Below are 115343 nucleotides of genomic sequence, written 5' to 3'. Positions count from 1 at the left end.
GGAATGTTTAATTAATATGGAACTGTAAAACTGTCTAGACAGTTTTACAGTTCTTCATCAGATGAAAGTTTTCGTAGTCGGGAGATTTTCATCGGTTGAAGCCTGTGAACTGAAATCTAATCAGGGAATCTACGGATGCTGTTGGTATGGCTTTCTAGGGGTTATTTTTCAAAAAAATATTTTTTTCTTTACTTTTGGTTTTAGATGTTCTACTATGAAGTTAGTAAAGTTTCCTGAGGGAAACAATAATGTAATTCATTTTTTTGTCTATAAAGTTTCCCTAGGGCAAAAAAAATTTGGATTTAAAGTTTCCCTTGGGAAACTCCGGCATATAAATAGATATATGGAGGTGTGTAAATATGAAAGATGCAATTGTAGTTTCGAATTTGCATGTGTCGTATTTCGGAAAAGAAGTGCTACATGATATAGAGTTCACGATATCAAGTGGGAAATCAGTTGGAATCATTGGACCGAATGGAGCAGGGAAGTCCACTTTGCTTAAAGTGTTACTAAATTTGATTTCAAAAGATAAAGGGGATATTACAATCCTTGGTTCCACGCTGAAAGAGGTCCGTAAACGAATTGCTTACGTTCCGCAGCGTAGTACAATCGATTGGGATTTCCCGATTACAGTCAAAGATACAGTTCTTATTGGTACGTATCCGACAGTTGGATTATTAAAAAGGCCAGGGCGAAAGGAAAGGGCATTGGCTCTGAAGTGCCTTGAAAAGGTTGATATGATCGAGTTTCAGGATCGGCAAATTGGAGAATTATCTGGCGGTCAGCAGCAGCGTGTTTTCCTGGCTAGAGCACTTGCTCAGCAGGCAGATTTATTTTTACTCGATGAACCATTTGTTGGAATTGATGCAACGAGTGAAGAGATGATTGTGAAGATTTTAAAAGAGTTGCGCGATGAAGGAAAAACAATCATCGTCGTCCATCATGATTTGAACAAGGCGGAAAAGTATTTTGATGAACTGTTGTTGTTAAACAAGGAGTTAATTGCGAAGGGCAGTGTGAAAGAAGTGTTTACGCCTCAAATGATTTCAAAAGCATACGGCGGACAATTATCGTTTTTAGATGGGGTGATGGCGAAATGATGCATTTCATCGAGGCAGTTATGCAATATGGTTTTCTGCAAAAAGCGCTTATTACATCGGTGATGGTTGGTATCATTAGTGGCGTCATTGGTTGTTTTATTATTTTAAGAGGAATGGCCCTGATGGGGGATGCGATATCTCATGCTGTATTACCAGGTGTCGCAATTTCTTTCATGCTAGGTATCAATTTCTTTATCGGAGCGGTGATAACGGGTATTTTAACAGCTATCGGTATAGGATTCATCAACCAGAACAGTCGTGTGAAAAATGATTCTGCGATTGGCATCATGTTTACTGCTGCATTTGCCGCTGGGATTATCCTTATCACATTTATGAAGAGTAGTACAGATTTGTATCACATCCTGTTTGGGAATGTGTTGGCGGTCAGACCTTCTGATATGTGGATGACACTAATAGTTGGTATTTTCGTGTTGGTAAGTGTGTTTATATTTTATAAAGAGTTGCTTGTCAGTTCGTTTGACCCGATTATGGCTCAAGCATATGGGCTTCCGACTAAGATGATCCATTACTTTTTAATGGTTCTATTAACACTTGTTACGGTCGCATCGTTACAGACAGTGGGCATCATATTAGTCGTTGCGATGCTTATTACACCCGCTTCGACAGCTTATTTATTAACTGACCGGCTCTCTGTCATGATAGTCATTTCGGCTACATGTGGAACGATTTCGGCGATAATTGGTTTGTATTTGAGCTTTACGTACAATCTTGCATCTGGCGCAACAATCGTACTCGTCGCAACCGCTTTATTTTTCTTAGCATTTATATTCTCACCGAAACAAGGTTTATTGTGGAGAGCTATTCGAACAAATAAACAAAAATCAGCCGTTTTATAAAAGGTAATTCAAAATAGAAGGGGAAGATTGTGAATGAAAAAAAGTATGCTATTGTTTGCGCTGGTTGTTGTTGGAGTCTTGTTGTCGGCATGTAACCAAGGGGCGACTGCTCCAAAAGAGAAGGGTGAAAAACTGCAAGTCGTTGCGACGTATTCGATTGTCTACGATATTGTGAAAAATGTCGGGGGAGATTTGGTCGATGTTCACAGCCTTGCACCGATTGGATCAGATCCTCACCAATATGATCCACTTCCGGCAGATGTCGCTTTGACGACAGATGCAGATGTTGTTTTTTATAACGGGCTAAATTTAGAAGAAGGAAATGCATGGTTTACTAAATTGATGGAAACCGCTGGAAAAGCGGGGGAGGATGCGCCGGTATTTCGTGTAAGTGAAGGGGTTGAACCGATGCTCCTCAGTTCGAAGGACCATTTAGGGGAAGAAGATCCCCATGCTTGGCTCGATGTGCGCAATGGCATCAAGTATGTAGAAAACGTGCGTAAATCCCTGAAGAAAATTGATCCAGAAAATGCAGATCGATATGATGAAAACGCGGACGCATATATTACTGAACTCAAAGCACTTCATGAAGAAATCGTGGAGAAAATGAACAAAATCCCAGAAGAACGCCGGGTGCTCGTGACGAGTGAAGGTGCGTTCAAATACTTCTCCGAAGCGTATGATTTTAATGCAGCCTACATTTGGGAAATCAATTCACACCATGAAGGAACACCTGAACAGCTGACAACTATCATTGCAACCATCAACGAGGAAAAGGTTCAAGCGTTATTTTTAGAAACAAGTATCGATCCACGTAGCATGGAGATGGTATCAAGGGAGACGAATGTGCCGATTAAAGGGAAAATCTTTACGGACTCTCTAGGGAAACCTGGTGATGACGGCGATACGTATGTGAAAATGCTTAGATGGAACGCAGACATGATTTATAGTGGTTTGAATCAATAACAAAATGATGAAGCAGCCAGGACTTTTTACTTCAAAAGTCCTGGCTGCTTTTTGGTGGAAATAGTTGTGTCGGTGATAACCTAATCCATGGCGGTGATAACCTCGTTTGAGTCGGTGATAACACCCTCCATAACGGTGATAAACTCAGTATAAGCTTGTTTTTTTGTTAGTCCATATTAATGAAAATCCCATCAAGATTTGCTTCGTTTTTCAATAATCCGGTTTCTGTCATCCAATCGGCAGTTGCTTGCCATGCCTGTTCCTCCTGCTCACCAAACGTACCAGGTGCTGTCATTTTCGGAAGAAGAATCGAAAGTGACTCTCTTTCAACAACCTCGACGAGTGGGAAATTCGCTTCATCCTGGTATTCTAGCAAGATAGACAGCGCTTCTTCAGGATCATTCTCCATATCATCAAAGGCTCTTCCGGCAGCGCGCCAAAATGCTTCGATGTTCTTTTGATCTTTCTTCCAGGTATCGTCACTTGTCACAACAATAAGTTCATAAAACGAAGGTATTTCGAAGTCTGTCGGGTCAATATAGCCTGTTGGAAATCCTTCATATTCAAGTAGCGGTACTTCATGATTAATATATGCCCCGATAACAGCGTCTGCTTTTTTTGAAATCAATGCAGAATTTAATTCAAACCCCACATCGACCATGTTTACTTTACCGTAGTCTGCACCATCTGCTTTCATCATTGTTTCTAGTATTGCTTCGTTCAAAGGGATTCCTGAATAGCCTACAGTTTTTCCTTCTAGATCTTTTGGTGACTCGATACCACTTTCTTTTAAAAATGCTACGTGATTCAATGGCGAACGAACGAGAACGCCGACGGATTTAATGCCGATATTTTGTTCGGATTTCGCGATGATGACATCGGGCTGATAAGTGATGCCCATAGTCACTTTTCCTGCTGCTGCAAGGTTAATAGGGTCTGTCGGACTTGCGGGGAACTTGATATCCAGTTCAATGCCTTCATCTTTGAAATAACCTTTTTCCTCCGCAACATAAAGGAAGCTATGTACAGCATTAGGATACCAATCAAGCATGATACTTACCTTTTCTGTTTTTTCATTAGCATTGCACGCGCTGAGCAATAGGATTAGCGCAAGACTTGTAAGTGATAATGTGATTTTCTTCAATTTTTAATCCTCCATTTTAACGTTCGATTTTCAATAATGGTCACGCAGATGAATAGACCGATTCCGACGGCACTCAGTACAAAAATGGGTGCGAAAACAGCTGCACCATCGAACTGCGTCATCATACGCCTACTGAAGTAACCAAGGCCTGCCTGCGCCCCTAACCATTCTCCGATTGCAGCGCCAATTACACTTAGTGTCACAGCGACTTTCATTCCAGAAAAGAAATGAGGGAGGGCAGTTGGTACGGAATATTTATAGAAAATATCCTTTTTTGAAGCACCCATCGTCAAAAAGAGTTCCTGTATATCTTTTTTTCTTGACGATAAACCATCGAATGTATTCACAGTTATCGGGAAAAATGTGATGAGCACAGTAACGGCAACTTTGCTCCAAATTGTGTAACCAAACCACAGTACAAAAATAGGTGCAAGGGCAATAATAGGAACCATTTGAGATGCAATGAGAATTGGATAGAGTGCTTTTCGTATGCCTGGACGGGAAGACATTAGCACTGCAATGGCTGTTCCTGAAATAATCGAAATGGCTAGGCCGATAATAATCGTCATCAAAGTAACCGGCAGATGTTTCAACAATAATACTTCCTTCAGTTCCCAAAAACGTATAAAAATTTGAATAGGGGAAGGTAGAATGAACGCTTTACCGTAAAGGCGTGCACCCAACTCCCAGATACTTAGAAATCCTGCAATAATAACTAAGGATGCCGTATTTTTCACAGTGTTACCTCACTTCTAAGCTTGCCGATAAGCAGTTCTTTTAGCTCGAGCATTTCAGCGCGATGTAAATCGTTTCTTAGTCGAGGTCTTTCAAGAGGTACTTCGATTTCCACAAATGAAGTGACAGGTTTGTTTTGCAACAGAAAAATACGGTCTGACAGAAACAGTGCTTCCTCTACGTCATGTGTGATGAAAAGGACAGTTGATTTGCGCTTTTCCCACAGATTGATGAGCCACTCTTGCATAGCCAGTCGGGTGATGGAGTCGAGTGCTGAAAATGGTTCATCCAACAATAGTAGGGAATTGCCAGAAAGAACAGCGCGTAAGAAAGCGACGCGCTGCTTCATTCCACCCGAAAGCTCTCCTGGATAGTTATCCTCTGTTCCACCAAGACCGAACTCTTGTAATAATGGTTGTACTTGTTCCTTGGCGGCCTTCTTATCTAATCCGGCTACTTCAAGCGGAAGACATGCATTTTCTAAAATGGTTCGCCAAGGCAGTAACAGATCTTGTTGTGGCATATAGCCAATCTTTCCGAGGCGCTGACTATTTGGATTTCCTTCAAGAGAAATGGTACCCCTTGAGGGTTCATCTAACCCGGTTACAAGACGAAAAATCGTACTTTTACCGGAACCGCTAACACCAATTATCGAAATAAACTCACCGGGAAGAATGTTGAATGACAGATTATCGAGTATGCTGTTGCCTGATTGGTACGTGAATGAAACACCGTCAAACGATAGCATTTATCATTTCAACTCCAGGCCACATTTGTTTTGTATTTGCCATATCCCAAAACATATATTCATAACGAGTTGTATTGAGGAAGATTTCCTCGAGCTTTAACAGTTCATGCTCCGGTTTTCCTTCTGCTGACTTGTTCATTAAATCAATACACCAGCCCGCAAGTTCCTTGAATTCATCCGAAGAATACATCTGAATCCAATCGCCATATAACGAGTGATCGGCAGCACCTGGAATAGCATTTAGCTCCTTACCGATCTCCCAGTAACTCCATGCGCAAGGAAGCAGAGCAGCCATCACTTCCGCAACGGTTCCATTTTGACAGACGTGTAACATGTAGTGCGTATAGGCAAGAACAATTGGTGACGGCTTAGCGTTTTCAAGTTCCTGTTCAGAAATGCCGAACCGTAGTGCGTAGCTTCGATGCAGGGCCATTTCCTTGTTCAGCGTCCCATCGAGTAGTGTCGCGAATTTGCCCATCGTTTCCAAGTCGTCGGCTTTTACAGCCCCAATCGCAAACAGTTTTGCATAATCAATCAAATACAAGTAATCCTGTACCATATAAAACCTGAATTTATCCGGATCAAGCGTCCCATCGCCAATTCCTTGTACGAACGGATGGCTATGATTCTGTCTCCAGATTGGTAACGTCTTTTCTAACAAACGGTCAGTGAACTTCATGATATCAACACTCCCTTTGTATTCTTGAAAACCAAAAAACCCACTCCTTGAAGAAGAAGTGGGTTGTAGACAATCAAAAGTATCCCGGAAAATAGACCGGCAGAATTATTGTGTCAGCACCTCTTCCTTACGCTGGTATTAACCAGTTCAAGTTATAAGGGTCAAGGCACATGCCTCTCTCAGCTCTGTTAGAGCACCCCTAGCGGTGGATCATATGAAATTGGACTCATCCCCATTATAAGCATATTAAAAATAGAAGGTCAACCTTAACTTTGTGAAAAGTTAGAAAGGAATGTATGTTTCCTTTTACGAGAATTATCCTGTAAAGTAGAAAGAAAAAGTATTGAAGGGGGAAATGAATTTGAAATTTTTCCATACAGCGGACTGGCATTTAGGCAAGCTCGTTCAAGGTATATATATGACAGATGGACAGCGTTATGTACTTGATCAATTTGTAGAGGCAGTCGAAGAAGAGAAGCCAGATGCGGTCATTATCGCAGGCGATTTGTATGACCGTGCGGTGCCACCTACAGAAGCGATTGCACTACTTGACGAAGTGCTTGGAAAAATCACTATGGAACTTGGAATACCTGTCCTTGCGATTGGAGGAAACCATGATAGCCCGGGACGCCTCCATTTTGGAAGCGGATTGATGCGAGTAAATGGCTACCATATTGCAGGTCAGATGACGAAAGTAATCGAACCGGTCGTTTTGTCAGATGACTACGGTGAGGTTCATTTCCATCTCGTACCATTTGCGGATCCTTCTGTTGTAAAACATTTGCACGAAGATGAAACGATTGTGAACCATAACGATGCGATGAAGAAAGTGACGGCAACTATCCGTGAACAAATGGTGGAGGGGGTCCGACATGTATTTGTTGGACATGCTTTTGTGACACCTCACGGAGAAAGTGAAAATAACACGAGTGACTCCGAACGACCGTTGGCAATTGGTGGAGCAGAATATGTGTCGGCGCATCTTTTTGAAGGATTTAATTATACTGCACTTGGCCACCTACATCAGGCGCATTATGTGTTAAATGAAACAGTGCGGTTTGCGGGTTCGCCAATGAAATATTCGATTTCAGAAGAACATCATAATAAAGGGTTTCTAATTATCGAACTTGATGCTGCAGGGCAGGTATCTGTTGAGAAACGGGAGTTGAAGCCTAAGCATGATATGCGGACGGTTGTAGGGACGATGGAAGATATTTTGTTGCACCCAGTAAGTGAGGATTATGTTTTTGTAAAATTGCTAGATGAGACACCGGTTTTATTCCCGATGGAAAAAGTACGGTCAGTCTATCCGAACGCGATGCATGTTGAGCGTAAAGTGCTCATGCTGACCGCAAATACGGTTGATGAGCAACGTATGGAACATGGGAAGCATGATGATTTAGCACTCTTTAAAGCATTTTACGAAGAGATGAAAGGAGAAGCGGCAGACGTAGAAACGGAGACCCTCTTTTCAGAAGTGCTCCATGAAGTTATGCACAAGGAGGGAACTGAGCTGTGAGACCAATTCAATTAATGATGACGGCATTTGGACCATATAAAGGGACGGAAACAGTCGATTTCAGGGAATTGAAAGACAATCGACTCTTCGTTATTTCGGGAGCTACTGGTGCGGGGAAAACGACAATATTTGATGGGATTTGTTTTGCGTTATATGGCCAGGCGAGCGGAGAAGATCGAACGGATAATCGTGCGATGCGAAGCGACTTCGCAGACGACGCAGTTCAAACGACCGTTGAGTTGACGTTTGACATTCATAATCGAACGTACCGTATCATGCGGCAAATACCGTATGTCAAACAGGGGAACAAGTCAGAAACGTCTGCGCGCTGCGAGTTCTATGAACTGACAGAAGACGGGGAGGTACCACTTGTCGACAGGCAGATTGTATCTGAAATTAACAAGAAGGTAGAAGAACTAATCGGCTTTACACAAGCACAATTCAGTCAGATTGTTATGCTACCGCAAGGAGAGTTCCGAAAGTTTCTAACGTCTGATACAGAAAATAAAGAAACAATCATGCGGAAAATATTCAAAACAGATAAGTACCGTGAAATTGTGGAGCAGCTAAAAGGGAAGAAAGACAACGCACAAGCGACTCTGATGAAAGAGATGCAACAGAGCGAGGGGCATATTGGACAAATAGCGACCTTACTGCCCGAGCGTGAGTCATCGGTCTTTACTGTTCTTGCGAATGAACATTACAATGTGAATCAAGTCGTTCAAGGATTAGAAGAAGAATTTGCGTTTTATCAAGACAAGACGGTTGTTGTTAAAAAGAGTTACGATGAAGTTTATGCAAAGCATACAAAAATGCAAGAAATGTACCACGCCGCGAAAAGTATGAATGAACGTTTTATTGAACTACGTCAAAAAGAATTATCGTTAAATAAGTTAACGGAACAGTTGCCGATTGTGGAACAAAAAGAACAACAAATAGCCGACGCAGAGCGAGCTGTTTCAATCGGTGAACTTGAGATGCAATTACTCAAATTGAAAGAAGAAACTGCCACGAAAGCAGGTAATCTTAAGAATGCGAAGGAAGCAGTCCAGATAGCAGCAGAAAAAATGGAACTTGCTGGAGAGCGTTTTCGAGTGGAAGAAGCAAGGAAAACGGACCGTGAAAAGCTGACGGAAAGTTTGATACGACTAAAAGATTTCCTTCCGGCTGTTTCAAGTTTGGCATCGAAGGAAACTGCTCTTGATGTGATGAAAAAAGAAAACAATCATTTGGAAAAAGAACTTGGAAAAACCGTTAGAATGACAGATGAAGAAACGAAGAACTTGGAAAAAGTGAAAGTAGAAATCGAGATGTATGAAATGGGACAAGTTCAGTACGATGAACGTATCGATCAACTAAATGAAACGATTGAAAAGTGCAAACTACTGGATGAATTCATTGCGATTCGAAATCGGATACACGTATTGGAACAAGGAAAGAATGATCACGAGGCGCGTTATGAGAAAAGTAAATCGGAATACGATGCAGTAGAACAACTTTGGCTAAATAACCAAGCAGCTATGTTGGCTGAGTCTTTAAAAGACGGGGAATCCTGCCCCGTATGTGGGAGTGAACATCATCCCGCTAAATCGCATAAAACAATTGAAGTAACCATTTCAAGGGAAAAGCTGGAAGTGGAGAAAGAACGGCTGAAAGAAGTCGAGGGGCAATTCCGAACCGCGGCTATTACCTACCAAAATACAATCGAGCAGTTAACTGATAAAGAAAATGAAATGAAGCGTTTAGCTATAGAAAAGGATAATAATAATTTACATGAGGTAAAACAGAAGCTAGAAGCGGAAGTGGCTAAGCTTCGCGCGGATCGAAAATTGCTAGTTAATCTGAAAGTGGAATTGAAAAAGAAAGAAGTAATTGCAGCGCAAATCGTGGCGCAGAAAACTGAAATGGAACGTGCATTGTTTCAACAACAATCGTCCTATGATACACAACTAGCCCTGTTTAACATGACATTACAAACGATACCCGAAGATGTACGGGTACTAGCCACGCTTCAGGAGCGGATTGCTGAAACTGAAAAGAAAAAAGAAGAATTAGATTACGCTTGGGAAGTAGTCCAGAAAGTGCGTGAGGAAACGAGCGAGAAGCTGGGGGCGGCGAAAGTAGCAGAAATTCATGCTGGGGAAACCTTGGAAGAAGTTGTAGGGAAGAGGGGCCAGGCGGAGAGTAGATTCAAAAAAGCTTTAGAAGAATCGGCATTCCCAACAGAACAGGCTTATCGTGAGGCGAAAATGCAAGAAGTTGACCGCATTTTGTTGAAAGAAAAAGTGGCGGTATTCAAACAACAACTTCATAGTTTACGCGATGCAGTAGGGGAGTTACGGGTACTGCTTGAAGGGAAAGAAGTGGTGGATTTGAGCGATTTGGCAACGAAAGTGGCCAAATTGAAAACTGATTATGAAGCCGCTCTTACTGACTATAATGCTTCTTCAGAATATGAAAAAAACGCATTCAGTTTGAAGGAGAAACTTGTACAGTCATCCGTAACAGTGATTGAACTTGAACGAATATATGGGAGAATCACAGACCTTTACGATATCGTAAGAGGACAGAACGGTTTGAAGTTGTCATTCGAACGCTATATTCAAATCGAATACTTGGAACGCATTATCCAATCGGCGAATGAACGTTTGAAAGAAATGTCGAACGGGCAGTTTGTTTTAATCCGCAGTGACCGTCAGGAAGTACGAGGGAGACAAAGTGGACTGGGTCTCGATGTATATGATGCTTATACAGGGCAAACACGTGACGTGAAGACATTGTCAGGTGGCGAAAAGTTCAATGCCTCTCTCTGTCTAGCACTTGGTATGGCAGATGTCATTCAAAGTTTCCAAGGTTCGGTGTCAATTGATACGATGTTTATTGACGAAGGATTCGGGTCGCTTGATGAAGAGTCGTTGAACAAAGCAATTGACACATTAATTGATCTGCAAAAATCAGGTCGTATGATTGGCGTCATTTCTCACGTTGAAGAACTGAAAGCTGCATTCCCTGCGATTCTCGAAGTGAAAAAAGCAAAAGAAGGCCATAGTCACACGAAGTTTACTATTAAATGAGTTACTCTTATGTTCGTTTGCATGTTCGATCATGCAAACGGACAATTATTATATCGAAAATAGTATCATGATTTGTTTATTGTAAAATTATCAGAAAAATCAATGTTTTATTATTCTTTTTAACATAATAAATTGCCATTATTATATTGCATTTTGTAAAGGAAAAGAGTATTATTAATTCAGCGATATATTGCATACGTGTAATGTTGTTTACATCAAGGGGGAACTGAAGTTATGCAAAAGAAGTTATCATTTTCATCGTATCTTGCCATTGGCTTGATGCTATTCGCACTATTTTTTGGAGCAGGAAATCTTATTTTCCCAGCACAACTTGGGCAATATGCTGGAACGAACATGTGGCTAGCTGTTCTTGGGTTTTTAATTACTGGAGTAGGGCTTCCATTTCTTGGTATCTTAGCAATGGGCTTCTCGGGGAGCCAAAATTTACAGCAACTTGCAAGCCGGATTCATCCAGTTTATGCAGTTGTCTTCACATCACTTTTATACTTAACAATTGGTCCATTATTCGCCGCACCACGTACAGGTGCAGTCGCATTTGATATTGGAATCTCTCCGTTTATTAGTGCGGAATATATGCAGATTGCTACAATTATCTTTACTTTATTGTTCTTTGGTCTTACATTGTGGTTATCATTAAATCCCGCGAAAATCGTTGACCGTGTAGGTAAAATCCTTTCACCAGCACTCATCGTACTTTTGTTCGCTTTGTTGGTTATGGTTATTGTAAAACCAATGGGTGTAATTCAGTCACCGCAAGGCGATTATACAAGTGGAGCGTTAATAAAAGGTGTTATGGAAGGTTATAACACAATGGATGCACTCGCCTCACTGGTCTTCGGTATTATCGTCATTAACGCAATCCGCTCGATGGGTGTGACGAATAAACGTGAAATTCTAATGGCGACAGCAAAAGCAGGTGCGATTGCGACTACATTCCTTGCGATTATCTATGTAGGAATTGCTTACTTAGGGGCGACGAGCACAGAGTTATTTGGACTCTTTGATACGGGCGGACCTGTATTAAGCGGTGCATCATCTCATTATTTGGGGACATTTGGATTGGTTATGCTCGCTGTAGTAATCCTACTCGCATGTTTGACTACGAGTATCGGACTGATTACAGCATGTGGTGAATATTTCAATACAATTATGCCGAAAATTAGCTACAAAGTTTTCGTTATTTTCTTCTCAACATTCTGTTTCGTTATCGCGAATTTTGGATTGGCGAATATCATTACGTATTCGATTCCGGTATTGATGTTCTTGTATCCGTTGTCAGTCGTTTTAATGATTCTGACATTCCTGTCACCGCTATTCAACCATGCCCGTGTAGTGTATGTATCAGCAACAGTCGTTGCATTTATGATTAGTATTATTGATGGATTTAAAACACTTTGTAAATCACTTGAGATAGAGTATTTTGATTGGTTAGCCCCAATTATATCCTTTTATGATCGTGTACTTCCTTTCTATGAGGAAGGGCTTGGTTGGCTTTTACCGGTACTCGTTGTCATACTAATAACCGGAATAGCCGCACGCATTCGGAAAAAACCTACAGTAGAATTATAATAAAAAGCCGGTTCCTCACTGAGGAACCGGCTTTTTATTATAATTTGACGCGTCTGTTGATTAACTATTTATTGTCATAAAATACTGGTGAGTAGGGCTTGGGAAAATCCATTTTCACCGGATCATTTCCGGTTCGCTTTCGGCGAATTATTCATGACATATTTACCGAGGGGCAAGTGTGGCTAGAAATGTCATTGTCATTTCTAGCCACACTTTTCGGGAGGAATTGCAGTTCATTCCATCCTAGGTAATTCTGTTACGAATAGTTGCCTGTCGCATTCCTACACATCAAGACCTCTCGGTAATCGTATAGAGGTCCTTCAATCCAAAGCAATTCAAACATAACTGTACACAAAGCATCTAGTGTTTGATCAAGTTATTTACTGTTTTTGGGGGTTAATCAATACATGTGTTAATTTGATTTGAGAGAATGAAATTCTTCAATCGCACGTAGCCAGTTTCCAGTCATAATTGAGGAAACAGCTATAGGATCCCGTTCTTTCATTGAATTGATAATTTTATCATGCTCATCAATCGATTTTTCAGTTAAGATAATAGAGTTATGGAAGAATAATCTTCTGACATGTGCTTGAAGTGAAGCGACCATAGTTATGATGTATGGATTGTCCGCTGCGTCAACGATAATCTGATGAAACTCTTCGTCGATTTTTAAAGCAGAAAAATAATTTTCAGTATAGACTGCATGGGCAAATATTCTATTCGTACTTTCAAGTAAGGCGATCGTCTCTTCTGTCAGCTTCGGGATTGCAAGTTCGGCGGATAAGGCTTGCAATGCTGCAAGGGGTGGAAGGAGGTCTGTGATAGATTCTTTGTCCACTTCCGTTACTTGCGTCGCCTTCCCAGGATACATTCTCACAAACCCTTGCACTTCAAGCAATTGCAACGATTCACGAATAGGTGTCCTGCTAACCCCGAGCGCCCCGGCAAGTTCTGTATCGTTTAACTTTTCACCTGGATGTAATGTGCCATCTATAATCCATTGCTGGAGTTGGTTAAATGCATTTTCCTTTGCGGAAATTCGAAGTGGCTTCGTATGATCTGTCGGTACCGGCATTTTGAATCACCATCCTGTATTTGTCATTATTGCTCTAGTATACAATAAAGTAAGGTCAGTTGGAAGATATGCAATATATTACGAGTGAATTTTTCTGTTTTTAAAAAGATGGTTTGTCTTCGGAAAGCGTTTTTTCATAACAATGTACACGAAGTAACCAATCATACTACCTAGTGTGTTTAACCATAAATCATCAATATCGCTACTTCTGGCTTGGGACAACTGCGTTATTTCGATAAAAAGAGATATGCTTAACCCAATCAAACAAACTTTCCAAAATCGATTGAATTTGCTCCATAATAAAGGAATCATAAAACCAATGGGCATGAAAATGCATATATTACCTAAAAAATTTATAATAAATGGCTGCCAGAAATTCAATTCCGTAATGGCATAATAATTATCTTGAAAAACCCTGAAAGGAATAAGATTTACATTCGAAAATGAGCGTGTAACGACCGGTCCTGTATAAAGAAACGTCAGGATTGTTTGTGAAAATAACGCCGTCATGAATAATAAAAAGATGACAACACCAATTTCATGGTAGACATGAAGTTTCACGTATCCGCGTATTTTATTGTAAATGATGCGGGTGATGAGGATGATTGGCAAAGCGATGAATAGATAAGGAATCATTTCTGCGATATACCCTAAGATTGTAGTCATTAAATCCACCTTATTTTATGTAATGTCGCGCTTATATTTCAGAGAGATATCTTGATCCTCTTTAGAAGTTCCATATGCAAGTTCTTCATGCTGGAAGATGAATCCGCGAGCCTCATAGAAAGGAATGCCATAATGGTTTCCTTTGGCGACTGAAACCCATTGTTCATTTGCGCCATACGTATATTTCTGTATTTTAGTAAAGAAGTCGAGAAGTCGTGTGCCAATACCCATTCCTCGCATTAAAGGGTCTAAATAAAAGACATATACTTCTCCCGTAGTTTTACTAGTCATTCCGCCGCCAATAGCACCGACGATTTTTCCATTTGACTCAGCAATGAAATAACCGTGCCATTGTTCATTAATAGAGACGATTTCTTGCTCAATACGTTGCACGCTGTAATATTGGTCAATTAGTTTAGTAATATAATCTTTGGAATAAAGCTTGTCGTAGGTAAACCATTGACTCGTTATAAGTATGTCAGTTATGGCCGCGGCATCGTTCCTTGCCGCTCTACGAATAGTAATCGTCTTCATTGCAGACACCTCTTTGCATGTAATAATACACATACTGTTTGTAATGGTAAAGACAGCTTTCTGTAATGTTCCTGTAATAGTCGATTGCTATTATAAGTATAGACTAAATAGCAGGGAGTAGAGTAATTGAGAAAATTATTAATGACCCTCATTCTTACGATTGCATTATTGGTCAGCGGAGCAGATGTAAGCTGGGCAGCATCGCCAAATTACACAGTTAAAAAAGGTGATTCGTTATTCACGATATCTAAGATGCATAACGTATCCATTTCCAAATTAAAATCATGGAACAACTTGAAGTCAAATATAATTCAGCCAAACATGAAGTTGAAAGTCGCTTCTGGGGCAAAAGTAGTTAAAAAAGTGGCAGCACCGAAAAAAGTGGTTAAATCAGTTGCGAAAACACCATCTCGATCCGATTCTGATAATGTTGTCAAAGAATTCACTGTTTCGGCCAGTGCATTTACGGCCAATTGCAATGGATGTTCAGGAGTAACAAAAACAGGTATTAATCTGAAAAGTAACCCGGATGTCAAAGTCATTGCTGTTGACCCAAGTGTCATTAAACTCGGAACTAAGGTATATGTGGAAGGCTACGGATATGCAATCGCCGGTGATACGGGAAGCGCAATCAAAGGAAACAAGATTGATGTATTTTTCCCGACAAAAGAGGCAGCGTATAAATGGGGTCGTAAAAACGTGACGATAAAAATACTGAATTAAATGATAAAGCGCCAACTTTCCGATTGGAGGGTTGGCGCTTTTTATGCGTCGATTTACAGTCAAAGTATGCTCTTAATCTTGCTTGCTCTTTGTAATGAAAAAGACAACTCATTGTAATGTTATTGTCATACAATTTGGGCAAGCTGTCTCCTGAGAATAAAATACAAGGAGACGAGTAAATGAAAAACATACTTTTGACATTAATCCTGACGATTGTCTTATTAATTAGCGGAGCAAATGAGGGTTTCGCCTCATCTGCAACGTATAAAGTCAAAAAAGGCGATACATTATACAAAATCTCTCAAATGCATAATACAACAGTAGCGAAATTGAAGTCGTGGAATAATTTGAAATCGGATCTCATTTTCCCGAATCAAAAACTTAGTATCGGTTCAAACGCTAAGAAATCTAAGAAAGCAACTGATAAGCCCGCATCAAAAGCTGTATCACGGTCAACGTCTACGAATGCCGGCAAAGAATTTACCGTCTCGGCAACTGCATATACAGCTTATTGTAATGGTTGTTCCGGTATCACAAAAACGGGCATAAATTTAAGAGAAAACTCAGATCTAAAAGTGATCGCCGTCGATCCGAATGTTATCAAACTTGGAACGAAAGTACACGTAGAAGGCTACGGATACGCGATTGCAGGTGATACTGGAGGCGCGATTAAAGGAAATAAAATTGATGTTTTTATACCTACGAAGAGTGAGGCCTATAAGTGGGGGCGAAAAAATGTCAAAATAACAATAGTCGAATAATCCCTATCAAAGCTTGCCTGATCGATTAGGCAAGCTTTTTTTATTGTCTAGGAAATCATGAAATCTCGTACTGTGGATAAGTTGTAACGTAGAGATTTTACGTCTAGACTCCAGCGCCTAGCCCCTCGAGCCACTTCTGGCCTGTAGGTAAAGGCAAAGAGCGCTTGTCGGGGCTGCACAAGCGCTTACGCTTTTGTTCTTGAAAGGATAAGTTTTTAGATTTGAAACAGTGTCTAGACTTCAGACGTTAACCACTCTAGTCATAAGTAATCTAGCTATGTGTCAAAGAACGCCACGGCGTGCTTGCAAGGATTCAGGTATGCAGTCATTGCGACACGATGTCGCGAACTTTGACTGCCTTCCCTTTGTCCGACTTATACCTGTCGCGTCTTAAAGGGAGCCTTTCGCTTTTCTTATTGAAGTAAAGGAGTATGAAACATAAAATGTATAATACATATCAGTACATTGCTATTCATAGCCCTGTCTGCTATATTTCGTATTCACCTATTAATCGAACTTTAAGGAGTTTCAAGCAATGATTTATTTCCAAAAAAGTGACATAAAAAATCCCCATATCAAACCAAATGTAACAGTTAATTTGAAATTGAAAATGATTCTTCTCATTGGTATATTAATCATTGCAATCGTCTTGGTAATCGGGGCCTTTATGAATTATTTTATATCTGATATGTTAGAAACACAGATGGGAGATCGGGCGCTTGGTGTTGCTGAAAGTATTGCACATATTCCCGAACTTGCAAATGCATTTGAGGATGATGATCCTGGTGCAATAATCGGCCCGATTATTGCACCAATTCAAGAGATGACTGGTGCTGAGTTTATCGTCATCGGAAATACGGAAGAAATAAGGTATGCGCATCCTATAGCTGATAAAGTCGGGGAAAAAATGGTGGGGGAAGACAACGAGAGGGCATTAGTGCGCGGCGAATCGTACATCTCGAAAGCAATCGGCTCATTAGGTAGCTCATTAAGGGCGAAAGTACCCATTTACCTAGATGAGAACATTGTTGGTGTCGTATCTGTCGGTTTTTTAGCTGATGATATTCAAACTATAATCCACAACTATAATAGTCAGTTATGGATTGTCTTGTTGCTCATTGCAGGAGTTGCAGTTATAGGTGCAATCATCATTGCATCGTATATTAAAAAAGTATTATATGGATTAGAACCAGAGGAAATAACCCATTTGCTGTTTCAAAAAGAAACGATTCTTCAGTCGACGCATGAAGGGATTATTGCATTAAATCAAAATGGAATGATCACGATGATAAATTCTGCTGCACAACATTTATTATTCGATAAACAGATTGCATCAGATTATTACGTTGGTAAAAAAATACAAGAAGTATCTCCAATTGAACATTTATCCGAGTTTTTGAATGACGTAAATGGGCTATCTGATAAGGAAATAGTGATAGGTAATAACATTGTTTTCATAAACACTGTTCCAATCTATTTTGAACAGCTGTTTATCGGAACGGTATCCACTTTTAGGAACAAGACTGAAATTGAGTCGTTAACGAAGGAGCTGACTCGGGTTAAACAATACGCAAATGCGTTAAGGGCCCAAACCCATGAATTCTCAAACAAGCTACATATGATACTAGGCTTACTACAACTGGGAAAGAAAAAGGAAGTTATTGATTATATTCAAAAAGAAAGTAACTTACAAAAAAACTGGATTCGTATATTGATAAGGAAAGTAGCAGATCCGCTAATAAGTGGAATTTTATTAGGGAAATTAAATCAGGCGAATGAATCAGGCGTAGATTTGGTAATTCACCAGGATAGTATATTGGAAAATCAATTATCTGAGAAGAAAAGTGAGGTGTTATTGACAACAATAGGGAACCTAATTGATAACGCAATGGACGCAGTGAAAAAGAATCCTTCCTCAAACCGAAAGATATCGATTTTTTTCACTGATATAGGTGATGATATCATTTTTGAAATAGAGGATTCAGGAGAAGGAATTACTGAAGAGCTAGCTCAAAAGATATTTGAACAAGGATTTACTTCAAAAGAAGGCGCGAATCGTGGTTTCGGGCTTGCTTTGACGAAACAGCTAATAGCCGAAGTGAATGGAGCACTCTATTTAGAAGAAGGAGAGCTGGGTGGAGCTTGCTTTGTTGTTTCCATACCGAAAAATCCACGTGAAGGGACAGAAAGCAATGCGTGAAACAATTCAAGTATTAATAGTAGAAGACGACTTTAGAATTGCTGAAATAAATCGTCAATTCGTCAATCAGGTAGACGGGTTTACTGTCCTGGAAGTAGTTAAAACTGGGGAAGAAGCATTGATTTTATTACGGAACAAAGCGAAGTTGCCACATCTAATTTTATTAGACGTCTATATACCTGATACGGAAGGATTGGGTCTGTTTTGGCAATTACGAAAAGAGTTCACTGAAATTGACGTCATTATGGTGACTGCTGCTAAGGAGGTAACGACCATTGCTGAAACGTTACGTGGCGGGATTTTTGATTACATCGTGAAACCTGCAGATTTCATCCGTTTTGAACAGACGTTGAAACGTTTCAGTAATCAGCACGTCCTTTTGAATTCAAGGGAAGAGCTTGAACAAGATGAAATCGATTGGTTGACAGGTTTGCAAACATCCCAAAAGATTGAAACTGTTGCGATAGGGAAGTTACCGAAAGGAATTGACCAAATTACATTAGATAAAATAAAAGATGTTATACAGGCAACCGATAATTCGGGCGTTACGGCAATGGACGCTGGCAAAAGAGTGGGAGTAAGCCGATCAACCGCGAGACGATATTTGGAATATTTAGTGTCGATTAAAGAAGCAGAAGCGCAACTAAAATATGGAGACATCGGGCGGCCTGAACGAAAATACATACCGTGGACAAAATGAACAAAACACACAGAAAGATCAATAGTGTTTTTACTTAATTAAACTTATTTTTCTAACCTCTTTATGATAAGTTTCTGAGTATAGAAAACTTTGAAAAAGAGAGGGATCACTTTGTCTGTCGAAACAAATTTTCAATCGTTGTGAAATTTGTTGTATCCGCTTACACTATGTGACCTTCCTTTTCATTAGTAAACAGCCGTTTACTAGAAGGAGGAAATTATGCTTAGTATTATTGGTTTATTTACAATACTCATTGTTGTTGTGCTACTTATAAGTGGCAAAGTCTCTCCAATTGTAGGGCTAGTACTGGTTCCGATAGTGGGGGCGTTCAGTGCAGGATTCAACTTCGAACAAATTGGTGAGTTTTTCACAAGTGGAACGCAATCTGTCTTCAGTGTAGCTGTCATGTTCATTTTTGCGATACTGTTTTTCGGAATCATGCAGGATGTAGGGGTATTCGACCCTCTCATTGATAAGATGATATCACTTACTCGTGGAAATGTTATTGCGGTGGCTGTTGGTACTGTCATCATTGCTGCAATCGCTCATTTGGACGGTTCGGGAGCTTCGACGTTCCTAATTACGATACCCGCTTTGCTCCCGTTATATAAAAAGTTAAAGATGAGCCCCTATTTGTTGCTCATGTTAGTCGGGACAAGTGCAAGTGTAATGAATATGGTTCCTTGGGCTGGCCCATTAGGAAGAACCGCGGCAGTGCTTGATATGGATGTCACTGAACTGTGGAGACCACTCATTAAGATTCAAATAATCGGCCTAGTATTATTAGTTGTTTTGGCAGTTTTACTTGGACTTCGTGAAAAACGTCGCATCGCGAAAAACATAATAGCGGATGAAAAATCCATGTCCGTAGATGATTCACCTGAATTGCCGGTAAATGTTAATCAGAGGCAAGATACGGTAGCGGAAAAGTTATTGAGCCGACCAAGGTTTTATTGGGTAAACGTAATATTGGCAATAAGTATAATTGGTATTTTGGTATGGGGCGTAATTCCAGCTGGATTCGCATTTATGATTGGGGTCAGTATTGCTTTACCCATTAACTACCCTAACATCCAAGATCAGATGTCGCGTATAAAAGATCATGCACCGGGTGCAATTCTTATGGCAACAATCATTTTGGCCGCAGGTTCGTTTTTAGGTATTTTAAATGGGACGGATATGTTGAATTCGATTGCAAAAGATCTTGTGACTGTATTGCCAGCATTCATCATTCCGTATTTGCACATCATCATAGGTGTGCTCGGTGTTCCATTCGATTTACTGCTAAGTACGGATGCCTATTATTTCGCATTGCTTCCGATTGTCGATCAGGTTGTAACTGGTTTTGGAGTATCTTCACTCTCTGTCGCTTATGCTATGATCATCGGAAATATCATTGGAACGTTTGTCAGTCCTTTATCGCCGGCTCTATGGCTTGCTCTAGGATTGGCAGGGCTTGAAATGGGCCGTCATATCCGTTATTCATTTATGATGATGTGGGGTTTCAGTGTTGTTTTATTGGCAATCGCTATTGTGATCGGTGTTATTAAAATCTAAATTTAAAATTGAAAAACAATTTTCCTTCGGGGAAGTTGTTTTTTTGTTGTTTGAATAGTTTTCGAAACTGACTGGGTGACTGTGATTCAGTCAATTCGGATGATACAATAAAGAAAAAGATGAGTGGGAGTAGAAGTCTCGGAAATAGATTTCGATATATTTGTGCTCATAAAAAAAATGGAGAAAATCGAGCTGTGCTTTCTGAACGAGTCATTTATCGACGACCGTGAAAATGAGGGACTAATCTCTCAGAATTGAGGGATGCTATCCAATTCATAGAGTAAAGACAGGAGCCGTTAAAAAAGAACGATTTCAAAGCATGGTTGAAATGCATGCAGGAGGGGTGGAATAAATGAACGTCTATATTATTACAGGTGCGTCAAAAGGGATTGGATTTGAACTTGCAAAGCAGCTAGGTAGTGAGGGGCATTTCGTCATCGGAATCGCACGCACGATAAGTAAACTAGACGGTGTAAAATTCATTAGAGCAGATCTTTCTGAAACGGAGAAACTGGAAGCGCTAATGGATGAGATAATCACTGTTTTCCCACGAGAAGCGGTGTCATTCACACTTATTAATAACGCTGGCATGGTTGACCCTATTGGATTAATTGGTGCTATAAATGCAGAAGATATAACAAAAGCAGTAGCATTAAATTTGACGGCACCAATTATTTTATCCAATACATTTATTGGCGCTTTGAAAAACTTCAAAGGAGTGAAGCGAATCGTCAACATCTCATCTGGAGCAGGCCGCAATGCGTATGAAGGATGGGGAGCATATTGCACAACGAAAGCGGGACTTGATCATTTCTCGCGTGTTGTCGCACTTGAGCAGGGGAGCGCGGAACACCCAGTTGACATCGTTTCTATCGCGCCGGGGATTATAGATACTGGAATGCAGGAAACCATTCGAGGGAGTCGAGAAGAGGCATTCCCTCTCCTTGACCGTTTTATAGACTATAAGGAAAAAGGGTTGTTAAGCAGTGCGGAACAAACTGCTAGCCAATTGATTGCATTTATGGAGAATGAAGATTTCAAAACAGTAGCCGCAATTGCTGATTTACGGGATTTTTGACACTGAATTTAGAAGCGATCATATAGCGTTGCGAACCGATCATATAGCCGGATTGCCGATCAAATAGCATTGTTTCCCGATCATATAACTGGATTGCCGATCAAATAGCATTGTTTCCCGATCATATAACTGGATTGCCGATCAAATAGCGTTGCGAACCGATCATATAACTGGATTGCCGATCAAATAGCGTTGCGTCCCGATCATAGTAACTGGTTTGCCGATCAAATAGCGTTGCGAACCAATCATATAACTGGATTGCCGATCAAATAGCGTTGCGTCCCGATCATAAAACTGGATTGCCGATCATATAGCGTTGCGAACCAATCATATAACTGGTTTACCGATCAAATGGCATTGCGTGTCGATCATATAACTGGTTTGCCGATCAAATAGCGTTGCGAACCAATCATATAACTGGATTGCCGATCAAATAACGTTGCGTCCCGATCATATAACTGGATTGCCGATCAAATAGTGTTGCGTCCCGATCATATAATTGGTTTGCCGATCAAATAGCATTGCGTCTCGATCATATAACTGGTTTGCCGATCAAATAGCATTGCGTCCCGATCATATAACTGGATTGCCGATCAAATAGCATTGCGTCCCGATCATAAAACTGGTTTACCGATCAAATAGCGTTGCGAACCAATCATATAACTGGTCTGACCGATCATATAGCATTGTGTCCCAAGCATACAAGCTGTTCAATCAATCAGAAACTAAAAAACAACAGAAAAAAGGTTGCCTCTGATTTTAATTTCAATCGGGCAACCTTTTTTTGTCATTCAACTAGTTTTACTGTTATAAAATCCTTCATCTTTTCCAGTGCTATCAAAAACGGGGGATTATTTCGCTGATTGATCATTTCATAACGAATGACGTGGACATCAGCCTGGTGTAAGTTTTTCACATAAGCCAGAAGTGCATCCCGCTCTTCTCCGCCACCTTCATGTCCATCATAGACAGCAACCGCGATGATACCGCCTTTTTTCAGCAACCCAAGCATTGTATGGATTGCTTTGATTGTAGAGTCGGCTTTTGTAACAATTGACAAATCTTCACTATGCGGCAAGTAACCGAGGTTGAACACCGCGCAGCCAATTTGTCCGCTAACATATTTTTCAACGTTTGCATGACTATCCAATATTAGTGACACGCGTTCACTTAAATTACCGAGTCGTTCGGCTGTTGAGTCGAGTGCTGCCTGTTGAATATCGAATGCTAAAACATGTCCATATTCACCGACGAGATCAGCTAAAAAGAGTGTGTCGTTCCCGTTGCCGGTAGTTGCATCCACAACGGTTTCACCAGCATTGACTGTTTCACTAAATAATTGTCTTGCGAAGGGAAGAATGCGATGTAGCTTCAAATCAATTCTACCGCCCCTGCATAATGTTTCCCTTGCCAGCTGTCACGACGTTCGAGTTCTTTGTCTATGCCATTCAACACTTCCCATTTCGTGACGCTCCACATTGGGCCAATCATTAATTCAATTGGACCATCACCAGTAATGCGGTGGACAATCATTTCTGGTGGAAGAATTTCAAGTTGGTCAGCAACTAGGTCAATGTATTCTTGTTTCTCCAAGAATTCTAGTTGGCCTTTTTCGTATTGTTTCACCATTGGCGTTCCTTTAAGTAGATGAAGAAGATGGATTTTGATGCCTTGAACATCGAGTTTTGCAACTTCACGTGCCGTTTCCATCATCATGTCATAATCCTCAAGCGGTAAGCCGTTGATGATATGTGTGCAGACACGAATACCGTGTTTGCGCAATTTCTCGACACCTTCAACGTAGGATTTGAAATCATGGGCTCTATTGACAAGGTTTGCCGTTTTTTCGTGGACAGTTTGTAGGCCAAGTTCAACCCATAAATAAGTTCGTTCATTCAGCTCAGCTAAATACTCGACAACATCGTCAGGTAAGCAGTCTGGACGAGTTGCGATTGATAATGCAACGACGCCTTCTTGCGCTAATGCCGCTTCGAATTTTTCTTTTAATTTTGGAAGCGGAGCATGCGTATTTGTGTATGCCTGGAAATAGGCCATGTATTTGCCATCTTTCCATTTCTTGTGCATTCTTTCGCTAATTTCTGCAAATTGGACGTCGATTGGATCGACTCGGTCCCCGGCGAAATCTCCAGATCCTGCAACGCTGCAAAATGTACAGCCACCGAAAGCAACAGTGCCGTCCCGGTTCGGGCAATCAAATCCAGCGTCAAGCGCAACTTTCATTACTTTGAATCCGAATTCATCTTTTAAGTGACGTGACCATGTATGATAGCGTTTCCCTTCAGTAGGGAAAGGTAAGTTTAATTTATCCACTTTATTCACTCCTCTAACAGCTAATTGTATCATGTTTTTCCGTACTGGCATCATCTGAATTATGGAACTTATTTTATGGGTCTTGTCTGAATGTAGAAAAAGTCATACACTTTTACTGACTTTATATATGGACGGAGGCGTAGGGTATGCCTAAAAAAGTATGGCTTCTCGTGATTGGAATGTTCATTAATGTCATGGGAAACTCGTTTCTATGGCCGCTAAATACGATTTATATGCACGATTATTTAGGGAAATCGCTTTCTGTCGCTGGACTTGTCTTGATGGCTAATGCAGGAGCTGGTGTCGTGGGCAACTTGCTTGGCGGTTATTTATTTGACCGGATAGGTGGATTTAAGTCTATCATGGCTGGAATCATCATTTCAATCATCGGCCTTGTTGGCCTTGTATTTTGGCATGACTGGCAACCATACATCTGGTTTTTGACGCTTCTAGGTTTCAGTGGGGGTCTTATTTTTCCAAGTATGTATGCGATGATGGCGACGCTTTGGCCGGAGGGCGGCAGGAAAGCTTTTAACTCGATTTACCTGGCCCAAAACGTCGGTGTGGCGATTGGGCCAGCTTTAGCAGGGCTTGTCGCTTCGGTCAGTATTGACTATATTTTCCCAGCGAATTTGGTGTTTTATTTGGTCTTTTTCTTTATCGCTTTCTTCGGTTACCGCAAACTTGAAATTGCGCCTGATCGTCACACAAGTGTCATTAAGGAGAATAAGAAAATTCGTCAAAAAGCACCTTTTTATGCGTTACTTATCATTTCAGGCGGTTATCTGATTATGTGGCTTGTCTATTCCCAGTGGATGACGACAATTTCTACGCACTCATTATCACTTGGTATTTCATTGAAACAATATAGTTTGTTATGGACGATAAATGGATTGCTGATTGTGATTGGACAACCAATCATTAAGCCGGTCATCTCTAGGTTGGAAAATAAAATAAAAACGCAAATAATTATCGGGATTGTTATTTTTAGTATTTCTTATATTGTAGTCAGTTTTGCGGCTTCATTTACAATGTTCATTGTCGCTATGGTGATTGTGACGTTTGGGGAAATGTTTGTCTGGCCGGCTGTGCCGACCATTGCGAGCCAACTTTCTCCTAAAGGAAGGGAAGGCTTTTATCAAGGAATCGTCAATTCCTTTGCGACAATGGGGCGGATGTTTGGGCCATTCATTGGAGGAATTCTTGCAGACCAATATGGTATGCAAGTGATGCTATTCATATTGACAGCATTTATGATCATTCCAATCATCACTAGCTTGCTATACGACCGGCCTATTAAAAAAGCCGGCTATCAACCGGAAAGCCGCTTATAGGCTTTCCGGTTTTTTCTGTGCGCTACTATCATTGCAACATTCGGTAGAGTTTGATTTAATTGAGAAGAAGGATTATTACGTAAGTTTTAAAAGATTCAAAGGGGGATGTAAAATGAAGCCGATTTATTCATCAGCGAAAGAGGCGGTTGCACAGATTGAAGATGGTGCAACATTAATGGTTGGGGGATTTGGACTTGTAGGAATTCCGGAACAACTCATACTAGCACTTGTTGAAAAAGGTATGAAAGACTTAACGGTTATTTCAAATAACTGCGGAGTCGACGAGTGGGGACTTGGACTACTATTGAAAAATAAACAGATTAAGAAAATGATAGGCTCATATGTTGGTGAGAATAAAGAATTCGAACGTCAGGTACTATCAGGTGAAATTGAAGTTGAGTTGACGCCGCAGGGAACACTTGCAGAAAAGATTCGTGCAGGTGGCGCTGGTATACCGGCATTCTTCACGCCGGCTGGTGTTGGAACGCTCGTTGCGGAAGGGAAAGAGATCCGTGTCTATGATGGTAAAGAGTATGTTCTTGAAGAGGCGCTTCGTGCGGACTTCTCACTTATTCGTGCAGCAAAAGCCGACAAGTTCGGCAATTTGATTTACAACAAGACCGCACAAAACTTCAATCCAATGATGGCGGCTGCAGGGAAATTCACAATTGCAGAGGTGGAGGAAATCGTGGAAACGGGCGATCTTGATCCAATGACGATTCATACACCTAGCATTTATGTCCAAGGACTTCTGCAGGCGCAACAAGAAAAACGAATTGAGCGTCTGACGACTCGCTAAGGAAAGGGGAATTGTGATATGGGAGAAGTGAATGTAAGGGAACGAATCGCAAGACGGGCTGAAAAGGAAATCGAGGACGGCAACTACGTCAATCTTGGAATTGGTATGCCAACGCTCGTTGCTAATTATATTTCACCTGAAAAAACAGTCGTACTTCAATCAGAAAATGGATTGTTAGGTATTGGACCTTATCCGGCTGCTGATGAAGTTGATCCGGATCTCATTAACGCGGGAAAAGAAACTGTTACCTCTATTCCAGGTTCAGCATACTTTAACAGTGCTGAATCATTCGCGATGATTCGCGGAGGGCATGTCGATGTTGCCATACTTGGCGCGATGGAAGTGTCTGAAAAAGGGGACTTGGCTAACTGGATGATTCCTGGCAAGATGATCAAAGGAATGGGCGGTGCGATGGATCTTGTTCATGGCGCGCGAAAAATTATCGTTATTATGGATCACGTTGCGAAAGACGGCTCTGCGAAGATTAAGAAAGAATGTTCACTTCCGTTAACAGGAAAAGCGGTCGTCCATAAAATCATTACAGAACGCGCATTGATTGACGTGACAGCCGATGGACTGGAATTGAAAGAAGTGTTCGAAGGATTCACTATTCAAGAAGTCATTGATTCGACAGAAGCGGTGTTAATTGTGAAGGATGTTATTGAAGGCGTAAAATGATTGTTGTTAAAGTGGCATGATTCGGGTAAACTAATAGCAATAGCTTTGGTGTTGAAGAGGAGTAGTAATCTTTACTGTCGTTTATTAGAGAGCAGGCGGTTGGTGGAAGCCTGTACGATAGAGATGAACTCGCCTTGGAGCCTGCATTGGTGAATTATTTGATTTATTAACCCGTGCCGTTTTCCGCGTTAAGGAGTCAAGTTGGGCGGCTTTGTCGTCAATTTGGGTGGCACCGCGGGAATTATACTACTCTCGTCCCTTATCTTTTTAAGGGACGGGAGTTTTTTGTTTTTAGTGCTTTTCTATTTATCAAGGAGGAATTTTAAATGAGTTATAATCACGGACAAATTGAGAAGAAGTGGCAACAGTACTGGAAAGACAATAAAACATTCAAAATGATGGATGATCCGTCTAAACCGAAATTTTTTGCGCTTGATATGTTTCCATATCCATCAGGTGCTGGACTACACGTCGGGCATCCGCTTGGCTATATCGCGACAGATATTTTGAGTTCATTCAAACGGAAGCAGGGCTATAACGTCCTGCATCCAATGGGCTGGGATGCATTTGGCCTTCCTGCTGAGCAATACGCGCTTGATACAGGTAATGATCCTGCCGAATTCACAGCGAAAAATATCGCAACGTTCAAGCGTCAAATGAATGATCTTGGTTTTTCTTATGACTGGGACCGTGAAATTAATACGACAGATCCATCTTATTACAAGTGGACGCAATGGATTTTCATCCAACTTTACAATAAAGGCTTAGCTTACGTCGATGAAGTAGCTGTTAACTGGTGTCCAGCACTAGGTACGGTTCTTGCGAATGAAGAAGTAATCGATGGCAAGTCAGAACGTGGCGGCCACCCGGTTGAGCGTCGTCCAATGCGCCAATGGGTATTGCGAATTACAAATTATGCAGACCGTCTTCTTGGGGATCTTGATGAACTTGATTGGCCGGAAAGCTTGAAAGACATGCAACGTAATTGGATTGGTCGTTCTGAAGGGGCACAGCTTACGTTTGACATCGACGGAACAGATCTGTCGTTTGAAGCATTCACAACACGTCCAGATACGATTTTTGGGGCGACGTATGCAGTGCTTGCACCAGAATTAAAACTTGTTGAAAAAGTGACGACTGCAGAACAAAAGGATGCAGTTGAAAAATACCTAAACGAAGTGAAGATGAAGAGTGATCTTGAACGTACAGATCTTGCAAAAGAGAAGACGGGTGTCTTTACGGGAGCTTACGCAATTAACCCTGCAAGCGGCGAGAAGATGCCAATCTGGATTGCTGATTATGTTCTGGCTACTTACGGAACAGGCGCAATCATGGCGGTTCCAGCACATGATGAGCGTGACTATGAGTTTGCAAAAGAATTTGACCTACCAATTATTGAAGTTGTAGCAGGCGGCGACGTTTCTACAGAAGTATATGTTGGAGATGGAAAACACGTCAATTCAGGTTTCCTTGATGGATTACTCAAAGATGAAGCAATCGAAAAAGCAATCGCATGGTTTGTTGAAAAAGGCAAAGGCGATAAAAAAGTTACATTCCGTCTTCGTGACTGGTTGTTCTCAAGACAACGTTACTGGGGCGAGCCGATTCCAATTATCCATTGGGAAGATGGCACAATGACACCTGTTGAAGAAGCAGATTTACCGCTCGTATTACCAGTAACGGATAATATTAAACCAAGCGGAACGGGCGAGTCACCACTTGCAAACATCGATGAATGGATAAATGTGACTCATCCAGAAACAGGGATGAAAGGTCGTCGCGAAACGAACACGATGCCACAATGGGCGGGTAGCTGCTGGTATTACTTGCGTTACATCGATCCGGATAACGATGAAATGATCATCGATCCTGAACTTGCGAAACGCTGGTTGCCTGTAGATATCTACGTAGGTGGAGCAGAACACGCGGTTCTACATCTGCTTTACGCACGATTCTGGCATAAAGTGCTTTATGATATCGGAGTTGTTCATACGAAAGAGCCATTCCAAAAGCTATTCAACCAAGGGATGATACTTGGTGAAGGTAATGAGAAGATGTCGAAATCAAAAGGCAATGTAGTTAATCCAGATGATATCGTTCATTCACACGGAGCTGATTCACTTCGCCTTTATGAAATGTTCATGGGGCCTTTGGAAGGTTCAAAAGCATGGACGACGAATGGTCTTGACGGTGCTCGTCGTTTCCTAGATCGTATCTGGCGCCTGTTCGTCAATGAAGATGGATCACTTAGCACGAAAATCGGTGGAAAAACGGGCGGATCGCTTGAGAAAGTTTACCATCAAACTGTGAAAAAAGTGACGGAAGACTTTGAAGGAATGCGTAATAATACAGCAATTTCTCAGATGATGGTCTTCATTAACGAAGGCTATAAAGTGGATTCGATTCCAAAAGAATATGTTGAAGGCTTTGTTAAAATGGTAGCGCCAGTTATTCCGCATCTTGCAGAAGAGTTATGGGAGAAGTTGGGTCATAGCGATACAATTACGTATGAACAATGGCCGACATTTGACGCATCAAAACTGGTCGATGATACAGTTGAAATGGCTGTTCAAATCAACGGCAAAGTACGTGCGAAAATCGTCGTATCGAAAGACGTTACGAAGGATGATCTAGAGAAGCTTGCACTAGAGGATGAAAATGTGAAAGTACTTCTTGAAGGCAAAGAAGTGAAAAAAGTCATCGCGATTCCAGGAAGACTGATTAATATTGTTGCAGTAGGTTAAAAAAGAAAATCCGTGTAAGAGGGTTGGCCCTCTTACGCGGATTTTTTGTTGTCCAGTATCGGATAGCTGTAGTTTAGTTCGTACAATCTATTATAAAATTTTCCATAATCAACGTTTATAAATCGGTTGCATGCTCTCCTGCATTCATCCCAGCAATCCTGCCGGTAACAAGTGCAGAAGTGATATTATAACCGCCTGTATAGCCGTGAATATCCAAAATTTCACCGCAGAAGTAAAGACCTTCCTTCTTGCGGGAACCTAATGTCTTCGGAACGATTTCTTTTACGGATACTCCGCCGCCTGTGACGAATGCTTTTTCAAGTGGCTGCGTACCATTGACGTTCATTGGGAATGCTTTCAATAATTTAGCTAATGCCCTAATCTTTTCTACTAGCATCTGAGCTCCAGTTTCAGCCGGATCAATTCCTGCCCGGTCGAATAAAAACAGCATCCAACGTTCAGGCACAATCCCTTTTAATACATTCTTCACTGCTTTTGTTGAGTCTTCTTTTAGTGAGGTATTGAGTAGTTGGAATACTTTTTCTTCATTTAGCTCGGGCATTGAGTCAATTCGCATTTCAACGGGCTTGTTGCCGTTTTTCATACGTTCTTTCACAACAAATTGACTGCATCGTAAAATGGCAGGCCCACTTAAGCCGAAATGGGTGAACAACATGTCCATCTGATGCGTGATAAGATTTTTACCTTTGGCGTTAAGGACGGATACTGCTACGTCACGAAGTGCAAGTCCTTGTAGATCCTTTGAAACAATGAAAGGTTCATTTGATAATAAAGGTACTTCTGTTGGATAAAGTTCCGTCACGGTATGTCCGGCTTTTTCTGCCCAGGGATAACCGTCTCCTGTTGAACCGGTTTGAGGAACTGCTTTTCCCCCGACCGCTACAACAACAGCGTGTGAACGGATCTCTTCGCCAGAATCGAGTCTGACACCTAGAATTTGCTCTTCATCCATCAAAAGTTTTTTAACGCGCGTTTCTAATCTCACTTCAACATGTAAGCGATCCATTTCTGTCAGCAATGCATTGACAACATCTTTTGCTTTGTTCGACACAGGAAACATTCTGCCATGATCTTCTTCTTTCAATGCAACGCCAAGACCTTCGAAAAAACGAATGATGTCTTCATTATTGAAAACGGAGAAAGGACCATATAAAAATCGCCCGTTCCCTGGAATGTTTTTAACGATTTCTTCTTGTGACAGGCGATTTGTAACGTTACAGCGCCCGCCCCCTGAAATGGCCAGTTTAGTGCCAAGTTTCTTACCTTTTTCTAGAAGGAGAACTTTCCTTCCGTTTTCAGCAGCGGCAATGGAGGCCATCAATCCTGATGGTCCCCCGCCAATGATGATGACGTCTACATCAACATGGTTAGTAGTCATTGTGTTATCAAGCCTTTCGGTAATGGATTATTAAATAACAGTTTAACACAGCATCATTGAAAAATAGTAGGGGCGGTCAAAATGGAAGAAAATATAACGACGGCATGTGGTACAATTAAAAATGGTTTAACAATAAAACTTTCAAGAATAGTGCGAGTAGAAGTGTTTGCAAACTTCTTTCCCAAGACTGGGATAGTGCCTGTGATAAATTGGAATGATGAGGAAGCAGAGTATATTTACTTTGACGAAGAATAGGAAGAGGGTACGGAATGACTAGAGAAGTAAATAGCGAAGTTGAACAGCATATAAGTCAGCCAGAGGGATATCAAGAGCAGTCGTATCCAACGAGCGCGGAGAACGAGAAAATAAGACACGATGCTTTTCAACACAAAGAGTGTCAGCGCATCTATCATAAATTGATTAGCCATGCAGGGGGAATGGAGGTAGTCAGAAAAGGTAGGAGATTGATTGCGAAAAAAATTGCTACCACATGCTTCCTAAACTCAACAGAGCCTGACTATGAAGAATTTAAGCAAGGTGTACTGATTGCTAACGAAAACATTAAAATAAAACGAGATGAATCATACTGAGTTTACCTAGTAATTAGAGACACATACAGAACAAAATTAGGCTGCCTTTTCTCCAGAATCCAGTGGAGATGGGTAGCCTGATTTTTCTTTGGCGACTGCCCACTTTTTTTACTGGTCTGTACGTTTGACTAACTAATTATCATATGATGACGTCATATATAATGGAAACCACACTTTCAGTTTTTCTCTATTCCACACTAATGACGGATATACATTGTGAAAAGCGTCGTCTGGGGGTAAACTGTTAAGTAGATTTAGGGAGAATGGAAGGATCAAACATGTCATCAAATCTTGTAAAAGGGACCTTTATACTGACAATAGGTCTATTTTTATCGAAAGCGCTTGGACTATTATACGTTATTCCATTTTACGCAATCGTTGGGAAAGAAAGTATCGGTCTCTATCAATATGCATACATCCCATACAATATCGCGTTAGCTATCGCGATATCAGGAGCGCCACTTGCGATTTCAAAATTCGTAGCAAAATATAATGCTCGTGGCGATTATGCAACTGGCCGGAAATTGTTAAAGTCAGGGATGCTTGTGATGGCAGTCACAGGGATACTTTCCTTTTTAACGCTGTACTTTTTAGCTGAACCGATTGCGAAACTTGTTCGTAAAGATGATGAACAAATCTTCACAATTGAAGAGATTGCAAATGTGATTCGCTGGGTCAGTTATGCACTGCTTGCCGTTCCACTTATGAGTATCGTGCGAGGCTTCCTACAGGGCAATCAAAAAATGATGCCGACTTCGGTTTCTCAGTTAGTAGAACAGGTTGTGCGAATTATTGTCGTTCTGGCAGGAGCGTTTATTGTCGTGAACTTCATGCATGGATCTCCGAAAACTGCAGTGAACTTCGCTGTATTTGCGGCGTTTATCGGGGCGCTTGCGGGTCTCGCTGTCTTGTTCAAGTATTGGAAAAGTTATAAACCAGAATTTGACCATCTTCTTGCGAATAGTACTTCATCAAGTGATATTTCATTCAAAGACATGTACAAAGAAGTATTTGCTTATATCTTGCCCTTCGTCCTGGTAGGGGTTATTAATCCCCTTTATCAATTCGTTGATATGATTACTTTTAACGAGGCGATGTCTTCAATCGGCTTTGCAAAGGTAACTGACATCTATTTAACGATGCTGAACTTTTTAACGCATAAAGTCGTCATGATACCAGTCATGATTGCGACAGGATTTTCAATGGCTCTTATTCCGGTCATTACAAGTTATTATGCGAAAAATGATCAAAAAGGGATTACAAATTCACTTGATCAGACCTATCAGATTATGCTGTTCTTGACGGTACCAATCGTTATCGGATTAATCGTTTTGTCAAATGAGTTCTACCAATTTCTATATGAAAAAGATGCAATGGGTGCAGAGATACTAGCGAATTATGCCCCGGTCGCGATTTTATTTGGCTTATATACGGTGACAGCAGCCATTTTGCAAGGCATCGACCGACATAAGTGGATAGTTTTCACTTCATTACTCGGACTGTTTTTCAAACTGGTACTGAATATACCGCTCATCAAAATATTTGAAACGAATGGTGCCATTATGGCGACTTCAATTGGTTATACAGTCGCGGTAGGCATTAATATCGTCATCATTACTAAGACCCTTAATTACAGGTCGAAGATGGTGTTTAGAAGACTTATCCTTATCGCTATATTAAATGTCATTATGTTAATAGCTGTCACATTTACATTGAAAGGACTGACAGCAATCAGTCCTGCTGACGGAAAAATGCAGTCTATCTTGTATATTTTGATATGCGCTACAGTTGGTGCTGCAATTTACGGTTATCTATCGCTTAAAACGGGGCTTGCACAGAAATTGTTCGGAGAGCGATTGACTAGATTCACCAAGAAATTAGGCTTTTAGGAGGAATAAAATGCGTTTGGATAAATTATTGTCGAACATGGGATTTGGTACACGAAAAGAAGTAAAGATTTTGATGAAAAAAGGTTCCGTACGGGTTAATGAAGTGGCAGTGAAAGATGCCGCACTGCATGTAGATACAGTGAAGGATGAAGTAACGGTACTGGGTCAAAAAGTCGTCTATAAAGAATTTATGTATCTAATGATGAATAAGCCACAAGGAGTCTTGTCTGCTACTGAAGATAAAAGGGACCAGACAGTTATTGATTTATTAGATGAAGAATATAACATTTTTGAAATGTTTCCTGTTGGAAGGTTAGATAAAGACACAGAAGGTTTTTTGTTACTGACGAATGACGGAAAACTTGCGCACAACTTATTGTCACCTAAAAAAGGGGTGCCGAAAACGTATTATGCTCATATCGAAGGAATTGTTACAGAAGAAGATACCAAGCAGTTTTCAGAGGGTGTTACTCTGGATGATGGCTATGAGACGAAGCCTGGTCAGCTGCGCATATTGAAATCAGCGGATATTTCCGAAATCGAGTTGACGATTACGGAAGGGAAATACCATCAAGTCAAGCGAATGTTTGAAGCGGTTGGTAAGCAAGTTGTTTACTTAAAACGCTTATCGATGGGGCCTTTATCTTTGGATGAAACTTTAGAGCTTGGATCATACCGAGAATTGACGGAAGAGGAATTACAGCAACTCATGCAGATTTCTGGAAAATAAAAAGGGCTGAGCCGTTTAAGAATACGGTTCAGCTCTTTATTGTTTGTTTAGATTCTAGAGCCTTGTGTTTTTACTGATATACAGGCTCCAAGCGCCAGCTCCCTTATACCTACGTGAAGCAGGTATGAGAGCTGGCGCTTTTTGCTTTTCTAGGTCATGTGCGGGTCACGAAGATAACTTCACTTTTTTTGCTGTCGTCGTCCATTTACCGCGTACCGGGCTCATAATGAGCTCGTTGTATTCAAGGACATTTAAATCCCTTTGGACCGTACGGTGAGTGATGCCAAATTCTTCGACCAGGTTTTCGGTAGTTACAGTGCCATTATCAAGGATATAAAAATAGATATCCTTTATGCGTGTAAGCATACGATCAGTTGCAGGTTTCAAGTGTGGAATCACCCCTTCATCTTCATTTTCCAAAAAGGTTTGGTCATGAGACTTATGAATGTTGCCTAAAGCACGTTGAAATTATCCCTGACGACGCACATCCTTTCGAAAAAGTTGAAAAGTCAGATTAAATCTTCTGACAATACTAGTATAACGTATTCTCGTGAAGTTTGCATGAATTTTATTGTAAAGAGTCTGTAAAAGATGATTCCTCTTTATTTTCTTGGGCTAACGTGTGAAAATAGACTTATTGTGAAAGAAGGTGCCTTGAATGTCTAATTGGGAAAATGAAGCTTTAAAAAGACAAGAATCTCTGCTAGCTGATTTACAAAGTTTAATCGCTATCCCTTCTGTACTTGATGAAAGTGCGGCAACTAAAGATTTACCATTCGGACCGGAACCAAAACGTGCACTCGACTGGCTGTTAGAAGAAGGTCGAAAAGCGGGAATGCTTGTGAAAAATGTAGATAATATGGCGGGGCATATTGAGATGGGGGAAGGGGACGAACTCATCGGGATCCTTTGCCATGTCGATGTCGTGCCAGCAGGAAGTAATTGGATACATGAGCCGTTTGGCGGTACTATCGAGGACGGAAAGCTGTTTGGTCGTGGTGCCATTGACGATAAAGGACCGACTATAGCCGCTTGGCATGCGATGAAAATAGTCCGGGATTCAGGTATCACGATGAACAAACGAGTGCGGCTCATTATCGGAACAGATGAAGAAAGTGGTTTTCGATGTGTGAAGCGCTATTTTGAAAAAGAAGAAATGCCAACTATTGGATTTGCGCCAGATGCTGATTTCCCCATCATTAACGCTGAAAAAGGAATTGCTTCTATCCTGTTTAAACAAAAGGTAGTAACTTCAGATGGACAACTATTGCTATTCAAGTCAGGAAATAGGACAAATATGGTGCCAGATTATGCAGAGGCACACCTGGCAGAGGAAGTTGTATTTGACAATGAACAGTTTGTTACATTTTTGAATATTCATGACGTAACAGGGGGAGTTTCCACTGATAGTGGTAAGACCATTATCAGTTTGAATGGAAAATCAGCACATGCAATGGAGCCAGATAATGGTGTCAATGCCGCCGTCCTACTTGCTTCTTTCCTGAATCGCATATTGAAAGAAGGTCAATCAAAAGACTTTACACAATTCATGTTTGATGCATTTGCTAATGAATCTCGAGGACTGTTCTTAGGTTTGGCGTTCAATGATGAAATGTCAGGCGATACAACGCTGAATGCGGGTATCGTGACATACAATCCCGCAAGTGGTGGGGAAATTAATGTTAGTATGCGTTATTCAGTCAGCTATCTATTTGAAGAGAAAATGACGACATGTATGAAACGGTTAACGGAAACACCTTTTTCGGTCGATATTGGATCAAACTCTGCACCGCATCATGTGGACGCAAATGACCCTCTTATTCGGACGTTGCAAGAAGTGTATACTGATCATACTGGAGAACATGCGGAACTATTGGCAATCGGAGGAGGAACGTACGCACGTGTCCTTGAAAAAGGGGTTGCTTTTGGTATGCTATTTCCTGGCAGGGAAGATGTAGCTCATCAGGCAGATGAGTATGTTTATATAGATGATTTAGTGAAGGCAACCGGGATCTATGCAGATGCAATCAGCCGACTCGTATCTGAAAAAACGGAAGGGGAATAAGGATGACAGTATACTTTATTGATGGACAGTTTACAGAACGCGATGGATTGGCCATTTCGATAGATGATCGCGGTTATTATTTTGGTGATGGCGTGTATGAGGTAATTAAAGTATATGGTGGAGAATTATATACTGCGAAAGAACATATTGATCGTTTATTTCAAAGCGCTACGAAGATAAAGATGACAATGCCATATGCTGAAGTGCAATTGATGGAAATTGCCCGTGAATTAGTGGCGAAAAATAACATTTTGGTTGGGCATGTTTATATCCAAGTGACACGTGGATCCGCAACAAGGATGCACCAATTCCCTGATCCGGCAGTACCGCCAGTCGTGACTGGATATGCAATTAACAACCCAAGACCTATGACAGGTATAGAAAACGGAGTTGGGGTTAAATCAGTAGCGGATGTCCGTTGGTTGCGTTGCGATATTAAAAGTCTTAACTTGCTCGGCAATGTTCTCGCTAAGCAAGAGGCGCTTGAAGCAGGCTGTATAGAGGCATTGCTTCACCGTGACGGTGTTGTTACGGAAGGTTCTTCGTCGAATATGTTTGGGGTAAAGGATGGAACAGTCTATACTCATCCTGTGACAAATCTTATTTTGAATGGAATTACGCGTCAAGTTGTACTGGGTCTGTGTGAAGAGCAAGGAATTCCTGTCGTCGAGAAATCCTTTACAATAGATGAAGCTTTTGAAATGGATGAATTTTTCTTAACGTCAACGACATCTGAAGTAACGCCAGTCATTTCAATCGACGGACGTCCTGTAGGCTCGGGAATATTGGGACCATTGACAATGAAGTTACAAGAAGCATTCAGCTCGCAAATCCCATCTTTTATAGCAGATGAATAATAATGTATAGTATGTGATTGGAGTGAATGGACATGGCGCAACTTGTTAAACTGCTTGACTATGTCTCCCGTTACGAGCAAGATCTTACGCGTTATCCTTCGCAGTATATCCGTTTGAAAAGGTATCAATGGGAACGTATGAAGACCCAGTGGGAAAGTGGAGCTGATTTATCAGAATGGCAACAGGATATTAAAGAGGTAGTAGAACCGGAAGAGAACAAATGGTTTTCTCCTCTACTTCGGGTCTTCGGCCAACGTAAAGATGTTGAGGCAGAGCAACATCACGACAATAGCGAAGATGAAAAAGGTGATAAGGAAGAGAATTTTGGATTTAGTCCAAATCTGATTCATAACCCCTCAAGTCTTGAGCACTTAAGAAGACTTTATTTGGATCAACTATTTCATTTTCAAATCAAGTGGGCAAGTTCGACGTTAATGGACAAGTCAAGGGTTGAATCTCGTTTTTTCCGAGACCCACTTTTACGAAGTTTCGCTCAGAATCTTCCGGATAATTATTTGTTGTTCTATTATCCAATCTTACTACTGAAGAAAGCACCTGTTGAACTAGACATTATCATTGTGACACCTGTTGAATGCATGTGTATTACGGTGCTTGAGAAAGAAGACGTTGCAGCGTTTAGTGGGAGCGGGGACAGATTCTGGCTAAAGAAGCTTGGGGAAAAAGAAACGAAATTTCTTAGCCCGCTTATAGCACTGAACAGAACTGAAAAGATTGTTTCGAGTATATTAAAAGCACAAGGTATCGATTTTCCTGTACGTAAATATTTGATTTCACGTAACGGGTATATCGATCACCCAGGTTCGGCATTCGATGTTGATATTATCGATAGACGATCATATGAGGACTGGTTTTCTGCACTTCAGAAATTGCCGGTTCCGATGAAATCTACGCAATTCAAAGCGGGCCAGGCAATACTTGACGTGGGGCAAACTACTTCAATAAGCAGATTATTTGGCGATGAAGAACAACCAGAAGATGGCAATAACCTATAAATAGAAAAGAGTGTATATAATGAGGCTTCGTAATAAACCATGGGCAAGAGACTACATGGCAGAACACCCAGATATCCTATTAGCTGAACCAGAAAAAATGATGAATGGATGGCATACCTTGTTTGGTAATGGCAATCCAATACACATTGAAGTTGGATCAGGTATGGGCCAATTTATAATTGGTATGGCTGTTGCCAATCCAGATGTGAATTATATTGGCATTGAGCATTTTGACAACGTTATCGTATCTGCGCTTGAAAAGGCTGTTGAAGCAGAAAAGCCATCAAATTTACGACTATTCCGTGCAAATGGAATGGACCTTGCAAAGATCTTCCACAAAGGGGAGATAGATAGGGTGTATTTAAATTTTTCTGATCCGTGGCCGAAAACGAGAAATGCAAAAAGAAGATTGACGCATGAAACATTTTTAAAACTTTATGAAGAGGTACTAGCAGAAGGTGGAGAAATTCACTTTAAAACAGATAACCGTCTGTTGTTCGAGTACTCACTCGTCTCAATGTCTCAGTACGGTATGAAGTTAGGTTTTGTATCACTTGATTTGCATGCAGAAATGCCGGAAGATAATATTATGACGGAATATGAAGAGAAGTTTTCAGCAAAAGGACACCCGATATACAGACTTGAATCACATTTTACTAATTCTTGATAGAAACAAGTAAGGGAATGGGGGAATGTTTCTGTGGATACTTATACATTTCATGATATGACGTTGACATGGCTGGATGGTAGTGGCAATTTTTTAGACGGCGGAACTATGTTTGGGGTTGTTCCAAAAGCACTGTGGTCAAGACGTTATGAAGCGGATGAACAAAACCGTATTAAAATGAGAAACGATCCGATACTCATTCAGTATAAAGGAAAAAATATATTGATTGACACAGGGCATGGAAAAGGGAAACTCAGTGAGAAAATGATGAAGAATCTAGGCATAGTTGAAGAGGCAAGGGTTGAGGGGAATCTTGCTGAGCTCAGTTTGTCACCTGAAGACATCGATATTATTCTCATGACGCACTTGCATAATGATCATGCAGCGGGTTTGACGGAATTACGCGAAGGGGATTTTGTTTCTGTATTTCCGAATGCTGAAATTTACGTTTCACAAATCGAATGGGATGAAGTACGTAATCCGAATATTCGTTCCAGAAATACATATTTAAAAGAGAACTGGGAGCCTGTTGAGCAGCAGGTGAAGACATTCGAAGGAAGCATTACAATCATGCCAGGAATCGAAATGATCCATACAGGCGGTCATAGCGATGGTCATAGTATTATTAAATTGACACAGCATGGTGAGACGATTCTTCATATGGCTGATATTATGCCTACACAAGCACATAGTAATCCGTTGTGGGTTCTGGCTTTTGATGATTACCCAATGACGTCAATCTTTGCTAAAGAGAAATTGATGAAAGAGGCGCTTGCTGGGGGCTATAAGTTTACGTTTTATCATGATGCCTATTATAGACTTGTAAAATGGGATGCTAGCGGAAAAGAAATCATCGAATCCGTTACAGTTTCTAGTTAGGTTCAGTTAAAGAATTCCATTAATTTCGCTCCGGCGCTCGGGGATGCTTCCCGCCTTAAGCCTAATCGCTGCACGTCTTTATAAGCTCAACATATATAGCCATTGGTTTATAAAAAAACCGTCACACTACCAGAGGAATCTGGGAATGTGGCGGTTTTTATTGCTATATAGACTTCGGCGCATTGTTTTAAGCTTTTATGAGTTCAACGACTGTTCCCGTTTTTGCATCTGCTGCAAATTCGAATTGTTCCAGTTCGCCTTCTTTAATGCGTGATATGCCGCCGCGGTAAACGTCCATTGTAATGACTTTGTTTGTGAAAGGCTCAGTTTTCATGACGATCCATGAACCATCAATCGGACCTTCATTTTTAAAAGCATCTTTAATTGTGTTTAGAACAGAGTCTGCTGAAACATTTTGGTTAACTCGATCGATTGTTTCGCTGACAACAATACCAGCCGCAACACCCGTTAATACTCCTGCTAGGAAATCTGATACTTTCATTCTTTTTACCCCCTATAGTCGGTATTTCAAACAGTGTACCACAATTTTACTTATCTTTGCCAAGCCAGTCTATTGAAATAGTAATTCGATTTCCGAATTAAACGATGGAAAGTTTCTGAATAATCGACTACACTATATACAGTAGGTACATATATGAAAAGTGGGAGGAACTATTTAATGCAAAAAGATACACTTGAAATGTTTAGGACTTTGACCGAACTTCCGGGTGCCCCTGGGAATGAGCATGCAGTTCGTGGTTATATGCGTGGAGAACTTGGGAAGTATTCTGATGAATTGATCCAAGATAACTTGGGGGGTATTTTTGGCGTTAGAAAAGGGCCTGAAGACGGCCCGCGTATAATGGTTGCGGGTCATATGGATGAAGTTGGATTTATGGTTAGTCAGATTACGGATAACGGAATGATTCGTTTCCAACCGCTTGGCGGATGGTGGAACCAAGTACTACTGGCGCAACGCGTTGAAATTATTACGGATAGCGGTCCAGTTATTGGTGTCATTGGTTCGATTCCGCCGCATTTGTTAAGTGATGAAGTACGAAATAGACCAATGGATATAAAAAATATGCTTATCGATATTGGTGCAGACGATAAAGAAGATGCGAAGAAAATCGGCATTCGTCCAGGTCAGCAAATTGTTCCAGTTAGCCCGTTCACTCCGATGGCGAATGACAAGAAAATACTTGCTAAAGCTTGGGATAATCGCTATGGTTGCGGACTCGCAATCGAATTGTTAAAAGAAGTGCACGGTGAAAAATTGCCGAATAACTTGTACTCCGGGGCAAATGTTCTCGAAGAAGTTGGACTTCGTGGTGCTGCGGCAGCCGCAACGATGATCAATCCGGATTTATTCTTTGCGCTAGATGCAAGTCCAGCAAATGATGCCACAGGTGACAAAAATGAATTCGGTCAACTTGGAAAAGGGACATTACTCCGGATTTTTGACCGTTCTATGATAACTCACCGCGGTATGCGCGAATTCATCCTTGATATGGCAGAGACACATAATATTCCTTATCAGTACTTCCTCTCACAGGGCGGGACGGATGCAGGTCGGGTCCATACGTCGAATGAAGGTGTTCCAAGTGCTGTCATTGGTATTTGTTCACGCTACATCCATACATCGGGATCTATCATTCACACCGACGACTACGCAGCAGCGAAAGAGCTTCTTGTGAAACTTGTTAAGGCATGTGATAAGACAACTGTAGCAACGATTAAAAGTAACGTATAATTATAAACTGAAATCCGTCCTTGCGCTATTAAATGGCGTAGAGGACGGTTTTTTACTTGGATGGAGGAGAATATGGATGGAATTTATGATAGGATCTACGAACCCTGCAAAAGTAAAAGCAGTTAAGGAAGTTTTGGCAATTCATTTTCCGCATGCACTTATTGCTGAGACTGAGGTAGGGTCAGGTGTTTCAGACCAACCTTTTAGTGATGATGAAACTAGGCTTGGTGCAATTAATCGTGCACTACGCGCAGCGGGGAAGGGAGCAAGTGCAATTGGAATCGGGCTGGAAGGTGGTGTACGGATTCTTGAGGGACAGATGTACCTCTGTAACTGGGGTGCGTTGACACTTCCTGATGGGACGAGGTTTACAGCGGGAGGTGCACAGATTCCATTACCGAAAGAAATTGCGGATGAGTTGATGACCGGGAAAGAACTGGGTCCGGTTGTCGATACTTATTTCAAGTCGAGCGGAATTCGGATGAAGGAAGGAGCTATCGGAATGCTGACTGCGAACGCGGTAAAACGCGATGAACTATTCGTACATATTTTACAGCTTTTGGTGGGACAATATAAATACCATCTGCAATCCCAGTAAATATCGAAGTGCTTGATTGCAACGTGTTTTGGTTGCAAGTAATCCGTAACAACATTAAAATGATAAATAGTGTTTAAATTAATGATTGGGGGAAATCGAATGTTCCGAAAATGGAAATTCATATTCCTGTTGACGATATCTGTATTAACGCTTGTAGCATGTGGAAAAACGCTTGACGAAAGTGCAACTTCAGGAGTCGAAGCGGCGAGAGAAGCATTTCACTCGAATGATAAAAAACGTACTGAAGAGATTGACGGCATTAAACTATATCTACCTGCCGGATTTAAGATGAATGATAAGTCAGATGCACAAAATATCGTCTTTACGAAAAAAGAAGAAACATTTATCCTTTTTGTCAATCCAAATGAAAAAAATGACAGTAAACTGTTTTATGATTTGCTTCTTGCTGATAAAAGTAAAGAAATTGTCGAGCAGGCAACGTTTACGGATGAAGGCATTTTTGGTTTTGCGGCGGTAATCAAAAGCGGCAATGACGATGTTGAGCTTATGACGAGCGTGGGCGGATCAAAAATGACGACAATGACGAAAAAAGGAAACATCGAAGAAAACCTAGCAAGAATGATGGAAATCGTGCGTTCAATTAACCAAGAATAGATGCAATTTTCCGGGAAACGTAAGAGGGTATAAGTTTTTCGACACGGAACAGTGGCTAGGCTTCAGGCGCCAGCCGCTTGGAGGCCCACAGGATGTGGGTCACGTAGCCGTTGCCGCAGGACGCGGCGTACTTAGGCTACGTTCCTTGAAAGCAATCCAGCTATGTGGCAAAGGACCGCCACGTCGCTGGATCGACTTATGCCTGTCGCGTCTAGAAGGCGCCTTACGCTTTTCATATGAATGGAGGAAAAAATAGATGAATTCTGCGCAGCTTGTTGAAATTTTAAAAGAGCATCTTCCATCTGAACATTTCAAGTGGCGATTTGACCGGAAAACGGATAAGGTTCGTCTAGAGCATTCGGTTCTAAAAAAAGGGATGGATATTTCACTCCCGGAAATCCTTGTGAAATATGAACAGAAAAAAGAGGCGGCAATAAAAGAAATAGTTTATACAATTGGTGAGACGTTTAAAGCGATGGAAAAAGAACAATCAATAGGATTCTCTGATAGTACGATTATTTATCCTGTGATCAGGTCTTCATCGTTTCCGAAAGAATCTGCTGTAGGACATCGTTTTCTTATGAAGGACCATACGGCTGAAACGTGTATCTATTATGCACTTGACCTTGGAACTACCTACCGGTTAATTGATGAAAGTATGTTGGAGTCTCTTGGTATGTCTGAAACGGAGATAACAGAGTCTGCATTATTCCGTGTAAGAGCATTACCGACCGCGATGAAGAAGGATGAAGTCTCGGGTAACATCTATTACTTTGTCAATAATAACGATGGCTATGATGCTAGTAGAATATTGAACAGCACATTCCTGAAAGAGATGGAAGCGAAAATCGAGGGTCATATGACTGTTTCTGTCCCACACCAAGATGTACTAATTATTGGTGATATCCGGAACGATACGGGGTATGATGTACTTGCGCAAATGGCTATGCATTTCTTTACCACTGGCACTGTACCGGTTACATCTTTATCATTTATCTATGAAGATGGAAAACTTGAACCAATTTTCATTATGGCTAAAAATCGTTTAGCAAGAAGGGAAGGAAAGAAAAAGTGAATATTTTTTATAATATAAATGGTGTTGGAGATGTGTTGCTTGTGCAGCTTGCACTTACACGTCCAGAATCTATTGTAACTAAGTCACAAGGGGATGTTACGTTAATCCATGACGAGGTTACTGGAGAATTAACTGCATTTAACCTATTCAATGCATCATCTTACGTGAAAAATGAAGCAGTCGGGGAAGTTGAGCTGACTGAAGAGGTGGCAGGGCAATTGCAAGATGCACTTCTGAAGAATGGCGTAGAAATTAAACTTGACATAGACTTTACACCAAAGTTTGTTGTAGGACATATTTTGACAAAAGAAAAGCATCCGAATGCTGATAAGTTAAGTGTTTGCACGGTCGATGTTGGTAGTGAAACAGTTCAAATTGTCTGTGGAGCACCGAATGTGGATGCGGGCCAGAAGGTTGTTGTCGCGAAAGTTGGAGCTGTTATGCCATCTGGAATGGTCATTCGTGATGCAGAATTGCGTGGGGTTCCATCGGCGGGAATGATTTGCTCAGCAAAAGAACTAGGTTTGCCTGACGCGCCTGAAGAAAAAGGGATTTTAGTACTAGATAACAATGCTGTTACTGGTGAAATCTTCACAAAATAAGTGCACGAAAAACGTACCAGTTTGGTACGTTTTTTTGTTTTCATAAATTGATTTGATTTTGTCGTGTCAGTACTGTTAAAATAGAGTGATTGACATGAAAAGAGTGATAGTCTTGAGTTGGTTTAAAACAATAGTAGACCGGTTATTTGGACCGGATGAAGACAATAATAAAGTGGAACCAGAATATGAAAAAACTGAAAATGAAATTGACGAATCATTAAATAAAAATGAAACTAGTAACAACACATCATTTCGCTTTCCGATTATCTCAGATGCAGAAATATATGGTTGGGACGATGAATCTGTTACTGAAGCAGATTATCCTAAATACACAACTAAAAATAAAGATGTGGACGATAATTATGAAACGAAACCACTTTCCGAAAATGCTAAATGGCCAAGTGATAACAGAACAGTCAATATCTTTAGGGCTGATTCATTACAAAAATATGGCGTAAAAGAGAAAGAAAAAAGAAGTTCTTTCTCCTCCACAAAAAAGGCTTTTCAGGAGGAACTTCCACCAAAAGTGAATGTGACGGTACAAAAACGTTCCAGTAAACCATTTACACCGACCGCAGTACCTTCGCCGGTTCATGGATTTATTAATCCAAGGAGAGAAGTAACGACACCTTTGAAAACGGAAGAAGTGAAGTTGCAGCCACCGGAAGAAAAGGTAGTTGTTACAGAACCACAGTTGACAACGACGGATGAATTTTATTATGAAAATGAAAAAACGAGTAGCATACCAATTTTGAATGAGGACTTTGTGATTGAAAATGACAGCAGAGAACTCACATCTAGTGAGATAGAGCCGCCAAAAGTTGAAATCTACGAAACTGAAACGACAGTAATTGAGGACGTAGAGACAGTAGTATTGCCAGATGCCATAGAGCATTCTAAGGATGAATTTGCTACAATCGAATCGCTAGTGATTGAAGAGGACTTTAAGGGAATTATTTCGGATGAAGTGGACCATACTAAGGATGCGTTACCTGATGTAGAGACTGAAGTGAAAGTAGAGCCCTCTCCAGGAATTCCTGAATTAGTAGAACAACAAAGTCAAGTAACAAAAAAAGAACGGACTGTTCCATTCAATGTATTGATGTTGAAGTCCGATAAAGAGAAGCTAAAAGTAGTAGAACCTTTAAGTGTGAAAGTTCCAAATGAAAACAAAAAAGTAACCATCTCTGAGCCGATAAGTACGAAACCTTTGGTCGATATCCGAGAAGAGGTTTTGGTAGGGACGAAAGAAATAGCTGGCGAAACCTTGGAAGAAGAGGAACCCTATTACGCATTCCCGTCACTGGATTATCTGATCCCCCCTGAATCACAAATCGAAGATACAGAGTGGCTGGAATCGCAATCTGAAAAGCTAGAGGAAGCGTTGTCGCACTTTGCGGTTAAAGCGACCGTTATCGAAGCGATGCAAGGTCCGACAGTCACTCGTTTTGAACTGACTGTCGGAGTGGGGACTAAAGTGAGTAAAGTACGTAATTTAACAGATGACCTAAAATTGGCGCTAGCAGCCGAAGATATTCGTATCCAAGCACCGATTCCCGGAAGAAGTTCCATAGGAATTGAAATTCCAAATCGGAAGACAAGACCTGTTCGGATATCCGAAGTTATTGCGACGGAACAGTTCAGAGCTTCCACGTCTCCCCTTGAGGCTGTGCTTGGATTAAGCCTAACTGGAACACCAGTAACCTTAGATCTCCGCAAGATGCCACATGGTATGATTGCTGGGGCTACAGGTTCAGGTAAATCCGTCTGCATTAACTCGATTTTGGTCAGTTTGCTTTACAAAGCTACACCAACAGACTTGAAAATGATGCTGATTGACCCTAAAATGGTAGAACTTGCACCATTCAACGGCATACCACATCTAATTAGTCCTGTGATTACGGACGTCAAAGCTGCAACTGCTGCACTAAAATGGGCAGTGGCGGAAATGGAAAGACGTTACGAGCTGCTTGCTCATGCAGGTGTGAGGGATATCGAGCGTTACAATAAAGCAGTTGTAGAAAGTCGTCGGTTCTCTTTGAAGATGCCTTATCTTTTAATTGTCATTGATGAACTTGCAGATTTAATGATGATGGCGCCGGCAGATGTCGAAGTATCAATTAGTCGAATTGCACAAAAAGCACGAGCATGCGGTATCCACTTGATCATCGCGACACAGCGTCCTTCTGTCGATGTTATTACAGGTACAATCAAAGCGAATATCCCAACACGAATCGCATTTTCAGTTTCATCACAAATCGATTCTAGGACAATAATTGATTCCCCTGGAGCAGAAAGGCTTCTTGGGAAAGGTGACATGCTATACATTGGAAATGGACAATCTTCTGGCGTTCGACTACAAGGTACATTTGTCACGGATGAGGAAATAGAGCGTATAATAGAACACGTTCGGAATGAGGCAACACCAGATTATTTATTTGGCCAAGAAGACCTTCTTGCAAGTAGTATTGAAGAAGAAGGAGCCGATCCACTTTTTGAAGAGGCTTGTCTCTTTATCCATGAAACAGGCAGTGCATCAACGTCTCTGTTACAACGTAATTTTAGTATCGGATACAATCGAGCCGCCAAACTAATGGATCGAATGGAGAAAAGTGGATTCATCTCAGGGCCGCGAGGAAGTAAGGCACGTGATGTCTTTTTGACAGAAAGTGATCTCGATCGACTTACAGATCGTATAGAATAGTAAGGAGCCTTGCAATGCGGGCTGTAAATCAAAATACTTAACTGATAATTGTAGAGGGAATAAACTAATGATATTTAATTAAGGGGAACAGAAATGATCCCGGGAGGTTGCATTATGACGTTGTTCCATTTTACTGGCATTAAGGGCGCTGGAATGAGTTCGCTCGCCCAAATACTTCACGATTCTGAGAATGAAGTACAAGGTTCAGACGTGGAGAAATGGTTCTTCACAGAAGATCCGCTCCATGAAAGAAAAATAACTGTGTTGAAATTTGATGAAAACAATATTAAATCAGGAATGACAGTCATCGCAGGAAATGCATTTCCTGATAGCCATCCAGAACTTATAAGGGCTAAGGAACTTGGCCTTGAAATTATTCGATACCATGATTTTTTAGGAAAGTATATGGAGAAATTCATATCGATCGGAGTTACAGGCTCACATGGTAAAACATCGACTACCGGTTTGCTTGCTCATGTGTTATCTGGACATTCACCTACTTCCTATTTAATTGGAGATGGTACGGGAAGTGGCCCAGCAGACAGCGAGTACTTTGTATTCGAAGCTTGCGAATATAAAAGACATTTCCTGGCATACGAACCTGACTATGCGATTATGACAAATATCGATTTTGATCATCCAGATTATTTTAAGGATCTAGCGGATGTGATGGACGCATTTGGTGAAATGGCACTCCGGGTGAAGAAAGCCCTTATTGCCTGCGGTGATGATAGACACTTGCAAAAAATTCAGGCCAATGTTCCAGTGCTCTATTACGGATTTGAAGAGTCGAATGATTTTGCTGCGAAAAATATCATCAAAACTGTGGAAGGTTCATCCTTTGATGTTTTTGTAAGGAATGAGTTTTATCATACGTTTACAATACCGCTGGCTGGGGATCATGCAATCTTGAATTCGCTAGGCGTAATTGCGCTCTGTCATTATGAAGGAGTAAAAGCGTCCACTATCCAAGAAAAACTGTCTACTTTTCATGGTGTTAAAAGGCGCTTTACGGTAATGGAAATAGCAGATCGAATTATTGTGGATGACTACGCTCATCACCCTACTGAAATCCAGGCGACATTGCAAACTGCGCAACAGAAATATCCTGACCGTGAAATTGTTGCGATATTCCAACCGCATACATTTACCCGGACCGCTGCCCTTTTGAATGAATTTGCGGAAAGTCTTTCAACTGCTGACCACGTCTATTTATGCGATATATTCGGGTCCGCACGTGAAAAGGCAGGTATTTTAACCATTAATGACTTGATTAATATAATTCCGGGTGCAAAGCATCTTGATCTTGATGATAATAAATCACTTGAATCTCATGGAAACGCAGTATACCTCTTTATGGGGGCAGGCGATGTTCAGAAATACATGAGCGCATTCAAGTCTTACCTTGATAAAGAAGAAACGGTTTAACGGGACACAATATAAGTTGAATGTATAGCATAGTTATATAAACAGCGAAGCCATCCCCTTGAGCCGCAACGGATTCGTTGAAATTCTTTATATCAACATATATATGAATTAAAAACAGCTTGACCCTGGACGGGAAAGATTTAACTTGATCCAGGGCTAGCTGTTTTTTTGGTTTTGGGAATGAATAAGTTGTCACAAAAAATAAAATGAATTCTAGTTTGATGAAGGAAAATGAAGACTAATGTCGAAGAAGTAATAATGTGTATGACGTTTATTTTACCTTCGACAAGGGTAGACAATGTTATATGAGTATTTGAAGGAGGCAGTACCGTGGAGAATTTACTGTACATAGCGGCAATTGTCGCTGCAATCGCATTTTTGATTTTATGCATTAGTTTAGCGAGGACCCTATCCTCATTGAAGAACACATTACACAGTGTTTCTGGAACAATGGAAGGGTTGACAACTCAACTTGAAGGGGTAACAACGGAAACAACAGAACTTCTTCATAAAACAAATCAACTTGCAGAAGACATTCAGCAGAAAGCCGAAAAACTGAACACTGTTGTCGATGCTGTGAAAGGCGTAGGCGAGTCTGTCACAGTACTCAATTCCTCCGTTAGAAGGGTTTCCAGCAATATCGCTACAGAGGCAGAACGGAACAGTGACAAGATTGCACAAATCGTTCAATGGAGCAATGTGGTTATCGATATAATGGGTAAAGTAAAGGAACGGAAGACAGGTAAGGCAAGCGCAAAAGGGTGGACTGTTTACAAGCCAGTACCAGGCCAAAAGAGATTGCCTAGCCCGAATAAAGGCAGATAAATAGAACTTAAATATGAAGTATTTAAGTTGAATATATAAATGCGTGTTTAAATTACGTGAAGGCGCCATAATTGGGGTAACCGAAAGCCCTAAGACTGTGGTGATAGCTGCCTGGCTTAGGGCGAGAGGCATCTTCTAGCGTCGTAACGGATACAATAGGATTCATTATTTCAACATATATATATAGACTTAAAAAACAGGAGGAATTGGATATGAGTGAAGAAAACAAAGTGAAATCAAATAATAATGACCCACAATACAACCAGGGTGGTCAAGGTTATGAAAATGCGTATGGGCAACCATCATACCTACCGGCAAATTATGATTATAACAAGGACTATACAGATTCTTTCTATGATGAAAATGAAAGTTCAGGAGCGGGAAGCTTCTTAATGGGTGCACTTGTGGGAGGAGTTATCGGAGCAGCTGCGGCACTATTCTTGGCACCAAAAACGGGTAGTGAAATGCGAGGAAACCTTACAACTCAAGCAACTCAACTGAAAGATAAGAGTATTGAAATCAGTTCTGTTGCGAAGGAAAAAGCTACAGAGCTAACTTCGGTCGCAAAAGAGAAGACTGGTGAATTATCGAAAACAATCCAAGAACAGTCTGGACAACTTGTCGATAAAGTGAAATCGATGAAATCGAAAACATCTATGCCGATGGATGATGGAACAGCATCTTCTGAAGGCGAAGAGTCTATTGATTTCGTTGATACAGCTAAATCCAAAGTTGAAAATACTATTGAGGCTGGAGAAGAAAGTATTACAGCTACTGCAGAAGCTGTAAAAAAAGCAGTCGTGGGAAAAGCTAATAATGCTGAGAAAGCTACAACTGGCAATAGTGATGTCTCTTATGGTAATAGCGAGAACCTTGGTAAAGATAAAATAACTAACCAGAACTATGTGTCAGACATTCTTGAAAAATAAAAAGTAATAGAAAAAAGTCTATCTACTCATATTTGAGTAGATGGACTTTTTTTTAGGTAAGCAAGTATAAATGTTCCTACCAAGGCGCTTCCGCTTTACTTCTTGTCTAGACTCCAGACGCCAGCCCCTCGAGTCGCTTCAGTCTTGCAGAAAAGGCAAAGTCCGCCTTTATCTACAAGACCTCTAGCGCTTGTCGGGTCTAACCGGCGTCTTCCGCTTTTCTTAGTTGTCTAAGACTCCAGACGCCAGCCCCTCGAGTCGCTTCAGTCTTGCAGAAAAGGCAAAGTACGCCTTTATCTACAAACCTCCAGCGCTTGTCGGGTCTAACCGGCGTCTTCCGCTTTTCTTGTTGTCTAGCTCCAGGCGCCAGCCCCTCGAGTCGCTTCAGTCTTGCAGAAAAAGCAAAGTACGCCTTTATCTACAAGACCTCCAGCGCTTGTCGGGTCTCCCAAGGCGCTTCCGCTTTTCTTAGTTGTCTAGACTCCAGACGCCAGCCCCTCGAGTCGCTTCAGTCTTGCAGAAAAGGCAAAGTATGCCTTTATCTTCAAGACCTCCAGCGCTTGTCGGGTCTAACCGGCGTCTTCCGCTTTTCTTACGTAAAACTAATTTCAAGTCTGTCGCCGCCAAAAATAGCATCGTTGAATCCGATTGGTGTGTCGTTTCGAAGCAGTTTATAATTACTTGATGGGTTTTCGGGTAAACTATAATCTGTAAACGCAAAGATGTCGCCAAAAGTAATAGGACTTTCACTTAGTGATACAAAATCAAGATGATCCCCAGGTTTTACAATGGCAGATACTTCAGCACTATGCCCGTTTAAAGTAAAGGTAAGACGTGGTTTTTGAATTGTGACGGGTTCATTGTTGAATAGTACTGTTAGTTTATCGAACGCCTTTTTACCTATCTCAGCTACAACTTCATCTATGGTAGGGAATGGCGGTTTTTGGGTTGTAATTCGGTCTCCATCTTTCAGTACGTGCGATGGCTGCACCGAAGTCCCCAAGATGAAGAACTCGTTGTTCTTTTTTTTCAACGTGACCGTTCGTTTATTGACGGATACTGTGAAAAGATTGTCCTTTAAAAGGTCATTTCGATGTGCTTTTTCAAATACAGCTGCGACTGTCTTGGCGTGTGAAACTGTGATTTTATCACGGTCTTGTATTGATGTATCGATGCTTTTTAGAATTCCATTAATATGAATTAGGGGTTCCAATTGCACGGCAACTCCGTCCAACATTGCACTGATGGCTCTCATATCCTCAACAAGGTCACGCACAGTTGCTATTGCGTTAGTACCATCACTGCCGGGAAGTAAGTCGATTGTATCTCCATTTTTAATGCAGTCTTTTGTACTTGCTTTTACCCCATTTAATAGGATTGTTGAGGGTGTACCATGTTCTCCTGGTATTATTATATCATTGTCATTTACTGTTATCGTCATTCCAAGTCCAGGCATACCGTATAGTTGACGGGCTTTAATGTTTGCGGCAAGGAGTGCATCACTGACGGTCATTTCTTTTAATTCGAAGAGTCGTAGCACCTTGTCATTTACGGACACGGACATATAATGAATCGGCGCTCTTTTTGCTGCGATAGCGATACCGATTGGTGTGACGAGTTCTGGCGATGAAACTATACCGGATTCCAATGTAATTCCCGAGAGAGCATCCAACCCACGAATACCTACCCTGTTTTCGGGTAGTCCTAGGCATATACTAATTTCTTTTGTCAGCCCCGGAGTTAAACTTCCGCCGCCGACAACCATGACTGCTTTAGGGGAAACTCCATTGTTCAGGCGCTTGATTTCATCCGAAATAGATTTGGCAAGCCGATCTACGGCAGGTTTAATAATAGCGGTTACTTCACTTGATGCAACATTATCTTCAAAGCCTAGAATGTCTGTCATGACAATTGTATCTTCTGTTGTAATACTTCTTTTTGCAGTCTCAGCAAGTTGGAAGTCAAGGAGATAATGGTTGCTAAGTGCTTCTGTAATTTCATCACCTGCAAGTGGCACCATTCCGTAAGCCACAACGGTGTTGTTATCGGTAATAGCTATATCGGATGTCCCTGCACCTATATCGACAAGCGCGACGTTTAGGCGTCTCATGGATGGTGGGATTAGGACGTTGATAGCTGCAATCGGTTCCAGTGTCAGGGCTTCCATTTCGAGTCCTGCACGTTTGAGCGCAGAAAGAAGTGATTCGACGACGACGCGAGGAAGGAATGTCGCGATGACGTCAACAGAAGCAGACCGTCCAGCCTGATCAATCAGGCTACCTATTTCATCACCTTCAAGTTTGTAGTAAAGAACGGAATAACCGACACAATAATAATAGTCGTCTTTTGTCACTGTATCGGAGGACAGCAGTTTTTGCTGGGCTTGTTGGACTGCTGCAAGTTCTAAACGATTGACGTCTTCGTCAGCAATGAGGGACCTTTCTGAAATATCGATAGCCATTGAACCTTCCGATGTTTTCAATGCACGACCTGCGGCAGCAACACTGACCCGTTTCAAAGGACCGTGCTTTTCCTCAAGAATTCCTTTGATTTCTAAAATGACGTTTGCAACACTTAAAATGTTATGTATTTGTCCGTCAATCATTGAACGTTCCTTATGTTCAATCGAAACAAGATCAGCAACATGAAAAATACCATTGTCTTCAATCAGGATGATTCCAACGACAGAACGCGTCCCGATGTCGAGTGCAAATAGTGTAGTAGCCAGAATTATTCATCCTTTCTGTCGATAAATGTCCTGTATTTAAAAGAATAAGTAGAAATAACGTGACTTTTCAAATAGTCTTCTTTATACTTAGGTCTATTATCAAAAATGTAACATATATTCTTCTCTACTGAAAGAGAATTATATATACGGGGAGGAGACGGACAGATGAGACAAAATGATTTAGATGAATTGCGCGGTCGTGTAAACGAGCTGAATGGTAAGGTTTTGGATCTTATTAACGAAAGAACAACTGTGGTCCAAGAAATTGGTAAAGTAAAAGAAAAGCAGGGTGTTAATCGGTATGATCCGATTCGCGAACGTGAAATGCTTAACTTCTTAAAAGAATCTAACAACGGTCCGTTACCTAATGGAGTTCTTGAACAGATTTTTAAAGGAATATTCATGTCTGCACTTGAGATACAAGAAGACGACCAACGCAATGCTTTGCTTGTTTCCCGTAAGAGAAAAGCCGAAGATACGATTGTCGACATTAATGGCCATAAAATTGGGGACGGAACACCGTCATTCATTTACGGTCCATGTGCAGTCGAATCATATGAGCAGGTTTTAGCTGTTGCATTGTCCATCAAAGCAAAAGGGTTAACGATGATAAGAGGCGGAGCTTACAAACCTCGTACATCGCCGTATGATTTCCAAGGTCTCGGCCTTGAAGGTTTGAAAATACTTAAACGAGTTGCTGATGAAACAGGTCTTTCAGTTGTTACGGAAATTATTACGCCGTCACATCTCGAAGAAGCACTTGAATATATCGATGTAGTTCAGATTGGCGCACGTAACATGCAAAACTTCGAATTGTTGAAAGAAGCTGGAATGATTAATAAACCAGTTCTTCTAAAACGTGGACTTGCAGCGACAATCGATGAATTCATTCATGCAGCTGAATATATACTCTCTAAAGGTAATAGCCAGATCATCCTTTGTGAACGTGGTATCCGTACATACGAACGGGCAACTCGCAACACATTAGATATCTCTGCCGTTCCAATCTTGAAGCAGGAGACGCATCTTCCGGTCTTCGTTGACGTAACACACTCAACAGGTAGAAAAGATTTGTTACTACCTACAGCGAAAGCTGCGATAGCAGTTGGGGCGGATGGCGTAATGGCTGAAGTGCACCCAGATCCAGCTGTTGCATTATCCGATTCTGCACAACAGATGGATCTGCAACAATTTGACGAATTTTATGACGCAATTAACCAATTCATGAACACGCACACAACAATCTCATGAGTAGACGCCGGGCCTATAATGGTTCCGGCGTTTTGATTACATAGGTCACATCTGTTGATTAAACATCTACTTGCATAATACACTGGTAAGAAAGGCTTGAAAATCATCATTTTCACTGGACCATTTCCGGCTCGCTTGCGGCGAAATAATCATGATACCGTTACCGAGGACAAGAGTGGCTAGAAATGACTTCGTCATTCTTGGCCACTCCCTTTGGGAAGGAATTGCAATTCATTCCTCCATGGTCATCTTGTCACGAATATTTCCTTTGCTGAAAAAAGACAAAACAATGGGGAAGGCTTCAGTCGCCAAAATTGTATCTTTGGCGGCTTTTCTCTAGATAAGAAGCCCCTTTTTCTTTCGTTCCGAAAAGCCACTGAAAAAGTTCTTTTTTATAGTAAGAACTAGTTGATTGTAGCGAAGAGCTGCGACTCCAATGGAAATCAACGGGATTGAAGGAAATCGTACTTTTTCAGTGCCCTCCTTTGTGTACATATGCCTTTGAGGAGCGACGGGTGAACGATAACCATACGATTATCGAAAAATGTATATGGATACGACTTTATCGCGTCCATATACATCAAGATATCCAGGTAATCATATAAGAGTCATTAAACCAAAGCAATCCAAACGTAACTGTACACGAGCGCCTAGTGTTTGATTGAGTTATTTACTCGTTAATTTTGGTTAATCAACACATGTGACATAAGGTATAATGAATGTATATAGAAGGAGGAATTTTAATGGCTATAACGATTTACGACGTAGCCAGGGAGGCTAATGTTTCAATGGCAACGGTCTCCCGTGTCGTTAACGGCAATCAAAATGTAAAACCTGCAACGAGAAAGAAAGTTCTCGACTGCATTGAACGGCTTGGCTATCGACCGAACGCAGTTGCGAGAGGTCTGGCTAGTAAGAAGACGACAACAATCGGAGTCATCGTTCCTGATATCTCGAAAAGTTTCTACTCGGAGCTTTCCCGTGGAATAGCGGACGTTGCGACGATGTACGAATATAATATGATCCTGTCGAACTCCGATGAGAGCACAGACCGAGAAGTAGAATTAATAGAAGACCATCTCGGTAAACAGGTGGACGGGCTCATCTTTATGAGTGATTCGATTTCTGATGAAGTTCGTGCTGGAATGTCCACAGCGAATGTTCCGATCGTTTTGGCTGGAACGTTGGACGTGGAAAAACAATTAGCAACAGTGAATATTGATTATGAAGAAGCTGCTTATGTGGCGGTCAATAAATTAATTCGAAATGGTCATACGAAAATCGTGTTTGTTTCGGGGCCATTTACAAGAGATATCAACCGTATCAGTAAAAAAGTGGGATACATGAGAGCCCTCCAAGATGCGGATATTCCAGTCGATGAGCAGTTTGTCATTGAAATGGAAGATACGTACGATGGTGCATATGAGGGCTGGAAACAAATCCGTGAATTGCAGGGGCAACCAACTGCCATCATTGCAGGAAGTGATGCGATTGCTGTCGGTTTGTTGAATGGAATTAGGGATGGAGGACTATCTGTACCTGAAGATTACGAACTCATCTGTTTTGAACATTCAATTTTAGCAAGGGTAGTAAGACCGCAACTCACTTCTATTGTCGTTCCGCTCTATGACTTGGGTGCAGTGTCAATGCGTCTTTTGACGAAATTGATGAATGGGGAAGAGGTTGAAGAGCAACAGGTCATTTTACCTTTCCGGCTTGAAGAACGTAATTCTATGAAATGAAAAAAAGAGCAATCTTATCAATCGGATATATCCGGCTGAAGGGGATTGCTCTTTTTGAGGAATAATACTGCTATTTATCACGTCTGTTGAATAACCAAAATAACCAGCAAATAACTTGATCACACACTGGCTGCTACGTGTATAGTTGCATTTGGATAGAATGACTTCTATTACGATTACCGGATGTCTAGATGTGTAGGGTAGTCCTTCATCCGTCGTTCTTCAACTGCATAAGTACACGAAGTGCATTTAGAGCTTTTTAGGACGAAAGAATAGCTGGCTTCTTAACTAGAGAAAAGCCGCCAAAGATGCAATTTTGGCGGCCGAAACTTTCTATAGGGTTTTCTCTTTTTTATTAAAGAAGTGTCACTTCTAGCCATACATGCCTCTCGGTAAAAATGTCACGAATATTTCGCCGAAAGCAAGCCGGAAATGGTCCAGTGAAAATGGGGGATATCAAGCCAGTCTCACCAGACGTGGTTATTTGTCAATTTTTTCGTTGCGGATCATATGTAAGGCTCGGCTAAGCATCTGTGCATTTTTCTCGTTGATTTCATCTTTTCGTGGAATAGGTTCGTATAGTGGTACAGGATCCTCCCAAGTCGGAATAAGTGTAACGGGAGACTGCTCCTGCCACGTTGATAACCAGTCTTCTGGCAGTGGACCAGTAGGTGTAGGGATATTTTTCATCGCCAGCCAAATATGAGCCCAAGCCCTTGGGACAACGCGCCAGATATCATATCCGCCACCACCGACGGCTATCCAGCGGCCTTCGCAATATTGCTCTGCAATTTCGCGTGCAACGCGAGGGATTTCTTTATAAATATCCATTGTTCCATAAAGGTGGGTTAAGGGATCGAAATAATGCGCATCTGCACCATTTTGTGTCAAGATGACATCGGGTTTGAAAAATTCAGTCACTTCTTTTATGGCTGTTTTATAAACAGAAAGGAATGACTCATCCTCTGTAAAAGCGTCAATCGGGAAATTAAAGGAAGTCCCATAGCCAGAACCATTGCCGCGTTCGGTTATACTTCCGGTTCCTGGGAACAGATAACGCCCAGTTTCATGGATGGACAGTGTACAGACTGTAGGGTCATCGTAGAAGCTCCATTGAACGCCATCTCCATGATGAGCGTCTGTATCGATATAAAGAACGCGTGCCCCGTACTTTTTTTGTAGGTACTTTATGGCAACTGAACTATCATTATATACACAAAAGCCGGAAGCACGTCCATGGAATCCGTGATGCAGACCTCCGCCTAGGTTCAATGCATACTTAGAGCGTCCTTGCATCACTTCATCTACCGCAGTCAATGTACCGCCGACCAGCATAGCACTGGCTTCATGCATATTCGGGAAAATTGGCGTATCCTCTGTACCGATACCGTAAATGCTACCAACATCCTCAGTTAGTTCACCTTTACCAGCCTTTTTTACTATTTCAATAAATTTTTTGTCATGAGCGAGAAGTAATTCTTCGTCTGTTGCCATGCGAGGGGCGATGATATCGCTATCTTGAATGGCCCCAGATTTCTTTAAAAGGTCGAGAGTCAAGAGAATTCTTTTTTGGTTAAAGGGATGTGAATCTGAAAAAGAGTATCCAAGTTGTTCTTCTGAAAAGATGAAAACGGCATCTTTTTTCATACGTCAATGCCCGGGACATTTGGCCAAAGGACCTCAAATCCGCTTACCTTTAATCCCTCAATAATTTTGAGAGGATTCATTGAGTTAATCCGGATGACAAGAATTTTATTTGCTTCGTTCTCTTTATCGGGATAGACGAGAACACTCAAAACGTTTAATTTCTGCTCGTGGAAAACTTTGGATACTTCGAAAAGGATTCCAGGTGTATTAGGAACCCGTACTTCTATTTGTGAGCCAGGTTGATGTGCGCCCGTTAATTCAATATATTTGTAAAGTAAATCCGTTTCAGTGATGATTCCAACTAATTTTTTATTGGACACTATTGGCAGTGAACCGATTTTATTATCATAAAATAGTACCGCTGCTTCTTCAACAAAGTCCATTGGATGTCCGGTAATCGGATTTTTCGTCATCACTTCAGAAAGTAAAGTATCATATGGGCTGCTGTCTTTTATTTCGGAAATGGACGAGGGAACAACTTCTTTCAAGTCTCGGTCTGTCACGATGCCGACTACTATGCCATCCATAGATAGGATTGGCAAGTGGCGAATTTTTCTATCTCGCATGGCGTCAAGTGCATCTTTTACTGTATTTTCTGGTGATAGGGTTAGAACATCTTTTATCATTATTTCTTCAATTAGCATCTGATTTATCCTCCCTTCAATACATGAACCGGTTCATGAACCGGAGACTATCAAATTGCTGGACGGTATCTTGATTAATTCTTTTGCCGATTCGTGCCATTAGGCAATTTGCTGGGTGAGAACTTATTTCAGGATCATCGGTTGCGTAATATTCCAGACCTCCGGCATTCATCATCTTCTCCATTACTTTTCTATACTCCCAAACGTTGAGTTTCGTACCCTTCAAGTCCCAGTGCCAGTAATATTCAGTCGTCAGGATAATATAATCTTCCATTGCATCGTCCATCATGGAAACGCGTAAAAGTGACTTGCCAACCCCGCCGGCCCTGAACTTTGGAATAACTTCAATTGCTCCAAGTTCGATTAAATTTTCTATACTTCCTTGTGACCATCGCTCCAGAGGGTCGGGATACAAATAAGTTACGTAGCCCACAATTTCATTTGAATCGCGAACGATTAAAATACGACCTTCTGGGAGTCCTGCAATTTCAATGAGTGCCTTGTGTTGTTGTGCGGGAGGTCTGAATGCAACAAGATCCTCGTGAAAATCAAGGCTAGCAAGGTAATCTGCAGTAATGGGCCCCTCGATAACGATGTCTCCATTCTTATGTTTTATCTCCATTGCGTTATATGTTTTTATATGTTCCAATATGATCACCTCCGTATTTGATATAAACCTACTACCTAGTATACAACAATATGGATAAATAAAAGCCTGTTGATTACTACAAATTTAAAACTGTTGGAAAAATATAATTAATTAGACAACTAGGTTTGGATTGAGGTAGAATGATAGTTATATTGTATTCTTGAAAGGGTGAAATGAATGGTAATGAAAACATTGCCCGCAGTTCATGGGGATTATCAGTTAGCAGATTATGATCGTACAGCCGCAGAATTTAAATGGACGGATGTAGAAAAAGACTTCAGTTGGTTTGAAAGCGGTCTCATGAATATTGCTCATGAAGCGGTAGATCGCCATGCGGATTCTTATCGAAAAAACAAGGTTGCACTTTATTATAAGGACGCTAATCGAAAAGAAAGCTATACGTATAATGAAATGAAAAAGATGTCAAATAAAGCTGCAAACGTATTGCGCAATCAGTCGCCGCTCGAAAAAGGGGACCGGATTTTCATCTTTATGCCTCGCTCACCGGAATTGTATTTCTCATTTTTGGGCGCGTTGAAGCTGGGTGCTATTGTTGGACCGCTTTTCGAAGCATTCATGGAAGGTGCTGTCTATGACAGATTGTCTGATAGTGAGGCAACTGCAATCATCACGACACCTGAACTTCTTGAACGAGTGCCTGTTGACAAATTACCACACCTGAAGACAATCTTTATTGTAGGAGAAAATGTGGTGGAAGAAGGCCTTATTGTCGACTTTAACAAGCATATGGCAGATGCTTCCCAGTACTTCCAAGTTGAATGGATGGACAAAGAAGACCCAACACTTCTACATTACACTTCAGGTTCAACAGGAAAGCCAAAAGGCATCGTACATGTACAGGAAGCGATGGTACAGCAACTGCAGACAACACGGTGGGTACTGGATCTAAAAGATGAGGACATCTTCTGGTGTACAGCGGATCCAGGTTGGGTGACAGGAACAGCTTATGGTATTTTCGGACCAATGCTTGCCGGGGCAACTAGCTTGATTCTTGGCGGCAGATTTTCGGCAGATGCTTGGTATGGAGCGATAGAGGAATATGGTGTCACGGTTTGGTATAGTGCGCCAACCGCATTCCGGATGCTTATGGGAGTCGGGGAAGGGCCACTAAGCAAGTTTGATCTTTCTTCACTGCGCCATATTCTTTCCGTGGGTGAACCACTTAATCCCGAAGTAATCCGTTGGGGATCTGAAGCGTTTAAATTGCGAATTCATGACACATGGTGGATGACAGAAACAGGTGCACAAACAATCTGTAATTTCGGATGTCTGCCAATTAAACCTGGATCAATGGGCAAGCCGGTTCCTGGTATTGAAGCAGCCATCGTTGATGATCAAGGAAACGTATTACCTCCAAATCATATGGGTAACTTAGCTATTAAAAAAGGATGGCCTGCAATGATGCGGCAAGTTTGGAATAATCCTGAAAAATATGCATCTACCTTTATCAATGATGAGTGGTATGTTTCGGGTGATTCAGCATACATCGACGAGGACGGATATTTCTTTTTCCAGGGTCGAGTCGATGATGTGATTATGACGAGTGGAGAGCGTGTAGGACCATTCGAAGTGGAAAGTAAACTGCTTGAGCATCCCGCGATTGTTGAAGCTGGGGTTATAGGTAAACCTGACCCAGTTCGTGGCGAAATTATAAAAGCATTTGTGTCGCTTCATGAAGGAATTGAGCCGACAGATGAATTAAAAGAAGATATTCGACAATTTGTTAAAAAAGGGCTGGCCGCACATGCTGCTCCACGTGAAATTGAATTCAAAGATAAATTACCGAAAACGCGAAGTGGAAAAATTATGCGTCGTGTGTTAAAAGCTTGGGAACTGAATTTGCCGACAGGTGATTTGTCGACAATGGAAGACTAACATTGAGTAACTAATAAAAACACAAGGACACAAGGTGCCTGGAGCTAGACACTATTCTAAGTCGAAAAAACTTATACTTTCTTAGCATTCAAAAAAGAGCCTGTCCGCTATTGATAGCGGACAGGCTCTTTTTCCTATTTCATTCCCCAGTTTCATCGTCTCCACTTGTAGGAGGCGGGGTACCACCGTCGTTCCCATCCTCAGTTACAGGAGGTGGTGTAACAGGTGGTACGTTTTCCGTTGGAGGTGTTTCGATAACTTCCTCTTCAGGCTCAGGCGCCGCAATGGTGACTGCATTGGAGCCATTTGAAAGTCTTCCGGTAATGTCGACAGCCTTGACTGAGTATGAGCCAGAACCGACTGTAAATGAATTCGAAGAACCGTCTCTTATTGTTCCGATTTTAACATTATTATCATAAACATAGTACCCAATAACATCGTTGGAAGGTGAATTGCCCCATGTTATTGTCGTTCCATTTAAACTAACATTTACTGGTGCAGGGGCGACATCATCTGCATTAAATATAGCTCCCGACACGACATGAGATGCGAAAGCGGAGTTCGCTGGGAACAATTTTGAAGCATCTCCTCCCCACGGTCCGAGCATTCGGTCGATGAACACTTGGTTAACGCCTGTGCCACCTGATGACACGAATTCGCTTGGTGTTGATGGGAGTGCAAGGTACCTCGTCCCTTTAACAGATACATAAGAAGAAGAGGTAATGCTATCATCCGGTTTTGTTGGTAACATCACTTTTGCGTTAAATAAATCCGTTTTAACGAGCCCTGCAGACGAACATGCAGCAGAGGGAGCAAGCCCAGAAATACCGCAGAATGATTTTTCAACAACACCGTTAGGACGACTGAATTTTGCAGAGGCCCCGACTATTTCTGGTGTTACTTCGTTCGCAGCATTCATAATACGGGCGAAAAGCATACTTGTCCTAGTGGTAGGATGCAATGTTTGCTTTTCGAGTCCATAATAAAGACTTCGAGTCCGGTCTTTGTATCCGAGCCAAACTCCGAGAGAAACATTCGGGTTGTATCCAACAAGCCATGCGTCACCGTAACCTTGTGTTGTTCCCGTTTTGGCAGCAAGATCTGTATTGAATTTCATGTTTTGCGTTACTTGTGAGCCTGTGCCGCCCGTTTTTACAACATCACGTAACATATCGGTAACGATATAACTCGTTTCAGGGCTGAAGACATCGACAGGTTCAATTTCATGTTGATAGACGATATTGCCATCCATATCTTCGATTTTTTCGACGATGTATGCGTCTATGAACTGCCCGCCATTTGCAAATGTTGCAAATGCATTCGTGTTTTCCTCAACACTCATTCCGACCGTCATGCCCCCGTATGAAGTAGAGGGATTGACATAGTCTCCTGGGAGAAGTTTTGAGATGCCCATCTTATCGAGGAATTCGGCAGGCCGTCGATCAAGGATATCGCGATATAATCTTGCTGTTGCCAAGTTCAATGACTTGGAGAGTGCTTCCCTTGCAGGAATGATTCCATACTCCATCGATTTTGTATAGTTGCTAGGTGTCCACATAGAGCCATTCGCTTGTTTGACACTGAATTTAACATCGACGACGGGACTTCCAGCCCCGATGACGCCATATTCAATAGCTGGTGCATAAACGAGAAGTGGCTTCATAGCAGATCCGTTCTGTCTGAATGCTTGTGTAGCATGGTTAAGCGCTTCGTGTTCATGTCCACGGCCGCCAATGAAGGATAAGATTTTACCAGTGCTATTTTCGATCATAATAGCACCGACTTGAACTGGATCCTCCGCGAATTCGACCTCGCCGGAATGAGAATCTTTTACTTCGCGTGTATAGGTAAATCCGTAACTTTCGAAATCATTACCGACTTCATTCATCTTGTCATATAGATCTTTATTAACGGTAGAGTAAATTCTATAGCCATCATTTTTCATTGAACGCGTCGCAAGTATTGAATATTTTTCTCGTAATTTATCTTCTTGTTCAAGACGTTCAGCATCGACTCCGTCTTTTTCTGCGATAATCCCCGCGAGGATATCGACCGTGCGATTCTGAATTTCTTGTGTCAAATAAGGATATCTTTCATTCGCGCGCATGACGGGTTCACGGAAATCCTTTGTAATATCATAGACGATTGCTTCATTGTACTGCTGTTCAGTTATGTAACCAGTTTCCTTCATCCTGAAAAGAACTGTCTTCATCCGATTGATTCCCGGCTGTAAGAATTCTTGTTCTTTCAATCCGCCACCACTTTTAAAAGGGGTGTAAGCGAAGGGGGCCTGAGGAAGTCCAGCTATGAAGGCGGCTTGCGGTAAATTCAATTTCGCTGCTTTTAAAGCGAAAATACCACCAGCTGCAGTTTCAATACCTGCAATGTTTTGCCCATTTGAATTACGGCCGTATGGAATAATGTTCAAGTAAGCTTCGAGAATTTCATCTTTTGTCATGAAATGCTCAATTCTCATTGCCAGTAGCATTTCTTTCGCTTTTCGTTCGTATGACACTTCGTTGGTTAAAATTTGGTTCTTAATAAGTTGTTGTGTCAAAGTCGAACCGCCAGTTTGGTTATCGGAGTTCGTTACATCCTGTAATAGTCCGCGGAAAATCGCTTTTGGGACAATGCCCTCATGCTGTGCGAAATACTCATCCTCTGTGGCGAATACTGCATCAATAACGAAAGGGGATACACTTTCGAGTTTCGTCTCTTTCCGTTCTATATCAGAGTTAACTTTACCGATATAGATATTGCCGGCGAGATAAAGTTCGGACGTTTCTTCGTAGGTGAAGATTGCATCCCGCATCTCTTGCTTTGAACGAAGCGGTTCTTTGGCTACCAATGAAGCAAAATAGCCTGCCCCAACTGAACCGGCAAACACTACCAGTGTCAAACCTACTACAATGAATAGAAGAAAAAGGTTCCAGGTGACGCCTGAGGTGATGCGCATCCCTTTAGCCCATTTAGTTTTAGTCATCGTTTCAAGTTTCTCTTCTATTAGATCAATACGATTCTTTTGATGTTTACTCACTTAAATCAACCTCCTGAAATCTTACCTATTATAGCACATTTCCATAAATGCCAATCGATAATATTTGACAACTTTTGAATATCGGTTAGAATTACTGATACATATACTTTCACATGTTGAATGAGTCGAAGTAGTGGTTGGGGAACCGTTTAGAGAGGCAGCGGCTGGTGAAAGCTGTCCGGTAAACCAATCATGAATTACAGCTCTGGAGTGTGACGCGTGCGCAGTGTTATTGCGTTTTGAGTGGAGAATTTTTTCTCAAGCCGGGTGGTACCGCGTTAATACAATAATTAGCGTCCTTGCATGATTTTTTTAAATCGTGTAAGGGCTTTTTTGTTGTCTACTTCCAGGTGCTAAGCGCTTTGAAACTCATTTGACGCGATGCGTTATTACTTAAATTACAGGAGGGGTTAGGATGAAAGAGAAATTGATGGAAGACTTAAAGTGGAGAGGGTTACTCTACCAACAGACGGATGAGGCGGGTCTTGAGGATTTGCTGAATAAGGAGAAAATCTCACTGTATTGCGGCGTCGATCCGACTGCGGATAGCATGCACATCGGACATATCGTGCCATTACTTACGCTACGCCGTTTCCAAATGCATGGACATCGTCCGATTCTACTTGTTGGAGGAGCTACGGGTATGATTGGGGATCCATCAGGCCGCTCGGAAGAAAGACAGCTCCAAACAACTGAACAGATCGATAGAAACGTTGCCGGGATTAAGAAGCAGATGGAACAAATTTTCGATTTCAATTCTGAAAACGGCGCTCAAATGGTGAACAACAATGACTGGGTAGGTTCGATGAGCGTCATCGAATTTTTACGCGATTTCGGTAAGTTGTTAGGCGTTAACTATATGCTTGCGAAAGACAATGTTGCATCACGTCTTGATAGTGGAATTTCTTTCACTGAGTTTTCATATATGCTTATTCAAGGAATTGACTTCAACCATTTATTCAATAATTATGGCTGCAGAGTTCAAATCGGTGGATCAGATCAGTGGGGCAATATTACGACAGGGCTTGAAGTGATTCGTAAAACGCACGAAGAAGAAGTGAAAGCATTCGGTATCACAATTCCACTGGTTACGAAAGCAGATGGTACGAAATTTGGTAAAAGTGCAGGCGGCGCAGTATGGCTTGATGCAGAAAAAACATCACCTTATGAATTCTATCAGTTCTGGATAAATACAGCTGATGCGGATGCTGTTAAATATATGAAAATATTCACATTCATTGAGCGCGAAGAAATCGAAGCGTTTGAAATTACAGTTCAAGAAGAACCACATTTACGGAAAGCGCAACTTAGATTGGCAGAAGAAATGACGCGTCTGATTCACGGTCAGGAAGCACTTGACCAGGCAATCCGTATTTCCAAAGCATTATTCAGTGGTGATTTGAAAACACTAACTGCGAATGAAATGAAAGACGCATTCAAAGATGTCCCTTCGTTTGAAATGGCGAAAGAGGATAAAAACATCGTTGACTTTATCGTCGATTCTGGCGTGTCGCCATCAAGACGACAAGCTCGTGAAGATGTGACAAATGGTGCGATATCATTGAACGGCGAACGAGTGACGGATACCGCATACGAGGTGAGCGCAGCAGATCGTTTGGATGATGCGTTTACGATTGTCCGTCGCGGTAAGAAAAATTACAAAATGGTGAAATTCGTTTAACTGTGGAGATTCATGAAAGCAAAACCCGCAAACTTTTCATTCGGCAGGAAAAAAGAGATGTTCGAGGGCTATGTTAGAAACTCCATAACTGAAGTTAAAACGACTCATTGCAGAATGGTTTTATGAGTTTGCCAGTTCGCGGAGGGCATTTGACTTCGCAAATCTATTTCCGAGTCTGCACGAAAAACCAGAAATGATTCCTTATAAAATTGACTGAAGAAGAGAATTTTGAGCTGAATTTTCGAACTATGATGGCAACGGCCGGAACTGTCATGGGGAGTTATGAAACTGTGAGGACAATGGCAAGAACTGTCATGGCAATTCGTGAAACTGTGAGGACAACGACGAGAACTGTCATGACGAGTCATGCAACTGTCGCGGCAACAACTGAAAGTGTCTAGAAATAACAATGCTTATAATGCGAAAGGCTGTTTTCCCTATTAGGAAGGGGAAAACAGCCTTTTTATTTTACGCGTTTCTAACCCACTGCGGTAGTTGTAAATCCGCATAAATTTCCGGGTGAATCATTTTGGCTAATTTCAAAGCGCCTTCAAGGAGCCGCGGGGAAGGGCGACAATACAGTTCTTCTTCCATTACTGAAAGGCGGTCACTTTTCACGGCGTCCAACTCCTTCCAACCGGGCCGTTTCAGAACAACTTCTTTTTTCACTTTATTGATTCGTACTCCGACCCACGCTAGAAGGATGTAATCAGGTGCTCTATTTAGAACATCCTCCCAGTCAGTCTGAACACTGGCAAATTCGACGTCGCGAAATTCATTCAAAGCTCCGGAAATAGTGCTTATTTCAGTCAGCCAATTAATTTTTCCAGGTGTAAATACAGGTTTGGGCCACCACTCCCAGTATAATGAAGGGGTAACTTCGACAGTTTCGGCACGTTTTTTCATGTCTTGAATAAATAATAAATACTCTTCTTTAATTTGAAGTGCGTGTTCTTCAATTCCACATGCTTTTCCGACAGTTAACAGATCTTCTGCGATATCATCCAAGCTTTGTGGATCTAATACTAAGTGTGGAATCATTCGCTTCTCGAGTTCTGCGATGTTTTTTTCCATTCCGGGAACACTGAGCGATGCAAGCACTAAGTCAGGTTCATACAATTCCAATTTGTCCATATCAATCGACAAGTCAGGCCCTAATTTGGGTAAAGAATTGATTCCGCTAGGCCAATCAGAAAAATCATCAACTGCAACGAGTTGATCAATGAGGCCAAGGTAGGCAAGTAGTTCCGTATTACTCGGGCAAATCGATACAAGTTTCATATAATCACCTCATAAGTCGTAGTATGTACAGTATATCACGAAAAAAAAGAGCCCTGTGAGGGGCTCTTTTCCAAAGATGCTATTAACGAGAGTAGAATTCAACGATAAGTGATTCGTTAATTTCTGCTGCAAGTTCGCTGCGCTCAGGCATGCGGACGAATTGACCGACTTTAGTGTCTTTGTTGAATGTTACGTATTCAGGAACATAGCTGTTCACTTCAAGCGATTCATTTACAGTATCAAGGTTTTGAGATTTCTCACGGAAAGAAATTTCTTGACCAGGTTTAACGCTGAAAGAAGGGATATCAACGCGTTTACCATCAACCATGATATGGCCGTGGTTTACAAGTTGGCGTGATGCACGACGTGTGCGTGCAAGACCCATGCGGTATACAATGTTATCAAGACGAGTCTCAAGAAGAATCATGAAGTTAACACCGTGTTTACCAGGCATTTTACCTGCTTTGATGAACATCGTTTTGAATTGACGTTCGTTTACGCCAAACATAAAACGAAGTTTTTGTTTTTCTTGTAATTGCTTTCCGTATTCAGAAAGTTTTATGCGTTGGTTAGGACCGTGTTGTCCTGGACCGTAAGGGCGTTTTTCGATTTCTTTTCCTGTGCCTGTAAGTGAAATCCCAAGACGACGGGAAAGTTTCCATGATGGACCTGTATAACGAGCCATGAAAGACTCCTCCTCTATTGTTGGTTTTATTTTGTTGTAAAATAAGAACCAGATGTGTTCAATCCAAATGCCATTCTATCATCTTGCACCCTCGCCTCCGCAGCCAGGAAGTTACTCGATGCACCTTGTAAAAGGAATAGACTGGACAATCTGAAACACACAACTGCTGCAACTATTTTACACAAGTTCCATCATAACAACTATAGAAGTAAGAGTCAAGCGTCATACTTGTAAACTAAAATAAGTCAAATGGTCTATGTAAAGTAATGGTAACTATAGTACCAATGCATTACAATGGTAGTAAGACTTATTTGAATTCTATATACAGATTAGGATTGGGGTGATTATGTGACGGATCATCAATTGACGATGTTGAAAATTAAAAGCGATTTGATGGATTTATGGACCAAAGATACTGCTTTGCAATCGTATGAACAATGGTTTAAGGCGTTGAAACCAAAACTAAATCACCATTTTCATATTGCAGAAGCGGATTTTTTCATATATGCCAATAATAGTTTTGTGGCACTTAAAGGTCATAAGTCCGTTTCTAAGAGAGAACAAGCCTTGGTGTTTGATGCACTTAAAACCGGAAAAGCGTTTAGCCATGATTCTTTAATCTCGCGAGTTAGAGAGACAGGTTTTAGCTATGCCGATGACTTTCTTCTGTTCCGGAATTTGAAATCTGAACCACTCGGATTGCTGGTTCTGAAATCTACTAATGAATGGAACGCATTTGCTACATCGCCATTTTTACATGAACTTGAAAAGGCGGTAAGCGACCTCATTGAGATAGTAAAGAAAATGGTTTTTCTTATAAAAGAGGAAAAAAGCTCCAAGCGTTTGTTCGGAGTCACCGAATTATTCAATTCAACAATGCAAAGTAATGTGATTTTAGATGGCGTAGTCTCTGCGATATCTAAAAATTTCCCGTCATCTGAAGTGGGACTTCTTTTATCACATGATCAAAAAGGGGTGACGCATAACTATAAGTTGATTGATTACATGAACGAAAGACCGTCTGCGATGAATGCGTTTGTATCGGGTGAAACGACAAAGGAAGTAATGCCTGAATTGTCATGCAGGCTGATTAATGCACCAATTAGAGGAAGACAAGGTATCTATGGTGTGTTGCAAATTAAAGCACCAATTGACCTCGTTTTTTCATCGACACAGAAAAAGTTTATCAGTATGGTAGTAAATACAGCAGGAAGTGCACTGGAAAAAGCGATTCTACATGATCAATCCCACCGTGTTATCGAAGATTTACAACTTGTCAATGAAACTTCGAAAAAACTGAATAGCAATATGCATTTTGGAGAAATGACAGCATTTTTGAAACAGCAATTGCTGAAAGCGTTTCGGCCAGCAGAAATTGCATTTGTTTTTAACAATGAACAAGATGGTTATGACCTCTCTCAATTAAGTTCAGATTTTTTTCGTACGGAATCAGGCAAGAATTATATTGAATTCTCATCGAAATACTTGAGGAGTGGCAAAGAAGCTTTATTTGATGCGAATTTTAGCCGCACCATGAACGAATCTATTGGTTACGAGTCAATCATAGCGATTCCGATTGTGAATCAAGAGGTACTTACGGGTTTCGTTGTACTACTGCATATGGATCAATACTTCTTTTCATTCGACAGCTTCAAACTCATGCAATCACTTATTGGACACTCTTCGCTTGCACTTGCGAACTCGGTATTACGCGACCAGTTACAGGAACTTGTTGATAAAGATCACTTAACCAAACTCTATACAAGAAGTTACGTAGATAAAATTATTGAAAAGTCGATTGTTGATGATGAAATGGGTGTGTTTGTTCTCGTAGATGTCGATGACTTCAAGAAGATAAACGACACATATGGTCATGTAACTGGTGATGATGTGCTGAAGCAGATCGCTACCATCATACTTGCAGAGGTATCCGGTAGAGGGGTTGCGGGAAGATGGGGTGGAGAGGAAATCGCTATCTTTTTGCCGTTGACAGAATTTCAAGAAGGGGCATTATTTGCGGAACGACTAGTTAAACTTATTCCTGCTGCCACTGAACCCTCAATTACGGTATCGATAGGGATGCATAACTGGACGTCTAAACGACAGTCGACTTATAAAGAACTGTTTCAGCATACTGACAAAGCACTGTATATAGCGAAAAATAACGGTAAAAACCAAGTGGTAATCCATGAAGAAACCAGTTATACCTTTTCCTAACTGTGATTAAAGAGTAAACTAATAGATGTAGAGTTAGAATATTCTTTAAACATAAGGAGGGCAATGGAAATGGACAAAAAAAACCTTCACAAAGATACGATTGTCATTCATGAGGGATATGATGATAAGGAACATCAGGGGAGTTTAGCGGTACCACTTTACCAAACATCGACCTTCTCGTTTGAAACAGCATTGCAAGGGGAGAATCGCTTTTCAGGTGTAGAGGGAGGGAACATTTACTCCAGGCTTGGTAATCCGACTGTCCGCGTGTTAGAAGAGCGTATGACAGCTCTTGAGAACGGAAAAGGTGCACTTGCGTTTGGTTCGGGGATGGCAGCAGTCAGTACGATTCTCGTCCACTTGACGAAATCGGGTGATCATATTCTGTGTTCACGTGGAATTTATGGCTGCACATTTGGACTTCTTGGTATGCTGAATGAGAAATACAATATCACGCATGACCTTATTCAGATGAAGACAGAAGAGGAGATTGAACGGGCTATTAAACCGGAAACGGTCTGTATATATATTGAAACGCCTATCAATCCAACAATGGAACTTGTCGATATTCACGCGGTCGTGAATGTAGCTAAACGTCATGGACTTCGAGTTGTAGTTGACAATACTTTTTCGTCGCCCTATTTGCAGAATCCGCTCGATATCGGTGCGGACTTCGTTTTGCATAGCGCAACAAAGTATATTAACGGTCACGGAGATGTCATAGCTGGGCTTCTTGTCGGAGCTGACAAAGAAGAGATGGAGTCAATTCGTATGTCTGTGCAGAAAGATTTCGGAGGCATCATATCGCCATTCGATGCTTGGCTTTTAATCCGCGGATTGAAAACGCTATCGGTTCGCATGGAGCGCCATACTTCGAATGCGGAAAAAGTGATAGCTTATTTAAAAGGTCAGAAGCTTGTTGAAGAAATCTATTATCCGTTCGATAAAGACAATCCGCAATATGAAATAGCGCAACGTCAAATGAGAGCAGGAGGCGGCCTGATTTCATTTACAGTTAAAGGTGGTAAAGAAGGGGCTCAGCTATTCATGGATAGCCTTTCTCTCATTAAGATTGCAGTCAGCCTAGGAGACGCAGAAACGCTTATCCAGCATCCTGCGACGATGACACATTCTGTTATTCCTGAGGCGGAGCGACTACAGATGGGTATCACTGATTCTTTACTAAGGCTTTCAGTCGGTCTTGAACATGCCAAGGATCTCATAGCTGACTTCAAGGCGGCATTCGCAATCATGGAGACAGTGATTACCGAGCGGGCTTAAACTAAGAAAAGCGCAAGGCGCCGGGAAACTAGATACTATTTTAAGCGAAAAAACTTATACTTTTTTATCTTTGAACGAATAGGACAGGAACCTCTCTGCTATAATTAACAACAGAGTAGGATTTCATGATTGTTGAGCAATGAAAAAACTGCCTTGGCACCGATTGTCTGGTGGCCAGGGCAGCTTGTTGTTCAAAGATGTTTGACTAGTACCTCGACAAGATGTTCCAGTCCAGCCTGATCTTCTTTTGTGAAGCGATTCAGCTCGGGGCTGTCGATGTCAAGGACACCTAGTAAGACACCATCTTTTAAAATAGGAATGACAACTTCAGACTGGGAAGCTGCATCGCATGCAATATGTCCTGGGAAAGCATTGACGTCCGATACGATAATGGATTTTTTTGTTTCAGCAGCTGTTCCGCAGACGCCTCTTCCAAGGGGAATACGAATGCACGCGGGAAGACCTTGGAAAGGACCAAGCACTAGTTCTCCGTCATCCATTAAGTAAAAACCGACCCAATTGATGCGGTCGAAAAATTGATTGAGTAAAGCAGAAGCGTTGCTCAAGTTTGCGTACATATTTCTCTCACCCGTCAACAATGCGTCCAATTGACTTGAAAGTTGTTCATATTTCACTTTTAAATCAGTGGCATAGTCAATTTCTTGAAACAAATAGAACACCCCTTGTTAAGTATATTTTGTTTAAATAAGTATACATATTAAGACGTTTATAAACAAATTTTGTCGATTATTAGGGTGGGAAACAGATTTTTCCCTATAAATCATTCATATTCGCAACCAAAAGGGTTTAAACGTGGTACTATATAGGATAATATCATGGTACAGTGACTTGGACAGGGGGACCACGATGAAAATCATCATCATTGCCATACTAGTAGTTATTATATTAACGACAATCGCCTTCTTATTCAGGCGTAAACATATCCAGGAAATTGGTCGATTGGAGCAGGAGAAGCTACAAATTCAACACAAACCTATCTTAGAAGAGATGACGAAAGTGAAACAACTGAACATGACAGGCGAAACCGAAGAGAAATTCGAGCGGTGGCGTAGCGAATGGACAGAATTGATGGACGTACATATGCCAAAAATCGATACATTATTATTTGATGTAGAGGATGTAGTAGATCGTTTCCGTTTTAGAAAAGCAACAGGATTAGAAAAAGAAATTCAAGAAAAAGTTCGTTTTTGCGATAAAAAAATGAATAATATTTTGCAAGAGCTAAACGAACTCGTTGGCAGTGAAGAAAAAAACCGCATTGAGATGGAAAAATTAAAAGAGCAGCATCGTGCCGCTCGCAAAGCGGTACTCGCTCATCAACATTCGTTTGGGATGACAGCGAATCCACTCGAAAAGGAACTGGAATCATTTAACCCGAAATTCGCAGAATATGACGAGTTGACAGCGAATGGTAATTATTTGTTGGCACGGGAAATTGTCATGGCATTATCAGCAAAGGGAGATCATGTTTTTACGTTAATCCACGAGATCCCATCGTTGCTTTCTGAAATACAAAGCAAAATTCCAGCATCGATTCGTGAACTACGAAATGGAACGAGAGAGATGGAAGAACAGTCCTATTATTTGCAACACCTAGAACTGACAAAACAACTTAGAACAATTGAGATTGAACTTGAAGAACTATTGTTAAAAATGGCTGATCTTCAAATTGAATCTGTTCAACAGTGTACAAGTGAAATAAATGATCGCATTGATTCATTTTACGATGCGCTTGAAAATGAAGTGAATGCAAAGCATTATGTAGATGAGTACTATAATCAAATTGCTGAGAGGCTTCACGCAATAACGATATTGACAAGAGAAACTTCAGACGAGGCGGCTTTTGTTCAGCAAAGTTATCGAATGGATGAAAAAGAAGCACAAATTCCACAGCTGGCTCTCAAAAAGTTAGGTTCTCTCGACAAACGATTTGGTGTGCTTATTTATAGGCTTGAGGAACAATTATCTGCTTATTCGGGATTACAGGAAGAGTTGCAATCCATTTTTGAAGAACTAGAGCAAATTGCTGTTGAACAGGAAAGTTTCACAAATCGTATGAAAAACTTACGGATTGACGAAAATAATGTTCGAACTAAACTGGATGAACTGTCGCGTAAATTACAAAATTCAGAACGTATGCTACATAAGGGGAATATCCCTGGTATACCAGATGATATGGAAGCACGTCTTGAAGAAGCAGATGAACAAATTTATATCGTGACACAAAGTTTACAGGAAGTACCGCTTAATATGAGTCTCGTCGATTCTTATTTGGAGAATGCGGGGAAAGCTATAAATGATGTATCTATAAAAGTTGAAGAGATGCTTGAGAATGTATTACTGATTGAGTGGATCATCCAATATGGAAACAGATACCGTGCATCCAATCCGGAAGTTCACGCCCGCCTGTTAGATGCTGAAGAGTCATTCAGACAATTCCGTTATGCAAAAGCATTGGAAGAAGCAGCGACAGCGGTTGAAGAAATGGAACCGGGTGCTATGAAACGAATTGAAGAACTTGTGAAAGAACATGTCTGAGTTAAAAAGTAGACTACAAATAGCCACCGGCATATAATGCAGGTGGCTTTGTCACGCATTGAACTTGATTCAGTAATTTTTTTGTACTGAAAGCGAAGCGTTAGCTAAAGTAGTACCCACTTCTATAAGTGGTGGGATCAATGCTGAAATGCGTATTTAATGTAAAATGAAAGGAAGATTCACATGATTTATTTTGACAATAGCGCTACAACAGCTCCTGATGAGGGTGTGCTTACATCTTTCATAGAAGTGAACAAGCGCTTTTTTGCGAATCCCGCTTCAATACATCTTGCTGGAAAGGAAGCCGAGGCGCTTCTTGAACGATCGAGAGAACAGATCCTATCGATTCTTGGTGCACATGATGGAGAGCTTTTATTCACATCGGGTGGTACTGAAGCCAATAATTTAGCGGTAATCGGCTTTGCACGTGCTTTGCGTGCTAGAGGCAACCATCTCATCACAACAAAAATTGAACATCCATCTGTTCTTCATTCAATGGGATATTTAGAGACGCAAGGGTTTGAAGTGGATTATTTGTCTGTTGATGAGCAAGGAATGATCTCTGTTGAAGAGTTGAAAAGTAAACTTCGGAAAGATACAATACTTGTCAGTATTATGCATGTCAATAATGAAATCGGTACAATACAGCCAATTGCTGAATGTGCACGCCTCATTAAAGAAAATACAAGGGCACTATTTCATTCGGATGCTGTTCAAAGTTTCGGAAAACTACCCGTTTCGTTAACTGGAGATGGTCCGGACGCTATAACGATTTCAGCTCATAAAATTAATGGCTTGAAAGGTTCGGGCATACTAGCATTAAGAAAAGGAATGACACCAGAAGCAATTAGTTATGGCGGCGGCCAGGAAAGTGGTATTCGCAACGGTACCGTATCCGTAGCGAATGCAGTGACGATGGCAAAGGCAATACGGATGAGTGCGATAGCTATCGAGCAGAAGGATTTCAGGCAATGGAGAAATCGGCTTATAGGGTTTATCGGGCAATTTGAGAACGTTCGTGTACTTGCCCCTGATAAGGCAGCACCGCATATTTTAGCTGTCGCTTTTTATAAAGTAAAAGGGGAAGTTGCCGTTAATTTCTTTCAAGAAAACGGTATTACAATTTCTACATCTAGCGCTTGTTCATCGAAAAGTGGCACTGCGGGGCATGTAATAGAAGCTATAGGTGTTAATGGGAAATTTAAAAATGGAGTAATCCGTGTCAGCTTTGGAAAAAATAATATAGAACAGCATGTAGTGGAATTCGAGCAAGTATTTGCACGGTTCATGGAACTGCTTGGAAGGGGAAATAAGTAATGGAATGGAACGAACTATTGATACGCTATGGAGAGATATCATTAAAGGGGCGAAACAGGAATGTATTCGTCAAGAAATTAAGAAACAATATTAAAGATGCTTTGAGTGATTTGAAAACGGTAATCATTAAACCTGAACGTGATCGCATGTTTCTTTTTGCGGAAGACAAAAGCGATATGGAAGAAGCGATAGCTCGTTTGCCACATATTTTCGGCATTCAATCTTTCAGTCCAGTTGCAAAATGTGAAGCGACGCTTGAAGCGATTAAAGAAAAAGCCTTAGAAATCATTGGGGCAAACGAAACAGCTGGAAAAACGTTTAAAGTTGAAGTGAGACGTACAGACAAAAGGTTCCCGCTTGTGACAAACGAGTTGCAGCTAGAAATTGGGTCACATGTGTTACGTAGCTTCCCAGACCTCATTGTGCAAATGAAAAAACCTGATATCGTGCTACTCATTGATATTAGAATAGAAGGAGCTTTCTTAACAGCTAAAGTATATGAAGGTGCAGGCGGTATGCCGGTAGGTTCAAATGGACATTCAATTCTAATGCTTTCAGGTGGTATAGATAGCCCAGTTGCAGGCTATCTCATGATGAAGCGCGGTGTGTCGATTGATGCAATTCACTTTGCTAGTCCGCCATTCACAAGTGATTTGGCTAAAAAGAAAGTGATGGACCTTGCTGAGAAGTTAAGTTCATTCGGAGCAGCAGTTAGGCTTCATATAATACCATTCACTGAAATCCAGCAAGCGATTGTCAGTCAAGTACCAGATAATGTTTCAATGACGACAACGCGGAGATTAATGCTTCAAATTGCTGATAAAGTGCGTGAAGAAGAGGGTGCGCTCGCAATTGTAACAGGGGAAAGCCTTGGACAAGTTGCTAGTCAAACGCTCGAAAGCTTAACGGCTATTAACGCTGTGACTTCTTCACCTATTTTGCGCCCGCTCATTGCAACGGACAAACTGGATATTATAGATATTGCCCAAAAGATTGGCACATACGACATTTCAATTAGACCCTATGAAGATTGCTGCACAATCTTCTCGCCTGCAAACCCGAAAACAAAACCAAAGCTTGAAAAAGTAGCTTATTATGAAAGCTTTACTGATTTCGAGCCAATGATTGAAGAAGCGATTGAAAAACGACTAATCGTTGAACTACCACTTCAACAAAAGGACGACTTCGAAGACCTTCTTTAATGTTAGAATAAATTACTGTTCACATCCACTGTATGAAATTCCGTTTGCGATGCATTCTATACGCACATAGAAGTTAGTTCCAAAGTTAAAGGCATCAATATAAGTGGATATGGGATAATGGGAACTCAATCAATTTGAAGTACTATATATCGAACAAATAAGTATCTGTATAAACTGTGCGAAGGCATCGTCTAGCGCCTTAGCGAATTCAATGAAATTCTTTATTTCAACCAATATAAAAGCTGCATCGGACATTGTCTGATGCAGCTTTTTGGCTTATATAGTGTAAGCAAAAGAATGGTTGCTTAAACTAATCTTAATTATTTGGCGTTATTTACCACTTATTATTCGTGCATGAATTTTATTAACTTGTGCATTCTAACTGCACAAGGAGGTGATAAACATGGCGAACAACAACAGCGGCAACTCGAATCAGCTAGTAGTTCCAGGCGTAAGACAAGCACTTGATCAAATGAAAAATGAAATTGCAGCAGAATTTGGCGTACAAATGGGGCCAGACGCATCATCGCGTGCCAACGGATCCGTCGGCGGAGAAATTACAAAGCGATTAGTGCGTCAGGCGCAACAACAAATGAATGGCAATAAATAAAGATTTATTCAATGAAAAGATGTTTCGGAACAACTTTTCGCTAATATAGTGTAAGCAAAAATGCAGATGTTTAAACTATTTTATGTAATTGGTGGACATTACCATAACAAATAAATGCATAAAGTTTTATAAACGGCACATTCTATGTGCACAGGAGGTGACAAACATGCCAAACAACAACAGTGGTAATTCAAATCAGTTAGTAGTTCCAGGCGTAAGACAAGCACTGGATCAAATGAAAAATGAAATTGCAGCAGAATTTGGTGTACAAATGGGACCAGATGCATCATCACGTGCTAATGGTTCGGTCGGTGGAGAAATTACAAAACGACTAGTGCGTCAAGCGCAACAACAAATGAGCGGGTACCAAAAATAACTCTTTAACTGTGAGGCTGGTTTAGGTATTATCTAAAACAGCTTTCGCTTTTACAGTGTTATCAAAAGTACAGTTGCTTAATCATTTCAAAGTGATTAACAAACTTTACCACCTATAATTTTGCATGAATTTCTGCATCTAGCACATTCTAATTATACAAGGAGGTGGCAATCATGGCGAACAACAACAGCAGCAACAACTCGAATCAGCTATTAGTTCCAGGCGTACGACAAGCATTGGATCAAATGAAAAATGAGATCGCAACAGAATTTGGCGTACAAATGGGACCAGATGCATCAGCGCGTGCCAACGGATCCGTCGGCGGAGAAATTACAAAGCGCTTAGTGCGACAGGCTCAAGAACAGATGAAGGGTCACTAAGAATAATTGTTTAATGAAAAGCTGTTCCGGAATTATTTCGGAACAGCTTTTCACAATTTACACAAGTATTAGCTAGTAAAGAATGAAATACTCTCAAGTTTATTTGGAAAAGTAAATTAGTTTTGAATTGTCGGTCGTTTATTTGTATACTTAGATAATACATCTAAGGGGGAATTTGCATGAATCGTGAACAACTGATTGCACCAGAACAATATAACCTTGTCAGTGAATTTGAAAAGTATGCAACAGGTACAGGAAAAAAAGCGCTAATTTATGTTAATACAGAAGGAAACAAGAAGGAAATTACATATGATGAATTAATCACTTTAGCGAATAAGGCAGCCAATGTCTTCAAAACGAACGGACTTGAAAAGGGTGATGTAGTTCTTGTTATGGTTCCAAGGCTAATTGAGGCATATGTGACGTATATCGGTGCACTTAAAGCGGGGCTTGTCGTAATCCCGAGTTCAGAAATGTTACGGTCTTCCGATATTGAATATCGATTGGCACATAGTGATGCTAAAGCAATCGTTGCGTTCGATGCATTTACAGATCAATTAAGCGAAGTGAAAAACATGGGGGATGTCAAATTATTCGTTGTTGGACAGGCGAAGAAAGATCAACTTTCATTAACCGATCTAATGGAAACTGCATCAGCTGAGTTTACAGCACCACAAACGAAAAGTTCGGACATGGCATTTCTATCTTACACATCAGGCACGACGGGCAAACCAAAAGGTGTCGTACATACACACGCTTGGGGGTATGCGCACTTACGGACAACAGGAGCAAGCTGGTTGGGTATCAATGAAGGTGACGTAGTCTGGGCTACTGCTGCACCAGGATGGCAAAAGTGGATTTGGACACCTTTCCTATCCGTAATTGGTAGCGGCGCAACGGGACTTGTATATGACGGGAAGTTTGATGTGACGACTTATTTAGAGTTGATTGGTAAATATCAAGTGAATGTATTATGTTGTACGCCAACGGAATACAGGTTTATGGCGAAGGCCGAAAATCTTGGGGATTTTGATCTTTCTTCTATTCGTAGTGCGGTTTCGGCTGGAGAACCGCTTAACCGTGAAGTAATTGATATATTTGATAAGACTTTTTCGCTTTCAGTAAGAGATGGCTATGGGCAGACGGAAAACACATTACTCGTCGGGACGATGCTAGGTATGGAGGCGCGGAAGGGTTCTATGGGAAAACCGACGCCTGGCAATAAGGTCGACATTATCAATGACGAAGGAAATCCAGCGGTTGTTGGGGAAGTTGGGGATATTGCGGTACACGTATCGACACCTGCGTTATTCAAAGAGTATTTAAAAGATCCGGAACGGACAACAATGCAGTTCCGAGGTGATTATTACGTAACGGGTGATCGTGCAAAAATGGATGAGGATGGTTATTTCTGGTTTGAAGGTCGCGGGGATGACATTATTATCAGTTCCGGCTACACAATCGGACCATTTGAAGTAGAGGATGCATTAACGAAACACCCCGCAGTCCGTGAATGCGCAGTCGTTGCGAGTCCGGATGAAGTCAGGGGGAATATCGTCAAAGCATTCGTGGTGCTACGTGACCCGGAAAGGAAAAATGAAGAGGGTCTTATTGAAGACTTACAGGATCACGTGAAAAGTTTGACAGCGCCTTATAAATATCCACGTAAAATTGAATTCCTGGATACTTTGCCGAAAACTGCTTCAGGAAAAATCATGCGAATTGAATTAAGGAAAAAAGAACAATTGTAAATCATTCCAGAAAACAAACCGCTTAAAAAGCACGGGTTATTCCGTACTTTTTAAGCGGTTTTTGGTGTTTACGAGTAGGTTGTCAGTATTCTAAATAATCTCATCTTTACGTAGTGAATTAATGGGGCTATACTTAGTTTATTATTTCGGTAATCAAAATATATGGGGGCGTCGTGATGCAAACAGAAAAAAGCGGTGTCCTTTGGGCAATCGGTTCGTATCTTATTTGGGGGATTATGCCGATTTATTGGAAAAGCCTTGAGCATGTCGCAAGTGCTGAAATATTAGTGAGTCGCATCGTGTGGGCATTTGTTCTAACGTTAGTAGTAGTTCTTCTTATGAAAAATGGACGTCATCTTAAGGCAGATATAAAAACCTTGTGGATCTCGCAAAGAGACTTTTGGGCTTTGTTCGCTGCTTCAGCACTTGTTTCAACGAACTGGTTTATCTACATATGGGCAGTGAATCATAACTATATTGTCCAAACAAGTCTTGGTTACTATATTAACCCGCTTATATCGGTACTACTTGGAATCTTTTTCTTGAAAGAAAAGTTGTCAAGAGCACAGCAAGTTGCTTTTTTACTGGCGGCAACAGGAGTCACAATTTTGACGATTTCGTACGGTAAATTTCCATGGTTGGCATTTACACTGGCAATAACGTTTGCAGTTTACGGTCTTATCAAGAAACAAATTAAGCTAGATGCACTTCGTGGGTTGACAATTGAAACGTTCTTCATTGTTCCGTTCGCTGTCATCTATTATGTGTGGCTATTCATGGAAGGCAATGCAGTGTTCTTACATTCTGACATCAAGACGGACATTTTACTTATCCTAACAGGTATAGCAACGGCTTTACCACTTATTATGTATGCAAAAGGCGTACAAAGAATTCCGCTATATATGGCTGGATTTCTTCAATACATAGCCCCAACGATGATGCTGTTTCTCGGAGTTGTTGTGTACAAAGAAACGTTCGGAAAAATTGAGGTTTTGTCATTCGCTTTCATTTGGGCAGCATTGTTACTCTTTACGGTATCTAAACTAATTGAAGTGATGAAAATGAAGAAGAGCCTCCTTTAAATGAGGAGGCTACTGAAAAAGGCTATCTTTATATGTTGAAGTAAAGAATTACATCAAACCCGCTCTGGTATTTGGGGGATGTCTAGGCTAAATATATTCATCTGTTCATACATTAAATGAAAAAAAGGAGGATAATATTGATTAATAAAATAGATATTATAAATCCGAAACTTGCTAAGGAGGTATTGAGCGTTCAAATTGCTTCGTATAAGGTAGAGGCGGAGTTGATTGATTTCTATGACATTCCGCCATTAAGGGATTCGGTTAGCACATTGCAACAATGTGGCGAAAATTTCTATGGATGCTATTTAGATGGAGAGTTAAGCGGAGTCATTTCTATAAAGGCAGAAGAGGATCTAATAGATATTCATCGGTTGATGGTGCACCCGAAACATTTTAGAAAAGGAATTGCCAAGAGATTATTAGAGTTCATTGAAAGCGTCGGAGAAGGGAATGAAACACTGATCGTATCAACGGGTTCTAGAAATGCACCAGCAATCTCCTTCTATGAAAAAAATGGATTCATAATAACTGGAGAAACAAAAGTAATGGAAGGTTTATCAATAACTTCATTTGAAAAGAAAATAACTCGATATCGCTAACAGCCTTCTTTCCTAGTAGAGCCATATTGTGAAACCCATCTGATAAGTACACGTCTACTAGTAGATAGGGGGGGATAATATGAAAGAGTTATCAATGCTATTTATTATACTAGGAACTTTACTAGTAGGGAGTTTTCAAAAGGAACAAATAGAAACAAAAACGGGGTATTTAGATTTAAAAGAAAAAAGTGGAATAGCTATATTCAGTAAAGCGGTGACTGATTCGACCAGCGAACTAGGAATTGTTAATATGGTAAATCCGCCGTATAGATTCGACCTTGGTGAAGAATCATATTCCCTTTGGATTTCAGAAGACAATGGAACAATAATGAATACAAAAGACACTCATACTATTTACAGACTTTCAACTAGCTCAGTTCAAGAGGTTAATGGGTTTGTTAATAGAGATTAAACCTTCTTCAACGAACGAAGCAGTTAGTTGAAGAAGGTTAACCAAGCATTCTGCCGATGAATATAATGAAAGTTAATACGATTGAAAAAATTGACATGAAAATTATAGTAAATATACCTCTAGCCATTGCCTTCCATTCTCTTACATCCTTCAACCCGATAACTCCGAGAAAAAATATTATCACTGTTATGCTTAAGACAATATCTAATGGATAAAGCCCTATGATTTTGGTGGTAAAACTAAAAAAATCCGCAGACGATAGTGCGATAAAAAAAAGAGGAATACAAAGTAAAGAAAGTATAAAGGACAATGAATTAATAGTTATTTTCATTCCACTCCCTTCTAAAAATCCTATTCAATTTCAATAAATCTTCACGTACATATCCTTTACTTTTTTAGAGCTTAGAGCTCATCTATATGATAAAACAGGATTAAAAAATATAGTATATATGTTGAATTAAAGAATCTCATTGAATCTGCTATGGTGCTCAATAATGAGAGAGTTGTAATTCGGTGTGTGGATTGTAGAACGCTTGGCGCTTTGGGGATGCCTCTCGCTGTAAGACTGGATTAGCGCTTCGCATCCAGTCTTACGACTTCGGCGACCCCTTTGCCGTGCCTGCGCTAGGGTGTTCATTATAGAGAGAAATATGATTTTGAGATGTATATGCTGAGATTATAATGTGATTACTTTTTGCTACTACTTATATTCAAGAAAGACGTGCCCCGGCTTGCAGATTTTATCGTAGATAATGAAAAGCTCTTTCTCACATAGAACATCCAGCGCAGGCGCGACTTCGTGGGAGGCATCCACAAAGCGTCGAAGCGGTATTCGTAGGATTTTTATTTCATTCCAATTATTGTTTTTTTCAGTAGCCTTTCAATAGCCCTTGTAAAGCGCATACGTTGTATTCATTTGTTCAACATATATAGCTAGGGATAAGTGAGTTAATAATGCCGAAATATTTTAAAACATATTTTAAAACTTTTATGGAGAAATCAGGTTATATAGATAGGCTAATGCCATAAAATGAAATGATTAGGAATAATTACATACTTAAGACGAAGATAAATCATGATTGTTCCATCGCGCTCCAATTTCATAAGTACTCGAAGAGCTAAACCTTTTGGGACGAAAGAATAGAGGGGCATAGACCTGGATAAAAGCCGCCAAGGATGTTATTTTGGCGGCTGAAACTTTCTTTAGGGTTTTCTCATTTTTACTAGTAAAGAAGTGTCAATTTCTATATGGTATCATATGATTACATGCATACTCTTTTGCTAATAGTAAGCAATACAACGTGCAAGAGTGCCCGAAATTGCATCTTCGGGCACTTACAATCCCTATAGAAAGTCATCTATTCTTTTCTTTCAAAATAACTGTATTTTTCACTTGAACATTGTAGGTACGCGACAGGCAACTATTCACAACAGGATGACCCCAAAAAAAGTGTGGCTAGAAGCGACAGAGTCACATCTAGCCACACATGCCTCACGGTAAATATGTCGTGATTAGTTCGCCGAAAGCGAACCGGAAATGGTCCAGTGAAAATGGGTTTTCCAAGCCTTAATACCAGTATTTTATGCAAATAAATGGTTAATCAACAGACGTAATTGTAGATTGAAAGGTTCTTACTAAAGTAGTTGAGCTTTTCAATGTTGAAATCATATGTATTGCTATAAAACGGTAATCGACAGGCGGTGTTGCTTTTCTTTTATAAATAAATTCGCTGCACTTTCTCCCAGAAGGAGTTATTTTTTAGTTTTACAGTTTTCACAGTTTTATCGCTTAATCTAATTTCCACACTTTCAACTTGGCGAATCCCCAGTGCTTCATTGTCAGCAGCAACTAAAGGGAAAACATTGCCATCCTGATGAACTTTTAGTTGGAATTTACGTTCGCCACTCATTATGAAGGACGAGCCAAGTGTTCTGTATTTATTATTGTTTACGGAAGCAAGCTCAGTCACTTGGAAACACCGAAGTAGTGGATCAACGACCGCTCCATTGACAGACTTATTGTAAGCAGTACTGCCAGTCGGTGTGGAAATTATTAGACCATCACCGAGGAATGTTTCGAATAATTTATCATCTATAATGACATCCAGGACGAATGTCCGAATGATATTCGAACGAATACTGAATTCATTTAGGCAATAGAATGGTTGGTGATCATCAATCTTTACTTCGATAAGTGGATACTTTCTCACTTCAAGGCCTTCTTTACGAATGGTCTGCGTCATTTCGTAAAGATTGTTATAATGAAAATCACAATAAAGTCCGGGTTTACCTGTTAAAGAAATACCTGCATATAAACAATCCTGTCGGAAACCGGTTTTTCGAACCGCTTGTAAAAAAGAACCATCGCTACCGATGCTGATGATAATATTTGCATCTTTATCGTTGTCGGTCATTGTAAAACCCTCATGAATCAACGCATCTGCCACTTTGGATTTTTTATCAAGTGAATCTTCATCATGTTTACTGTAAATAAAAATATTCATTCGATCTGTCATTACACAAAGCCCCCTCTGAATAAGTTATACTGATTTTACCACGTGGTGAAACATTTTGGTGTGTCCGAACGTATAAGTTAATGGAATGAAAAAGGAGGAATTTGAAATGACAATTAAACGATGGATTGCAATCATCGTAGCTGCAGCACTTGTTTTTGTGTCAATAGGCATAAATTCACTATCGTACATATTTACGAGAGATTTCAACGGATTCTTTGAAGACATGATGGCAACTTCATCTTCGGGGTATGAGGAAGCGATTATTGAGGAAGGAACGGGTAAGGATAAAATCGCTGTTCTTTCTCTTGATGGGGTTATTCAGGACTTAGGGGATACGTCATCCCTTTTCCAATCTGCAGGTTATAATCATCAGTATTTCATGAATCAGTTGTCTGAAATTCTTGAAGATACTAATGTAAAAGGCGTTGTGCTTGAAGTGAATTCACCAGGTGGCGGAGTCGTTGAATCAGCGGACATTTATGATGCTCTCCGTATGATTCAAGTAGAAAGAGAGATTCCGCTGTATGTTTCGATGGGCGGAATGGCTGCTTCAGGCGGTTATTATGTATCAGCTCCAGCTGATAAGATATTTGTTAATCGTGAAACGATTACAGGTTCAATCGGTGTCATTATGGAAAGTGTTAACTATGCGAAACTTGCTGAGAAATACGGCATTGATTTTAACACGATTAAAACAGGTCCATATAAAGATATTATGAGTGGATCTCGTGAGATGAAAGATGAAGAACGCGTAATGCTTCAAGAAATGATAAATGATTCCTACGAACGCTTTGTTGATATTATCGAAGAAGGTCGCGGTATGACAGAGGCTGAAGTGAAAAAAGTGGCTGATGGCCGTATCATGAATGGGCGTCAGGCAATTGAAGCTGGGCTTGCAGATGAATTCGGCAAGGCGGGTGATGTTATTGCGGCCATGAAAGAAGATTATAATCTTCAAGATGCCACAGTCTTTGAGTATACGTCCCTTGATAGCTGGACTTCAATACTCGGCGTGAAAGCAGGAAATATGTTTGGCGGTAATATTGAGTCTGAACTAATCGGTAAGTTATTAAACGATTATAATGCACCACGGATGATGTATTTGTATGGTGAAAAATAAGGAGGGCTAGCGAATGTCGGAACACATCGAACAACAACCGGATCTGACGGGGAATTCCACTGCTGCGACGCCTATTCCAGATTACGAGACTATTCAAACTGAACATTATCGGGCGAAGTATGCGGGTTTCTGGACGCGACTATGGGCATATACAATCGATCTTCTTGTTTTATCAGCAATAAGCGGGATTATCATTAAACCGATTTTCCGAGTTGCAGGTTGGGAGATTACAAATCCCTCATTCTTCTTCTTCAGCACCTATAAAGTTACTATCCTTATTTTGATGTTGCTTTACTTTGCGCTTATGACGAAGTATTTACAGCAAACAGTAGGGAAGATGATCATGGGCATAAGAGTAGTGGCTAAAGGCGAGGGTAAGCTTACGTGGGGGTCTGTCATATTCCGCGAAGTCATCGGAAGATTCATATCCAAAATGTTGGTCATCCCTTATCTGCTGGTCCTATTTATGCCTAAAAAAGAAGCATTGCATGACTTATTCGCCGATACTGTTGTTGAACATGAGCATTCTTATGAAAAAGAGATGGTTGTAGATTACCGTAAACGGATTGAGGGACAACAGTTGCAAGACGGTACTATCATTTAGTAAGATAGACTTAGAAGAGGAGGCGTCTTAATGGCTAACGTTACATTCAAGAACAACCCTGTTACATTGCTTGGAAAAGAAGTTGCAGTAGGTGATACTGCGCAAGATTTTACAGCACTTGCGAACGATTTGAGTCCGGTGACACTTGCCGATTCAAAAGGGAAAATCAGGTTAATCAGTGTGATTCCTTCAATTGATACGGGTGTCTGTTCAACACAGACGCGTAAATTTAACGAAGAGGCTGCTTCTCTTGGGGATGACGTTCAAGTGTTGACGATTTCTGCCGATCTTCCTTTTGCACAAGCGAGATGGTGTGCTGCTGAAGGTATTGCAAATCTACAGACATTATCCGATCATCGCGATTTATCATTTGGAGAAGCGTACGGTGTCGTAATGAAAGAACTTCGCTTGCTTGCACGTTCTGTCTTCGTTATCGATAAAGATGATAAAGTGACGTATGTTGAGTATGTCGGCGAAGGTACAGACCATCCTAACTATGAACAAGCAATCTTAGCGGTAAAAGAATTAACGAAGTAACTAAAAAATACTAATGAAAACCCACTCGGAAACGGGTGGGTTTTGTGAGTTGAGGGATAACTAAATGACAACTAATACAGAAAAAATATTTTCATTCATTGATGCATATGCAGAATCTACAGAAGTACTTTACCTGGAAGCAACCATTGATATTTGTCAAAAATGGCTTTCAGGAGAATCGCAACCTGGGGTATCAGAAACAGTAACTAAAGAGGATATCCGTAGAGGTATCCAGCTTGCAGTCCTGAAGGGGATGAAGCAAAATGTACAGCCTAACCACCAGATGACTCCTGATTCAATCGGAATGCTCATTGGGCATATTGCTGGAAAATTGGCGATAGGTGAACAAGGTATTACACTTCTTGACCCTGCAGCTGGTACAGGAAATCTTCTCTATACGGTCATGAACACAATTGAGAACGATGTCACTGCGACAGCAATAGAAATTGATGATTTGTTAGTGAGATTGTCTGCTGTTACTGCGGAATTACTTGAGCACCCTGTCACATTTTATGTGCAGGATGCATTGCGGCCGTTATTTGTCGATCCAGTCGACATCACCATAAGCGATTTACCTGTCGGATTTTATCCTGATGATGAAAATGCACTCAATTATGAATTGATGCCTGCAGAGGGGCATGCTTATGCACATCATCTGTTCATTGAACAATCAATGAAGCATACGAAACCAGGTGGGCACGGTGTATTCATCATACCCGCAAATTTGTTTGAGTCCGATCAATCGCCTACATTGCATCCCTATTTGAAAAAACAAACGAATATCCGGGCAATCATTCAGTTACCTGATTCGTTATTTAAAAATGTAGCGCATGCAAAAAGTATATTAATCTTACAAAAACCTTTACCAGAAGCAAAAGTGACACATGATGTCCTTCTTGCGAAAGTTCCTAATATGACTGATAAGCATGCCATGGCCCTGTTTCTTCAGAAAATCGATATTTGGGCTACTGAATAAAGCTAGAATCTAGACTTACTGGGTAGCTGTGTGTTTAGAATTGCTTGGTAAAGAAATATGTGTAAAAGGAGCGCTTTATATGCGGAACATTTTAGCGATAAACGCTGGAAGTTCGTCCTTGAAGTTTCAACTTCTCCAGATGCCAGAAGAGCACGTAATAGCAAAGGGACAAATTGACAGAATAGGTCATTCAGAATCGATTTTCAACATGAAGTTCGAACAACGCAGGGTAGAAAAGGGTCAAGATATCCAGAATCATACCGAAGCTGTAGCCATGCTTCTTAAGATGCTGATTAGTGAAGGAGTCGTTCGATCATTCGATGAAATTGATGGGATCGGTCACCGTGTTGTACACGGTGGCGAAGTTTTCAGCGGTTCCGTACTCATCAATGATGATATACTTGCAACGCTTGAGGGACTATCAAACCTTGCGCCACTCCATAATCCCGCAAACATTGTTGGCATTAAGGAGTTTAGTAAAGCATTGCCTAATGTGCCTGCTGTTGCGGTTTTTGATACGGCGTTTCATCAGACGATGCCGGAAAGTTCTTTTCTTTATCCGTTACCCTACGAGTATTATGAAAAATATGGCATTCGAAAATACGGTTTCCACGGTACAAGCCATAAGTATGTAACGGAACGTGCTGCGGAATTATTAAATCGTCCACTTGAAGATACACGTCTTATTTCCTGCCATTTGGGAAATGGTGCAAGTATAGCTGCTGTTGAAGGTGGGAAATCACTCGATACGTCGATGGGTTTTACCCCTCTTGCGGGGGTGACAATGGGAACGCGTTCAGGAAATATCGATCCGGCACTCATCCCATATATTATGGAGCAGACAGGAAAGACGGTCGAAGAAGTTCTAGACGTTTTGAATAAACAATCGGGAATGCTGGCTATTTCAGGGTTTTCAAGCGATTTACGTGACATTGAAATCGAGGCTTCAAAAGGGAATACGCGTGCACAGTTGGCTCTAGATGTCTTCGCAGATCGAATTCATAAATACATTGGTTCGTATGCGGCAAGGATGGGCGGAGTGGATGCGATTATCTTTACAGCCGGGATCGGTGAAAATAGTGATGTCATTCGTAAGAAAGTGTTAGAAGGTCTTGAATTCATGGGGGTCTATGTTGATCCGGATTTGAATACTATCAGGGGCAAGGAAGTGCATATCAGCTTTCCGTACTCTCCCGTTAAGGTGTTAGTGATTCCAACGAATGAAGAGGTCATGATAGCACGTGATACGATGCGTGTTGCGAAGTTGTAAGGGTTTGTGAGATTTATTAACACGCAATCACTACTCTAAAAGCTCAAGTGCAATCATAACCGAAATTTGATGTGTACAACCTTCTCAGGGTTCTGATATCTCTGGGGAGGTTGTTTTTAATGAGGAAAAGAAGAGCATCATCTGCATCGAAAGGATTAACGTTTCAAGAGGGGCGAGAATTGGTCATTAGAATTAAAACGCTGGAAGGTAGAGCGCAACTCACACTCGATTCCTATAACAAATTGTTTAATGATTTTGAGCGGTGTTTTGGCGTTCGTAAACACATGACTAATATTAATCTTGAAGACGCAAGACGTTTTATGAAATGGCAATTACATGAGAAGACTCAATTTCTGAAATCACGTTTCCGCAACTAACGTACCACGTTACATTAAGTATATCCCTTCACAATCTATCATATCAAATTGTAAAATCTGAGCAGAGAAAATAAAACCGTTTACTTTCAAAAGGCGCTAGTTCGTATTCGCTTCCGTTTATTCGTTAAGAACAACATTACTTTTCTTACATTATAGCTTCTATTTTGACATGAATTCTTAAAAACATTTAATTGGAAATAGAATGTGAATCTATGTATGATTTCATACGCTATAACCTTCGCTCATTATTTGAACTGTTATTTTCAATTATGTAAGACAATATAGAACTCGCTATGGGCTGCCTATAGGCTTTTTCATTTTATATACTGCTTTAAAAATGACTCAACATCTGGATAGCTTCCATTTTGTACGGTAGAGATTAATTGATCTTCGTTAACAATATAGTGCTTCATTAACTGATATAGCGCCGTTGCTAAACAAGTTTCAGCACTGATCTCTTCAACTATCGGACATGTTTTGGACTCCAATAATGCCACTAATTGAAAAAAATGTTTCGCCTCGGCTAAAGAAAACACTGTATCGGTTAATTTTCCTTCTTGCACGAGCAGCTGAAGTGCTAGATGTAAGCACCTTTTTTGTGCCTGCAATGTTACCTCATCTACAATACGGATAACAGGTGGCTCTGGGGGGCGTGGGTAAAGGAGAGTTTGATCCAAAGCCCAGACGTAATCACCCTCTCGATTATTAAAGTAGCTCGGATCTACAAACTGTATCACACCACCACAATGCGTACAAACTGCCGTATAGTTTACATGAAACACATCAATCCCTGGCTTTTCCACATTTCTGTACGTCCTATACGGAATAAATACATCTTGCTCGCAGAAAAGACAAATAAGCGGTCGGTTCAAAATAGTAATTTGACTTTCCTCACAGCTTAAATCTTCTACCATATCTAATTTACCTGTTTGTAAACGATATTCGTTTCCATACCTTCCGTTAGTTGTTTGAACTGCTGAATATTACCACAGTCTTTGCAAGTTAAAGACTGCAGTGTTAATTGCTGCTTTTGCTCTTCATCAACAAACGGTACTACATCAATATATATTTCCCGATGACTAAAAATGGCACCGTCACAGTGGGGACAGCTTAGCTGTTTACCTACAATCCTTATTTCATAATTACCACGTCTTCTGACCAATTTACGACATCCTCCCTTTTCTAAGCTTGATAAGGTTTCCATTCTGTCCTTTATTTAACTAAGTAAAACTATACCATTAATATTAAAATTAAACTGCCTCATTAATTGAAGAAGGAAATCAATCTTATTACAGTTGAAATGCTCAGCTTATCAAAGTGACATTTTTTTGAGAACAGGCAACAATCTTTTTACTTACCGTAGTATCATTGCGGTGTTTGATAACATCAAAAGCATTGAAAATAACTCAAATAATGGGTGTGGGTTTTTGTAGCCACATCGTTAAATCTTCGCATCCATCCTTATAAGAAATAGTGATGATTGTTGATGTTTTGGATGTGGTAAATGCCCCTTCCCCTTCATTGCTTAATACCATCTGATTTCAAGTGCTATTTTGCACGTATATTGTTACAAAAGTACCAATGCGGAATAAGCAATGTCAGTGCTTTTGATTTGAACTACAATATATGTAAGAATACTCGATTTTTAAAAGGGTTTTCGGCATCCAAATATTTATGAAATGGGCAGGAAAGGGGACAAATATGACATTGAATATGGAAGCACTCGTGTTGTTTGAAAATAATCAATATGATGAGGCGTTAAATTTATTTGAGGAAGCAGTGAAAGTTGAACGAACCGTGCAATCTTTGAATAATTTAGCCTGGATTTATTTATATGAAGAAGAGGATCTGCATAGGGCAAAAATAATCCTTGAGGAAGTTATTGAACAGAAACCGAAGTCGCATTTCCCGTACAACATGCTTGGCGAAATTGTGATAAAGGAAAGGCAATGGATAGAAGCAGAGGAAATATTAATGAAATCACTTGCCCTATTCCCTTCAACAGAAGCCATTCATAATCTTGCAGTCACTCATTATTATTTAGGTGGTTTCCAAAAGGCTGCTGAAGGTTTTAACAAAATCGCAAAGGACTCCGATGTGATTAGATTGTATGAAGTAATGGCGCGCGCTCAATATAAGGACGTTCCCACTGCGAAGTCAATTCTGAATCGTTGGAATGACCAGTCAGATGATTATATTGGTGCGATTGAAGCTGCAGATGCTTATGTAGAAATGGAATGTTTTGAAGAAGCTCGTCTAATGTTTGAAAAAGAATGGCATCAATATTTGGTGTCACCCTATATCATTGGTAGATATGCGTATACACTATTTCAGCTAGGCGATATTCATACATGCCTTGAAATAATCAAGCAAGCGATCCAGCTGAAAAAGGATGAAATTATAAAAGAACAACAAGAATCATGTGATGAACATTGGACAGCGACTGATAAGGCTGAGAGAATAGCAGAGCTCCAATTTGAAAAAGCAGAACTGAATCAATTATTTTTAAAAATACAATCTGGATTTCGTCCACCTTTAGATTTTGAAGTGGAGGCTACTGGAGGGTGTTATTTATTCGGTTGCCAACAACATCAGCATCTTGAATATAAATAATTCATTTAAAATCAAGCATCAGTAAAAGGGCATCGTCCACTTTGACTAATGCTTTTTCATTGGGCTATAAAAATCAATCTTTTGAATTGAAGATAGATTTTTTTGATACTATATAATGCAAAATAGCACTTGAAATAAGTGCACAATAACATCTAAAGTGACAGGTATCGGGTACAACGCAAGAATTAGAAGGACAGATTGCAGAACTAAGAGAAAAGGGTCACTGCACGATTATTTACAATGAAAAATTTACGGGAACAACAGCAGATTGAAAAGAGTTCCAAAAACGATTAACAGAAATGAAATCGGACGACACGCTAACGGTTACAAAATTGGATAGGTTTGCACGGACTGCAGAAGACGGAATTTCCCATATCAAAGAATTAATGCGGAAAGGAATCAAGGTGAATATTCTAAATATGGGCATGGTCGAGTGCACAGCAACGGGAGATTAATGCTTGCTATCTTATCTGGATTTGCAGAATTTGAACGAGACATGATTGTTGAACGTTTGGTAGAAGGGAAAGCCATTGCTAAGTTGAATCCAGACTTCAAAGAAGGACGTCCGAAGAAGTTCGCGAAGAAGCAAATTGGTCACGCCATGACGTTACTAGAAACTGAATCATTCACTGAAGTGGAAAAGGTTACGGGGATCAGCAGAAGCACGTTAACGAGAGCAAAGAGTATTCCTAAACGAGCAATAATTATACAAGATCAGATGTAAGGATAACCCGTTCGGTTGAGTGGTACAAAATACAAATTAAAGCATTTCAAAGTTTATAAACAAATCGCACCGTTTTAACAATTGAATTGATAGTCAAAATGAACACTGCTGATTAAATGGTTATTTCAAAGGTGAATGGAGATTAAAAAGAAAAAACACCACCCATGGCGACAGTGCTGATTTTTGTTCCAATACTAGCTTACTCATGCCTTTTTATAAAGTCTTCAATCCATTTGTAGTCAAACGGTCCATTTGTAATCTTATATTGGTTATTAACCAGAAGGACTACATCTTTTTCGATAAGTGAATCAATGGTAATTCGATTATCTGCATACTCAAATTTAAAAATAAATTGTTCATTGGGATATTTAGTTGAAAAATTCCTTAAACCAACTTTTTTCACTCTATATTGACTAAAAAAGTCCACTAGTTCTTGAATAGACTCTGAATCACTAATTGACCTATCGAACTCGCTAAGATTACTTTCAAACAGTAAACTTCTATAAAAAACTTCCACTATATCCCCAGCATCCATCACATCTACCAACTCTTTTTCACGATAGTCATTCCATCTCATGGTGATAAAAAGCAAAACAATGAAAAATATTATCGCTAATAAATATATATATTTATTCTTAATTGTACCATCCACCCCTCACTAACTTAACGGCTTCTCTCAATCAAAAGTCGTACTGTAATCTATTTTCCGATATTTACAAGTGTGCACTTTTAAACTATATCATAATTATCGCTTTATTTGGAATTCCCTCTTTTATAGGAGTGAGCTAAACCTAGATTTGTTTGGTATGATCATATTCCATGTGAAATAAGTTTCTCGAAAATATACATCCATTTTTTTGTTAACTACCTGTTTTCTTAAGAGAGATTATCAAACCTGAAGAATGGCATTAAAAGATTCATGTAACCCATTGAGCATATGCACTAGTAATTGAAATCCAAGAAGTGTAATGCCATCGATCCATTCCTCATTGTTTCAATAATTTAGACTTAATTCTAATTACATACCATAAAATATGTAGGAGAATTATTAAACTTCTATAATGGTATGAATTGGGATTAGTGAATAGGTGACGGTTTAATAACTACTCGAACTTGGTCAGGGCGACATGTTCTAATAGCGTGTAGGGGGAGTGATTTCCACGTTTACATCCTGCCTTTCCTAGCTAAAGGGCTGTAGCAGGCGTATCCACACGACATAATTATTCGTATTCCTCAACAAGTCATTCGCATTGGGTACATCATACTAAAGAGGCAGAAATATGAAAATAATTCTGTTGGATAGAGATTTGTAAATGGTTGCGTATTGTTTTTTCTATACTGGGAATCTTAAGCCTAAATTATCGTTTAGGGAGGTTTTAGTACTGAGAAAACTTCATTTAGTCTTTTTAATCGGAGTAATCATTTTACTTGTCCAACCACACTTGTATAAAGCAAGTCAAAATGATGTAGATAATAAATTGCTTAATGATACATTGCTAACTACTCTTGACCCATATATAGAGGAAGGAATAGTAAATTATTATGGCTATCTTAAACAGTATGGTTTGTATGATGCAAAAGTTTTAAGTATTAAGAGGAATGAAGAAGGCGGATTTAGTTTTACAGTAAAAGTACTAGTGAACACGTTTGAAAGCGCCCATAACCCTCCTTATGGTAAGGAGACGGTGACCTTCAATATAAGTCCGATGGGTGTTAAGAGGGTAAACTACTATCATGAGGGCGATGCAGAGGAAAAGAAAGTAATACAGTTTTATAAAGAGTCAATCTCAGATATAGAACAGTCTTTTCATTTGAATTTGGATAATTATTCAGAATATAGTTATGATCAACTGCTGTATAAAGCAGAAAAACACGAAGAATACAGATCACTTTCAACCATTGCCGAGGAGATAGTTACAAACATTCTAAATCCAGAGATACATCCACCCTATAAAAACGTTATTGACCCTGTAACTTTTATCAAAGGCAACGGAGGCTATATTCTCTTTAAAAGAGCTGATGGAACAAACACATTATTTACAGTGAAAAAGGACAATAAGGATTGGGTAGTTGTGAAAAGGGAAAATGAAAGGGGGAAGAAGATGAAGAATGAACTGCTTTGGTATATGTAACAGAATCGGGTATTATTGGCTTAGCGACAACACTGGCTAAGAGCGTAGCGTAGATGCATCTGTTTACATGACAGACGCTCGAAACTTGAAACAGAATTATTCGGAGCTATTTGTAGCTACGAAAACTTGGGAAAACCGCAGAATGACTGTGAAAAAATCCAGGCAGGGATACTCCCATTATCGTCGAGAACGACAAGTTTTTTTATCAGTTGGATAAATCAAAATAAGTCTTACTGCCTTGATCGTTTTGGTTTAAAACAGGGAGAATTTGCTAAGTTCGTTAGAGATTGAAAAGTTATTAGTTTAGACTATCCAGATGGCCAGATGGATCTAATTGTGTTTTTAGTATAACTGCAATCTACCACCTGGGACTCCATAATGAAGGAACGCAACCATAACCAATCCCTATAAAACTTGAGTAACCACAACCGAAATGCTTAATTAGCACAATGAACGTCTGAGAAGGTTGACATATCAAGGTTTCGATGGAGTTTGACTCCGTTAGTAATCCCAACCAATGAAGAAGTTATGATCGCACGTGATACAATGCGTGTTGCGAAGTTATAAAACATCCAATTGAGTGTTAGATAATAAAAGAGTTGCCCAGTGAAATAATGGGCAACTCTTTTTTGAAAAGATAAGAAGAAATAAGTTTTGACTTGAAATTTTGTCTAGAAGGCGCCTTGCGCTTTTCGTATTATAATGCTTCAGGTGTACGAATGACGAGGACGTCACATTTTGCAGAACGGACGATGTTTTCGGATACACTACCGATTAGGAAACGTTCGACCGCATTCAAGCCAGTTGCACCACAAATGATAAGGTCTGCATTTAGTTTTTTAGAAATATCTTTCGAAATCATTGTTTTTGGTGACCCATATTCTACTATGACATTAACGCGTTGCAAGCCAGCTTTCTCGGCTTCCAATTTATAGTCGTTTAACAATTCTTCTGCGAACTTTTGTGCTCTTTCGGCAATCGACCGATCATAAGCTTCGACCGCAGCATATGAACGTGTGTCGATGATGTTAATCAAGTTTAATGTAGCCTCGTTTCTATCGGCAATTGCCACCGCTTTTTTGAAAGCCCACTCTGATTCCTTTGACCCGTCGACAGCAACAAGAATTTGTTTGTATACTAATGTCATTTAATTTCACTCCATTCTTTAAATAGGTATACTTACTTACTTCTATAAAAAGGATGAAAAACCTTTTAATAATAAAGAATAAAGTGACGAATAGTTTTAATTTCGACAAAATCGTCACATTTACGAATTAAGGTTAAATAATTTCGCGAATAATGGGACTTTTGTGTAATAGAGTATTCTGTAAATTGATAAAATACAGCATAAATCCTTACTATCTGATAATATTAAAAATAGATTGGCATGGAGGAAAGATTTTCGAATGGCCAACTAACTAAACGTTATCTATAGGAGGAATTGCAATGATTATTGGTGTCCCAAAAGAAGTGAAAAACAACGAAAACCGTGTCGCTATGACACCTGCAGGCGTTTTTAACTTAAAGTCGGCAGGTCATGAAGTTATCATTGAAAAGGGTGCAGGTCTAGGTTCAAGTTTTACGGACGAGGATTATACTGCAGCTGGCGCTAAAATCGTTGCAACTGCAGAAGAAGCATGGAATGTAAACATGGTTATGAAAGTAAAAGAACCGGTTGCCGCTGAGTATGGTTATTTCAGTGAAGGGCTTATCTTGTTCACTTACTTACACCTTGCACCTGAAGTAGAATTAACAAAAGCACTTCTTGACAATAAAGTTGTAGGAATCGCTTACGAAACAGTACAGCTTCCAAACAACTCGTTGCCACTTCTAGCTCCTATGAGTGAAGTTGCAGGCCGCATGGCTACACAAATTGGTGCACAATACTTACAACAAACAAATGGTGGTAAAGGTATTCTATTGAGTGGCGTACCGGGCGTTTCACGTGGTCACGTAACTGTTATTGGTGGTGGGCAAGCTGGAACAAATGCTGCTCGTATTGCGGTTGGTATGGGTGCGAAAGTAACTGTTCTTGACTTGTCAGTCGATCGTCTGCGTCAATTAGACGAAATCTTCGGCAATGATATTCAGACACTTGTTTCAAATCCATTCAACATTGCTGAATCAGTAAAAAATGCGGATCTTGTTATCGGGGCGGTCTTAATCCCAGGAGCGAGAGCGCCGAAACTTGTTTCAGAAGAAATGGTTAAATCAATGAAACCTGGATCTGTTCTTGTAGACATTGCAATTGACCAAGGTGGTATTTTTGCGACATCGGATCGTGTAACGACTCATGATGAGCCAACCTATGTGAAACATGGTGTTGTTCACTATGCGGTAGCGAATATGCCAGGTGCAGTTCCACAAACTTCAACAACTGCATTAACGAACGTTACAGTTCCTTATGCACTTCAAATTGCGAATAAAGGCTACAAACAAGCTTGTTTAGACAACGTTCCTCTTCAAAAAGGCATCAACACAATGGAAGGGCATGTTACGTATAGAGCTGTAGCAGATGCTCAAGGTGTTGAGTATGTTTCCGCTGAAACACTTTTGAATCAATAATGTTTAACTTGATTCAGCAGAAGTCCCTGCTGATATAAAAAGGCTGTCCACACTTGTTAGAGTGTGGACAGCCTTTTTTCAATTATGGTTGAATAATCTGTAATTCTTTAGGGAACTTGGTTAATACTTCGACTCCATCGGCTGTAACGACAACATCATCTTCAATCCGTACACCCGTGACTGTAGGATTATAAATACCTGGCTCGATTGTGAAGACCATACCTTCTACAAGAGCAAATTCGTTTGTACCAGTCATGGATGGGAACTCGTGAACTGAAATTCCAAGTCCGTGACCGATACGGTGTGTGAAGTATTCACCGTAACCCGCTTGATCAATCACATCACGCGCAGCTTTATCAATTTCCATAGCCTTGACGCCGGGACGAACCAAATCAACAGCAGCCTGCTCCGCTTTTCTTACCGTTTCATAAATTTCACGCATTGCATCCGTTGGTTCACCGAACGCAACTGTGCGTGTAATATCTGAACAGTAGCCGTTATAAACGACGCCTAGGTCAAAGAGGATGAAGTCGCCTTGTTGGATTTTACGATCTCCAGGTGTACCGTGTGGAGATGCCGTTTTCGGGCCAGAAAGAACCATCGTATCGAACGACATTTTCTGAACTCCTTTTTTCTTCATTTCAAACTCAATTGCCATAAGAATCTCAAGTTCAGTTTTTCCTTCAGCGATTTCTCTGCAACCAACTTCAATAGCGTAATCAGCCAGTTCAGCGGCTTTACGTAAATTATTTAGTTCATCTTCGCTTTTGATGTTACGCATGCCGTTTAGCTGTTCGTCAAGGCGAACAAATTTAGCGCCAGTAAACAGTTCATTCATCCGCTCAAGACGCTCCACTGTCAAATGAGATTTCTCAATTGCGATTGAAGCAGGGAGTTCTCCACGTTTACGGACAGCCTCCATTACGATATCCCAAGCATCATCTGTATCTTCGTGACCAACAGCGTCATAGGACCAGCCCGCTGTTTTTACGTCAGGTACTTCCATCAAGGGACAAATGACAAATGGTTCTGCATCTTTAAATACCATTACGCCAAGTAGACGTTCATGCGGGTCGCTCTGGAATCCTGATACGTAAAATACGTTATCTGGTGTAGTGATAAATGCCGCGTCCAAGTTTTCTTTCTGTAAAAACTGTTGTATTTCTTTAACTTTACTCAATTCAATGACCTCCTCTAATATACTTCTATCATAACAAAAAAGAGGGTTTTCAGGTTGTATAACGAAAATTGTTTAATAAGATAAGAAAATGGAGGAGATTATTCAATGCAAATTTCATACCATGGTCATTCAATTGTGAAAATAAAAACAGGCAACTGCACAATTCTCATTGACCCATTCATTACAGGAAATAAGCTTACAGATCTTGAAGTTGGAAACGAAAAACCGGATATTATTTTACTGACGCATGGCCATAATGATCATGTTGGAGATACGGTGGCAATTGCAAAGGCGAGTGATGCACTAGTTATAGCACCAAATGAACTTGCTGTTTACTTGGGATGGCAGGGGATAAGAACACATGGCATGAATATTGGAGGTGCCTGTAAATTTGAATTTGGTACAGTAAAATATACGCAAGCATTTCATAGTTCCTCCTACACGACAGAGACCAATGAAATCATTTATACAGGTATGCCAGCGGGTATTTTAGTAATGTTGGAAGGGAAAACAATTTATCATGCTGGGGATACGGCAATTTTTAGCGATATGGAGATGATTGGTAAGCGTCATCCAATCGATGTCGCTTTTGTTCCAATAGGTGATAATTTTACAATGGGCCCTGAAGATGCTGCATGCGCAGTCAAGTTGCTCAATCCGCAACTAGCCGTACCAATTCATTTCAATACATTTCCACCGATTGAGCAGGACCCCGAAACATTCAAAGCGCTAGTGGAAGGACATGAAGTGAAAATAATGATAGCGGGAGAAGTTTTTGAATTATAAAAGAGCTATGCGAAAGTTTTTTTGAAATAGCTTATCTATTGCGTCCAGGCGCCCGGTTAGCGCTTTTCTTAAGCCTTTTGTGGTAGAATGTCCTTAAGGTCATGATAGAGAAAAGGTGAAGACATGGCGACAAAACATGAATTGATACTCCGTTATATCGAGGGGCTAGCCGTCGGTGAGAAAATTTCGGTCCGCCAAGTAGCGAAGGCGCTGTCTGTCAGCGAAGGGACTGCTTACCGAGCCATCAAAGAGGCGGAGAATCAGAAGCTCGTCAATACGATTGAACGTGTAGGAACAATCCGGATTGAAAAGAAAAAGAAAGAGAATATTGAACGACTCACATTTGCAGAGGTACTTAACATTGTCGACGGGCTAGTAATCGGTGGCCGTGGGGGATTACATAAGACGTTGACGAAATTCGTTATAGGTGCAATGCAATTAGACGACATGATGCGCTACATCGATGCGGGAAGTCTTTTGATTGTTGGAAATAGATTGAAAGCGCATGAAACTGCGCTTCTTGCAGGTGCTGCAGTGCTAGTCACTGGGGGATTTGACGCATCCGATGAAGTGAAGAAGCTAGCGGATGAATTGGAACTACCGGTTATTTCGACGAGTTACGACACATTTACCGTAGCGACGATGTTGAATAGGGCAATCTATGATCAGTTGATTGAAAAAGAAATTTTGCTGGTGGAAGATATTTTGACCCCGCTCGCTGACACAATTACACTTTCAGCAAAAGATCAGGTCACTCATTTTCATGAAGTGAACGATAGGACATCTCATACTGGTTATCCAGTTGTAGAGAAAAAGGGGAAACTTGTGGGTGTAATTACTTCGCGTGACGCGATTGGTAAAATGGATGATGAATTGATTGAAAAAGTAATGACACGTCATCCGATAACAGTTACGGGAAAAACATCTGTTGCTTCGGCTGGGCATAGTATGATTTGGGAAGGAATTGATTTGTTACCAGTTGTTTCGGATGCGGGATTGCTTGCTGGAATTATTAGTCGTCAAGATGTCTTGAAGGCGCTTCAAATGACTCAGCGTCAACCTCAGCAGGGTGAAACAATTGATGATATTGTTAAAAATCAGATGAAATCCATTCCTGAACAACCGCATACTGTCGAATTTACAGTTATCCCGCAGATGACGAATCAGTTTGGTTCTTTGTCATATGGAGCTTTGACCACCCTTTTAACTGAAGCAGGCAACAGAGCTATCAAAATGCGGAAACGCGGGGAAAGTGTCCCGGAAAATATGTCACTGTACTTCATTAAAAATGTTGAACTTGGAAGTATAGTTGTCGTTATTCCAAAGATATTACATATGAGCAGAAGGTTTGTAAAAGTCGATTTCGACATACTAACCGAAGGGGACCTAGTTGCAAAGGCCATGATTATGTATCAATTGTTTGAACGATAATTAAAGAACGCGGTCCAAGGATGCAGCATCCTGTCGTAAATTGGTCATATAAGTTGAAGTATTGAATAACTAAGCGTAGGTGCCTTTCAAGGGGGAGCCGCAGCAGATTCAATGGAATTCTCTATTTTTTTAACGTATAAAGACAAAAAAACTGATGCACATTTGCGCATCAGTTGTCGTTCAACGTTGTTTCTTCATCTACAAAGCTTCTGTAATGTTTATAGGCCTTGAAATTAAAAATACCTACGTAAGCTCCAAATAGGATAAATAAGGCTGCGATAACATATGTTGTGATGCCGTCAAAAAGCATCAGCTGATTGAATCCGAAAAACAACAGCAAACCGCCGAGCGAGGCGCCAGACATACTAGCATACATTTTCTTGCGAATTGGAAATAGTGATCTTGTGCGGAACTGCCGAGTCTTAAAGTAAAAGTAGAAGACCGCAGAAGCGATGATGAAAAATACGAAAATGAAATTTATCGTTAACATGAAAGCCCTCCATTACATACAAACTTCTTACATTGTAGCGGCTTTTGGAGCAGAATGCGAACTGAATATATCGAAGCTTGGGGGAATCGGATATGAAAAGACAAATCATCGACACAATTGAAAAGTACGATAAAATCATTATTCATCGTCATGTGAGACCAGATCCTGATGCATACGGATCACAATCAGGACTGAAGGAATTGATAAAAGCAAACTATCCTAATAAGCAAGTGTTTGCAGTTGGCCAACACGAAGAATCACTTACCTATCTCGCGCAACAAGATCACGTCGAGCGGTCGTTTTATGAAGGAGCTCTTGTGATTGTCACTGATACAGGAAACACGGGTCGAATTGACAGCGAGTTTTATACAGAAGGTGCTGTACTTATGAAAATTGATCATCATCCCGATGCAGACCCATACGGCGATATCAAATGGGTTAACACCTCCGCAAGCTCGACATCTGAAATGATCTACTCGTTGTATGAAGAAGGCAAACAGTTTTATGGGTGGAAAATGACCACTGATGTGGCTAGGTTGCTATTCGCGGGAATTGTCGGAGATACAGGACGTTTTCTGTTTCCAAGTACAACAACAACAACTTTTGAAGCAGTAAGTGAGCTTATCAAATTTGATTTTGATCGCCCGGAATTATTTGCGGGAATGTACGAAGTTAAGCGTGAATTGCTACATTTAAAAGGATATATGTATCAAAACTTTACCATGGATGAAAATGGAGCCGCATTTGTTAAAATAGATAAAGCGACACTTAAACAATTTGGCGTAACTGCATCTGATACATCTCAACTCGTTGGGGCGTTAGGTGACGTGCAAGGGATTTGTGCATGGATCATATTCATAGAAGAAGAGGATCAAATTCGCGTTCGACTACGCTCAAAAGGTCCTGTCATTAATACATTAGCTGCCCAATACGGTGGCGGTGGACATCCTCTTGCCTCGGGTGCTTCTGTTCATTCATGGGAAGAAGTAGACGAAGTCATCGCGAAGTTAAAACAATTATGTGTATAAAAAACAGGCGGAGGGATTGCATTGACACTTGTCTATCCGCAAGTAGTAACTGGCGCCGATCTTCTGCGTGGAATTAATAAACTAGATTATTTAGCCCCGCTTCTGAAAAGGAGAGGGGCTAAAGCCGTCGCGATCGTTAACTCGAAGTTGTACGGTATTCGGTCATTTTATAAGGTGATGAAAAAATACGGAATTCGTCCGGTTATAGGATTATCTATCTTTTTAGAAATTGAAGAAGGGGTAGTTGCTCTTCTTTACGTTTACGCAAAAGATGATGAAGGTTATCGAAATTTGTTGAAGATGAGCAGTGCCGTTTCCGTAAGAGAGTCTGAAACACTGCCGCTACAATGGTTGAAAGCATACAGCAAAGGCTGTATCATCGTTTGTCCGTTGACGGATATATCCTGGGGGCCTTCACTATCACATAACGAAGAAGTGTTCCAGCGCGTCATAAAGGATTGCGACAAGTCATCGATATTCATTGGTGTTGCTAGGACAGAAGGCGTCAGACATCCTGATGAAGAATTAATTGAGAAAATTGCAGATGTAACCAATACGCCTATCGTTGCGGTTTATGAAAGCCGGTACACCGACAAGGGGGATGCATTCGCTTATGAAGTTGCGGAAGCAATTCGGACAGGATTCAAGCTGAATGACCCTGCTAGGCCTGAAAACCGTCACAAGGCAGCATATCTACCAGAAGAAGCTGAGCTTGCTGAATGGTTCTCAGACAGACCAGAGTGGCTTACAAATACGTCAAGTATCCTCTTGGCGTGTGATGCAGAATTGCCTCCTAGTCAATCGCTTATGCCTGTGTTTCCAGTTCCGGCGGGAGAAACGGCGACAAGTTTGTTGGAGCAAAATGGAATGACGGGTTTGCAAAAACGACTAGGCAAAGTGGATGAGGCATATGAAAAACGACTCCGTTATGAAATTAGTGTAATTAGTGAAATGGGCTTTGCCGATTACTTCCTGATTGTCGAAGATTTTATGCGTTACGCTAAAGAAAATGCTATCTTGACGGGTCCAGGGCGGGGGTCTTCGGCCGGATCGCTCGTTGCTTATGCGCTTGGCATCACAGATGTTGATCCGATTAAATATAGGCTCATTTTTGAACGATTTCTAAATCCGGGCCGGGTAACAATGCCGGACATTGATATTGACTTTGCGGATAATCGACGTGCGGAAGTAATTGACTATGTTGCACAGAAATACGGGAAGACAAATGTCGCGCAAATCATTACGTTTGGCACGCTTTCTGCCAGATCGGTTGCTCGAAATGTGGCACGTGTGTTTGACTTTTCAAATGAAGAAATGGCTTATTTATCGAAGGAAATTCCTAATAGACATGGAATTACGCTTGAAGCGGCAGTTGCAGAATCGAAGGCGCTGCAAGATTGGATCGCAATTGACCCGCTACGAAATGATTGGTTGAAAGCAGCAATTCGTCTTGAAGGATTACCCCGTAACGCATCTACACATGCTGCTGGTGTGATTTTATCGCCTGTCCCGCTTGTTGAGGTGGTACCGCTTCAAAGTGGTGCGGATGGAATTTATCTTACCCAATGGCCGATGGGAGATGTTGAAGAACAAGGTTTATTGAAAATGGACTTCTTAGGTCTGCGTAATTTAACTTTATTAGACCGTATCAGATCAATGATTACTTATGACAGAGGAATTCGCTTGGATTTTGAAAAGATTCCCCTAAACGATGAAAAAACCTTTGAGCTTTTTAGGGCGGGAGATATGACAGGGATCTTTCAGTTTGAATCGGATGGAATGAGAGATGCCCTTCGTTTGATTCGACCGAATAAATTTGAAGATATCTTTGCAATTAATGCACTTTATAGACCAGGACCGATGGACAATATTCCATTGTATAGCAGGCGTAAAAATGATAATGAAAAAATAACGTATATTCATCCGCAACTTGAATCTGTTTTGAAAGAAACCTATGGAGTTATCGTCTATCAAGAACAAATCATGGAAATCGCAGTCCGCGTGGCAGGATTTACGATGGGTGAAGCGGATTTGTTAAGGCGTGCTGTAAGTAAGAAAAATCGGGAGAATCTAGAAAAGGAACGAACTCATTTCACGCAAAAAGCTCTTGAAAATGGTTTTCCGGAAAATTCCGCTGTTGCAATTTATGATCTTATTGTAAAGTTTGCGGACTACGGATTTCCGAAAAGCCATGCTGTTGCCTATTCCCTTATCTCGTACCGGCTTGCTTATTTAAAAGCGAATGAACCCGCTTATTTTTATGCTGCACTCCTTTCATCAATGACTGGAAATAATGACAAGGCAATGGAGTTAATGCGCGAATCTGAGGCGGCGGGCGTTAAGATTTTACCGCCATCTATTAAGCACAGTAAATATATGTATACAGTTGAAAAAGGCTCAATTCGGATTGGACTTGGCGCTATCAAAGGTGTGACGCCTACATTTTACGATGCTATAAAGCGTGCAAGGAAGTCTGGTGGTAATTGGAAGACATTATTTGATATGGCAGCATCAGTCGGTGGGGATGTATTTACTGAGAAGGCGATTCGGCCACTTGTAAAAGCAGGGGCACTCGATGAGTTTGGAGAATCACGGGCTATTTTGATCGCTTCAATTGACGCGGCGATATCTCATGCATTGTTCATCCGCCCTGATGATGGCGATGATTTATTAAGTGAAGTGCTTCGTTCGGTGGCGAGCCCAAAATATTCTCCGGGTGGCACACTGCCCCGCATGACGCTACTCGAATATGAAAGAGAAGTACTTGGCTTCTATCTTTCAGAACACCCTGCAGCAGAAGTGAAAAAAGCGGCAGGTGGTGGATTCCATACCATTACTTCAATTGATGGAATTCCAGACCGCGCATATGTGAAAATGGTGGGTCTGATTACTGAGATAAAACGAATAAGAACAAAAAAAGGGGAATCTATGGCATTTGTTACGATTCAAGATGAGACGGGACAAATTTCTTGTACATTATTCCCGAAACAGTATATGATTTCAGAAAGTCAGCTTACTGAAATGGCGATAATTCATGTAGAAGGAACTGTCGAACGTCGTAGAGGGAAGCCACAAATACTTGTTCAACAAACGAAAGGCAGTTAAGAGGCATGCTGATATAACAGGCATGTCTCTTAATCGTTGCATAAAAGTATGTGTTGTGTATTACGGTTTGATTCGATTTCCATCTTTCACTTTACGTTCAGCATCGTTTTCTGTATGCTAAAGGCAGGAGTGGTCAGACCACTTATCATCATGTCTATTTCCAAAGGGGTCCACGCATGCAAAATCCAAAACCATCGTCGAAAATGTTTCTAGATATTGTCGGTGAACTTAAATCGATAATTAAAGAAGAGGGCATTGAAACCGGTGGAAAGCTACCTTCCGAACGTGAACTGGCAGAACGTCTGCAGGCAGGAAGATCCACGGTTCGTGAAGCGTTACGAAGTTTGGAACTGCTCGGGCTTATCGAAACTCGGCGTGGTGAAGGTACGTTCCTTGTCGATTTCAGGAAGCATCAACTTGTTGAAGTCCTTGCAGCTTTCATCATGCAACAGCCCGATTCCGTCATCGATGTTCAGGAAACACGGAGAATTCACGAAACGGCGGCAATCCTCGCTATATGTAAGGACAGTGCATTACGGGCATTACCAGTATGGGAGAGCTTGCTGAAAAAAATTGATCAGGATGGGGAGATTTTACGAGAGGACCTTGTCCGTGAGATGATTGTTGCAGCGGGAAATCGATTATCGCTTAAAATTTGGTTTTTATTAAAACAATATAGTAAAGTACCATTCAGTGAAATGACAAAAGTTGATGAAAACGATAGTGTGAAAATGTTGCTTCTAAACTTGAGTGATGGCAACATGATTGCCACGTTGGAAGCCTATTCTGAATGGATTGAACTAGTTGAAAGTGAAAGAGGGGACAATAATAAATGATTCGCGATCTATTTATGAAAAATAGAAAAAAGCATACGACGACAATACCTTCCGTTGACGCTAAAAATGATGTACCAGAAGGAATTATGACAAAGTGTCCAGAATGTAAAAATATTATTTTAACAAAAGATCTAATCAAACTAATGAAAGTCTGCCCGAAATGTGATCATCATTTGAAGATGACAGCAGCAGAACGTGTAGCTTGTCTATTCGATGAAGAGACATTCAAATCAATTGACGATCATTTGAAGACAGAAAATCCACTTAATTTTCCTGCTTACACTGAAAAAGTTGAGTCAGATTCGAGAAAAACGGGTTTGAATGAGGCAGTTCTTACTGGAACAGGTAAAATCGATGGACTGGAAATTGCTGTAGCTATTATGGATTCACATTTCCGTATGGGCTCGATGGGGTCGGTTGTTGGTGAAAAGATTACCCGCGCAGTCGAAAAAGCGACTGCACTTGGCATTCCAATGATTATCTTTTCTGCGAGCGGTGGGGCACGTATGCAGGAAGGTGTGTTATCACTCATGCAAATGGCGAAAACAAGTGTCGCACTTACACGACATGCCAGTGAAGGTTTGTTATATATATCAGTCATGACATACCCAACGACAGGCGGCGTGTCAGCAAGTTTCGCATCTGTTGGTGATATTAATATCGCGGAGCCAAAAGCTCTCATAGGGTTTGCAGGTAGACGCGTTATCGAACAGACTGTTAGAGAAAAATTGCCAGACGACTTCCAAACAGCAGAATTTCTCCTGGACCACGGCCAACTGGATGCAGTCGTTCATCGTACGGATATGAAAGAAACTATATCTAAGATTGTTCGACTTCACGTGAAAGGGGCTAACTGAAATGGGGAAAACGTTGAAATTCGAGGAACCAATCGTCAAGCTGCGCGAGAAAATCGTAGAACTTGAAGAGTTCACGGCGAACAATTCGGTTGACCTTTCAGATGAAATCGGAACGTTAAAGGTTCGTTTGAAGAACTTGGAAGAAGAAATATATGAGAATATGGAACCATGGGACCGTGTTCAAGTGGCAAGGCATCCGGAACGTCCAACTACAATTGACTATATCAATATGTTGTTTGAAGATTTTATGCAACTGCACGGGGATCGGGCCTATGGTGATGATGCAGCAATTGTGGGGGGGATCGCTTCATTTGAATCGGTTCCAATAACAGTTATCGGCCATCAGCGTGGGAAAGACACAAAAGAAAACGTTAAACGGAATTTCGGAATGCCGCATCCTGAGGGGTATAGGAAAGCATTGCGCCTTATGAAACAGGCTGAGAAATTCGGCAGACCAATCATTTGTTTCATCGATACGAAAGGTGCTTTTCCTGGCAAGGCGGCTGAAGAGCGGGGACAAAGCGAAGCGATTGCACGTAATCTTGTTGAAATGGCTGGCTTGACTGTTCCGGTTATTTCTATCGTCATCGGAGAAGGCGGGAGTGGCGGAGCGCTGGCACTTGGGGTGGCAAATCATATTCATATGCTTGAGCACTCAACTTACTCTGTTATTTCACCTGAAGGAGCCGCTACCATTCTTTGGAAAGATTCAAGTCTTGCCAAACAAGCTGCCGAAGCTATGAAGATAACAGCTCCACACTTGAAAGAAATGGGAATTATCGATGATATTATTCCAGAAGTTCGAGGTGGTGCGCATCGTGATTCGAAAGCGCAAGCTATTAGTATCGGGAATGCAATTCGAACTTCGTTGGATGAATTAGGAACGCTAGATGGTAAAGGTTTAGTTGACCATCGTTATGATAAATTTCGCTGTATAGGCGTTTTTTCTGAATAAAAGAAAGATGCGGGTGACCGCATTTTTTCGTGTTCATAAAAATCTACATAGGAGTGATTTCAATGAAGAAGATTGCTGTGTTGACAAGTGGGGGAGACGCGCCTGGGATGAATGCTGCAGTTCGTGCAGTTGTTCGGAAAGCAATTTATGAAGGACTTGAAGTTGCAGGCGTTTTCAATGGTTATCAAGGATTAATCGAAGGAAAAATCGAACTTCTACAACTGGGTTCCGTGGGTGATATAATTCAACGGGGCGGGACCATATTACGGTCAGCCCGCAGCGCTGAATTCCGGACGCTCGAAGGCCGTCAAAAAGCACTGAAACAATTGAAGTTGAACGGGATTGAAGCTTTAGTCGTCATTGGCGGCGATGGTTCGTTCAGAGGTGCACTTGAATTAACGGCTCTTGGTCTGCCATGTGTCTGTGTTCCAGCAACAATAGATAATGATATCAATGGCACTGAACTGACAATCGGTTTTGATACGGCATTGAATACAGTCATTGATGCCATCGATAAGATTCGCGATACTGCTACATCTCATGAACGTACATTCATTATTGAAGTTATGGGACGCGATGCTGGAGACCTTGCCTTATGGGCGGGACTGGCTGGCGGTGCTGAAACGATTCTTGTACCGGAAGAGAAGTATGAATTGCCTACGATCATCGAACGGCTGAAAAGCGGTAAGGGACGAGGTAAAAAGCATAGTATCATTATTGTAGCTGAAGGGGTTATGTCGGCCGCAGAGCTTGCTGAAATATTGAAGCGCGAAGCAGATATTGAAACACGTATATCAGTGCTTGGACATATTCAGCGAGGGGGTTCACCTTCTGCACGTGATCGTGTCATTGCAAGTCAGTACGGAGCAAAAGCTGTAGAAGTATTGAAAGAAGGACGCGGTGGCATTGCGATTGGCATGCGAAATCATGTGGTGGTAGACTATGAGTTGACAGATGTTTTCGAACAATCAAATGGTTTGGATATGGAAATGTACAAGCTGTCCAACGAATTGTCTATTTAACTTTATGTAGCAAAAATTCCCTGCTTTATACGTGGGAAGACAAACGCGAACGAAGTCAGTAATTCAGAGGGCATCAAAATGTCGGCTGAATCGAGCGAGCACTATTTAAAATCTGGGTGCAATTAATTGGGTTGTTAAAAAAACTAAAAGAGGCGATATTTGATGAGAAAAACGAAAATAGTATGTACGATTGGCCCTGCAAGTGAATCACCGGAATTATTGGAACAACTTATTGAGGCTGGTATGAATGTAGCGAGGCTGAATTTTTCCCATGGTAATCATGCGGAACATAAAGCTCGTATCGATTCCATTAGAAAAGTCGCACGTGAAAAAGGCAAAGTTGTTGGGATTCTATTAGATACTAAAGGACCAGAAATTCGGACGCATTCTATGATGAATGGAAAGTTGGAACTTGTAACAGGACAAAAAATTGATATTTCCATGACGCAAGTCGAAGGAAACAATGATGTATTTTCAGTAAGTTACGATAAACTTATTGAAGATGTAAACGAGGGTTCTGTCATTCTTTTAGACGATGGTCTAATCCAATTAGAAGTTACTGGTAAAGACGTAGCACGAGGGTTAATTCATACACTAATCATTAATTCGGGGTCATTAAGCAATAATAAGGGCGTTAACATACCGGGTGTTTCAGTACAACTTCCTGGAATGACGGAAAAAGATGCAGAAGATATCCTGTTTGGTATTAGGGAAGGTGTCGACTTCATAGCTGCCTCATTCGTAAGACGGGCTTCCGATGTTATGGAAATCCGTGCCCTTCTTGAGAACAACAACGGCTCGAACCTACAAATTATTCCGAAGATTGAAAACCAAGAAGGCGTCGACAATATCGATGAAATATTGAATGTTTCAGATGGTCTTATGGTAGCGCGTGGTGATCTGGGTGTAGAAATACCACCAGAAGAAGTACCACTTGTCCAGAAAAATTTGATTGAGAAGTGTAACCAGGCGGGTAAACCGGTTATCACGGCAACACAAATGCTTGATTCGATGCAGCGTAACCCGCGTCCTACACGTGCAGAAGCGAGCGATGTAGCGAATGCGATTTTTGACGGTACCGATGCAATTATGCTGTCAGGAGAGACGGCAGCAGGAATTTATCCCGTCGAATCAGTCCAAACGATGGATCGAATTGCGCTTACTACGGAAGCTGCCATCGATTATCGCTCTGTAGTGTCGACACGTCGACGAGAAAAACATGGTAATATGACTGAAGCGATTGGACAAGCTGCAGCATACACGGCTATCAACTTGAAAGTGAAGGCTGTCCTTGCCCCAACAGAAAGTGGTCACACAGCTAAAATGATTGCCAAATATCGTCCAGGTTGCCCAGTTATTGCAGTAACGTCATCTGAAATGTGTTCAAGAAAACTATCACTTATCTGGGGCGTCTACCCGATAGTTGGAAAAAAAGCTTCTTCGATTGATGAAATCTTGCAAGAGTCTGTAGAAGAGAGTGTTAAACATCAATATGTCGGACATGGTGATGTGGTTATCATTACAGCAGGTGTTCCAGTTGGTGAAGCGGGAACAACGAACTTGATGAAAATACATGTCATAGGTGATTTGCTTGCACGAGGACAAGGAATTGGCAAAGATGTAGCTTATGGTCGAACTGTTGTAGCCAAAAATGCAGCTGAAGCATTGGCGTATGATACAGAAGGAGCTATTCTTGTAACGAACGCATCTGATCGTGATATGATGCCTGCCATCGAGAAATGCGCAGGACTCATTACGGAAGAAGGCGGATTGACAAGTCATGGTGCAATTGTCGGACTCAGTTTAGGTATACCGATAATTGTCGGAGTTGAAAATGCTACCGAGCTTATCCAACATGGCAAGGAAATTACGATGGATGCTGAATCTGGCGTTATCTATAATGGACACGCGAGCGTTCTATAAAGTTAATCTTCAATCAGAGGAGGTTCTTCATCCCCCACTGATTGTTTAAAGAACTTAGGCTGAGTGCGCCACGTCCTGTGGCAAAACCTAAGTAACCAACAGGGAGGAATGAACTGCAATTCTTCCTCGTTGGTCCTACCCATTCGGGATAAATAAGATAAGGCTGCTTCCGAAATGCTCGGTAAGCAGCCTTTTTTAGGAGATGAATTTTGCATGAAATGGATAGTACTCACATTTATTGCTGTTCCGGCAGCTGAGCTTGCTTTACTAATTTATTCAGGGAAGACGCTAGGTCTATTGCCCACGATAGCTATTATCTTTATCACGGGGATAGGAGGGGCATATCTCGCCAAACGCCAAGGTATGAAGGCTTGGACTGAATTGAAAATGCGTATGACAGCTATGGAGACACCTGGAGATGCACTTATTGATAGTGTTTGTATCCTATTTGGGGGGCTTCTGCTAATCATGCCTGGATTCATTACCGACTTAGTCGGCTTATTACTCCTTTTCAAAGGACCAAGAAATAGTATCAGACCATTTATTCAGAATTGGATTTATAATAAAATGAAAAAAGGACAAATTGTTATCCGGTAAATAAAGGATGCTGTCTGACTTTCAGTGCGGTAAAAAGTAAGAATGGTGTCAGTAGAATACCGGGTAATCCGAATAAATAGAAGGAAGAAGCCGTTATGAAAAAAGCATGAATGGGCTTTAGGTGGAAAGTGGATGCCCACATGTATGATTCGGCCATTTGTCTAGTTATCATGGTGAATAGATAGAGTAAAATAAGTGAGATACCTATATATAAATTGTTTGTGTATAGGAAGAAAGCGGCCATGGGCAATAGGAACAGTCCGATACCGAGGAATGGCAGACTATCTGCCAGCGAGATAAGAAAAGCGTTACCAATGGGTGACTCGAACCGTAGAAGCAAGAACCCTATTGAGATAATACAGAATGTCAGGAAGAATAAGCGGGCTTCTACTGATACGAAAGTGCCGATAAGTTTACCGGATTTCGTAAACATACCTTTTGCTGGTAGGCGTATGGTGCTAGGGAAATAGACTAGAAACCAGTAGCGGTTTTTTCCGGATTCCCGTAAGGCAAAAAAATAAGCAACGAGGAAAATGAACAAGCTGAATAACTGTTGAAAAACGGTACTGATAATTGTTAGGGTGTATTCTAAAAGCGCATGGCCATATTCTACAACTTTATCCTCGAGGAAAGTGAATAGCTTGCTAGGGATGTCGGTATTTTGTGTGAATGGAGCTATATGGCGTTCGACAGTTGGAACGGTGTCAATAAGCCCATGGATTGCGATGAAAGTGAACGCGCTAATTAAAAAAAGCATAAGTGTCATAACGAATAATGTTGCAATTGTAAGCGGAAGCTTGGTCATTGAGCGGACGGATGATAAGATAGGGGCAGTGAAGTAGGCGATAATGATAGCGATTGCCGCCGGGGGAACAGTGAACAGGATAATACCCGCCAAAAAAGCAGGCAACCATTTCATGAAAATTGATTGAAATGCTTGTTGCTTGTTCCGCTTTTCCGGCATTTTCCGTCCCCCTTTTTATAAATCTAAAAACAAAAACAAGCGTATCCATTCACAAAGATGACAATATTGATTATAATGGTCGTTGTAAGCGTTTTTAAGTAGCGAATTAGTATTAGCAGACTAGCTGTTCTTCTTTCTCCTTTTTGTAGATTGGACAGCTGTACTGAAAGAGGGAGCGATTTATATGACGTCAACCAAAGGGTTGGAAGGAGTCGTAGCGACACAGTCAGCAATCAGTTCTATTATTGATGACACACTTACATATGTCGGCTATGATATTGATGATCTTGCAGATAACGCCAGCTTTGAAGAAGTTATTTATCTTCTTTGGCACCAGCGTCTGCCAAAAGAGGACGAGCTTGCAGAGCTGAAAAAACAGCTTGCAGAGAACATGTCTGTTCCTCAAGAAGTACTTAATCATTTCAAAACGTATCCAATTGGGGAAGTACACCCAATGGCTGCACTGCGTACTGCAGTATCTCTACTTGGACTATACGATGAAAAAGCAGAAGATATGTCTGATGAAGCAAATTACGAAAAAGCGATTAAGCTTCAAGCGAAAATCGCTACACTCGTTACTTCATTCTCACGTATCCGTAAAGGCCTTGAGCCGGTTGCTCCAAAAGCTGAACTTGGCTATGCTGAAAACTTCCTATACATGCTTTCAGGAAAACAGCCTGAAGCAATTGCAATTGAAGCATTCGACAAAGCACTTGTCCTACATGCAGACCATGAGCTAAATGCATCTACATTCACAGCACGTGTTTGTGTAGCTACGCTTTCTGATATGTATTCAGGTGTGACAGCAGCGATTGGTGCACTTAAAGGACCACTTCACGGTGGCGCAAACGAACAAGTAATGAAAATGCTGATGGAAATCGGTTCAGAAGACAAAGTAGAAGCATATATCCGTGCAAAATTGGATAACAAAGAAAAAATCATGGGCTTCGGCCACCGTGTCTACCGTAAAGGTGATCCACGTGCGAAACATCTGCGTGAGATGTCTAAGCGTTTGACTGAACTTCGCGGCGAAGAGAAATGGTACAATATGTCCAATAAAATCGAAGAAATTGTTACCGGCGAAAAGAATTTGCCGCCGAACGTCGATTTCTATTCGGCTTCTGTCTATCATTCACTCGACATCGATCATGATTTATTCACGCCGATTTTCGCAGTATCTCGTATTTCGGGATGGATTGCACATATCCGTGAGCAATATGCGAACAATAGATTGATCCGTCCTCGTGCAGATTATACGGGACCGGGCATGCAAAAATACGTTCCAATTAAAGAACGATAAGAACGAAAATACATGGGGCAGCATAGATATATGCCGGCCCTCTGATTTTGAATTTGGGAGGAAATTATTCATGACTAACGGTGGAAAAATTACAGTAACTAATGGTGTTTTAAACGTTCCTGATCACGCAACAATTCCTTTTATTATCGGTGACGGTACTGGTCCGGATATTTGGCATTCAGCATCACGCGTACTTGAAGCAGCTGTTGATAAAGCTTACGACGGCAAGAAAAAGCTTGTGTGGAAAGAAGTTCTTGCAGGGGAAAAAGCATTCAACGAAACTGGCGAATGGCTTCCACAAGCAACACTAGACACAATCGATGAGTATTTGATCGCTATTAAAGGACCACTTACTACGCCAATTGGTGGCGGTTTCCGTTCATTGAACGTTGCGCTTCGCCAAGAATTGGATCTTTACACTTGCCTACGTCCAGTACGTTACTTTGAAGGTGTTCCTTCACCAGTTAAACGTCCTGAAGATTGTGATATGGTTATTTTCCGCGAAAATACGGAAGATATCTATGCAGGTATTGAATATAAAGAAGGTACACCTGAAGCGAAAAAAGTAATCGAATTCCTACAAAACGAAATGGGTGTTAAAAATATTCGCTTCCCAGAAACTTCTGGTATCGGTATCAAACCTATTTCTGAAGAAGGTACAAAACGTCTTGTACGTGCTGCTCTTGCTTATATCATTAAAGAAGGCCGCAAGTCACTGACGCTTGTCCATAAAGGAAATATCATGAAGTTTACAGAAGGCGCATTCAAAAACTGGGGCTATGAAGTTGCTGAACAAGAATTCGGCGATAAAGTCTTCACATGGAACCAGTATGATCAAATCAAAGATGCTGATGGAACTGATGCTGCAAACAAAGCACAAGCTGAAGCTGAAGCAGCAGGCAAAATCATCGTTAAAGATGCAATTGCTGATATCTTCTTGCAACAAATCTTGACACGTCCAAAAGAGTTCGATGTTGTTGCAACAATGAACTTGAACGGCGACTATATTTCTGATGCACTTGCTGCACAAGTTGGTGGAATTGGTATTGCTCCTGGAGCAAATATCAACTACATTACTGGGCATGCAATCTTTGAAGCAACTCACGGTACTGCACCGAAATATGCAGGACTTGACAAAGTTAACCCTTCTTCACTCCTTCTTTCAGGCGTCTTGATGCTTGAGCACCTTGGATGGAACGAAGCGGCAGCTATGATCACTGCTTCAATCGAAAAAACAATTGTTTCTAAAGTTGTAACATACGACTTTGCTCGTCTTATGGACGGTGCAACTGAAGTGAAAGCATCTGAATTCGCAAATGAATTGATCAAAAACCTTTAATTATTACTACTTTAGCGGTGGAGAAGACTTCGGTTTTCTTCACCGCTGAAGGTTTATAGTAGATTAAATGAGGGCTTAACCCCTCATACATATGAATAAAAGGAGAGACAACTCATGACAATGCAACGTAAAAAAGTCTCAGTTATCGGTTCTGGTTTCACGGGTGCGACTACAGCATTTCTTTTAGCTCAAAAAGAGCTTTGTGATGTAGTGATCGTTGATATTCCACAAATGGAAAATCCGACAAAAGGGAAAGCTCTTGATATGATGGAAGCTGGACCTATTCAAGGTTTTGACGCGAGTATTATTGGAACTTCAGATTACGCGGATACAAAAGACTCTGATATCGTCATTATCACAGCTGGTATTGCACGCAAACCAGGTATGAGCCGTGATGACCTTGTTCAGACGAACCAAAAAGTCATGAAAATCGTAACAGGTGAAATCGTAAAACATTCTCCGAATACAACCATCATTGTATTGACAAACCCTGTCGATGCTATGACATACACAGTATACAAAGAATCAGGATTGCCGAAAGAACGCGTAATCGGACAATCTGGTGTACTTGACACTGCACGTTTCCGTACGTTTGTAGCGCAAGAATTGAACTTGTCTGTTAAAGACGTCACTGGTTTCGTTCTTGGCGGTCATGGCGATGATATGGTTCCACTTGTACGCTACTCATATGCGGGTGGTATTCCACTTGAAACGTTGATCTCTCCTGAGCGTCTTGAAGAAATCGTAGATCGCACACGCAAAGGTGGAGCAGAAATCGTAAACCTTCTTGGTAATGGTTCTGCTTACTATGCACCAGCCGCATCACTTGTTGAAATGGCTGAAGCGATTCTAAAAG

At 40.9% G+C, this 115343-nt stretch carries 103 protein-coding genes, 1 pseudogene, 1 riboswitch and 1 other annotated feature (1 of these 106 only partly in view); of the genes and pseudogenes, 74 read left to right on the top strand and 30 right to left on the bottom strand.

The features are described 5' to 3' along the window. Positions 1-359 precede the first annotated feature (359 nt). Genes MKZ26_RS07120 through MKZ26_RS07110 form a run of 3 tightly spaced genes read left to right on the top strand, consistent with a single transcriptional unit; the run spans position 360 to position 2923 of the window. Positions 360-1100, top strand: a complete 741-nt coding sequence (locus tag MKZ26_RS07120; RefSeq protein ID WP_067207414.1) for a metal ABC transporter ATP-binding protein — start codon at positions 360-362, stop codon at positions 1098-1100. After that, positions 1100-1957, top strand: a complete 858-nt coding sequence (locus tag MKZ26_RS07115) for a metal ABC transporter permease (RefSeq protein WP_340767613.1) — start codon at positions 1100-1102, stop codon at positions 1955-1957. The genes MKZ26_RS07120 and MKZ26_RS07115 overlap by 1 nt, the downstream gene beginning before the upstream one ends. A gap of 33 nt (positions 1958-1990) precedes the next feature. Further along, positions 1991-2923 carry a metal ABC transporter substrate-binding protein gene (locus MKZ26_RS07110; protein ID WP_340765358.1) on the top strand — a complete coding sequence of 311 codons (933 nt, stop codon included), beginning with the start codon at positions 1991-1993 and terminating at the stop codon, positions 2921-2923. A gap of 166 nt (positions 2924-3089) precedes the next feature. On the opposite strand, the gene MKZ26_RS07105 is transcribed toward MKZ26_RS07110, so the two are convergent. The 4 genes from MKZ26_RS07105 to tenA are packed head-to-tail and all read right to left on the bottom strand — an operon-like array spanning position 3090 to position 6229. Further along, a complete protein-coding gene (locus tag MKZ26_RS07105; protein ID WP_340765356.1) occupies positions 3090-4067 on the bottom strand; it encodes an ABC transporter substrate-binding protein in 978 nt (325 codons plus the stop codon). Beyond that, positions 4064-4804 (bottom strand): ABC transporter permease, encoded by a 741-nt coding sequence (locus tag MKZ26_RS07100; protein ID WP_340765352.1) that lies wholly within the window; start codon positions 4802-4804, stop codon positions 4064-4066. The genes MKZ26_RS07105 and MKZ26_RS07100 overlap by 4 nt, the downstream gene beginning before the upstream one ends. Next, positions 4801-5550 (bottom strand): ABC transporter ATP-binding protein, encoded by a 750-nt coding sequence (locus MKZ26_RS07095; RefSeq protein ID WP_340765351.1) that lies wholly within the window; start codon positions 5548-5550, stop codon positions 4801-4803. The genes MKZ26_RS07100 and MKZ26_RS07095 overlap by 4 nt, the downstream gene beginning before the upstream one ends. Further along, positions 5537-6229 carry a thiaminase II gene (gene tenA / locus MKZ26_RS07090; protein ID WP_067207426.1) on the bottom strand — a complete coding sequence of 231 codons (693 nt, stop codon included), beginning with the start codon at positions 6227-6229 and terminating at the stop codon, positions 5537-5539. The genes MKZ26_RS07095 and tenA overlap by 14 nt, the downstream gene beginning before the upstream one ends. A gap of 107 nt (positions 6230-6336) precedes the next feature. Beyond that, positions 6337-6440, bottom strand: a riboswitch (TPP riboswitch). A gap of 150 nt (positions 6441-6590) precedes the next feature. Between tenA and MKZ26_RS07085 the strand changes: the two genes are divergently transcribed. The 3 genes from MKZ26_RS07085 (at position 6591) to brnQ (ending at position 12412) form a co-directional block, all read left to right on the top strand. Further along, on the top strand, positions 6591-7748 hold the full coding sequence (locus MKZ26_RS07085) for an exonuclease SbcCD subunit D (protein WP_340765349.1): 1158 nt from the start codon (positions 6591-6593) through the stop codon (positions 7746-7748). Beyond that, positions 7745-10822: an SMC family ATPase gene (locus MKZ26_RS07080; RefSeq protein ID WP_340765348.1), complete on the top strand. Its 3078-nt coding sequence runs from the start codon at positions 7745-7747 to the stop codon at positions 10820-10822. The genes MKZ26_RS07085 and MKZ26_RS07080 overlap by 4 nt, the downstream gene beginning before the upstream one ends. A gap of 234 nt (positions 10823-11056) precedes the next feature. Then, complete coding sequence (gene brnQ / locus MKZ26_RS07075) at positions 11057-12412, top strand: branched-chain amino acid transport system II carrier protein (RefSeq protein WP_340765345.1); 1356 nt, start codon at positions 11057-11059, stop codon at positions 12410-12412. Positions 12413-12824: 412 nt separating this feature from the next. On the opposite strand, the gene MKZ26_RS07070 is transcribed toward brnQ, so the two are convergent. From MKZ26_RS07070 to MKZ26_RS07060, 3 genes are all read right to left on the bottom strand, one after another. Then, entirely contained in the window at positions 12825-13487 is a 663-nt protein-coding gene (locus MKZ26_RS07070) for a GntR family transcriptional regulator (RefSeq protein ID WP_340765343.1), read from the bottom strand. 78 nt (positions 13488-13565) lie between these two features. Further along, the gene (locus MKZ26_RS07065; RefSeq protein ID WP_340765341.1) at positions 13566-14153 is read right to left on the bottom strand and encodes a VanZ family protein; all 588 of its coding nucleotides are present in this window, start codon (positions 14151-14153) and stop codon (positions 13566-13568) included. Between the two features lie 15 nt (positions 14154-14168). After that, on the bottom strand, positions 14169-14687 hold the full coding sequence (locus MKZ26_RS07060; RefSeq protein WP_340765339.1) for a GNAT family N-acetyltransferase: 519 nt from the start codon (positions 14685-14687) through the stop codon (positions 14169-14171). Positions 14688-14813: 126 nt separating this feature from the next. On the opposite strand from MKZ26_RS07060, the gene MKZ26_RS07055 reads away from it, so the two are divergent. The 6 genes from MKZ26_RS07055 to MKZ26_RS07030 all read left to right on the top strand — a co-directional run bounded on the left by MKZ26_RS07055 (position 14814) and on the right by MKZ26_RS07030 (position 21706). Continuing rightward, the gene (locus MKZ26_RS07055; protein ID WP_340765336.1) at positions 14814-15410 is read left to right on the top strand and encodes a 3D domain-containing protein; all 597 of its coding nucleotides are present in this window, start codon (positions 14814-14816) and stop codon (positions 15408-15410) included. Between the two features lie 179 nt (positions 15411-15589). After that, the gene (locus MKZ26_RS07050; protein WP_340765334.1) at positions 15590-16171 is read left to right on the top strand and encodes a 3D domain-containing protein; all 582 of its coding nucleotides are present in this window, start codon (positions 15590-15592) and stop codon (positions 16169-16171) included. Positions 16172-16706: 535 nt separating this feature from the next. Beyond that, positions 16707-18371 (top strand): sensor histidine kinase, encoded by a 1665-nt coding sequence (locus MKZ26_RS07045; protein WP_340765332.1) that lies wholly within the window; start codon positions 16707-16709, stop codon positions 18369-18371. Beyond that, complete coding sequence (locus tag MKZ26_RS07040; RefSeq protein ID WP_340765330.1) at positions 18364-19071, top strand: response regulator; 708 nt, start codon at positions 18364-18366, stop codon at positions 19069-19071. Before MKZ26_RS07045 ends, MKZ26_RS07040 begins: the two co-directional genes overlap by 8 nt. 219 nt (positions 19072-19290) lie before the next feature. Continuing rightward, positions 19291-20628 (top strand): CitMHS family transporter, encoded by a 1338-nt coding sequence (locus tag MKZ26_RS07035; protein ID WP_340765328.1) that lies wholly within the window; start codon positions 19291-19293, stop codon positions 20626-20628. 352 nt (positions 20629-20980) lie between these two features. Continuing rightward, on the top strand, positions 20981-21706 hold the full coding sequence (locus MKZ26_RS07030; RefSeq protein WP_340765326.1) for an SDR family NAD(P)-dependent oxidoreductase: 726 nt from the start codon (positions 20981-20983) through the stop codon (positions 21704-21706). Between the two features lie 787 nt (positions 21707-22493). Here MKZ26_RS07030 and MKZ26_RS07025 read toward each other — a convergent pair. Together MKZ26_RS07025 and MKZ26_RS07020 are read right to left on the bottom strand one after the other, a co-directional pair. Further along, on the bottom strand, positions 22494-23081 hold the full coding sequence (locus MKZ26_RS07025) for a tRNA (mnm(5)s(2)U34)-methyltransferase (protein ID WP_340765324.1): 588 nt from the start codon (positions 23079-23081) through the stop codon (positions 22494-22496). Continuing rightward, entirely contained in the window at positions 23078-24037 is a 960-nt protein-coding gene (locus MKZ26_RS07020) for a TIGR01212 family radical SAM protein (RefSeq protein ID WP_067207459.1), read from the bottom strand. Before MKZ26_RS07020 ends, MKZ26_RS07025 begins: the two co-directional genes overlap by 4 nt. Before the next feature lie 146 nt (positions 24038-24183). Between MKZ26_RS07020 and MKZ26_RS07015 the strand changes: the two genes are divergently transcribed. The 4 genes from MKZ26_RS07015 (at position 24184) to leuS (ending at position 29592) form a co-directional block, all read left to right on the top strand. Then, positions 24184-25371, top strand: coding sequence for an MDR family MFS transporter (locus tag MKZ26_RS07015; protein ID WP_340765321.1), 1188 nt, complete (start codon positions 24184-24186; stop codon positions 25369-25371). Positions 25372-25483: 112 nt separating this feature from the next. Further along, positions 25484-26170, top strand: a complete 687-nt coding sequence (locus MKZ26_RS07010) for a CoA transferase subunit A (RefSeq protein WP_340765319.1) — start codon at positions 25484-25486, stop codon at positions 26168-26170. A gap of 18 nt (positions 26171-26188) precedes the next feature. Beyond that, positions 26189-26848, top strand: a complete 660-nt coding sequence (locus MKZ26_RS07005) for a 3-oxoacid CoA-transferase subunit B (protein WP_067207467.1) — start codon at positions 26189-26191, stop codon at positions 26846-26848. Between the two features lie 42 nt (positions 26849-26890). Further along, positions 26891-27111: a binding site (T-box leader), on the top strand. 63 nt (positions 27112-27174) lie between these two features. Further along, positions 27175-29592 (top strand): leucine--tRNA ligase, encoded by a 2418-nt coding sequence (gene leuS / locus MKZ26_RS07000; RefSeq protein ID WP_340765317.1) that lies wholly within the window; start codon positions 27175-27177, stop codon positions 29590-29592. Positions 29593-29707: 115 nt separating this feature from the next. On the opposite strand, the gene MKZ26_RS06995 is transcribed toward leuS, so the two are convergent. After that, the gene (locus MKZ26_RS06995; RefSeq protein ID WP_340765315.1) at positions 29708-30991 is read right to left on the bottom strand and encodes a BaiN/RdsA family NAD(P)/FAD-dependent oxidoreductase; all 1284 of its coding nucleotides are present in this window, start codon (positions 30989-30991) and stop codon (positions 29708-29710) included. Positions 30992-31072: 81 nt separating this feature from the next. Between MKZ26_RS06995 and MKZ26_RS06990 the strand changes: the two genes are divergently transcribed. The 4 genes from MKZ26_RS06990 to MKZ26_RS06975 all read left to right on the top strand — a co-directional run bounded on the left by MKZ26_RS06990 (position 31073) and on the right by MKZ26_RS06975 (position 34200). Beyond that, positions 31073-31246: a hypothetical protein gene (locus MKZ26_RS06990; protein WP_340765313.1), complete on the top strand. Its 174-nt coding sequence runs from the start codon at positions 31073-31075 to the stop codon at positions 31244-31246. 14 nt (positions 31247-31260) lie between these two features. Further along, a complete protein-coding gene (locus MKZ26_RS06985; protein ID WP_340765310.1) occupies positions 31261-31581 on the top strand; it encodes a hypothetical protein in 321 nt (106 codons plus the stop codon). Positions 31582-31859: 278 nt separating this feature from the next. After that, on the top strand, positions 31860-33470 hold the full coding sequence (locus MKZ26_RS06980) for a putative polysaccharide biosynthesis protein (RefSeq protein WP_340765308.1): 1611 nt from the start codon (positions 31860-31862) through the stop codon (positions 33468-33470). Between the two features lie 10 nt (positions 33471-33480). Continuing rightward, complete coding sequence (locus tag MKZ26_RS06975; protein ID WP_340765306.1) at positions 33481-34200, top strand: pseudouridine synthase; 720 nt, start codon at positions 33481-33483, stop codon at positions 34198-34200. Between the two features lie 165 nt (positions 34201-34365). Here the strand turns inward: MKZ26_RS06975 and MKZ26_RS06970 are convergent, their stop codons facing one another. Further along, positions 34366-34587 (bottom strand): DeoR family transcriptional regulator, encoded by a 222-nt coding sequence (locus tag MKZ26_RS06970; RefSeq protein ID WP_067207480.1) that lies wholly within the window; start codon positions 34585-34587, stop codon positions 34366-34368. A gap of 271 nt (positions 34588-34858) precedes the next feature. On the opposite strand from MKZ26_RS06970, the gene pepV reads away from it, so the two are divergent. The 5 genes from pepV to MKZ26_RS06945 are packed head-to-tail and all read left to right on the top strand — an operon-like array spanning position 34859 to position 39681. Further along, positions 34859-36265, top strand: coding sequence for a dipeptidase PepV (pepV, locus tag MKZ26_RS06965; RefSeq protein WP_340765304.1), 1407 nt, complete (start codon positions 34859-34861; stop codon positions 36263-36265). Between the two features lie 2 nt (positions 36266-36267). Beyond that, positions 36268-37122 (top strand): D-amino-acid transaminase, encoded by an 855-nt coding sequence (gene dat / locus MKZ26_RS06960; RefSeq protein ID WP_340765302.1) that lies wholly within the window; start codon positions 36268-36270, stop codon positions 37120-37122. Between the two features lie 32 nt (positions 37123-37154). Then, positions 37155-38135: a nuclease-related domain-containing protein gene (locus tag MKZ26_RS06955; protein WP_340765300.1), complete on the top strand. Its 981-nt coding sequence runs from the start codon at positions 37155-37157 to the stop codon at positions 38133-38135. Positions 38136-38154: 19 nt separating this feature from the next. Beyond that, entirely contained in the window at positions 38155-38802 is a 648-nt protein-coding gene (gene trmB, locus MKZ26_RS06950) for a tRNA (guanosine(46)-N7)-methyltransferase TrmB (protein WP_067207493.1), read from the top strand. A 33-nt stretch (positions 38803-38835) separates the two neighbouring features. After that, positions 38836-39681 carry a YtnP family quorum-quenching lactonase gene (locus MKZ26_RS06945; RefSeq protein WP_338652945.1) on the top strand — a complete coding sequence of 282 codons (846 nt, stop codon included), beginning with the start codon at positions 38836-38838 and terminating at the stop codon, positions 39679-39681. Positions 39682-39868: 187 nt separating this feature from the next. On the opposite strand, the gene MKZ26_RS06940 is transcribed toward MKZ26_RS06945, so the two are convergent. After that, positions 39869-40183: a peptidase M4 gene (locus tag MKZ26_RS06940; RefSeq protein WP_067207498.1), complete on the bottom strand. Its 315-nt coding sequence runs from the start codon at positions 40181-40183 to the stop codon at positions 39869-39871. Positions 40184-40360: 177 nt separating this feature from the next. Between MKZ26_RS06940 and MKZ26_RS06935 the strand changes: the two genes are divergently transcribed. The 9 genes from MKZ26_RS06935 to MKZ26_RS06895 all read left to right on the top strand — a co-directional run bounded on the left by MKZ26_RS06935 (position 40361) and on the right by MKZ26_RS06895 (position 50210). Continuing rightward, positions 40361-41434: a M42 family metallopeptidase gene (locus tag MKZ26_RS06935; protein WP_067207501.1), complete on the top strand. Its 1074-nt coding sequence runs from the start codon at positions 40361-40363 to the stop codon at positions 41432-41434. A gap of 76 nt (positions 41435-41510) precedes the next feature. Further along, positions 41511-42032, top strand: a complete 522-nt coding sequence (locus MKZ26_RS06930; RefSeq protein WP_340765297.1) for a DUF84 family protein — start codon at positions 41511-41513, stop codon at positions 42030-42032. A gap of 99 nt (positions 42033-42131) precedes the next feature. Continuing rightward, on the top strand, positions 42132-42647 hold the full coding sequence (locus tag MKZ26_RS06925; RefSeq protein WP_067207506.1) for a hypothetical protein: 516 nt from the start codon (positions 42132-42134) through the stop codon (positions 42645-42647). 256 nt (positions 42648-42903) lie between these two features. Beyond that, a complete protein-coding gene (locus tag MKZ26_RS06920; RefSeq protein ID WP_067207509.1) occupies positions 42904-43722 on the top strand; it encodes a DUF1444 domain-containing protein in 819 nt (272 codons plus the stop codon). Then, positions 43719-44324: a YtpR family tRNA-binding protein gene (ytpR, locus tag MKZ26_RS06915; protein ID WP_338652943.1), complete on the top strand. Its 606-nt coding sequence runs from the start codon at positions 43719-43721 to the stop codon at positions 44322-44324. Before MKZ26_RS06920 ends, ytpR begins: the two co-directional genes overlap by 4 nt. Before the next feature lie 94 nt (positions 44325-44418). Further along, positions 44419-47028, top strand: coding sequence for a DNA translocase FtsK (locus tag MKZ26_RS06910; RefSeq protein WP_340765294.1), 2610 nt, complete (start codon positions 44419-44421; stop codon positions 47026-47028). A 114-nt stretch (positions 47029-47142) separates the two neighbouring features. Continuing rightward, the gene (gene murC / locus MKZ26_RS06905; RefSeq protein WP_067207514.1) at positions 47143-48456 is read left to right on the top strand and encodes a UDP-N-acetylmuramate--L-alanine ligase; all 1314 of its coding nucleotides are present in this window, start codon (positions 47143-47145) and stop codon (positions 48454-48456) included. Between the two features lie 330 nt (positions 48457-48786). Next, the gene (locus tag MKZ26_RS06900; protein WP_340765292.1) at positions 48787-49281 is read left to right on the top strand and encodes a DUF948 domain-containing protein; all 495 of its coding nucleotides are present in this window, start codon (positions 48787-48789) and stop codon (positions 49279-49281) included. A gap of 212 nt (positions 49282-49493) precedes the next feature. Further along, complete coding sequence (locus MKZ26_RS06895; protein ID WP_338652941.1) at positions 49494-50210, top strand: YtxH domain-containing protein; 717 nt, start codon at positions 49494-49496, stop codon at positions 50208-50210. A 592-nt stretch (positions 50211-50802) separates the two neighbouring features. Here the strand turns inward: MKZ26_RS06895 and MKZ26_RS06890 are convergent. After that, the gene (locus MKZ26_RS06890) at positions 50803-52815 is read right to left on the bottom strand and encodes a cell division protein FtsA (RefSeq protein ID WP_340765290.1); all 2013 of its coding nucleotides are present in this window, start codon (positions 52813-52815) and stop codon (positions 50803-50805) included. A 288-nt stretch (positions 52816-53103) separates the two neighbouring features. Between MKZ26_RS06890 and MKZ26_RS06885 the strand changes: the two genes are divergently transcribed. Continuing rightward, positions 53104-54189, top strand: coding sequence for a bifunctional 3-deoxy-7-phosphoheptulonate synthase/chorismate mutase (locus MKZ26_RS06885; protein WP_067207524.1), 1086 nt, complete (start codon positions 53104-53106; stop codon positions 54187-54189). Between the two features lie 66 nt (positions 54190-54255). Here the strand turns inward: MKZ26_RS06885 and MKZ26_RS06880 are convergent, their stop codons facing one another. Continuing rightward, on the bottom strand, positions 54256-54387 hold the full coding sequence (locus tag MKZ26_RS06880; RefSeq protein ID WP_340765288.1) for a hypothetical protein: 132 nt from the start codon (positions 54385-54387) through the stop codon (positions 54256-54258). Positions 54388-54932: 545 nt separating this feature from the next. On the opposite strand from MKZ26_RS06880, the gene ccpA reads away from it, so the two are divergent. Continuing rightward, positions 54933-55931 carry a catabolite control protein A gene (gene ccpA / locus MKZ26_RS06875; protein WP_340765286.1) on the top strand — a complete coding sequence of 333 codons (999 nt, stop codon included), beginning with the start codon at positions 54933-54935 and terminating at the stop codon, positions 55929-55931. Between the two features lie 480 nt (positions 55932-56411). Here ccpA and MKZ26_RS06870 read toward each other — a convergent pair whose 3' ends face one another. The 3 genes from MKZ26_RS06870 to MKZ26_RS06860 are packed head-to-tail and all read right to left on the bottom strand — an operon-like array spanning position 56412 to position 58871. Next, positions 56412-57578, bottom strand: a complete 1167-nt coding sequence (locus tag MKZ26_RS06870; protein ID WP_067207529.1) for an acetoin utilization protein AcuC — start codon at positions 57576-57578, stop codon at positions 56412-56414. Further along, on the bottom strand, positions 57575-58222 hold the full coding sequence (locus MKZ26_RS06865; protein ID WP_067207531.1) for an acetoin utilization AcuB family protein: 648 nt from the start codon (positions 58220-58222) through the stop codon (positions 57575-57577). Before MKZ26_RS06865 ends, MKZ26_RS06870 begins: the two co-directional genes overlap by 4 nt. 16 nt (positions 58223-58238) lie before the next feature. Continuing rightward, a complete protein-coding gene (locus tag MKZ26_RS06860; RefSeq protein ID WP_067207534.1) occupies positions 58239-58871 on the bottom strand; it encodes a GNAT family N-acetyltransferase in 633 nt (210 codons plus the stop codon). Between the two features lie 177 nt (positions 58872-59048). Here MKZ26_RS06860 and acsA point away from each other — a divergent pair, with 177 nt between their 5' ends. Next, positions 59049-60767, top strand: coding sequence for an acetate--CoA ligase (acsA, locus tag MKZ26_RS06855; RefSeq protein WP_340765284.1), 1719 nt, complete (start codon positions 59049-59051; stop codon positions 60765-60767). A 139-nt stretch (positions 60768-60906) separates the two neighbouring features. Here acsA and MKZ26_RS06850 read toward each other — a convergent pair whose 3' ends face one another. Beyond that, positions 60907-63804, bottom strand: a complete 2898-nt coding sequence (locus MKZ26_RS06850) for a transglycosylase domain-containing protein (protein ID WP_445683403.1) — start codon at positions 63802-63804, stop codon at positions 60907-60909. 415 nt (positions 63805-64219) lie between these two features. Here MKZ26_RS06850 and tyrS point away from each other — a divergent pair, with 415 nt between their 5' ends. Together tyrS and MKZ26_RS06840 are read left to right on the top strand one after the other, a co-directional pair. Next, a complete protein-coding gene (gene tyrS / locus MKZ26_RS06845) occupies positions 64220-65485 on the top strand; it encodes a tyrosine--tRNA ligase (protein ID WP_067207540.1) in 1266 nt (421 codons plus the stop codon). 209 nt (positions 65486-65694) lie between these two features. Continuing rightward, a complete protein-coding gene (locus tag MKZ26_RS06840; RefSeq protein WP_340765282.1) occupies positions 65695-65886 on the top strand; it encodes a hypothetical protein in 192 nt (63 codons plus the stop codon). 67 nt (positions 65887-65953) lie between these two features. On the opposite strand, the gene MKZ26_RS06835 is transcribed toward MKZ26_RS06840, so the two are convergent. Beyond that, complete coding sequence (locus tag MKZ26_RS06835; RefSeq protein ID WP_067207543.1) at positions 65954-66766, bottom strand: cobalamin-binding protein; 813 nt, start codon at positions 66764-66766, stop codon at positions 65954-65956. Between the two features lie 82 nt (positions 66767-66848). Further along, complete coding sequence (gene rpsD / locus MKZ26_RS06830) at positions 66849-67451, bottom strand: 30S ribosomal protein S4 (RefSeq protein WP_067207545.1); 603 nt, start codon at positions 67449-67451, stop codon at positions 66849-66851. Between the two features lie 348 nt (positions 67452-67799). Here rpsD and MKZ26_RS06825 point away from each other — a divergent pair, with 348 nt between their 5' ends. Together MKZ26_RS06825 and megL are read left to right on the top strand one after the other, a co-directional pair. Beyond that, complete coding sequence (locus MKZ26_RS06825; RefSeq protein ID WP_340765280.1) at positions 67800-69668, top strand: sensor domain-containing diguanylate cyclase; 1869 nt, start codon at positions 67800-67802, stop codon at positions 69666-69668. A 69-nt stretch (positions 69669-69737) separates the two neighbouring features. Further along, positions 69738-70949 (top strand): methionine gamma-lyase, encoded by a 1212-nt coding sequence (gene megL, locus MKZ26_RS06820; protein ID WP_340765278.1) that lies wholly within the window; start codon positions 69738-69740, stop codon positions 70947-70949. A gap of 191 nt (positions 70950-71140) precedes the next feature. Here megL and MKZ26_RS06815 read toward each other — a convergent pair whose 3' ends face one another. After that, a complete protein-coding gene (locus MKZ26_RS06815) occupies positions 71141-71620 on the bottom strand; it encodes a GAF domain-containing protein (RefSeq protein WP_067207552.1) in 480 nt (159 codons plus the stop codon). 196 nt (positions 71621-71816) lie between these two features. Between MKZ26_RS06815 and ezrA the strand changes: the two genes are divergently transcribed. The 10 genes from ezrA (at position 71817) to MKZ26_RS06765 (ending at position 81240) form a co-directional block, all read left to right on the top strand. Beyond that, entirely contained in the window at positions 71817-73508 is a 1692-nt protein-coding gene (ezrA, locus tag MKZ26_RS06810) for a septation ring formation regulator EzrA (RefSeq protein WP_067207555.1), read from the top strand. Between the two features lie 183 nt (positions 73509-73691). Then, positions 73692-74825, top strand: a complete 1134-nt coding sequence (locus MKZ26_RS06805; protein ID WP_340741804.1) for a cysteine desulfurase family protein — start codon at positions 73692-73694, stop codon at positions 74823-74825. Next, positions 74825-76027 (top strand): tRNA uracil 4-sulfurtransferase ThiI, encoded by a 1203-nt coding sequence (thiI, locus tag MKZ26_RS06800; RefSeq protein ID WP_340765276.1) that lies wholly within the window; start codon positions 74825-74827, stop codon positions 76025-76027. The genes MKZ26_RS06805 and thiI overlap by 1 nt, the downstream gene beginning before the upstream one ends. Positions 76028-76430: 403 nt before the next feature. After that, positions 76431-76637 (top strand): alpha/beta-type small acid-soluble spore protein, encoded by a 207-nt coding sequence (locus MKZ26_RS06795; protein WP_067207561.1) that lies wholly within the window; start codon positions 76431-76433, stop codon positions 76635-76637. A gap of 166 nt (positions 76638-76803) precedes the next feature. Then, positions 76804-77013 carry an alpha/beta-type small acid-soluble spore protein gene (locus MKZ26_RS06790; protein WP_067207564.1) on the top strand — a complete coding sequence of 70 codons (210 nt, stop codon included), beginning with the start codon at positions 76804-76806 and terminating at the stop codon, positions 77011-77013. A gap of 173 nt (positions 77014-77186) precedes the next feature. Continuing rightward, positions 77187-77393: an alpha/beta-type small acid-soluble spore protein gene (locus MKZ26_RS06785; RefSeq protein WP_067207567.1), complete on the top strand. Its 207-nt coding sequence runs from the start codon at positions 77187-77189 to the stop codon at positions 77391-77393. A gap of 179 nt (positions 77394-77572) precedes the next feature. Further along, on the top strand, positions 77573-79144 hold the full coding sequence (gene mbcS / locus MKZ26_RS06780) for an acyl-CoA synthetase MbcS (RefSeq protein WP_340765274.1): 1572 nt from the start codon (positions 77573-77575) through the stop codon (positions 79142-79144). A 176-nt stretch (positions 79145-79320) separates the two neighbouring features. Continuing rightward, complete coding sequence (gene rarD, locus MKZ26_RS06775; protein ID WP_338652926.1) at positions 79321-80226, top strand: EamA family transporter RarD; 906 nt, start codon at positions 79321-79323, stop codon at positions 80224-80226. Positions 80227-80363: 137 nt separating this feature from the next. Further along, positions 80364-80828 carry a GNAT family N-acetyltransferase gene (locus MKZ26_RS06770; RefSeq protein WP_340765272.1) on the top strand — a complete coding sequence of 155 codons (465 nt, stop codon included), beginning with the start codon at positions 80364-80366 and terminating at the stop codon, positions 80826-80828. Positions 80829-80907: 79 nt separating this feature from the next. Further along, on the top strand, positions 80908-81240 hold the full coding sequence (locus tag MKZ26_RS06765) for a hypothetical protein (protein WP_340765270.1): 333 nt from the start codon (positions 80908-80910) through the stop codon (positions 81238-81240). A 37-nt stretch (positions 81241-81277) separates the two neighbouring features. Here the strand turns inward: MKZ26_RS06765 and MKZ26_RS06760 are convergent, their stop codons facing one another. Then, positions 81278-81571: a hypothetical protein gene (locus MKZ26_RS06760; RefSeq protein ID WP_340765269.1), complete on the bottom strand. Its 294-nt coding sequence runs from the start codon at positions 81569-81571 to the stop codon at positions 81278-81280. A gap of 1384 nt (positions 81572-82955) precedes the next feature. Continuing rightward, on the bottom strand, positions 82956-83756 hold the full coding sequence (locus tag MKZ26_RS06755; protein ID WP_067207583.1) for an NAD kinase: 801 nt from the start codon (positions 83754-83756) through the stop codon (positions 82956-82958). A gap of 106 nt (positions 83757-83862) precedes the next feature. Here MKZ26_RS06755 and sppA point away from each other — a divergent pair, with 106 nt between their 5' ends. The 6 genes from sppA to MKZ26_RS06725 all read left to right on the top strand — a co-directional run bounded on the left by sppA (position 83863) and on the right by MKZ26_RS06725 (position 88640). Then, positions 83863-84876: a signal peptide peptidase SppA gene (sppA, locus tag MKZ26_RS06750; protein ID WP_067207586.1), complete on the top strand. Its 1014-nt coding sequence runs from the start codon at positions 83863-83865 to the stop codon at positions 84874-84876. Positions 84877-84889: 13 nt separating this feature from the next. Continuing rightward, positions 84890-85480, top strand: a complete 591-nt coding sequence (locus MKZ26_RS06745) for an RDD family protein (protein ID WP_340765266.1) — start codon at positions 84890-84892, stop codon at positions 85478-85480. Between the two features lie 30 nt (positions 85481-85510). Continuing rightward, complete coding sequence (tpx, locus tag MKZ26_RS06740) at positions 85511-86017, top strand: thiol peroxidase (RefSeq protein WP_067207588.1); 507 nt, start codon at positions 85511-85513, stop codon at positions 86015-86017. 64 nt (positions 86018-86081) lie between these two features. Then, complete coding sequence (locus tag MKZ26_RS06735) at positions 86082-86993, top strand: class I SAM-dependent methyltransferase (protein ID WP_340765264.1); 912 nt, start codon at positions 86082-86084, stop codon at positions 86991-86993. A gap of 79 nt (positions 86994-87072) precedes the next feature. Continuing rightward, a complete protein-coding gene (locus tag MKZ26_RS06730) occupies positions 87073-88263 on the top strand; it encodes an acetate kinase (protein ID WP_340765262.1) in 1191 nt (396 codons plus the stop codon). 119 nt (positions 88264-88382) lie between these two features. Next, a complete protein-coding gene (locus tag MKZ26_RS06725) occupies positions 88383-88640 on the top strand; it encodes a hypothetical protein (RefSeq protein ID WP_340765260.1) in 258 nt (85 codons plus the stop codon). A gap of 314 nt (positions 88641-88954) precedes the next feature. Here MKZ26_RS06725 and MKZ26_RS06720 read toward each other — a convergent pair whose 3' ends face one another. Further along, positions 88955-89554, bottom strand: coding sequence for a hypothetical protein (locus MKZ26_RS06720; protein ID WP_340765258.1), 600 nt, complete (start codon positions 89552-89554; stop codon positions 88955-88957). A gap of 2 nt (positions 89555-89556) precedes the next feature. Then, on the bottom strand, positions 89557-89802 hold the full coding sequence (locus MKZ26_RS06715; RefSeq protein WP_340765256.1) for a hypothetical protein: 246 nt from the start codon (positions 89800-89802) through the stop codon (positions 89557-89559). A gap of 539 nt (positions 89803-90341) precedes the next feature. On the opposite strand from MKZ26_RS06715, the gene MKZ26_RS06710 reads away from it, so the two are divergent. Both MKZ26_RS06710 and MKZ26_RS06705 read left to right on the top strand, forming a co-directional pair. Continuing rightward, complete coding sequence (locus tag MKZ26_RS06710) at positions 90342-91253, top strand: tetratricopeptide repeat protein (protein WP_340765254.1); 912 nt, start codon at positions 90342-90344, stop codon at positions 91251-91253. A gap of 197 nt (positions 91254-91450) precedes the next feature. Next, positions 91451-91977 (top strand): annotated as a pseudogene (locus tag MKZ26_RS06705) (recombinase family protein). A gap of 199 nt (positions 91978-92176) precedes the next feature. Here the strand turns inward: MKZ26_RS06705 and MKZ26_RS06700 are convergent. Beyond that, positions 92177-92629 carry a hypothetical protein gene (locus MKZ26_RS06700; RefSeq protein ID WP_340765252.1) on the bottom strand — a complete coding sequence of 151 codons (453 nt, stop codon included), beginning with the start codon at positions 92627-92629 and terminating at the stop codon, positions 92177-92179. A gap of 826 nt (positions 92630-93455) precedes the next feature. Between MKZ26_RS06700 and MKZ26_RS06695 the strand changes: the two genes are divergently transcribed. Continuing rightward, positions 93456-94109, top strand: coding sequence for a DUF3888 domain-containing protein (locus tag MKZ26_RS06695; protein WP_340765250.1), 654 nt, complete (start codon positions 93456-93458; stop codon positions 94107-94109). A 697-nt stretch (positions 94110-94806) separates the two neighbouring features. Here the strand turns inward: MKZ26_RS06695 and MKZ26_RS06690 are convergent. Next, the gene (locus MKZ26_RS06690) at positions 94807-95256 is read right to left on the bottom strand and encodes a universal stress protein (protein WP_067207597.1); all 450 of its coding nucleotides are present in this window, start codon (positions 95254-95256) and stop codon (positions 94807-94809) included. A 299-nt stretch (positions 95257-95555) separates the two neighbouring features. On the opposite strand from MKZ26_RS06690, the gene ald reads away from it, so the two are divergent. After that, positions 95556-96674, top strand: coding sequence for an alanine dehydrogenase (gene ald, locus MKZ26_RS06685; RefSeq protein WP_067207599.1), 1119 nt, complete (start codon positions 95556-95558; stop codon positions 96672-96674). Positions 96675-96756: 82 nt separating this feature from the next. Here the strand turns inward: ald and MKZ26_RS06680 are convergent, their stop codons facing one another. After that, positions 96757-97854: a M24 family metallopeptidase gene (locus tag MKZ26_RS06680; RefSeq protein ID WP_340765247.1), complete on the bottom strand. Its 1098-nt coding sequence runs from the start codon at positions 97852-97854 to the stop codon at positions 96757-96759. Between the two features lie 105 nt (positions 97855-97959). Between MKZ26_RS06680 and MKZ26_RS06675 the strand changes: the two genes are divergently transcribed. Together MKZ26_RS06675 and MKZ26_RS06670 are read left to right on the top strand one after the other, a co-directional pair. Then, positions 97960-98640: a metal-dependent hydrolase gene (locus MKZ26_RS06675; protein ID WP_340765245.1), complete on the top strand. Its 681-nt coding sequence runs from the start codon at positions 97960-97962 to the stop codon at positions 98638-98640. A 123-nt stretch (positions 98641-98763) separates the two neighbouring features. Next, positions 98764-100071, top strand: coding sequence for a DRTGG domain-containing protein (locus tag MKZ26_RS06670; protein ID WP_067207606.1), 1308 nt, complete (start codon positions 98764-98766; stop codon positions 100069-100071). A gap of 169 nt (positions 100072-100240) precedes the next feature. On the opposite strand, the gene MKZ26_RS06665 is transcribed toward MKZ26_RS06670, so the two are convergent. Next, positions 100241-100561: a YtpI family protein gene (locus tag MKZ26_RS06665; protein WP_340765244.1), complete on the bottom strand. Its 321-nt coding sequence runs from the start codon at positions 100559-100561 to the stop codon at positions 100241-100243. A 92-nt stretch (positions 100562-100653) separates the two neighbouring features. On the opposite strand from MKZ26_RS06665, the gene MKZ26_RS06660 reads away from it, so the two are divergent. The 8 genes from MKZ26_RS06660 (at position 100654) to MKZ26_RS06625 (ending at position 110884) form a co-directional block, all read left to right on the top strand. Continuing rightward, entirely contained in the window at positions 100654-101589 is a 936-nt protein-coding gene (locus MKZ26_RS06660) for a DHH family phosphoesterase (protein WP_187047303.1), read from the top strand. A 21-nt stretch (positions 101590-101610) separates the two neighbouring features. Beyond that, positions 101611-104694 carry a DNA polymerase III subunit alpha gene (gene dnaE, locus MKZ26_RS06655; protein WP_340765241.1) on the top strand — a complete coding sequence of 1028 codons (3084 nt, stop codon included), beginning with the start codon at positions 101611-101613 and terminating at the stop codon, positions 104692-104694. A 176-nt stretch (positions 104695-104870) separates the two neighbouring features. After that, positions 104871-105530 (top strand): FadR/GntR family transcriptional regulator, encoded by a 660-nt coding sequence (locus MKZ26_RS06650; RefSeq protein ID WP_340765239.1) that lies wholly within the window; start codon positions 104871-104873, stop codon positions 105528-105530. Further along, positions 105527-106387, top strand: a complete 861-nt coding sequence (gene accD, locus MKZ26_RS06645; protein ID WP_445683402.1) for an acetyl-CoA carboxylase, carboxyltransferase subunit beta — start codon at positions 105527-105529, stop codon at positions 106385-106387. The genes MKZ26_RS06650 and accD overlap by 4 nt, the downstream gene beginning before the upstream one ends. A gap of 1 nt (position 106388) precedes the next feature. Further along, the gene (gene accA, locus MKZ26_RS06640; RefSeq protein WP_338652901.1) at positions 106389-107342 is read left to right on the top strand and encodes an acetyl-CoA carboxylase carboxyl transferase subunit alpha; all 954 of its coding nucleotides are present in this window, start codon (positions 106389-106391) and stop codon (positions 107340-107342) included. Positions 107343-107404: 62 nt separating this feature from the next. Beyond that, positions 107405-108364, top strand: a complete 960-nt coding sequence (pfkA, locus tag MKZ26_RS06635) for a 6-phosphofructokinase (RefSeq protein WP_067207620.1) — start codon at positions 107405-107407, stop codon at positions 108362-108364. Positions 108365-108526: 162 nt separating this feature from the next. Next, positions 108527-110287, top strand: a complete 1761-nt coding sequence (gene pyk, locus MKZ26_RS06630; RefSeq protein ID WP_067207646.1) for a pyruvate kinase — start codon at positions 108527-108529, stop codon at positions 110285-110287. Between the two features lie 213 nt (positions 110288-110500). Beyond that, complete coding sequence (locus tag MKZ26_RS06625) at positions 110501-110884, top strand: FxsA family protein (RefSeq protein ID WP_340741811.1); 384 nt, start codon at positions 110501-110503, stop codon at positions 110882-110884. On the opposite strand, the gene MKZ26_RS06620 is transcribed toward MKZ26_RS06625, so the two are convergent. Further along, complete coding sequence (locus tag MKZ26_RS06620) at positions 110874-111848, bottom strand: AI-2E family transporter (protein ID WP_340765235.1); 975 nt, start codon at positions 111846-111848, stop codon at positions 110874-110876. The two genes, MKZ26_RS06625 and MKZ26_RS06620, sit on opposite strands and share 11 nt — an antisense overlap. Positions 111849-112032: 184 nt before the next feature. Here MKZ26_RS06620 and citZ point away from each other — a divergent pair, with 184 nt between their 5' ends. The 3 genes from citZ to mdh form a co-directional block, all read left to right on the top strand. Next, positions 112033-113148 carry a citrate synthase gene (gene citZ / locus MKZ26_RS06615; protein ID WP_067207654.1) on the top strand — a complete coding sequence of 372 codons (1116 nt, stop codon included), beginning with the start codon at positions 112033-112035 and terminating at the stop codon, positions 113146-113148. Between the two features lie 70 nt (positions 113149-113218). Beyond that, entirely contained in the window at positions 113219-114487 is a 1269-nt protein-coding gene (gene icd, locus MKZ26_RS06610) for an NADP-dependent isocitrate dehydrogenase (RefSeq protein WP_067207657.1), read from the top strand. Between the two features lie 114 nt (positions 114488-114601). Beyond that, a protein-coding gene (mdh, locus tag MKZ26_RS06605) for a malate dehydrogenase (RefSeq protein ID WP_187047308.1) crosses the window boundary here: on the top strand, positions 114602-115343 show its 5' portion. The gene runs 197 nt beyond the window's last position; the window shows 742 of its 939 coding nt (coding positions 1-742); its start codon is at positions 114602-114604; the stop codon falls past the right edge of the window.

This window comes from Sporosarcina sp. FSL K6-6792, from assembly GCF_038004885.1.
Lineage (GTDB): Bacteria > Bacillota > Bacilli > Bacillales_A > Planococcaceae > Sporosarcina > Sporosarcina psychrophila.
Note: the sequence above shows the minus strand (reverse complement) of the source record. Positions and strands in the feature narration are given on the sequence as shown.

What these genes read in the sequence shown, in the direction of transcription:
- MKZ26_RS06990 (WP_340765313.1), top strand. Translation starts at nt 31,073, where the DNA reads ATGGAAGAAAATATAACGACGGCATGTGGTACAATTAAAAATGGTTTA.
- MKZ26_RS06660 (WP_187047303.1), top strand. Translation starts at nt 100,654, where the DNA reads ATGAAAAGACAAATCATCGACACAATTGAAAAGTACGATAAAATCATT.
- MKZ26_RS06910 (WP_340765294.1), top strand. Translation starts at nt 44,419, where the DNA reads ATGAAAAGAGTGATAGTCTTGAGTTGGTTTAAAACAATAGTAGACCGG.
- MKZ26_RS06710 (WP_340765254.1), top strand. Translation starts at nt 90,342, where the DNA reads ATGACATTGAATATGGAAGCACTCGTGTTGTTTGAAAATAATCAATAT.
- rpsD (WP_067207545.1), bottom strand. Translation starts at nt 67,451, where the DNA reads ATGGCTCGTTATACAGGTCCATCATGGAAACTTTCCCGTCGTCTTGGG.
- MKZ26_RS07045 (WP_340765332.1), top strand. Translation starts at nt 16,707, where the DNA reads ATGATTTATTTCCAAAAAAGTGACATAAAAAATCCCCATATCAAACCA.
- thiI (WP_340765276.1), top strand. Translation starts at nt 74,825, where the DNA reads ATGGAATGGAACGAACTATTGATACGCTATGGAGAGATATCATTAAAG.
- MKZ26_RS06675 (WP_340765245.1), top strand. Translation starts at nt 97,960, where the DNA reads ATGCAAATTTCATACCATGGTCATTCAATTGTGAAAATAAAAACAGGC.
- MKZ26_RS06625 (WP_340741811.1), top strand. Translation starts at nt 110,501, where the DNA reads ATGAAATGGATAGTACTCACATTTATTGCTGTTCCGGCAGCTGAGCTT.
- MKZ26_RS06980 (WP_340765308.1), top strand. Translation starts at nt 31,860, where the DNA reads ATGTCATCAAATCTTGTAAAAGGGACCTTTATACTGACAATAGGTCTA.
- MKZ26_RS06765 (WP_340765270.1), top strand. Translation starts at nt 80,908, where the DNA reads ATGAAAGAGTTATCAATGCTATTTATTATACTAGGAACTTTACTAGTA.
- MKZ26_RS07070 (WP_340765343.1), bottom strand. Translation starts at nt 13,487, where the DNA reads ATGCCGGTACCGACAGATCATACGAAGCCACTTCGAATTTCCGCAAAG.
- MKZ26_RS07035 (WP_340765328.1), top strand. Translation starts at nt 19,291, where the DNA reads ATGCTTAGTATTATTGGTTTATTTACAATACTCATTGTTGTTGTGCTA.
- megL (WP_340765278.1), top strand. Translation starts at nt 69,738, where the DNA reads ATGGACAAAAAAAACCTTCACAAAGATACGATTGTCATTCATGAGGGA.
- dat (WP_340765302.1), top strand. Translation starts at nt 36,268, where the DNA reads ATGACAGTATACTTTATTGATGGACAGTTTACAGAACGCGATGGATTG.
- mbcS (WP_340765274.1), top strand. Translation starts at nt 77,573, where the DNA reads ATGAATCGTGAACAACTGATTGCACCAGAACAATATAACCTTGTCAGT.
- leuS (WP_340765317.1), top strand. Translation starts at nt 27,175, where the DNA reads ATGAGTTATAATCACGGACAAATTGAGAAGAAGTGGCAACAGTACTGG.
- MKZ26_RS07065 (WP_340765341.1), bottom strand. Translation starts at nt 14,153, where the DNA reads ATGACTACAATCTTAGGGTATATCGCAGAAATGATTCCTTATCTATTC.
- MKZ26_RS06745 (WP_340765266.1), top strand. Translation starts at nt 84,890, where the DNA reads ATGTCGGAACACATCGAACAACAACCGGATCTGACGGGGAATTCCACT.
- pyk (WP_067207646.1), top strand. Translation starts at nt 108,527, where the DNA reads ATGAGAAAAACGAAAATAGTATGTACGATTGGCCCTGCAAGTGAATCA.
- MKZ26_RS06725 (WP_340765260.1), top strand. Translation starts at nt 88,383, where the DNA reads ATGAGGAAAAGAAGAGCATCATCTGCATCGAAAGGATTAACGTTTCAA.
- MKZ26_RS06760 (WP_340765269.1), bottom strand. Translation starts at nt 81,571, where the DNA reads ATGAAAATAACTATTAATTCATTGTCCTTTATACTTTCTTTACTTTGT.
- MKZ26_RS06870 (WP_067207529.1), bottom strand. Translation starts at nt 57,578, where the DNA reads ATGAAAAAAGATGCCGTTTTCATCTTTTCAGAAGAACAACTTGGATAC.
- MKZ26_RS07015 (WP_340765321.1), top strand. Translation starts at nt 24,184, where the DNA reads ATGCCTAAAAAAGTATGGCTTCTCGTGATTGGAATGTTCATTAATGTC.
- MKZ26_RS07120 (WP_067207414.1), top strand. Translation starts at nt 360, where the DNA reads ATGAAAGATGCAATTGTAGTTTCGAATTTGCATGTGTCGTATTTCGGA.
- MKZ26_RS07010 (WP_340765319.1), top strand. Translation starts at nt 25,484, where the DNA reads ATGAAGCCGATTTATTCATCAGCGAAAGAGGCGGTTGCACAGATTGAA.
- MKZ26_RS06975 (WP_340765306.1), top strand. Translation starts at nt 33,481, where the DNA reads ATGCGTTTGGATAAATTATTGTCGAACATGGGATTTGGTACACGAAAA.
- pfkA (WP_067207620.1), top strand. Translation starts at nt 107,405, where the DNA reads ATGAAGAAGATTGCTGTGTTGACAAGTGGGGGAGACGCGCCTGGGATG.
- ald (WP_067207599.1), top strand. Translation starts at nt 95,556, where the DNA reads ATGATTATTGGTGTCCCAAAAGAAGTGAAAAACAACGAAAACCGTGTC.
- MKZ26_RS06920 (WP_067207509.1), top strand. Translation starts at nt 42,904, where the DNA reads ATGAATTCTGCGCAGCTTGTTGAAATTTTAAAAGAGCATCTTCCATCT.
- acsA (WP_340765284.1), top strand. Translation starts at nt 59,049, where the DNA reads ATGGTAATGAAAACATTGCCCGCAGTTCATGGGGATTATCAGTTAGCA.
- MKZ26_RS06755 (WP_067207583.1), bottom strand. Translation starts at nt 83,756, where the DNA reads ATGACAGATCGAATGAATATTTTTATTTACAGTAAACATGATGAAGAT.
- ccpA (WP_340765286.1), top strand. Translation starts at nt 54,933, where the DNA reads ATGGCTATAACGATTTACGACGTAGCCAGGGAGGCTAATGTTTCAATG.
- MKZ26_RS07040 (WP_340765330.1), top strand. Translation starts at nt 18,364, where the DNA reads ATGCGTGAAACAATTCAAGTATTAATAGTAGAAGACGACTTTAGAATT.
- pepV (WP_340765304.1), top strand. Translation starts at nt 34,859, where the DNA reads ATGTCTAATTGGGAAAATGAAGCTTTAAAAAGACAAGAATCTCTGCTA.
- MKZ26_RS07050 (WP_340765334.1), top strand. Translation starts at nt 15,590, where the DNA reads ATGAAAAACATACTTTTGACATTAATCCTGACGATTGTCTTATTAATT.
- tyrS (WP_067207540.1), top strand. Translation starts at nt 64,220, where the DNA reads ATGAAAGAGAAATTGATGGAAGACTTAAAGTGGAGAGGGTTACTCTAC.
- MKZ26_RS06930 (WP_340765297.1), top strand. Translation starts at nt 41,511, where the DNA reads ATGGAATTTATGATAGGATCTACGAACCCTGCAAAAGTAAAAGCAGTT.
- tenA (WP_067207426.1), bottom strand. Translation starts at nt 6,229, where the DNA reads ATGAAGTTCACTGACCGTTTGTTAGAAAAGACGTTACCAATCTGGAGA.
- icd (WP_067207657.1), top strand. Translation starts at nt 113,219, where the DNA reads ATGACTAACGGTGGAAAAATTACAGTAACTAATGGTGTTTTAAACGTT.
- MKZ26_RS06940 (WP_067207498.1), bottom strand. Translation starts at nt 40,183, where the DNA reads ATGAAAGTATCAGATTTCCTAGCAGGAGTATTAACGGGTGTTGCGGCT.
- rarD (WP_338652926.1), top strand. Translation starts at nt 79,321, where the DNA reads ATGCAAACAGAAAAAAGCGGTGTCCTTTGGGCAATCGGTTCGTATCTT.
- MKZ26_RS06985 (WP_340765310.1), top strand. Translation starts at nt 31,261, where the DNA reads ATGACTAGAGAAGTAAATAGCGAAGTTGAACAGCATATAAGTCAGCCA.
- brnQ (WP_340765345.1), top strand. Translation starts at nt 11,057, where the DNA reads ATGCAAAAGAAGTTATCATTTTCATCGTATCTTGCCATTGGCTTGATG.
- tpx (WP_067207588.1), top strand. Translation starts at nt 85,511, where the DNA reads ATGGCTAACGTTACATTCAAGAACAACCCTGTTACATTGCTTGGAAAA.
- MKZ26_RS06995 (WP_340765315.1), bottom strand. Translation starts at nt 30,991, where the DNA reads ATGACTACTAACCATGTTGATGTAGACGTCATCATCATTGGCGGGGGA.
- MKZ26_RS06620 (WP_340765235.1), bottom strand. Translation starts at nt 111,848, where the DNA reads ATGCCGGAAAAGCGGAACAAGCAACAAGCATTTCAATCAATTTTCATG.
- MKZ26_RS06690 (WP_067207597.1), bottom strand. Translation starts at nt 95,256, where the DNA reads ATGACATTAGTATACAAACAAATTCTTGTTGCTGTCGACGGGTCAAAG.
- MKZ26_RS07095 (WP_340765351.1), bottom strand. Translation starts at nt 5,550, where the DNA reads ATGCTATCGTTTGACGGTGTTTCATTCACGTACCAATCAGGCAACAGC.
- MKZ26_RS06785 (WP_067207567.1), top strand. Translation starts at nt 77,187, where the DNA reads ATGGCGAACAACAACAGCAGCAACAACTCGAATCAGCTATTAGTTCCA.
- MKZ26_RS06835 (WP_067207543.1), bottom strand. Translation starts at nt 66,766, where the DNA reads ATGAAACTTGTATCGATTTGCCCGAGTAATACGGAACTACTTGCCTAC.
- MKZ26_RS06665 (WP_340765244.1), bottom strand. Translation starts at nt 100,561, where the DNA reads ATGTTAACGATAAATTTCATTTTCGTATTTTTCATCATCGCTTCTGCG.
- MKZ26_RS06650 (WP_340765239.1), top strand. Translation starts at nt 104,871, where the DNA reads ATGCAAAATCCAAAACCATCGTCGAAAATGTTTCTAGATATTGTCGGT.
- MKZ26_RS06925 (WP_067207506.1), top strand. Translation starts at nt 42,132, where the DNA reads ATGTTCCGAAAATGGAAATTCATATTCCTGTTGACGATATCTGTATTA.
- MKZ26_RS06865 (WP_067207531.1), bottom strand. Translation starts at nt 58,222, where the DNA reads ATGCTAATTGAAGAAATAATGATAAAAGATGTTCTAACCCTATCACCA.
- MKZ26_RS06890 (WP_340765290.1), bottom strand. Translation starts at nt 52,815, where the DNA reads ATGATTGACGGACAAATACATAACATTTTAAGTGTTGCAAACGTCATT.
- MKZ26_RS07005 (WP_067207467.1), top strand. Translation starts at nt 26,189, where the DNA reads ATGGGAGAAGTGAATGTAAGGGAACGAATCGCAAGACGGGCTGAAAAG.
- sppA (WP_067207586.1), top strand. Translation starts at nt 83,863, where the DNA reads ATGACAATTAAACGATGGATTGCAATCATCGTAGCTGCAGCACTTGTT.
- trmB (WP_067207493.1), top strand. Translation starts at nt 38,155, where the DNA reads ATGAGGCTTCGTAATAAACCATGGGCAAGAGACTACATGGCAGAACAC.
- MKZ26_RS06735 (WP_340765264.1), top strand. Translation starts at nt 86,082, where the DNA reads ATGACAACTAATACAGAAAAAATATTTTCATTCATTGATGCATATGCA.
- MKZ26_RS06880 (WP_340765288.1), bottom strand. Translation starts at nt 54,387, where the DNA reads ATGACGAAGTCATTTCTAGCCACTCTTGTCCTCGGTAACGGTATCATG.
- MKZ26_RS06935 (WP_067207501.1), top strand. Translation starts at nt 40,361, where the DNA reads ATGCAAAAAGATACACTTGAAATGTTTAGGACTTTGACCGAACTTCCG.
- ezrA (WP_067207555.1), top strand. Translation starts at nt 71,817, where the DNA reads ATGAAAATCATCATCATTGCCATACTAGTAGTTATTATATTAACGACA.
- accA (WP_338652901.1), top strand. Translation starts at nt 106,389, where the DNA reads ATGGGGAAAACGTTGAAATTCGAGGAACCAATCGTCAAGCTGCGCGAG.
- MKZ26_RS06795 (WP_067207561.1), top strand. Translation starts at nt 76,431, where the DNA reads ATGGCGAACAACAACAGCGGCAACTCGAATCAGCTAGTAGTTCCAGGC.
- MKZ26_RS07110 (WP_340765358.1), top strand. Translation starts at nt 1,991, where the DNA reads ATGAAAAAAAGTATGCTATTGTTTGCGCTGGTTGTTGTTGGAGTCTTG.
- MKZ26_RS06805 (WP_340741804.1), top strand. Translation starts at nt 73,692, where the DNA reads ATGATTTATTTTGACAATAGCGCTACAACAGCTCCTGATGAGGGTGTG.
- citZ (WP_067207654.1), top strand. Translation starts at nt 112,033, where the DNA reads ATGACGTCAACCAAAGGGTTGGAAGGAGTCGTAGCGACACAGTCAGCA.
- MKZ26_RS07030 (WP_340765326.1), top strand. Translation starts at nt 20,981, where the DNA reads ATGAACGTCTATATTATTACAGGTGCGTCAAAAGGGATTGGATTTGAA.
- accD (WP_445683402.1), top strand. Translation starts at nt 105,527, where the DNA reads ATGATTCGCGATCTATTTATGAAAAATAGAAAAAAGCATACGACGACA.
- MKZ26_RS07115 (WP_340767613.1), top strand. Translation starts at nt 1,100, where the DNA reads ATGCATTTCATCGAGGCAGTTATGCAATATGGTTTTCTGCAAAAAGCG.
- MKZ26_RS06790 (WP_067207564.1), top strand. Translation starts at nt 76,804, where the DNA reads ATGCCAAACAACAACAGTGGTAATTCAAATCAGTTAGTAGTTCCAGGC.
- MKZ26_RS06720 (WP_340765258.1), bottom strand. Translation starts at nt 89,554, where the DNA reads ATGGTAGAAGATTTAAGCTGTGAGGAAAGTCAAATTACTATTTTGAAC.
- MKZ26_RS06895 (WP_338652941.1), top strand. Translation starts at nt 49,494, where the DNA reads ATGAGTGAAGAAAACAAAGTGAAATCAAATAATAATGACCCACAATAC.
- MKZ26_RS07060 (WP_340765339.1), bottom strand. Translation starts at nt 14,687, where the DNA reads ATGAAGACGATTACTATTCGTAGAGCGGCAAGGAACGATGCCGCGGCC.
- MKZ26_RS06955 (WP_340765300.1), top strand. Translation starts at nt 37,155, where the DNA reads ATGGCGCAACTTGTTAAACTGCTTGACTATGTCTCCCGTTACGAGCAA.
- MKZ26_RS06730 (WP_340765262.1), top strand. Translation starts at nt 87,073, where the DNA reads ATGCGGAACATTTTAGCGATAAACGCTGGAAGTTCGTCCTTGAAGTTT.
- murC (WP_067207514.1), top strand. Translation starts at nt 47,143, where the DNA reads ATGACGTTGTTCCATTTTACTGGCATTAAGGGCGCTGGAATGAGTTCG.
- MKZ26_RS06670 (WP_067207606.1), top strand. Translation starts at nt 98,764, where the DNA reads ATGGCGACAAAACATGAATTGATACTCCGTTATATCGAGGGGCTAGCC.
- MKZ26_RS06885 (WP_067207524.1), top strand. Translation starts at nt 53,104, where the DNA reads ATGAGACAAAATGATTTAGATGAATTGCGCGGTCGTGTAAACGAGCTG.